Source organism: Janthinobacterium sp. PC23-8 (genome assembly GCF_002250505.1).
Lineage (GTDB): Bacteria > Pseudomonadota > Gammaproteobacteria > Burkholderiales > Burkholderiaceae_D > Janthinobacterium.
This window is the reverse complement of sequence record NZ_NJGY01000001.1, coordinates 1672842-1788184: the sequence shown is the minus strand read 5'-3', so window position 1 is coordinate 1788184 and position 115343 is coordinate 1672842. Positions and strand designations below refer to the sequence as shown.

Genomic DNA, 115343 nt, shown 5'->3' with positions numbered 1-115343 from the left:
TACGACAAGAACTGATTCCTGCTCCTTTGCTGGAGGAGTACCGCCGCCGCTACCCGACACTGTATGACAGGGCTGACTTGTATGTGCCATTCATCGAGCGCTCGCTTCACCTGTTGAAAGATCAAGGGCAATTGAGCTTTATCTGTTCAGATCGATGGATGAAGAACAAATATGGCGGACCATTGCGAGACTTGGTATCGCAGCAATTTCACTTGCGCGCTTACATTGATATGGTCGATGCCGATGCATTTCATTCCGAGGTGAGTGCCTATCCTGCCATTACAGTCATCTCCAGGAATCGCCCCGGTCCGACCCGCGTCGCCGAGCGTCCACAGCTTGATCAAGCGTGTTTGAGCGCCTTGGCGCTTGCTTTTCACTCCCCAGTACTGGTCGATACCTTGATCCGTGAAATTGCAGGGATCGTATCGGGAAGCGCACCGTGGATACTTGATTTGTCGGCTAAAACGCTACTCATCAAACGATTGGAAGCTGAGTATCCCAACCTTGAAGAGGTCGGTTGCAAGATCGGCATTGGTGTTGCAACTGGCGCAGACAAGGCATTCATCGGCAAGTTTGCTGAATTGGATGTTGAGGAGGATAGAAAGCTGCCTTTGGCAATGGCGAAGGACTTGGCAAGTGGTCATGTGGTCTGGCGCGGCTATGGTGTCATTAATCCATTTACCGATGAAGGACCACTGGTCGATCTGGGCAGATACCCCAAACTGCGCCGCTATCTTGAAGGTCATCGGCAACAGATCATGGGCAGGCATGTTGCAAAAAAAAATCCCGAAAACTGGTACAGGACAATTGATCGCATCACGCCATCGCTGTCTTCGCGTCCCAAACTGCTGATTCCGGATATCCGTGGCGAGGCGCAGGTCGCTTTTGAAAGCGGGAATCTCTATCCACATCATAATTTGTACTTTATTGTGTCGGATACCTGGGACTTGAGAGCACTGCAAGCGGTACTGCTCTCCAACATCGCGCGTTTATTCATCTCTACTTACTCAACGAAAATGCGGGGTGGGTATTTGCGATTTCAGGCGCAATATTTGCGCAGGATACGGCTGCCAATATGGAGCGGTGTCTCACCGGTCATGAGGGAGCGCCTGATCAACGCGGCCACTGCATTGGATATTGATGAATGCAACGAGGTGACAGCGGATTTGTATTCTTTAACTCAACAGGAGCGGCAAGCTCTTGCACACTGATCGAAAAAACCATGGCGCTTGATCTTGCAAATTATCAACAAAAGGCAGCTGAATCCATTATGGCTTTTTGGGGAAATCGGGAGAAGGCTCGCCAAAAACAGATTGAGGCAGGAGTTCAAGATCAAGGTGAGCGAGTTGGAGTTACCGCTGGCAAGAATCTTGATGGCTTCGTATCATTGATACTGGATCTGGTCGCCGCAAACGGTTTGTCCGACGCCCAAGTTCATCAGCGATCTTCTCTGGTCACGCTCCCAGGCTATTTTCGGCCGACCAAGAAATGGGATCTGTTGGTGATCCATCATCACCGCCTTGTTGCCGCCATTGAATTAAAGAGCCAGGTCGGTCCTTCATTCGGAAATAATTTCAATAATCGGACTGAAGAGGCCATAGGGCATATCGTTATACACAAGTCGGCAGGCGTCCCACGCGCCGCCCTGAAAGTCGTTAACTTTCAAGGACTTACCTGAGGGGCTTGTAAACTTTGCCGAGATCGCGTTTACTCTTTGACTTTGGGTGACGCATTGACCAAGGTATCGAGCCGCTGGACGGAGCAAGAGTTTGCTGGACTGGACTTGGGCGATGCTCGCCTCGACAAACGAGCGAGAACACTGATGGAACGATTTACGGCAAAGCCGACGGCGAGCATTCCCGAGGCCTGCGACAGTTGGAGCGAAACCTGCGCGGCCTACCGCTTTCTCGCCAATGATGATGTGTCTTGGGAGGCCATCCTGGCCCCGCATTGGGAGCGTACCCGCGAGCGCATGCAGGCCCATCCTGTCGTGCTGTGCATCCAGGACACGACCGAACTCGATTTCAACGGCCAGGAAGCGGAGGGGCTTGGGCCGCTGAACTATGAGGCACGGCGCGGCATGTACCTGCATCCGACCTACGCCGTCACGCCGACACGCGAACCGCTCGGCGTGCTCGATGCCTGGATGTGGGCGCGCGCGAAGCGCGGCAAGGACGGCGTACGTCCCGGACAGAAAGAAAGCGCGCGCTGGATCGAGGGTTACGAACGCGTGGCCGAGATGGCCGCGACGTTGGCCGGCACACGGCTGGTGTACGTGGCCGACCGCGAGGCCGACGTAGTGGCGTTGATGCGTCGCGCGCGTGACTTGGACACGCCGGCCGACTGGCTGGTGCGCGCCACACACAACCGCAGTGTGGACGACGGCGAAAAGCTGTGGGAGTACACTTGCAGCGGTACGGCCCTGGGGGAAATCAGCTTCACCATGCCGGCCCGCGAAGATCAGAAGGCGCGTGCTGTGCGCCAACAACTGTGGGCCCGGCAGGTCGAGATTGCCGACGGCAAAGGCGGGCGCCTGGGCGTGACCTGCGTGGTGGCGCGCGAAGTGGGCGCGCCGGCCGGCAGCGAGCCGGTCGAATGGCGCCTGCTGACCAATCGGCCCATCGAGACGGTCGAGCAAGCCGTCGAATTGATCGAGTGGTACCGGGCGCGCTGGGAGATCGAGATTTATTTCCATGTGATCAAAAATGGTTGCAAGGTCGAAGCGCTGCAGCTATCGGCCATCGACCGCATCGAGCGGGCGCTGGCCTTGTTCATGGTGGTCGCCTGGCGCATCACCTTTCTGATGCGGATGGGCAGGACCTGCCCCGATCTCGATGCCGCGCTGTTCTTCGATCCTGACGAGATTCGTGGCGTCCATTTGCTGACCAAGAAGAAGATGCCAGCCTCGCCGCCCACCTTGAACGAGATCGTCCGCCTGATCGCCCAAGTCGGCGGCTTCCTCGGTCGGAAAAGCGACGGAGAACCCGGCGTCAAAACCATCTGGCGCGGATTGAGTCAAGTTCACGCCGCAGCCGAAACATTACGCGCACTGCGCGATGGGCTTGGCTGACTTATGTATAACGATATGGGGTTGAAGGGCATAGGTTTATACACAAATCACCCAGCTTCGTCGCGTAGCGCTTTGATGGTGAGTGCAGCCACGCGCACATCCTGAATGCCCTGCCAGATTGTCTTGACGCCCGGATCGCCGTCGCCTTTTCGTCCAAGGAAGCCGCCGATGCGCGCGATCAAGCGCACCACATCGTTAAGTGTCGGAGGCTGATCCGGCCGTCGCTCCTTCGTGAGCAGGTAAGCGCCACGGATTTCATCTGGGTCGAAGAACAGGCTGGCGTCGAGATCCGGGCAGATGCGCCCGATGCGCATCAGATAGGAGACGCGCCACGCCACGATCATGAACAGCGCCAGCGCGCGTTCAAGATTGTCGATGTGGGAGAGCTGCATCGCCTCGACCTTGCAGGCGTTCTTCAACACATGGAAGAACATCTCAATTTCCCAACGCGCGCGGTACCAGTCGATCAACTCGATCACCTCATCGACGGTGGTGGCGGTTCGATTGGTGAGCAAGCGCCATTCGATCGGCTCGATGCCGGCGGGCGCATCGATTTCGCGCGCGATGACGCAGGTCGCAGCGATCTTGACGCCGCGCCGCGCCGGCAGTTCCACACGCCTGGCCCAGAGTTGCTGGCGCACCTTGCGGCCCTTCTGTTTGTCGCGCGCGCCGATGACGAAACTGATTTCCCCCACCGGCGCACCATCGAGCGTGTGCGCCCACAATCGCTCGCCCTCTGGCAGTGCCCGGTCGGTCTTCGCGCGCACCAGCCAGTCGGCCGGCGTGCCGCAGTCCTGTGCGTAGGTCATCAGCTCGATCATATCGGCCTCGCGGTCGGCCACGTACACCAGTCGCGTCGCCGGCATCTCGGCGGCCATCTCGGCGATCCGCCCGTAGCCTTCGATCCAGCGGCCACTTTCCTTGATTCCCGGTCGAACGCCGGCAGCGTTGATCTTCTCGCGCGCCCACATCCAGGCGTCGAGCACGCCTAGCGGCAACCGTTCCGGCGTGACGGCGTACGTTGGATGGACATACATGCCGCGCTGGACTTCATAGCTGAGCGGCCCGAGACCTTCGATCTGCTGCCCGTTGAAATTGAGTTCGGTCGTGTCCTGCAAGCACAGAATGACGGGGTGTTCGCCCATGCGCTGCTGCGTCTTGGCCCAGTGCGGTGCCATGATGTCGCGCCACTCGACGGCGTCGTTCTCGAGAAATCGGTATGTGGCGATCGTCTCGGCCCAGCCATTGCACGACTTAGGAATGCTGGACGAGGGCTTGTCGGCAAATCGCGCCACGATCTTCCTGGCGCGACTGTCAAGGCGGGAGTCCCCAAGGTCAAGTTCAGCAAATTCCAGGCCCGTCCAGTGCGTCGATTTAGTCATTATTTCGCGAGCCAAAAGACGAGAGTAAACCTGAAAAATCAATAGTTTACAACTGCTCCCGCAAGTGCTTGAATGTAAACGGATTTTTCCGCCCCACTGTTATCGCCAAGCAAACTTGGCGGGCTGACGCGGAGATGTGTATAAACCTATGGCCATAGGGACGGCACATGATATCTGGACTGCCTATCGGGAGAATGCCTTTGGCAAGTATCGGAAACCTTTTGTCGGTTGGCTGATGGTGGTCGAAGATGTCGCCAGGTCGCGCTCCCCGGTACGTGACAAGTCGCCGCATTTTCCGGTTTTCCCGGAGTTTCAAGGCGCATCGTATCTGAAACGATACGATGTCCTGTGCCAACGTCTGGTGCAAGAACAGCTCTATACCGCAGCTTCAGTTATTGCTACTCCGAAAGAAGCGATGACCACAGGTGCGTATGAAGATCTCTCGCAACTGACCAGTCTGAAGAATTTTATTACATCTTTTGCTGGTCATATTGCCATGGAAGCTGCATCGTCAGCACCATAGAGGGTAGCTCTTCAATGCATACCAATCAGTCACTGAAATGATCAAACGAACTGAGCCTTAAATCCAGCGCCGTCCGATTGGCGTCCACCAGCCGCAAGCCGGGTTCGGCTTCGATCTGGCCCACGCGCGTGACCGGTGTGCCGCAGCCGCTGGCCAGCGCGGCGATGGTGGCGCGCGAGGTGGCGGGCGCCGTGAAACACAGCTCGTAGTCGTCGCCGCCGGCGGCCGCGAAGCGGCGGCGTAAGTCTGTTTCCTGCCGTGCCAGGATGGGGCCGGCGGGCAGGGCGTCCACGTCGAGGGTGGCACCCACCTGCGAGGCCTTCAGGATATGGCCGAGATCCCCCACCAGGCCGTCCGAGATATCGATGGCGGCGTGCGCCAAGTTGCCTTCGGCCAGGGCGCGGCCCAGCGCCACGCGCGGCGTGGGCGTGTGCATGCGCACCGCCGCGCTGGCCAGTTCCTCGGCGGTTAACGATTGCTCCATGCGGTAGCCTGCCAGCGCCAGGCGCGCGTCGCCCACCGTGCCGCTGACCCAGATATCGTCGCCGGCCACGGCGCGGCTGCGCCGCAGCGCCTGGCCGGGCGCCAGTTCGCCGAACACGGTGATGCAGATATTGAGCGGGCCCTTGGTGGTGTCACCACCGATCAGCTCGCAATCGTGGGCGTCGGCCAGCGCAAACAGCCCTTCGGCAAAGCCGGCCAGCCAGGCGCGATTGGCTTGCGGCAGCGCCAGCGCCAGCGTGAACGCCAGCGGGCGCGCGCCCATGGCGGCCAGGTCCGACAGGTTGACGGCCAGGCTTTTGTGGCCGAGCTTGCGCGGGTCGGCGTCGGCAAAGAAATGCCGGTCTTCCACCAGCATGTCCGACGAGATGGCGATCTGCTTGCCGGCCGTGGGCGTGAGCAGGGCGCAGTCGTCGCCGATGCCCAGCGTGGCGCGTCCCGCACGCTGGCGCACGAAGTATTGTTTGATCAGGTCGAATTCGGAGAGGGGGTCGGGGTGTGCCATGGTCGATCGGATTGAGTATGCTGTAACGGGGATTATAGGCTGACCTGTCATGATGACCAGCTTGCCTGGCTTTACGCCTGCGCCATCCCCTGCAACAGCTTGCCCAGCAACAGGCCCAGCTGGGCCTGTTCGCGCGCGGTCAATGCGGCCAGCATGCGCTGCTCGTTGGCCACATGCAGCAGCACCAGCTTGTCGATCAGTGCGCGGCCGGCGCCCGTCAAGGCCACCAGCACGCCGCGCCGGTCGGTCGGATGTTTCTGCCGTTCGATCAGGCCGGCCGTTTCCAGCCGATCGATGCGGTTCGTCATGCCGCCCGACGACAGCATGGCCGCCTCGTACAGCGCCGTCGGCGTCAAGGCATACGGCGCGCCCGAGCGGCGCAAGGTCGCCAGCACATCGAATTCGCCGGGCTGCAAGCCGTATTCGGCAAACAGGGGATTGAGCCAGTCGCGCGCCATCAGCTGCGCCACCGTGCCCAGCTGACCCACCACTTGCATGGCGCGCGTATCGAGCTGCGGCAATTCGCGCTGCCATTGTTCGGCCGCAAATTGCGCGCGCTGATGTTCCTGCGGTGTGTCCGTCATGCCGCTTCCTTTATCTTGACGTCGAGATTGGTTTTAATCTTCATGTTAAGATACTTCTCATTAAGTTAGTTTTCATCGAATATTAAACCATGTGCCTCCCAGCGAGGCAAGGACTATCCATGTCATCTCGAACCGAAGCGCAGCATTCCTTTTCCACGGCGCTGCTCGTCGCCGCCATCATTTTGCTTGGTCTTAATCTGCGGCCCATCCTGGCCGCCATCGGCCCCTTGCTGGGCGTCATCGAGGCCAGCACCGGCATCAGCAGCGCGGACGCCGGCCTGCTCACCACCGTGCCCGTATTTGCCATGGGTGTCTGTGCGCTGGGCGGTGCGCAGTTGCAGCGCCGCCTAGGCGCGGTGCGGGGCGTGGGCCTGGGCATCGCCATCATTGCGCTCGCCTGCGCCCTGCGCTGGCCCTTGCACGGCAGCGCCGGCCTGATTGCCACAGCCGCGCTCGGTGGCCTGGGCATCGCGCTGGTGCAAGCCCTGCTGCCGGCCTTTATCAAGCGCCGTTTTCCCGAGCGCGCCGGCCAGCTGATGGGTTTTTATACGACCGGCATCATGGGTGGTGCGGCCATTGCCGCCGCCTCGGCTTCGCCGCTGGGCCAGAGCCTGGGCTGGCAAGTGCTGCTGGCACTATGGGCGCTGCCGGCCGCCGCTGCGCTGCTGTTGTGGCGGCGGGCGGCGGGCGGCCATCGCGAGGGGTCCGCTGGCGCAGGCGCGAGCTTGCCGACGGGAAGCGGCCGCGCCTGGCTGCTGATGCTGTTCTTTGGCATCGGCACCGGCGCCTACACCCTGGTGCTGGCCTGGCTGCCGCCGTTTTATACCGAACTGGGCTGGAGCGCGGCGCACAGTGGCTTGCTGCTGGGCGCACTGACCCTGGTGGAGGTGCTGGCCGGTTTATGCGTGTCGAGCGTGATCAACCGTTATCCCGACCGCCGCCCGCTGCTGCTGGCGGTGCTGCTGTCCGTCTTGCTGGGACTGGCCTGCCTGATCGTCGCGCCCGGCCTGCTGGCGATCCCGGCCGTGATACTGCTGGGCTGCGGCATCGGCGCGCTGTTTCCCTTGTCGCTGATCGTCAGCATGGACCATGTGACGGACCCGGCTGGCGCTGGCGCGCTGCTGGGCTTTGTGCAGGGCGGCGGCTATATCATTGCGAGCAGCATGCCATTTATTGCCGGCCTGATCCGCCAGCAGTCATCCAGCCTGGCCCAGGCGTGGATGGTCATGGCCGCAGGTGTGGTGCTGTTGCTGCTGATCGCGCTGCGCTTTGCGCCTGGCGCCAGGCTGCGCTGATAGCGTTCGTCCTGCCGGAAGTCGATCGTGCAGGATCGAAGAAAATGTCGGGCCAGAAGGTTTTGATCGTAGAAAATTATCGATATTTCATATTCAATAGTTTTTGATGCTATTCCGGTTTGTGCTGGCAGCGGCCTTTACAATGAAGGGGTTATACGCTTTCGTGATATCAGACTATGCTTGCGGAAAATACCTAGCTAATTGAAAGTATCGGTCTGATAAAATCGCAAACACCCCGATCGACCAAACAGGAAGGCAGCACAGCATGGATTCGTCATCTGATAAAAAAGAAGAATTGCGTCAACAATTGCGCCTGGCCGCACTCGAATATCACGAGTTTCCGCGCCCCGGCAAGATCAGCGTGACGCCTACCAAGACACTGACCAACCAGCGCGACCTGGCGCTGGCTTATTCGCCCGGCGTGGCTGCGCCTTGCGAAGAAATCGTCATCGATCCAGCCAACGCCTACAAATACACGGCGCGCGGCAATCTGGTGGCGGTGATTACCAACGGCACCGCCGTGTTGGGCCTGGGCAATATCGGCCCGCTGGCCGCCAAGCCGGTGATGGAAGGCAAGGGCGTGCTGTTCAAGAAGTTCGCCGGCATCGACGTGTTCGATATCGAAATCAACGAGCTCGATCCCGATAAACTGGTCGACATCATCGCTTCGCTGGAACCGACCTTCGGTGGCGTGAACCTGGAAGACATCAAGGCGCCCGAGTGCTTCTATATCGAACGCCAGTTGCGCGAGCGCATGAAGATTCCCGTCTTCCATGACGACCAGCACGGCACCGCCATCATCGTCGGCGCGGCCATCATGAACGGCATCCAGTATGTCGGCAAGGACATCAAGAACTGCAAACTGGTGGTCTCGGGCGCCGGCGCCGCCGCCCTGGCCTGCCTTGACCTGATCGTCGATCTGGGCTTCCCGCTGGAAAACATTTTCGTCACCGATCTGGCCGGCGTGGTCTACAAGGGCCGCACCGAACTGATGGATCCGGACAAGGAACGTTTCGCACGCGACACCGACGCGCGCACCCTGGCCGAAGTGATGCCCGACGCCGACATCTTCCTCGGCCTGTCCGCTGGCGGCGTGCTCAAGCAGGACATGGTCAAGACCATGGCCAAGAACCCGCTGATCCTGGCGCTGGCGAACCCGAATCCGGAGATCCAGCCGGACGACGTGAAAGCCGTGCGCGGCGACGCCATCATCTGCACCGGCCGTTCGGATTACCCGAACCAGGTCAACAACGTGCTGTGCTTCCCCTACATTTTCCGTGGCGCCCTCGATTGCGGCGCGACCACCATCACGCGCGAGATGGAAATTGCCGTGGTGCATGCGATCGCCGAACTGGCGCACGCCGAACAGTCCGACATCGTCGCCACCACCTACGGTTTCACCAGCCTGTCGTTCGGCCCCGAATACCTGATTCCGATGCCTTTCGATCCGCGCCTCTTGATCAAGATCGCGCCAGCGGTGGCCAAGGCGGCCGAAGAGTCGGGCGTGGCCACGCGTCCGATCGCCGACCTGCAAGCGTACGCCGACAGCCTGCAGCAATTCGTCTATCGCAGCGGCACCTTCATGAAGCCGCTGTTCCAGGTGGCCAAGAAAACCGCGAATGAATTGAAACGCATCGTCTACGCCGAAGGCGAAGAAGAGCGCGTGCTGCGCGCCGTGCAAGTGGTGGTCGACGAGAAACTGGCGCGTCCCATCCTGGTGGGCCGTCCGGCGGTGCTGGAAACGCGCATCCAGAAGTTCGGCCTGCGCCTCAGGCAAGGCATCGACTTCGACATCATCAACCCGGATTTCGATGAGCGCTATCGCGATTACTGGACCACGTACTACGAGATGACCAGCCGCAAGGGTGTCACCGAGGAATACGCGAAGCTGGAAATGCGCCGCCGCCACAGCCTGATCGGCTCGATGATGATCCATAAAGGCCATGCCGACGGCATGATCTGCGGTACCTTCGGCACCACCCAGTTGCACCTGAAATATATCGACCAGGTGCTGGGCAAGCGCGCCGGCAGCAATGTCTACGCCGCCATGAACGTCTTGATCATGCCCGAGCGCCAGCTGGTGATGGTCGACACCCATGTCAATGAAAATCCGGACGCCGGGCAATTGGCCGAGATCACCATCATGGCCGCCGAAGAGATGACGCGCTTCGGTCTGTCGCCGCGCGCGGCCCTGCTGTCGCACTCGAACTTCGGTTCCAGCGACAGCGCCTCGGCGCAAAAAATGCGCGCCGCGCTGGCCATCATCAAGGAACGCGCGCCCGACCTGGAAATCGACGGCGAAATGCATGGCGACACGGCGCTGGACAGCAAGCTGCGCCACAAGCTGATGCCGAACTCGGACCTGAAGCACGACGCCAACCTGCTGGTGATGCCGAACATCGAGTCGGCCAACATTGCCTACAACCTGGTGAAAACCGCCGCCGGCAACGGCATCGCGGTCGGCCCTATCCTGCTTGGCTGCGCCAAGCCCGTGCACATCCTGACGCCATCGGCCACCGTGCGCCGCATCGTCAACATGACGGCCCTGTGCGTGGTTGATGCGGTAGCGCAACGCGTGTAATGTCCTGAGCGGTTTTGCCGATCAAAGGCCGCCCCATCCGCAAGGAGGGGCGGCTTTTTAGTTGGCTAGTGGTAATGCGGGAAGATCCCTCAAAGGGGGGATAAATCAAGCCAGACAGCATACGACAAGCGCTTGCCATTCCATAGCCCGCCGCCACGGATCACGGCGTCGCACGAAGTCAATTGCCCGGCCAGGTCCAGATGGCCGAGGTTGCGGTGCAGGCGCAGCGCATCGCGGTGCGCCAGGTAACCGACCAGCTGGCCATCGATAAAGACGGCGATGGCCTTGTCCTGGAAAGGGTTGCCATCGTCGCACACCAGCAGCGCCAGGCATTTTTCATCGGCATTGCCGGGGCCGTGTTCGCCGGCCAGTTTCGCGATGGCCGGCTGGTACATCGCGTCGTTGTCCACTTCGCAGACATAGCGCCCGCCATCGGTCCAGTGCTGGGCTGGTGCGCCGGGTGGTATTGCCGGCACATACTCGCGTATCGACAACAATGCTTTCGTTAGCGGCTCGACGGCGGTACGGTCGCGGAAAACGTAATACAGCAGCGCGACGACGGTCGCTATGGCGAGCAGGTAAAGCATGGTCACTCTCAGGTTTCAAGGTCAGGCGGTGTGGCGTCGGAACGCGTTGCCGACACTATAGCAAGGCGCACCCGTGGCCGCCATGCCTGATGTACTAGCGCTTGAGCGCCATGCCCACCGACTTTGGTGCCGTGTGGGTGAAACCGAACTGCGCATACAGGTCTTGCGCCTGGCCATCGGCGATCAGGCTGACATAGGCGCTGGCCGGCACCTCGGTGGCAATAAATGCGCTGATTTCGCCCATGATCAGCTTGCCCAAACCACGGCCCTGGTGCGCCGGCAGCACGGCAATATCGACCACCTGGTAAAAGCAGCCGCCGTCACCGATGATGCGGCCCATGCCGACGACAAGCTCGCCCTGCAGCACCTGTACCGCGAACAGCGAGTTCGGCAGTCCCTTTGCCGCCGCTTGCGCCGTCTTGGGGCTCAGGCCCGCAGCACTGCGCAGCTGGCAATAGGTGGCGACATCGGGAATGGCAAGACGGGTGGTGTAAGGCGTGGACAAGGCGAGCTCCTGCAGTCAATAGGTGGCAGTCAATTATAAATGCGGCTATTCGCCAGTCGCCAATTGCGCTATGGTGGCGGCATCGATTTTATGAAAGTACGCCATGTCCGCAGGATTTACCGCCACCGAACTGTCTGTCCTTGAAGAAGATGACGGCTTGAACACCACCCTGGCCGCACCCGCCGCCCATGGCGAACCGGTCTACCTGATGTTCCAGCGCGCCGGCCAGTATGATGAACAGGATGTGGCGCTCGGCATGGACGCGCCCTATGTCGAATACTGCGGCCAGGAATTTTCGTGGTATGGCCATATGCACGCGGTGATTCTGCACGCCAATCGCTTGTCGGTGCAGATGGACGCCGAAGCCGCCATGCAGATGGATGACGACGGCCAGATCGATGTGCGCTTCAACCTCACGCCCGAGCGCTACGCCCAGCTGCGGCAGGCGCTGCGCACGACCTTCGATGGCTGCGAGTATTACCGCGAAGAGCGATAAGGAGCGGTAGCCAAGAATGACGCGATGCTGCCGCAACCGACCCTGACGCGCAGGCCGTGAAATCGCCGGTAGTTTGTTTTTCTTCAAACGGCGCCTCGCTACCGAGCTTTACCGTAAGGCGCTTCTTCATATCGGGGAGCGCAAAATGCACAAGAACGTCTGTATAACGATCCCAGTAACAATGCCGATGCCTTTTTCGTGATCGAATAGGCGCCACGATGCTGAATCATTGCTCACCAGTGCTCAAGGCCATCATGGCCGGTGTCGCCTGCTTCTGCTTTCCCGCATTCGCTGGCGCCACGTTATCATCCGTCTGCCCCACCAGTATTGCCGCCACCTCCATCAAACTCGACCCCTCGCCCGCCGGCTGGACTACGTATATCGCCAGCGCGCTCTACCTGAACTCGGCGGCGCCAATCGACGGACCACCGCAACGCCAGGGAGAACTGGTTCCCACGGCAGAGCGCAAGGAAAAAGGGCAAACGCTGCTCGTCTATCAACTGGAAGGGCGTTTCTCCGAAGGGAAATGGTTACAGTGCAGTTATGGCGAACATGGCCAGGTGACGTTGTCAAAAAGAATGGATGACAGCGTCAGGCGCTGCGAAGTCAGCTACAGGAAAGGCAGCAAGGCGGGCCAAAACGACATCGGCATCGATTGCCGCTATCCCGCAAAACAAAAAACCCGCCGTCATCTGGCGATGGGCGGGCGCCATGCCTTCTCCCGTGATGGTACTTTTTTGACGGCATCAGGAAGTACCGTCAAATCTGTACACTTTCATGCTACGTGTTCCTATATTAATCATGAGCAATCCACGATAGCCTTTGACCACAGTCAAGTTGGTTGAAATTCGACTTCGCAGCGACTGGCCCGACATGCGCGCTGTACGGCAAGACGCCAGAAAGGGAGGCTGCGGCGTCCTTTTTCTTGAACAGTGGAAATTCATAGGCTATATTGGCAAGACCATGACCGTGTCCCTGAACCCCGCCGCCAGCTATACCAGCAGACCGATCGGGTCGGCGCCGGTGGCCGTCCCGCGCAACGCGGAAGCGGCGGCGTTGTCATCGGAGGCGGTCGAACTGTCGGAGGAGTCGGCCGTGGTGGCCATGCTGGGCGGTGGCAGTGGCGCTGGCAGCGGCGCAGTGTACTCCGCCGCCGGACTGCTGGGCACCCTGGAGCAGGCCGGCACGAGTGAGGAAGCCATCGCCGTGCCCGAGGCCGGCAGCAATGCCGACACCTCGCAGACGGCGCCGCAGGCGACGGACCAGGGCATACTGTCGGCCTACTCCGCCGCCGGCAGCGCCTCGGGCGTCTACACCGTGGGCGGCAACAACGGCCTGTCCGACCAGGCCTCGACCAACTGGGCCGAAATCCTCAAATCCAATCCCGCCTACGCCAGCGACGTCATCGGCAGCTCATTCGCCGCCGGCATCATCGGCACCCTCCACATCTCCGCCTGACTCCCTCACTTCGGGGTCAGTGCCGACATTTGGAGATCCGGGGACTTTTTTATTGAAGCGTACGTCAACAAATGGAGGCAAGGGCAGAAGAATCGGAGAGGTTGCGCTTGCAAGCGCATCGCGGCTTTCATCTGACACATTGAAATAAGTCGCACGGGCCGAGTAGGGTGGCGCACATCAGCAGTGGGGCTTTTTGCGGCCCATTTCCATTCGCGGCGGGCAGTGGTGAAAAGATGCGAAATCAGATTGAGATCCCGATTGACCGTCGACCCCAATACTGTTTTGAGGCGCATGTCGCGCCACTGTCCCAAAATGTCTGGCGTAACTTCAGCGATGAGGTTCGCCCAGCATCTTGCCGGCGACCAGGTGCCTTGCGATCGCCGCCAGTCAGATGGTTTCCCAACGCGCGCCTTTTTTGTGGACGGAAACTTCGTCACGGTACCGCTCAAATGCCTGCAGCCAGGTTTTCCCCAAGACTATGCCTGAAGCGTCGTTGCGGCGCAGCTGGGCTTCGCGTTCGGCAGCCCAAGCCATTGCCTCAGCCTTGGTGCTGAATGTCTCGGATTCGCGTGCGCCAAGTACTGCAATTACTGCGCACCAGCCGCCTGAACGTTTTCTGAATGATGCCATGACCTCTCCAATTTGGCGTAATCATGGCGTAGTCGCTAGTGGTTTTTGTCGGGTTTAATCGGTAGAAAGCAGGATGGCATAGACGTAAAAAAAGCCACTAAACCCTTGATAACATTGGATTTTATGGCTTTTTCGGTACTTCTTGAATTTGGTGCGTGGTGCCGGGAGCCGGAATCGAACCGGCACGCTGTTTCCAGCGCGGGATTTTGAGTCCCGTGCGTCTACCTATTCCGCCATCCCGGCAACGCGAGAGGCATTATCACTGATTTATCCGGTTCCGGCAAGTTTTTTGCTTGGCATACCTTTTATACGGTTTGCTGCAAGCTGACGCCACCATGCAAAACATGCATTCACGGCGGCGTGACAGGGGCCGCAGCAGCTCAGGCCGGATTATGCACCGCGCTCAGCTGACGCGCGATGATGTCGTGGTTGAGCCAGATGACGGGTGCTTGCGGGTCCGACATTTCGTGGAACATCAGCGGGCCGGTGCCTTCCAGCACCAGCGAGCTCAGGTGGTCGGTGATCAGTTCCTTGCGGTCCTTGTGCAGCTTGGTGATGTCGTCGGAGGTGCCGATCATGACTTCGGCCAGTTCCGGCGTGTTGTCCATCGGCCAGGCGGCGAAGTTGCGGAAGTGGACGCTGGTGGCGTCGCCGTTGTAGGCGGCGATGCGGTCGAGCAGGTCTTGCAGCGAGGTGCCGTCTTCCAGCAGGGCCTGGCAGGTCTCCCATTGCTGTTCGGCCCAGGCGCCGCCGCCTTCTTTTTTCAGGGCGTCGAGCAGGGGGAACAGCGACAGTTCCACGCCGACGAAAATGTCGGACGAGTTGGTGCGGATTTCAGGGCAGTTGAAGACGGTGGCCTTGATGCCTTGTTCCCACGCAGCCCTGGCCACGTTTTCCAGGCGCATCTTGGCCAGGCCCTGGGTGTAGTTGCTGTAGGTTTGCCATTGGTACTTGCCGTCGATCAGGATCTCGGTGCCGTGGTAGCCGTAGGCGCTGTAGCGCACCTGGCCGCCGGCCTGCTCGATGCGCGCGCGGATGGCAGCGCTGCCATCGATCAGGTGCTGCAGGGTGTTGGCGGTGACTTCGTCGAAGTTCATCAGGATCAGCTTGCCCAGGTCGCTGTCGAGCAGGGCGCGCGAGGACATGAAACGCTCGCCGCGGCCTTTGTAGATACGGTTGGCAATGGCCAGGAAGACCTTGACCTTGGGAATGCCGCCGGCCATGGTGTGGGCGAAATACACATTGCTGCCGTCAGGAATCAGGCTGTCCAGCTCGGCCATGGCTTGCGCCACCGAGGCCGTGAAGCGGGCCGTACCGGCTGCGCGCGAGCGTGCGATCTTTTCCCAGTCCAGCTTGTCTTCCTGCCAGCTTTTCAGGGTCAGGTCGGCCAGCAGGGCGGTTGGCGTCGGTTCGCCGGCGGGGGCGTCGAGGTCGAAACCGGCCATCAGCGGCACGTTGATGATGCGTCCGCCCAGGTTGGCTTCGGCTTCGGCCAGCTCTTCCGCGTTCAAGGGGCGCAGCGCCAGGTTTTCATCGCGGCGGCCGACCGTCATGCCGACGATGTTCATGCCCGCCTTGCGTGCTTCGTCCAGCAGGCCATTGACATAGCCCCGGCCGAACAGCTCGCCAAACAGCACAAAGGTATCGCCTTTGCGGAAGATGTTTTTTTGCGGAATGTCTCTTAAGGACGTGATCTCGGTCATGGTGTATTCAATCTAAAAATAACAGGCAAGGGGCAAGCGAGGCCGCCGTGCTTGCTGGTTCAACATCGGTGCAGTATGCGCCACTGCAGCCGGTACCATCCGGGCCGGGGCGCATCTTCGTGTACTGGTACCGCTCTTATTCTTTCGCCATGGCGTATTTTACGCCTGTGCCGTGGCTTGCGCCTGTGGCCGAGGCCGGGCAGGCGCCGATATTACCTCATGGCTGCGACAAGGCAAGCAAAATCGTTTCAGAACAAATCGTGCTGGCGTGAAATCAGCTTCGAAAAATCGTCGCCGAGGAAGGGCAGTATGGCGTCCGCCACCGGCTGCAATTGTTTCGTCAGATAGTGTTCGTAGTCGATCTGCGAGCGCTGCGTCTCCAGCGGTTCGGGGCCGGCCAGCGTGATCACATAGCTGATCGACCCGCCGTTCTGGTATTGCAGGGGCCGCCCTTGCGCCAGGTTATAGGCGTCGGCCGCGCGCGCGGCGCGCACATGGGGCGGCACGTTGCGCTGGTAGTCGTCCAGGGGGCGGCGCAGGCGCTTTCGGTAGACCAGCAGCGCGTCGTGTTCGCCAGCCAGGGTGCGTTCCACATAGTCGCGCAGATAGTCCTGGTAGGGCGCGCGCTGGAAGACGCGCCAATACAGGGCTTGCTGGAATTGCTGGGCCAGCGGGGTCCAGTCGCTGCGCACCGTTTCCAGGCCCTTGTAGACCATCGCTTCGCTGCCGTCGGGTTTGCCGACCAGGCCGGCATAGCGCTTCTTGCTGCCTTCTTCCGAGCCGCGGATGGTGGGCATCAGAAAACGCCGGTAATGGGTTTCGAATTGCAGTTCCAGTGCACTGTCCAGATTGAATGTTTCGCGCAGATATTGCTTCCACCAGTCGTTGACATGCGCCACCAGCGCGCGGCCGATCTTGCCGGCCGCCTCGTCGTCATGCCGTGTATTGAGCCACACGAAGGTGGAATCGGTATCGCCATAGATCACCTGGTAGCCTTGTCCGGTGATCAGCTCGCGCGTGCGGTGCATGATGTCGTGGCCGCGCAAGGTGATCGACGAGGCCAGGCGCGGATCGAAAAAGCGGCAGCCGCTCGATCCCAGTACGCCATAAAAGGCGTTCATGATGATTTTCAGGGCTTGCGACAGTGGCGCATTGCGTTCGCGCTTGGCCGCCTCGCGGCCTTGCCACACCTGCTTCACGATGGCGGGCAGGCAATGTTTAACTCGTGAAAACTGCGCGCCCCGGTAGCCGGGCACGGTATCGGCCTCGCCCTCACCCTCGCGCGTGCCCACCACCAGCCCCACCGGGTCGATCAAAAAGGTGCGGATAATCGACGGGTACAGGCTTTTGTAGTCGAGCACCAGCACCGAGTCGTACAGGCCCGAGCGCGAATCCATCACGAAGCCGCCCGGGCTGTTGTCGCCCTGCACGTCGCCCAGGTTGGGCGCCACATAACCCTGCCGGTGCATCAGCGGCAAATACAGATGTTCAAAGGCGGCCACCGAGCCGCCGCTGCGGTCGGCCGCCAGGCCCGTCACGCTGGCCCGTTCCAGCAGGAAGGTCAGCAGTTCGGTTTTCGCAAAGATGCGCGTGACCAGTTCGCAATCCTTCAGGTTGTAGCGCGCCAGCGCCGGCTTGTCTTCGCGAAAGCGGCGGTCGATCTCGGCCATGCGCTGATACGGATTGTCGATCGACTTGCCTTCGCCCAGCAGGGTTTGCGCCACGTTGTCCAGGCTGAACGAAGTAAAATTCCAGGTCGCCGATTTCAGCGCCTCGATGCCGTCGATGATCAAGCGGCCGGCGGCGGCCGCAAAATAATGTTCCTGCTTGCCGCCGTGTTCGCGCCATTCCAGCTCCGCGCCGCCGCGTCCCAGCTTCAGGGGCACCCTGTGGCGCTGCGCCTGTTCGCGCAGCACGCGCAGGTCGAACTGCACCACGTTCCAGCCGATAATGGCGTCAGGGTCGTGCTGTTCCATCCAGGCATTGAGGCACTCGATCAGCTGGCTGCGGCTGGCGCAGTATTCGAGGTCAAAGTCGAGGTCCTCGTCGCCGCCGTTTTTCGGCCCCAGCATATACACCTGGCGCTGGCCGCAGCCCTCGATGGCGATCGAATACAGCTCGCCGTGGGCCGTCGTTTCGATATCGAGCGAGGCCAGTTTCAAGGTGGGACGGTAGCCGGGCGCAGGTTTCAGGTGCAACTGCTGCCCGGCTTCGCCTTCGAACGCTACCGGCGCTGTGATAAAGCGCTCCATCAGGTAGCGCTCGGGCGGGCGGATATCGGCTTCGTAGACCTCCACGCCATGGGCGCGCAAGTGTTTTTCAAGCTTCAGCAAGTGCCGGTATTGCTTGCAATACAGGCCCAGCACGGGGCGGTGCCGGAAATCGCACAGGGTCAGGGGCCGCAGCTCGGCATGGCGCTCGCCGTGCAGCAGCAGTTCTGCCTGTTCACGCTGTTCAACCGGAATAAAGGCCACCGAGGTCTGCGGCGGCAGGCTGACCTGGCGCGGACCGTCATCGGTCGCCAGCCAGAAATCGACCTGCGTGCCGTCGCGGGTATCGCGCCAGTGGCGGGTCAGAATAAAGCCCTGTTGTAAAGATTGCACCGTTGACCTTGCTGTGTATGGGGCTGCGCGCCGTCGCGTTGGTCTGCATGGTAATCCAAACAGGCCGTGCTGAAAATGCCGCCAGTGGACAACACGCCCATCCTGTGCGGCGCGGCTGATCGTGCTCCAGTACAATAATGTGACTTCCACCGCCTGACCGGCCCGCGTTGCCGACATACCCGCCATGATGCCCGCCGCCACCGTTCCGCCCCAACTCAATCTTACTTCGTGCGACCAGGAGCCGATTCGCATTCCTGGCAGCATCCAGCCGCACGGTTTTTTGCTGGCCCTGCCGCAAGACGGCGAGCGGCGCGTGGTGCAGGCCTCGGCCAACCTGGCGCAGCATACGGGCGTGGCCTGCGACGAGGCACTGGGGCAAGCACTGCCGGCGATCCTGGGCGAGCGGGCCGCCTTGCAGCTGGAGGCCGAACTGGCGCGTACCGAGCTGGGCGTGCAACCCACGCACCTGGGCACGGTACTGGTGGGTAACGAGCGCTATTTCGATGTGCTGGCCCATCTTTTCGACCGCCTGCTGCTGCTGGAGTTCGAGTCCGTCAGCCGCGCCACGCCGCCCGATTTCCGCCACCTGTATCCGAAGGTGGGCAGTTTTCTGTTAAAAATCAACGATGTGCACGATATCGTCGAGATGAGTACGCTGGCCGCGCAGCAGATCCGCGACGTGACCGGCTTTGGCCGCGTGATGGTGTACCAGTTCGACCGCGATGGCCATGGTCATGTACTGGCCGAAAGCCTTGCCGACGGTTACGGCTCTTATCTGGGACAACGGTTTCCCGCCAGCGATATTCCGCGCCAGGCGCGCGAGCTGTACATGCTCAACCATATACGCCTGATCCAGGACGCCCATTATGTGCCGGCGCGCCTGGTGCCGGCCATTAACCCCCTCACGGGAGCGCCGAATGACCTGTCGTATGCCGCCTTGCGCAGCGTGTCGCCGATCCACCTGCAATATATGCGCAACATGGGCACCCTGGCGTCGATGTCGGTGTCCCTGATCGTCAAGGGGCAGTTGTGGGGCCTGATTTCCTGTCATAACGCCACGGCGATGCCGGTGGCCTTCGAGCAGCGCACGGTGTGCGAACAGCTGGGGCAAATTCTGGCGCTGCGCATCGAAAGCCGCAGCGATGCCGGCGAACTGGAATTGCGCCTGGAAGTGCGGCGCACCATGGTCAGCATGCTGGCGGGCCTGTCGCAGCACAAGGCCGACTTTGCCGACAGCCTGTGCAGCGTGTTTCCCGAGCTGCTGCGCTTTGCCCGCGCCAGCGGCGCGGCCATCGTCGTCGACGACCGCGTGCTGACCTACGGCGACGCGCCCGACGAGCACGAGGTGCGTGAACTGGTGCGGTGGCTGGGCGCGAACGCCCATGCCGAAGTGTTTCATACCGATCAGCTGAGCGTCCTGCATGCACCGGCGCTCGCCTGCAGGCGCAATGCCAGCGGCCTGCTGTCGATGTCGATTTCGCGCATCCACCCGCATTATCTGCTGTGGTTCCGGCCGGAAGTGGTGCGGACCATCGACTGGGCCGGCCAACCGCAGGACAAGCGCGGGCAGGGGCAGTTGACGCCGCGCAGCAGTTTTGCCAGCTGGCGCGAAACCATCCACGGCATCAGCGCGCCCTGGCACGACGGCGAGATCGAGCTGGCGGTCGAGTTTCGCGGCGCCTTGCTCGGCATCGTGCTGGAACGGGCCGAGCAGATGGCCGAGCTGGCCGAGGAACTGGGCCGCGCCAACAAGGAACTCGAAGCGTTTTCGTATTCCGTCTCGCATGACCTGCGCGCACCGCTGCGCCATATCGCCGGCTTTTCCGACTTGCTGATGGAAACGGCGGGCGCGGAAGACCTGGAAAAACGCCGCCGCTTCCTGAAAAACATCAAGGATTCGGCGCGCCTGGCCGGCAAGCTGGTGGACGACCTGCTGAGCTTTTCGCAGATGGGCCGCGCCGCGCTGCACCCGTGCAAGGTGAATATGACCGAGCTGGTGCGCGCCTGCATCCAGAAGCTGGCGCTCGACACCCGCGAACGGCAGGTCGAGTGGGATATCGGCGCCTTGCCCTCGATCAAGGCCGATCCGACCTTCGTGCAACTGGCGCTGTACAACCTGCTGTCGAACGCCGTCAAATTTACCAGCCACCAGGAGGTGGCGCGCATTGTCGTGAGCGCCACCGAAAACGCCCGGGAAGTGGCGTTTCACGTGGCCGACAACGGCGCCGGCTTCAATATGGAATATGTGCACAAACTGTTCGGCGTCTTCCAGCGCCTGCATCGCATGGAAGACTTTCCCGGCACCGGCATCGGCCTGGCCAATGTGCGCCGCATTATCGAGCGCCATGGCGGCCGGGTATGGGCCGTGTCGACGCCGGGCCTTGGCGCCACTTTTTCATTCAGTCTTCCCAAGGATTTTGTTACGCAAGGATAGTCTATGTTAAAACCCATTTTACTGGTCGAAGATAATCCGCATGACCTGGAACTGACCCTGATCGCCCTGGCCAAGAGCCAGTTGGCCAATGAGGTCATCATCGCCCGCGACGGCGCCGAAGCGCTCGACTACCTGTTGTGCCGTGAACAATACACCGCACGCGAGGTCGGCAATCCGGCCGTGGTGCTGCTCGATTTGAAGTTGCCGAAAATCGATGGCCTGGAAGTACTGAAGGAAATTCGCCATACGCTGGGGTTGCGCAGCATCCCGGTGGTGATGCTGACCTCGTCCAAGGAAGAGCAGGACCTGTTGCGCAGCTACGAGCTGGGCGTGAACGCCTATGTCGTCAAGCCGGTCGACTTCGAGGAATTCGTGCGCGCGATTGCCGACCTGGGCATCTTCTGGGCCGTGCTCAATGAACCGCCACCGGGTTCGCACCGCTATGTGCGTCCCCAATAACCTGGTCAGCGTGCCGCCTGGCGCCGCTGCAGCAACTGCCGCAGGCGGCTGCTCAGCACATCGGGCGTATAGGGTTTTTGCAGCAGGTTGACGCCGGGATCGAGCCGCCCTTCATGGGTCAGCACACCTTCCGCGTAGCCTGAGGTAAACAAAATCTGCGTGTCGGGCAGATGCTCGCGCACCGCCTCGCTCAGCTGCAGGCTGCTGATGTCACCGGGCATGATGACATCCGTAAATACCAGGTCGATCGGGATGCCCGAGCGCACCAGGTTCAGGGCCGCACCCGCATGGGCCGCCTGCAGCACCTTGTAACCGAGCGCCGACAGCAGTTCGACGGTTGAGCGGCGTACCTCTTCCTCGTCTTCCACCACCAAAATCGTTTCCAGGCCGCGCGTCAAGGGCGCCACCGGCGCTTCCTCGACCACCGGCGCCTGTTGTTCGCTGCGCAGCAAGAAGATCTTCACGCTGGTGCCCACGCCGGGCGCGCTCTTGAGGATGATCTCGCCGCCGGACTGCTTGACGAAGCCGTAGGCCATGCTCAGGCCCAGGCCTGTGCCCTGGCCGGTTGGCTTGGTGGTGAAGAAGGGCTCGAAGGCGCGCTGCAAAACGGTCTCGTCCATGCCGACACCGGTGTCGGCAATTTCCAGCATCACATAGTCGGCATTGGCCACTTCCGACAGCGGCATCGCGCTGGCGGCGATATTGCGTGCGCGCATGGTCAGGGTGCCGCCGGCGGCCATCGCGTCGCGCGCATTGATGGCCAGGTTCAGCAGCACGTTGTTGAGCTGGTTGGCGTCGACCATGGTGCTCCACAGGCCGTCTTCGATATCGGTGTCGATGACGGCGCGCGGGTCGAGCAGGCGGCGTATCATGTCGCCCATGTCGCGCAGCACCTGGCCCGGATTGATCAGTTGCGCCTGCAGCGGCTGGCGCCGGGCAAACGCCAGCAGATGGGCCGACAGCTTGGCGCCCCGTTCCACGCCGGCCAGCGCCACCTCGATGCGGCTGCCGGCTTTTTCGCTGACGCCGCCCAGCAGCTTGATCAGTTGCAAATTGCCGCCAATAATCTGCAGCACATTGTTGAAATCGTGGGCCACGCCGCCCGTCAGCTGGCCGATGGCTTCCATTTTTTGCGCCTGGTGCAGGGCCGACTGGCTCACGGCCAGTTCCTCCTGGCTCAGCCGCAACGAAATGAACGCGGCGTCGCGCTGCTGGCGGGCGATATAGGCGGCGCTGTGATAGCGCACCCTGGCCAGCAGTTCGCGCGGGTCCGGCCATTTCACCAGGTAATCGTTGGCGCCGGTGGCAAAGGCCTTGACCTTGATCGACGGGTCGTCCTCGGACGACAGCAGCACTACCGGGATATGTTCGGTGGCGGGGTTGCCGCGCAGCATGCGGATCACGTCAAAACCGTCGGCGCCCGGCATGCGCAGATCGACCAGCACGATGGTGGCCGACGTTTCGCGCGCCAGGGCAACCGCCATTTCCGAGCGCGCATCATAGCGCAGGGTGACGTCGGCTTCGCGTTCCAGGCCATGGGCGATCAGGTCTAGCGCGATGGCTTCGTCATCGAGGAGCAGAACGGAAATGCGCGGAGATTCTTGAGTCATAAGCGAGCCAGGTGGAAGTTACTATCCAGCTTCCCGAGCCGGCGTGCAAATATTTTACCTGAGCTTGGATTAGTTGCATCGTCAACGCTTGCTGCCGTGCGCTGATTATTATTGTATTGATAACTGTGCTGCATGCCAGCGGGCGATGGGGCTATAATTTTTCTGATTTGTCAGCATCAGAGCGCGTCGCGCCACCCTACCTGGAGACGGTATGCAAGACATGAGTTATGTGCACGGCGCCCACGAGACGCCGTTGATCGGCGAGACCATCGGCGCCTGGCTCGATGCCATCGCGGCACGCCATGGCCAGCGCGACGCCCTGATCGTGGCGCACCAGCAGGTGCGCTGGACCTACGGCGAATTTCAACAACGCGTGCACCGGCTGGCGGCCGGCCTGCTGAAACTGGGCCTGCAGCCGGGCGAGCGCATCGGCATCTGGTCACAAAACTGCGCCGAATGGGTGCTGACCCAGTTCGCCACCGCCAAGGCGGGCCTGATCATGGTCAATATCAACCCCGCGTATCGCCGCGCGGAACTCGAATACGTGCTCGACAAGGTCAGTTGCAGCGCCCTGATCCTGTCGCCCAGCTTCAAGTCCAGCGACTACCTGGCCATCGTGCAAGACGTGGTGCCGGACATCGCCGCCAGCCGCGCCGGCCAGTTGCGTTCAAGCCGCTTGCCGCAGTTGCGCCATGTGATTCGCCTGGGCCAGGACGCCACGCCGGGCATGCATAATTTCGATCGCTTGATGGAGGGCATCAGCGAAGCCGACCTGGCGCAGCTGGAAGCGGTCAGCGGCACGCTGCAATTCGATGACGCCGTGAATATCCAATTTACTTCCGGCACCACCGGTGCACCCAAGGGCGCGACCCTGACGCATCACAATATTCTCAACAACGGCTTTTTTATCGGTGAAGCAATGCGACTGTCCGAACAGGACCGCCTGTGCATTCCGGTGCCGCTGTACCACTGTTTCGGCATGGTGCTGGGCAACCTGGCCTGCGTCACGCATGGCGCGGCGATGGTGTTTCCCGGCGAAGGGTTCGATCCGAAAGCCGTGCTCGACACCGTGCAGGCCGAGCGCTGCACCGGACTGCATGGCGTGCCGACCATGTTCATCGCGATCCTCGACCACCCCGATTTCAAACAATACGACCTGTCGAGCTTGCGCACCGGCATCATGGCCGGCTCGCCCTGTCCGACCGAAGTCATGACGCGGGTGATCGAGCTGATGCACATGGAGGAGATCACGATCGCCTATGGCATGACGGAAACCTCGCCCGTCAGTTTCCAGACCGCCATCGACGACCCGCGCGCCATGCGCGTGTCCTCGATCGGCCGCGTGCACCCGCACCTGGAAGTGAAAATCATCGATGGCGAAGGGTGTATCGTGCCGCGCGGCGACAAGGGCGAATTGCTCACGCGCGGCTATTCGGTGATGCAGGGCTACTGGGGCGAGCCTGACAAAACCGCCGAGGCGATCGACGCGGCGCGCTGGATGCATACGGGCGACCTGGCCGTGATCGACGCCGACGGCTATTGCAGCATCGTTGGCCGCTCGAAGGACATGGTGATACGCGGCGGCGAAAACATCTACCCGCGCGAAGTGGAAGAGTTTTTATACCGCCACCCCGGCGTGCTCGACGTGCAATGCGTGGGCGTGCCGGACGCCAAATACGGCGAAGAACTGTGCGCCTGCATCATCTTGCGTCCCGGCATGCAAGCAACCACGGCCGAAGACATCCGTGCCTTTTGCGACGGCCAGATCGCCTATTACAAGATTCCCCGCTATGTGCGCTTTGTCGAGGAATTCCCGATGACGGTGACGGGCAAGATCCAGAAGTATCTGTTGCGCAAGCAAGTGGCGACGGATCTGGGGCTGGGGACGGAATAATGCCGGTGGTGCTTACGCGACCCGCAGCTGCTCTTCGAGCAGCTCGAACACGGCATCCTTGGACAGCACATAGCGCTCCAGCAGCACCACCTTGATCGCTTCGATGGCGCTGCGGTAGTCGCCGATCGCGGTCAAGGTGTAGCTGTACAGTTCGTCCGCCTTCGCTTCCACCAGGGCCAGCGTGCGTTCGTCGCCGTGTGTGTGTTTCAGCTGGCGGTAATCGAGCTTGGAGCGCGAGTACATCGACAGTTTGTTGACCATGGTGTCGAGCAGGGTGGTGGCTTTTTCGATATCGTTCTGGCTGCCCACCGAGATGCCGCGCGGGCCGTAAAACAGTTCTTCGGCGGCCACGCCGCCGTACAGGCCGATCACGTCGCGTTCCAGTTCTTCCAGGGTGCGCAGCGACAGGTCGTCGCCTGACGACAGCACATAGCCGAGCGCACCGATCTTCGAGACAGCTTCGGTGCTGATTTTCAGCAAGTGTGATTTCTGTTTCACCTCGGCAAGCGGCATGCCTGCGCGCAAATACGGGTCGATCTGCATGAAGAAGTGGCCCAGCTCGTGCAGGGCGATGCGTTCGCGCTGCACCTGTTTTTCCGCCGTGGCGGCGCGGTCGGCCAGACCGATGGTGGCCCGCTCGAAGGCGCGGAACAGCAAATCGGTATCGATCAGCAGTTTTTCCTGGATCGCCAGCATGCTGGCCCGCTCGACCACGGTTTCCAGCAGGGCAGGGCTGAGATTGGCCGTCACTTCGGCCACTTGCGCCAGGTCCAGCTGCGCCCAGTCCACGCAGCCCTCGGCCTTTTGCGACAGGAAATGCTTTAACAGGGCGCCGCGTTCGGCCTTGTTGGGCAGGCGGAAATTGATTTTCACGGGGAAGCGGCGCAGCATGGCTTCATCCATCTGGCTCGACGCATCGTCGAAGTTCGAGGCGACGATCCAGATCACGCCCGCGCCTTCGCTGCTTTTCACGCCGTCGAGCAGGCCCAGCAAGGTATTGGCCGTATCGTCTTCCCATTTGCGCTCGCCGCGCCCGCGCGGCATGAACAGCGATTGCGCTTCGTCGAGGAAAATGATGCAGCTGTCGCGCGCGCAGGCCTTGCGGTACAGGGCGTTCAGGGCCTTGGCGCCGCCGCCCACATAGCCCGATTCCAGCGCCGAACCCGAGGCCTGGATCAAGGGAATGTCGAGCCGCTTGGCCAGGTAGCCGGCCAGCTTGGTCTTGCCGGTACCGGCTGGCCCCGTCAGCATGACATTGAAGGGCTTGTCGATATTGTGCGATTTGTACACGCTGCGGTGGCGTATCATGTCTTCCAGGTGCAGCACTTCCTGCTTGATGTCATCCATGCCGATCAGGTCGTCGAGGCTGCCCTTGAGCTTGCCTGGTGCGATCACATTGGCGCTCACGCCCATGCCGGGAATGCCGAATTTCAGCACGCACAGCAGCAACAGCACCAGCCCGATATCGACCGCATGGCGCTGCAAAAAGGCGCCGGCTTCATCCAGCGGGCCATTGTCGCCGTCCTGCAGCGCTGCCTTGTGCGAAGCGAGGTAGGCATCGGTGGCGATCGCGTAGGGCAAGCCATGTTTCAGCAGCACTTCGCGCTCCAGGCTCAGATGCGAAGTAGCCGGCACTTTCACCACGTGGATGGACGGCGCATCCTTGAACTTGAAGATGTAGCGCGGCGTTTCCGACAAGGGCTTGGCCAGCAGCAAATACTCGAGGCGCGCGCGCTGGGCCGGCAGGGCGGTGATTTCGCCGATATTTTGCGAGCGCAGCAGGGCTCTGGTGTCTTGCGCAACCGAAGTGGAAAAGTACAGCGCGGCAGCCGCGCCGGCCACCAGGCAAGCGGCCAGGGCCAGGCGGACATAGGTATTGCGCAGCGCAAGCCGGAGTTGGTACAGAAAGGGCATGAAGGACTCGGATGGTAAGCCGGACTTGCGGGGCAGGGCAGCGGCGGACGATTGTTTGGAGCGTAGCGCAGGTCGCGGCGGCATGTCGATTTGACATGCCGCAAGGCAACATACTGCTGTCAACTATAGCGCCGTCGGCGGGCGTTGTAACATCGCTGCCATAAAAAAAGGCAGACCAAACAACAGCTTGGCGATGTGCCAATATCGCACCGGCAAGCGGGCCGGGCATAAAAAAACCGGGTCATGACACCCGGTTTTTGATGTTACTGCTTATTTCACGCGCTGGTACAGGCGGAAGCGTTCGGCGTCGTCGGTGACGCGGCGGCCCTCCCACAGCTTGATCCAGTCGGCGCCATGGTGTTCCGGCAACTGATCCGCGCCCTCGCGTTTCCTGCTGCTGTCTTGCAGCAGCAGCAAGTCGCAGCGCGGGTTGTCGACGCCGGCGAACGGCAGGCGACCGTAGTAGGCGAACGAGGCGCGCTGTGCCGCCCCGACGTTGGTCGTGATGCAGGCCTTGCCTTGTGGCAGATGGATGGCAATCTGGTGCGCCACGCCGGCGTAGCTCTTGCTGTAGTTCAGTTCCGGCAGGAACAGGGTCATGATCAGCACCCAGATCAGGATCAGGCCGCCCGACGACAGCACCACGGCGCGCCACAGCACGGCCGGCTGGCGCGAGATGCGCCAGTGCACCAGCGCGATCCAGCCGGCGGTGGCGGCGGCGGCGACAAAAAACGCTACCAGGCCCAGTTCAGGCTTAAATCCTGGCAACAGTTTCAGGGCATTGTGGGCCAGCTTCGGCGGCCAGCCGCTCAGGGCGGCAAACCAGAACAGCCACAGCACGAAAGCGCAAATGGTCAGCACCATCACCGAGAACCAGTCGATGGCGTTGATGGCGCCGCGCTTCATGGTCAACAGGCCAAAGGCGGCCATCACGGCCAGCGGCGGCAGCAGCGGCAGCAGTTGCGCCTGGTCGGGGTCGGGGTGGAACATGGCCAGCAAGGCCAGCATGGCGACAAAGGTCAGCGGCACCACGATATGCAATACATGGTGCTGGCGGCGCCAGGCGTACACGGCCCAGGCGGCGAAGGGCCAGGCCGGCCAGAAGAACCAGATGCCGACGCGCAGGAAATACAGCATGCTGCGGCGGTCTGGCAGGCTGAACTGGCGGCAATTCCATTCCATCCAGGCCTGCAGCGGTGACTGGCCGTACGGTTGCAGCCATTCGCCCGGCAGCAGCCAGGTCAGAGTCAGCAGCGCGCCAACCAGCACCGCCAGCGCCAGGTGGCCCACGGTGCGCAGCAGGGGCAGGCGCAGGAATAGCGAGCACAGCAGCAATGACAGGGTCAGCGCCGCCGGCGTGATCCAGCCGCGCGTCAGGGTCAGGCCGCCGAGCGCCAGGCCCAGCAGGATGGCGTTGCGCGGCGAGGCGCGTTCGACGTAGCGCACCGCGCGGTACAACAGATAGGCCATCAGCGAGACATACAGCGCCTCGGCCGTGATGTCGTGGCTGTGCGTCAGCAGGCCCATGCAGCCCAGGTAGATCAGGACGGCAGCGTCGGCCAGGGTGCGGCCGAAGTCGTCCGGTTCGGGCTGGCCGCCAAAAGCCAGGCGCAGCGGCTGGGCGTCGCCGCGGCGACCCAGGTTGAAGGCCGTGTACCAGACCGACAGCGCGCTGATGACGAAGATGCCGATGGTCGACATGCGCGCGCTGAACACTTCATTGCCGATCCAGCCGAACAGCTGGATGAAGATGGCGCCCAGCCAGAACGCCAGCGGGCCTTCGTCGGGCATCGACATGCCGGCGATATTGGGCCACAGCCAGTCGGCCAGGCCGCCGTGCGCCATGGTCCACATGATGCCGAAACTGGCGGCGTCATCGTTCTTCCACGGTTCGCGGCCGATCAGGCCGGGCAGGATGTACAGCAGGCCAAGCGCGAACAAGGCCCATCGTGGCAGCGCGAGTGTGGCAGCGGCGGGAAGGCGGACTGGCTTCATCGATGGTGGTATCAGTAAAAAGGAATCTGGGACGCGTGCGGACGCGCCGGGCTATGCGGCAGTATAAAGTAAAGCGCCGAAAGACAAAAAAGGCAGCCGTGGCTGCCTTTTTGTTGACAGCCAAAGCTGCCTGTTTTTGCCGCAAGCGGCAAAAATCAGCCTGCTGCGACTGCGGTTTTCGAACCGACGGAACCGAATTTCTGGCGGAACTTCTCGACGCGGCCAGCCGTGTCGACGATTTTGTGCTTGCCCGTGAAGAATGGGTGCGATTCAGCCGACACCTCGATTTTCACCAGCGGGTATTCTTTACCGTCGTGGGTGATTTTTTCGCGGGTCTGGATGGTCGAACGGGTAACGAATTTGAAATCGCACGACAGGTCGTGGAAAACAACTTCGCGGTAATCTGGATGGGTATCGACTTTCATGGTCTTCTCTCTGATTTGGTAGCCAAACAGCACTTCGTCGGTCGTCTTGCTTCTTGACCCGATTGCCGATCACTTGCCAGGGTTTAAATAAATGCAACCGTCGATTATATAGCGCTTTGCGGCTGGCGGCAATAAAAAAGCCGCTCATCGAGCGGCTTTGCATGGCTGACGGCTGGGATTACCCGCCTCGCCTCATCATGTCGAAGAACTCTGCATTGTTCTTCGTGGCTTTCATCTTGTCGAGGATAAACTCCATCGCTTCGATCTCGTCCATCGAGTACAGCAACTTGCGCAGGATCCAGATTTTTTGCAGTTCGTTCGGCTTGATCAGCAGTTCTTCGCGGCGGGTGCCCGATTTGTTCAGGTTGATGGCCGGGTAGACGCGTTTTTCGGCCAGGCGGCGTTCCAGGTGGACTTCCATGTTGCCGGTACCCTTGAATTCCTCAAAGATCACGTCATCCATGCGCGAGCCCGTTTCGATCAGCGCGGTGGCGATGATGGTCAGCGAGCCGCCTTCTTCGATATTGCGGGCGGCGCCGAAGAAGCGTTTCGGGCGTTGCAGCGCGTTCGCATCGACACCGCCGGTGAGCACCTTGCCCGAGGCGGGGATCACGGTGTTGTAGGCGCGCGCCAGGCGGGTGATCGAGTCGAGCAGAATCACCACGTCTTTTTTCATTTCGACCAGGCGCTTGGCTTTTTCCAGCACCATTTCGGCAACCTGCACGTGGCGCGTGGCCGGCTCGTCAAAGGTCGAGGCGACCACTTCGCCGCGCACGGAGCGCTGCATTTCGGTCACTTCTTCCGGACGTTCGTCGATCAGCAGCACGATCAGGGTGATGTCGGGGTGGTTGGCCGTGATCGCATGCGCGATGTGCTGCAGGATCACGGATTTGCCGGACTTCGGCGACGCCACCAGCAGGCCGCGCTGGCCCTTGCCGATCGGTGCGATCAGGTCGATGATGCGGCCGGTGATGTTTTCCTGGCCATTCATTTCCCGTTCCAGGCGCAGCGGCTCGTTCGGGTGCAGCGGCGTCAGGTTTTCAAACAGGATGCGGTGTTTCGACATCTCCGGCGATTCGCCGTTGACCTTGTCGACCTTGACCAATGCGAAATAGCGTTCGCCATCTTTCGGGGTCCTTACCTCGCCCTCGATCGAATCGCCGGTGTGCAGGTTGAAGCGGCGGATTTGCGAAGGGGAGATGTAAATGTCGTCGGTCGACGCCATGTAGCTGGCGTCAGGCGAGCGCAGGAAGCCGAAGCCGTCAGGCAGCACTTCCAGGGCGCCGTCGCCAAAAATCTGTTCGCCCGATTTCGCGCGTTTTTTCAGGATCGCAAACATCAGCTCCTGTTTGCGCAAGCGGGCCGCGTTGTCAATGTCAAGACCGATCGCCATCTCAAGCAGGGCGGATACGTGTAGGGCCTTTAGTTCGGATAAATGCATATATGTTGAGTGTCCCGAGACGGGAGGTAAAGGTAGGGGAGGGAACTGCGTGGCGTTGATTAATTATCAGGAAAGGGACAGCGGATGGTGCTTCAAGCCGCTTCCCGGTCTATCCAGTCAGGCGGCGCTGCGGGCGCAGCGCCGCCTGTCATACATTAAATATTGCTGTCGACGAAAGCGGTCAGCTGGCCCTTGGCCATGGCGCCGACTTTTTGCGCCGCCGCTTCACCGTTCTTGAACAGGATCAGGGTCGGGATGCCGCGGATGCCGAACTTGGCGGGTACTGCCTGGTTCGAATCGACGTCCATCTTGGCGATCTGGATGCGGCCGGCATATTCCTTGGCCACTTCTTCCAGGATAGGCGCGATGGCCTTGCATGGACCGCACCACTCGGCCCAGAAGTCAACCAGGACCGGCAATTCGGATTTCAGGACGTCCGCTTCGAAAGAAGCATCGCTAATGTGTTTGATATTTTCGCTCATATTTTCCTCAAATGAGGGTGGGATCAATAATGCCTGGAATTAACCATACGCTGGTTCGCCATCCACGCTTCCTGAAGTACAACTGGCAGGTGGGGGCGATGGGCACATATTCAATGTTCTTGGAAGGTGCGACCAGGGGTATGCAGGCGGGGATGGCTGAAATAATAACCCATTTTTTCAAAGCGTGGCGATTATTGCAGAAAAACTTGGCGCGCCTGGACTTTTAGATGGACGCGCTGCGCCCGCCCGCTTGCTGCAGCGCGATCATCCGCCGCAGGTCGTCGTGGCGCAAGGGCTTGGGAAACGTGCCCAGAATGCGCAGGCCATTGGCCACGGCCAGGCGTTCGGCCGCCTCGCGGATGGCCGTGTGCAGGCCCGACAGCAGCACCACGCCGCCCTGGAAATCGTTGTCGGCCGCCATGCGCAGGAACTCGATGCCATCCATGTCGGGCATGGACAGGTCGCAGATCAACAGGGCCGGCTGGTGCTGGTGCAGCGCGCCCAACGCGGCCATGCTGGTCGTTTCGCAGCGGATATCGAACCGGCCCTGCTGGCCCAGCATGTCGGTCAGTACGTCGAGCATGAAGACATCGTCGTCGAGCAGCAGCACGCGCATCGGCGCCGGGTCCGGATTCGGCGGCATGTGCGCGGGGCAATTGGCATCAGTCATCGCAGTGTCCTTCGGTGTGGTCGCCCTGCTTGCCGCGATTAATCATCATTGGCAAAGCTGGTGTTGTTCATGATTTGCTCGGTAATCTGTTCCAGCAAGGGCCACAGCAGCCTGACGATGCGGTGCGCCTGTTCGATTTCGTCGGCGTTCGTGCCCGGCGGCAGGTTTTCCAGCTGGTGGCACAGCTCGGACATGCCCAGCGCGCCCACCGTGCGCGCCGACGATTTGATGCGGTGGCCCAGTTCGCGCACCTGCGCCACGTCGCCGCGCGCCAGCGCCGCATCGATGTCGGCAAAGCCGTCCTGCGTCGTCTGCAGGAACTTGAAGGCGAACTTGCGCACTTTTTGCGGGTTGTAGCCGAGCAGCTTGGCCAGGATCGACAGGTCGATCACCTGCGGGTCGCCGGCCAGCGTGGTCTTGAAGGCTGGCGCGTTGCGGCTGCGCACGGGCGGCGGCGGCGCCTCGCGCGCCGGCAGCCAGCCGGCGATGGTCTGGTACATCATGGCCGGCTGGATCGGCTTGGAAATGAAGTCGTCCATGCCGGCCTCCAGGCAGCGCACCCGGTCTTCGCTGGTGGCGGTGGCCGTCATGGCCAGCACGCGCAGCTGCGCCAGCCTGGGATCGGCGCGGATCAGGCGCGTGGCCTGCAGGCCATCCATCAGCGGCATCTGCACGTCCATCAGCACGCAGTCGAACTGCGCCTGGCGCAGCAAGTCCAGCGCTTCGACGCCATTGTTGGCCAGGCAGACCGAGGCGCCCGCTTCTTCGAGCAGCTCCAGCGCCACCTGCTGGTTGAAGGTATTGTCTTCCACCAGCAGGATGCGGGCATGCTTGAGCGCACCCATCACCAGCGCCGCATCGGCGCTGGCGCGCATGGCCTGCGCCGTTTCCAGCATGGTGTCGAGCAGGGCCGGCGCGGCCTGGCTTGAAATGCCCAGGCGCGCCGTGAACCAGAAGGTGCTGCCCAGGCCGGGGCAGCTGTCGACGCCGACCTCGCCGCCCATCAGCTGGGCCAGCTGCTTGCTGATCGCCAGGCCCAGGCCGGTGCCGCCATACTCGCGCGTGGTCGAGGTATCGGCTTGCTGGAAGGACTGGAACAATTTGCTCATTTCATCGTGCGACAGGCCGATGCCGTGGTCGCACACTTCAAAGCGCACCAGGCAATGCTTGTCGTCGCCCACCACTTTTTTGACGATCACGGTGATGCTGCCCTGATCGCTGAACTTGATGGCGTTATTGGCGTAGTTGATCAGCACCTGGCCCAGGCGCAGGGGATCGCCCACCAGGATGGGCGGCAATTGCGGGTCGATCTCGAACAGCAGTTCCAGGTTCTTGCCTGCGGCGCGCGGCGCCACCACGGTGTTGAGGGTCTGGATCACATGGTCGAAACTGAAGTTGACGTGCTCGATCTTCAGCTTGCCGGCCTCGATCTTGGAAATGTCGAGGATGTCGTCGATGATGCCCAGCAAATGTTCGCCGGCAAAGCGGATCTTCTCCAGGTAATCGCGCTGGCGCGGCTCCAGGTCCGTTTTCAGGGCCAGATAGGCCATGCCGATCACGCCATTCATCGGCGTGCGGATTTCATGGCTCATGTTGGCCAGGAACTGGCCCTTGGCCAGGCTGGCTTCCTCGGCCACCTGCTTGGCCTGGTCGAGCTGCTCGGTACGCTGGGCCACGCGCTCTTCCAGGTGTTCGTTCAGTTCGCGCAGGGTGCTTTCGCTGCGCTTGTGATACGTGATATCGGTCAGGCTGGCCACCACCATGCCCACCTTGCCGTATTCGTCGCGGATCGCTTCGGTATTGACCGACAGCCAGCACAGGTTGCCGTCGAGCTGCTGCACCCCCATCACCACGTCGCGCATCGCTTCGCCGGTCGACAGGGTGATGTGCACGGGATGGCTGTGCTGCTCGAACGGCGAGCCGTCTTCGCGGATCGCTTGCCACAGGCTGCCGCCGGCGCGGCTGGCGGCCAGCATGCGTTCGGCCGCCGCATTGCTTTCCAGAATGTGACCATCGCTGTTCTGCACCACCAGGCCGTTGGTGACGGCGCCGAACACCGAAGCCATGCGCTGGCTGGAATTGGACAGGGCGATCGAGGCCTGGCGCCGCTCGGTGATGTCGGTGATCATCGCCAGGGTGCCACCGGGCTCGCCGTTGTCCGACTGGATGCTGCTGCTTGACAGCAAGCCCCACATGCTGGACTGGTCCTTGCGGAAAAAACGGAAATCGACCTGGTCCGGCTGGCTGTGCAGGTTGCCATGGCTGTCGAGGCGGCGCTGCATCAGCAACTGGCTGTCGCGGTCCATGAACTCGAGCAGGGGGCGGCCCAGCATTTCCTGCACCGTGTAGCCGAGCAGGTGCGCCATCTTCGGATTGACGAAGGTGGTCAGGCCGGCGCTATTGGTCATCCAGATGCCTTCGGCTGCCGTCTGCACGATCAGGCGATAGCGTTCCGAGCTGGCGTGCAGGGCTTCCTCGGCGCGCTGGCGCTGCGTCATGTCGCGCAGCGAGACGATGGAATACACCTGGCCGGCCATGCGCAGCTGCGACAGGCTGACCTTGGCCGGGAAGTGAGAACCGTCGCGCCGGCGCGCCATCATCACCCGGCCTGGCAGGCTGTGGCGCGACTGCGCCTCGCCCGCCGTCTGGCCTTGCGTGCTGTCGGGCACCAGTTGTTCGAGCGAGATGCCGATGATGTCGGCCAGCGGATAGCCGAAACAGCGCGCGCCGATCTGGTTGGCGAAGTGCACGCGGCCTTCGATATCGGCGATCAGCATCGCTTCGGGCGCCGCTTCAAGCATGCTGCGCATGCGCGCCTGCTCGTCGGCCTTGCGTTCGGCGATATCGCACAGGACGCCGCTGGCCTTTACCGGCGCGCCATCGGAAGCGCGCACCAGCACCGCGCCGCGCAGCAGCAGCCAGCGCCATTGGCCGTCGCCATGGCGCAGGCGGAATTCACAACTGACGGGGGCCGGCGCCTGGCCGTCGAAATGCTGGCGCAAAGCGTTGCTCAGGCGTGCGCGGTCATCGCGGTGTACTTCGGCCAGCCAGTCGGCCAGGGTGAGCTGCAGGCTGGCTTTCTTGTCGCCCAGCAGGCTGCGATACAGGCTGGACATGCTCAAACGGTCGCCGCCACGCTGCCAGCACCAGCCGGCCAGCACGGCGCCTTGCAGCGCCTGCGCCGCCGGCGTGCCGATGCCCTTGTCGCTGATCTCGCCCGATTGCACGCCCTGCAGTTGCCGGCGCCAGCGCCAGGCTTGCCAGGTGGCGATGCCGGCCAGCGCGGTGGCGCTGGCGGCCAGCCATGGCCATGGTCCCGCAGCGCCTTCACCGAGCGCCGGCGCCGCGCGTGCCAACGCCGTCCAGCCGCAGGCGAGCAGCAGGACGAGCGGATGCGGCGCAAGCCGCCGCAGGCGTCTTGCGCTGGATCTGGTGAGGCTGCGATGCGACAAATGCATCCCTTTCTGCTGCGTGATGACGCCTGGCTCTGCGCGATGTGCGGGCCGGCATGCGGCCGGCATTCTGTTCTGGCGGCAACTATAGCACCGAATATTTATGCCGACTATCTAACTTCCATTGCCGTACAAAAGGCAGATTTTTCTGCAAAAAAATAGTTGTTTTTTTTGCATTCAAGTGAGAATCGGAGAGAAAAGAAGGTGTAATTTATGCTAGTAAAATAGCATTTTGACAGTCAATTGCCGGTTAGCTGAACGAGCCGGCGAACTGATAGCGGTGGCCCGGATGCCACATGGTGGCAATCGAGGCAATCTTGCCGGCGGACCTGGTCTGGCGGCGCAGCACCAGGCAAGGCTGTTTCATGTCGATTGCCAGCATTTCGGCGATGTTGCGTGGCGCCGACAGCGCTTCAATGCTGTAGGTGGCGCCCTGCAGCGGCGCGGCCGCCATCAGGTACTCATTGGGCGTGATGGTGGCAAAATCCTGCACCATGTAGTCGGGCGCGCAGCCGGGATTGACCCAGCGGTCTTCCACCTGGATCGGCACGCCGTTTTCGAAGTGCACGATCAGCGAATGGAACAGCGTCTTCGAGGACGCCAGGCCGAACTGCCTGGCCATCAGCTCGGAAGCCTTGACCTGTTCGAGCACTTGCAGATTGCTGCGGTGCAAATGGCCGCGCGCACGCACTTCATCAGCGATACTCTTGATTTCCAGCAGCGTTGCCTGGTACTTCTGTTGCGCGACATAGGTGCCGGCGCCCTGGCGGCGCGTGAGCACCTGTTCGCTGGTCAGCTCGCGCACGGCGCGGTTGACCGTCATGCGCGAGACGCCAAACTGCTTGACCAGCGCCTGCTCGGACGGGATCACGTCGCCTTCCTTCCAGCGACCGGCGGCGATGCCGGCCAATAAATAATCCTTGATGCGCTGGAAAATGGGCGTATTTTCCTGTGTAAGCTGGTGGTCCAATGCAATTTCTCCGAAGCGCAAGGCAAGCCCCATGGCGGCGCGATGGCCGATTTTAGCACCGCCGCCGGCCGGCGAATTCAAAAGCAAGAGCCGGAGTGCGGCGCCTGTCGCCGCGTGGCACGATGGTGGCCAGCAAAGAGCAAAACAGGGGGAACATCATGGACCATTCTTACACGAACGACGAAGCGCGCTGGGCGGCGGTGCAACAGCGCGACGCTGCCGCCGACGGCCGCTTTTATTACTCGGTGCGTACGACCGGCGTATATTGCCGCCCGTCATGCGCGGCGCGCCTGGCCCTGCGCGCCAACGTGGCCTTTCACGCCAGCTGCGCCGAGGCTGAAGCGGCCGGCTTTCGCGCCTGCCTGCGCTGCAAACCGGGCCAGCCGCCGCTGGCCGAGCGCCAGGCGGCCATCGTCGCGCAAAGTTGCCGTCTGATCGAGGCCAGCGACGACCTGCCTGATCTTGATACGCTGGCGCAGGCGGCCGGCATGAGCCGCTTTCATTTCCACCGCGTCTTCAAGGCGCACACCGGCATTACGCCGAAAGGCTATGCGGTGGCGCGCCGTGGCGAACGGCTCAAGGCCGGCCTGGCCCAGCCGGGCGCCGGCACCGTCACCGACGCCCTGTATGCGGCCGGCTTTCATTCCAGTGCACGTTTCTATGCCGCCACGCCTGCGCTGTTGGGCATGACGCCGGGCGCCTTTCGCGCCGGCGGCAGCGGCGCCGTGATCCGCTTTGCGATCGCCGCCTGTACCCTTGGCGCACTCCTGGTCGCCAGCACCGACAAGGGCGTCTGCGCGATCCTGCTGGGCGACGATCCGGACGCATTGCTGCGCGACTTGCAGGACCGCTTTCCGCAGGCCGACTTGCGCGGCGCCGAGCCCGACTATGAGCAGACGGTGGCCAGGGTGATCGGTCTGGTCGAAGCGCCCGCGCTGGGCCTGGACCTGCCGCTCGACGTGCGCGGCACGGCCTTCCAGCAACGCGTCTGGCAAGCGTTGCGCGCCATTCCCGCCGGCAGCACCGTCAGCTACGCGGAACTGGCGCGGCGCATCGGCCTGCCCACCGGCGCGCGCGCCGTGGCCGGCGCCTGCGCGGCCAATACGCTGGCCGTGGCAATACCGTGCCACCGCGTGGTGCGCAACGACGGCGCGCTGTCTGGCTATCGCTGGGGCGTGGAGCGCAAGCGGCAGTTGCTCGAGCGGGAGGCCGGCGATGCAGCGGCTTGACTGGCAGCGCATCGAGGACGAGCTCAACGGCCATGGCTGCGCCGTGGTGCCCGGCTTGCTGGAGGTGGACGCCTGCCTGGCGCTGGCGGCGCAATACGATCAGCCGGAGCGTTTCCGCAGCCGGGTGGTGATGGAGCGCCAGGGTTTTGGCCGTGGCGAATATCAATATTTCGCCTATCCGCTGCCCGAGCCGGTGTCCGCCTTGCGCATGGCGCTGTATGCGCCGCTGGCGGCGATCGCCAACCGCTGGCAGGCGGCCATGGGACTGGAGACGCGCTTTCCGCCGGCGCATGAAGCATTCCTGGCGCGCTGCCATGCGGCGGGGCAGACGCGGCCCACGCCGCTGATGTTGCGCTACGGCGAAGGCGACTACAACTGCCTGCACCAGGACCTGTATGGCGAGCATGTTTTTCCGCTGCAGCTGGCCGTGCTGCTGTCGCGCCCGCAGTTTGACTTTACGGGCGGCCAATTCGTGCTGACGGAGCAGCGCCCGCGCATGCAGTCGCGCGTGGAAGTGGTGCCTCTGCAGCAGGGCGACGCCGTCATCTTTCCCGTCGCGCAGCGCCCCGTCAATGGCGTGCGCGGCAGCTACCGGGTCACCATGCGCCACGGCGTGTCGCGCCTGCGCTCGGGCGTGCGGCATACGCTGGGCGTGATTTTTCATGATGCCAGTTGAAGGCAAGGCTTATTGCTGCGCCGCAGGGTTCTCGCAACTGGTGTCCGTTCTGCTGCGTTCGCCGCGCGGCAGTTGCACCGCGCGAGCGCATGCACATGGCAGGCCTATTGTGATGGTGAGGCGCTTGGACAGACTTCACTTCGCCACGCCAGCATATCTCTGGTAATCGGAACGACTTGCTGGCCGCCAGTGGCAGTGGCAGCGATACAGAATTTTCCTTCGTAGCCATAAGTGGGGTCAGACGGGTCCTTTGGGCTACCATTCAAAAAAACGCTATAAAAATGCCCGGAAATGAGTATTCCGGGGCTGATGCCAGTCGCCATCCCTGGTAATTCTCCATAGCGAATGCATGAAGCTGCATGGATGGGAAGCTGTGTCGATGGTGGCAGGGAAAAAGACCATACTTTTTTGACTGGCCGAAGTGACAGATCTGACACGATCAGCGCACCCAGAATTGGCACGCCATTGCGCGCTTCTTCTTTTGTTGTGATGGAAAAGCAAGGTGCTCCGTCTGATGACGTAACGATGGCTTCAGCCATGCGTGAATATGCTGCGACATCAGGGGATATCGACCATTGGCTCATGATCGATATTGTAACCAGGCAGGTTTTTTGGTTCTTTACGATTCTTGAAAAAATCACTGAGTGCCTCTTCAAAAATATGTTTGGAGTCTTTATATTGTTGCTGACGCATTGCGTCGGTAGAATCTAAAAACCTCAGTACGAAATAATCGGCGATCAAATCACCTTGTGCCTCCATGTTGTAGTCAGCTAGCTTTTGAGTAGATGACAGAACATATTTATAGTCCAGGCCAAGGCGGATGGCACCTCGTAGTTTGACGGGATATGTGAGTTGATATTGCCAAACATGCACCATCTCGTGTATGAACCAGTGTTTTCGTTGATCGTCTGATTGAGAAAAATCCTCCTTGAACTCCGACTCATGAAAATAAATCTCCCCATTCGGCGTCATGGCCACATCCTTCGGCTGCAAGCCAAACCATAAATACGGCTCGGCATGCACCTTGACCTTGCTGTAGTCAATCGCGTCCTCGAACAGCAGCCACGCCATATTGATCTCGCCCTGCGTCAGCGGGCGCACCTTGTCGTTCAACTTGACTGTCCTGACCGACGAACCGACATTCTGGTCGGTGGTCCTGACATCCTGCAGTTCGACGGTCTTGCCGGCCGGTTTGGCGCGTGCGGGGGATGCGGCGCAGCAGGGGGATTGATACGCTGGCGGGAAAAATTCGGCTTTGACGATGCGCTCTGCCTGCTTGCTGGCGATACGCTCCGTGCGGCCTTTGGCGTCCGTCGTGCCTGTCCATGTCTCGCCATTGCTGACGGTCAGGCGGTAATCGGCATGCGCCAGCGGCACGTCGGTCTGCGATACGAATTCGAGCTGCTCGTCAAAGCCGCAGCACCAGCATTCGTCGGCCTGGCCCGCGCGGCGGTGCATTTCGCAGCCGCTTCCGGCGTCGCGCAGGGCCGCACCGAGCACCGGCTGGCCGCCTTCCGTATAGGTGACGACCATGGTGTCGAAATGCGCGCCCAGGCTGTCCCTGCAGTGCGTGACGAGCGCATAAAACACGTCGCAGCCGGTGGTGCTGATTACATGGTGGCGTGTCATGGTGGCCTCCGCGATAAAACGCCAGCGTAGGCCAGCCAGTTCCAAGGCCTGTTGACCCAACGCAAGCTGCTGGCCGCCTGGCGGCCCTGTGCAAGCCGTCGCGGGCTTGAGCATGCCAGGCATTTGTGACAGTGGCGGGGGCGAGAAAAGTCACATCAGCGTCAGACAAAAGCGGTTGACTTGCTTGTATAGACAACCTATGCTTGTCACATCAAAGCGGGCCACGCATGCCCGCTTTCCCCTTGAGAGGAGACGGCATGAACCAGGATATGGACGGCGATCCGCGCTTTGACGCCAGCCGCAGCATCCGCGCCCCGCGCGGCACGCAGTTGCACTGCAAGAACTGGCAGATCGAGGCGGCCTACCGCATGCTGCAGAACAATCTCGATGCCGAGGTGGCAGAGCATCCGCAGCATCTGGTGGTCTACGGCGGCATCGGCCGCGCGGCGCGCAACTGGGCCTGTTTCGACCAGATCCTCGCCTCGCTGCGCGCACTGGAAGAAGACCAGACCCTCCTGATCCAGTCCGGCAAACCGGTGGGCGTCTTTCGCACCCACCCGGACGCGCCACGGGTGCTGATCGCCAACTCCAACCTGGTGCCGAAATGGGCCAACTGGGAACACTTCAACGAACTCGATCGCCAGGGCCTGTTCATGTACGGCCAGATGACCGCCGGCAGCTGGATCTATATCGGCACGCAGGGCATCGTGCAGGGCACATATGAAACCTTTGCCGAAGCGGGCCGCCAGCATTTCGGCGGCGACTGGGCCGGGCGCTGGATACTGACGGCCGGCCTGGGCGGCATGGGCGGCGCGCAGCCGCTGGCCGCCACCATGGCCGGCGCCGTGTCGCTCACCATCGAATGCCAGCAAAGCAGCATTGATTTCCGCCTGCGCACCCGCTACCTCGACAAGCAGGCGGCCAATCTGGACGATGCGCTGGCGCTGATAGCACACCACACCGAACGCAGAGAAGCGATCTCCATCGGCCTGCTCGGCAATGCCGCCGAAGTGCTGACTGAACTGGTGAAACGGGCCAAAGCGGGCGGCCCGCTGCCCGACCTGGTGACGGATCAAACCTCGGCGCATGATCTGGTCAACGGCTACCTGCCGCGCGGCTGGAGCGTATCGGACTGGAAGGCGGCGCAGCAGGACCCGAAACGCCATGCGCGCCTGGCGCTGGCCGCCGCCGACTCCTGCGCCGCCCACGTGCAGGCCATGCTGGACTTTCACGCGATGGGCGTGCACACGGTCGACTATGGCAACAACATCCGCCAGGTGGCGTTTGACCAGGGCGTGCGCAACGCGTTTGACTTCCCCGGCTTCGTGCCGGCGTATATCCGCCCGCAGTTCTGCGAAGGGTGCGGACCGTTCCGCTGGGTGGCGCTGTCGGGCGACCCGGAAGACATCTACAAGACCGATGCGAAGATCAAGCAGCTGTTCCCGCAGCACGCGCAGGTGCACCACTGGCTGGACATGGCGCGCGAGCGCATCGCCTTCCAGGGACTGCCGGCGCGCATCTGCTGGCTGGGCCTGGGCGAGCGCCATCTCGCCGGCCTGGCCTTCAACGAGATGGTGCGCACGGGCGAGCTGAAGGCACCCATCGTGATCGGCCGCGACCACCTCGATACGGGCTCGGTGGCCAGCCCGAACCGCGAAACGGAAAGCATGAAGGACGGCACCGATGCCGTGTCCGACTGGCCGCTGCTCAACGCCCTGCTCAATACGGCCGGCGGTGCCACCTGGGTCTCGCTGCACCACGGCGGCGGCGTTGGCATGGGATATTCCCAGCATGCGGGCATGGTGATCGTGGCCGATGGCACGGACGCTGCAGCGAAACGCCTGGCGCGCGTGCTGGTCAACGACAGCGGCTCGGGCGTGATGCGCCATGCCGATGCCGGCTATGAAACGGCGGCCGCCTGCGCCAGGCGCAATGGCCTGAACCTGCCCATGATGGAATGAAAACATGACACCATCTTTGACTGGCTGGACCCTGACACCGGGCGCGATGACCCTGGCCGATCTGCGCGCAGTGTGGGCCGGGCCGGCCACCTTGAAGCTGGCGCTTGATGCCTACGGCGCGATCGAAGCGTCGGCCGCCGCCGTGCGGGACATCGTCGCCAAGGGCGAGGCGGCCTATGGCATCAACACCGGCTTTGGCCTCCTGGCCAGGACGCGCATTCCCGATGAAAAGCTCGAGCAACTGCAGCGCAACCTGATCCTGTCGCATTCGGTCGGCACCGGCGAGCTGCTGTCGGACGCGGTGGTGCGCTTGATCATGCTGATGAAGATCGGCAGCCTGGCGCGCGGCTATTCGGGCGTGCGCCCGCTGATCGTCGATACCCTGATCGCGCTGTACAACGCCGGCATCATGCCGGCCATTCCCGCCAAGGGTTCGGTGGGCGCCTCGGGCGACCTGGCGCCGCTGTCGCACATGACCCTGGCCATGCTGGGCGTGGGCGACGTGCGCGTCAATGGCGTGTTGATGCCGGCGCCCGACGCGCTGGCGCAGGCCGGCATCGCGCCGGTGGTGCTGGCGGCGAAAGAGGGGCTGGCGCTGATCAACGGCACGCAAGTGTCGGCCGCGCTGGCGCTGCACGGCCTGTTCATGGCCGAGCGCCTGCTGGAAGCGGCGATGGTCACGGGCGCGCTGTCGCTGGACGCGGCCAAGGGCAGCGATGCGCCGTTCGACGCGCGCGTGCATGCGGTGCGCGGCCAGCCGGGCCAGATCCTGGCGGCGCAGATGTACCGCCAGCTGGTGGCGCACAGCGCCATCCGCGCTTCGCACCTGGAAGGCGACGAGCGCGTGCAGGACCCGTACAGCCTGCGCTGCCAGCCGCAGGTGATGGGCGCCTGCCTGGACCTGATCGTCAATGCGCGCCGCACCCTGCTGATCGAAGCCAATGCGGTGACCGATAATCCCTTGATCTTCCCGGATGGAGCTGGCGCCCTGGCCGACATCGTCTCGGGCGGGAACTTCCACGCCGAGCCGGTGGCCTTTGCGGCCGACACCCTGGCGCTGGCGATCGCCGAAATCGGCGCGCTGGCCGAGCGCCGCATCGCGCTCTTGATCGACGCGACGCTGTCCGGCCTGCCGCCGTTCCTGGTGCGCGAGCCGGGCATCAATTCCGGCTTCATGATCGCGCACGTGACGGCGGCCGCGCTGGCGTCGGAAAACAAGTCGCTGGCGCACCCGGCCAGCGTCGACAGCCTGCCCACTTCGGCCAACCAGGAAGACCATGTCAGCATGGCGACCTTCGCCGGCCGGCGCCTGGGCGACATGGCGCACAACACGGCGGTGATCGTCGGTATCGAGCTGCTGGCCGCCGCGCAGGGCATCGATTTCCACCGGCCCTTGAAAACCTCGCCGCAACTGGAACACGTGCACCAGCAGTTGCGCCAGAAGGTGCCGTTTTTTGACGCCGACCGCTATTTCGCACCCGATATCGAAGCGGCCCGGCAGATGGTGCTTGCCGGCGACTTGAGCCTGACCTGCAAACAGCTGTTCGCGCCGCTGTACGATTGAGCGGCCCAGGAGACCATCATGGATTATCAATTTCACGCCGGCAGCATTCCTCTGTTGGTATCGATGCCGCATGTGGGCGTGGACATCCCCGACGAGATTGCCGCATGCATGACGCCGCAGGCGCTGGTGAAGATGGATACCGACTGGCATCTGCGCGAACTGCACGGCTTCTTGCGGGACATGGATGCGTCGGTGCTGTCGGCGCGCTGGTCGCGCTATGTGATCGATCTGAACCGGCCGCAGGAGGATACGAACCTGTATCCGGGCCAGGACACGACCGGTCTGCTGCCGACAGACACCTTTCAGCGCGAGCCGCTGTATCTGGCGGGTCAGGAGCCTGACATGCAGGAGCGGCAGCGGCGCGTCGCGCGTTACTGGGCGCCGTATCACCGCCAGCTGCAGCAGGAGCTTGAGCGCCTGCTGCGCGTGCATGGCGCGGTGGTGCTGTGGGACGCGCATTCGATCGCCTCGCGCGTGCCGCGTTTTTTCGACGGCAAGCTGCCCGACCTGAACTTCGGCACGGCCGACGGCGCCAGCTGCGATGCCGGCTTGAGCACTGCCGTGGTGGACCTGGCGCGTGCGCAGGCACCATTCACGGTAGCCCTGAACGGCCGCTTCAAGGGCGGCCATATCACGCGCCACTACGGCCAGCCGGCGCGCCGCGTGCAGGCGATCCAGCTCGAGATGTGCCAGTGCCTGTACATGAACGAAACGGACGAAGCGGCGCCGTTTGCCTATCGGCCCGAGCTGGCGGCACAGGTGCAGCCGCTGCTGCGGCAGATGATGGCAGCGGCCGTGGCATGGGTGCGGCGTTGAAGCTGTTTGCGCGCCACGCGCTGCTGCCCGGCGGCTGGCGCCGCGACGTGCTGCTGGCGTGGGATGCGGATGGTGATTTGACGAGCGTGATCGATAACGCGGCGCCGCCAGATGGCGTGGAACTGGCCGAGTATGTGGTGCCCGGCATGGTCAACCTGCATTCGCACGCTTTTCAACGGGCGCTGGGCGGCATGACGGAAAAGGCCGGTGCAGGTCCGGACAGCTTCTGGACCTGGCGCGAACTGATGTACCGTTTTGCCGGGCGCATTGCGCCGGAACAGATCGAAGCCATCGCCGCCCAGCTGTTTGCCGAATGCCTGCGCCATGGTTATACGGCCGTGTGCGAATTTCATTACCTGCAGCGCGATGCGGCTGGTGCCCTGTATGCGCGGCCGGCCGAGACGGCCGAAACGGTGATCGCGGCGGCGCGCGCCAGCGGCATCGGCATCACCATGCTGCCGGTGCTGTACAGCCATGCCGGGTTCGGTGCCCAGCCCTTGACCCCGGAACAGGCGCGCTTTCGCACCGATGCCGGCGATGTGCTGCGCATCGTCGAGGCATTGGAAGTGCAGCGCGACGGGCAAGTGGAAGTCGGGTTTGCGCCGCACTCGCTGCGCGCCGCGCCCATGGATCAGGTCGCGCAGGTGCTGGCGGCCGTGCCGGTCGGGCGCCCGATCCACATCCATATCGCCGAGCAGCAGGCCGAGGTCGATCAGTGCCTGGTCGCCACAAGCATGCGGCCGGTGCAGTATCTGTACGATCAGTTTGACGTCGATGCACGCTGGTGCCTGGTGCACGCCACCCATCTGTCACACGATGAAATCGTGCAGCTGGCCGCCAGTGGCGCCGTGGCCGGCCTGTGCCCGACCACGGAAGCGAACCTGGGCGATGGCCTGTTTCCACTGCCTGAGTTCATCGCTGCCGGCGGGCGCTTCGGCATCGGCAGCGACAGCCATGTGTCGCAGTCGCCGGTGGAGGAGCTGCGCTGGCTCGAATATGGCCAGCGCCTGCAGCGCCGGCAGCGCAATATCGCGGCCACGCCCGCGCAGCCCCAGGTGGGCGACTATCTGTGGCAATCGGCCTTGCAGGGCGGGGCGCAGGCTGCCGGGCGCAAGCTGGGCGCGCTGGCGGTGGGCTGCCGCGCCGACCTGCTGGTGTTGGATGATGCCCATCCCAATCTGTGCGCCGTGGCCGTTGACGAAGTGCTGGGCAGCTTGCTGTTTTGCGGTAACGACAATCTGGTACGCGACGTGTTATGCGGCGGGCGCTGGCAGGTGCGCGGTGGCCGCCACGTGGCGCAAGACGCCATCGCCAGTGCATACAAGTGCGCCGTGGCGCGATTGCGATCACTCTGATGGCGACCTTGATTGCCCGCGAACGCCTGCGCGCCGCGCCGTGGAAGAATGGCGGCGGCAGCACGGCGCAAATCGCCATCTTCCCGCCTGACGCGTCCCTGGATAATTTCGACTGGCGCATCAGCCTGGCGACCATCACGGCCGACGGGCCGTTTTCCAGCTTTCCCGGCATCGACCGCAGCCTGCTGCTGGTCGAGGGAGACAAGCTGCAGCTGACGCTGGACGGCGCGCGCACTGTCACCTTGAGCCGGGCGCAGCCCATGCTGTGGTTTCCCGGTGAAGCGTTGGCCCACGCGCAGGTGCAGGGCGCAACCGTGGACTTCAATGTGATGACGCGGCGCAGCCGCTGCCGCCATCAACTGGAAACCCTCATGGCGCCGTGCCAGCTGGCGCGCCGCAGCGCTGCCACGCTGTTGTTTGTCGCCGGTGACGGCCCCGTGCTGGCGCGTGGCGGCCAGCAGGCATTGATGCTGAAACGCCATGACGCCCTGCTGCTGGACGCTGGCGACGCACGGCAATGGTGGCTCGAGGCGCCACACGCCACGGCCGTGTTCCATGTTGATCTGTTCACCTGAAAGGAGACCGCATGCGCGACTGGGACCTGGTCATCGACAATGTTCATCTGGCCACCATGGAGCAGGGCTACGGCGAACTGCCGGGCGCCGCGATTGCCGTCAAGGACGGCCGCATCGCCTGGTTCGGTCCCGCCGACGAACTGCCGGCCAGCGGCGCGCTGCGGATCGATGGTGAGCAATGCTGGCTCACGCCCGGCCTGATCGACTGCCACACGCATATCGTCCACGCCGGCCAGCGCAGCGACGAATTCGAAGCGCGCCTGAATGGCGCCAGCTACGAAGACATCAGCCGCGCCGGCGGCGGCATCGCCGCCACCGTGCGCGCCACGCGCGCCGCCAGCGAGGCCGAACTGCTGCGGCAAAGCCTGCCGCGCGTGCTGGCCCTGCTGGCCGAAGGCGTGACCACGCTGGAGATCAAGTCCGGCTATGGGCTGGAGCTGGAGAGCGAAGCGAAAATGCTGCGCGTGGCGCGCGCCATCGGCGAACGGTGCCCGGTGACGGTGCGCGCCACATTTCTTGGCGCGCATGCGCTGCCGCCCGAGTACGCGGGCCGCCCTGACGACTACATTGATCTCGTTTGCGGCCAGATGCTGCCGGCCATTGCCAGCGCCGGCCTGGCCGATGCGGTCGATGCCTTTTGCGAGCACATCGGTTTTACACCGGCGCAAACGCGGCGCGTGTTCGAGGCGGCCAAAGCGCTGGGCCTGCCCGTGAAACTGCATGCGGAGCAGCTGTCGGACCAGGGCGGCGCGGTGCTGGTGGCGAAGTTTGACGGCCTGTCGGCCGATCACCTGGAGTTCCTGAGCGACGACGGCGTCGCCGCCATGGCGCGCCACGGCACGGTGGCCGTGCTGCTGCCGGGTGCCTGCTACTTTTTGCGCGAGACGCAGCCGCCACCGATTGCCGCCTTGCGCGCGGCAGGCGTGCCGATGGCCGTGTCTACCGACTGCAACCCCGGCACCTCGCCGATGACGTCCCTGCTGCTGGCGATGAACATGGCCTGCACCTTGTGGCGATTGACGCCGCAGGAAGCGCTGGCCGGCGCTACCGTCATTGCCGCGCGCGCGCTGGGCCTGCAGCATGACCGGGGCAGCCTGGCGGTGGGCAAGCGCGCCGACTTTGCGCTGTGGCGCATCGCCCGCCCGGCCGACCTGGCGTATGCGATCGGTTTCAATCCCTGCGCCGGCGTGGTGCACGGCGGCGTATGGCGCGCACCGGTGGTAAGCTTGCCCGATTGATCATTCGTCGGGGAGCGCTGCGTGCGCGTCATTTACTTGCTGGTTTTACTGGTTTTTTGCGGCATGGCACCGGTCCAGGCGATGGACGGCGGCACCCTCAAGGTGGGCTCGAAACGCTTTACGGAATCGTATATTCTGGGCGAGATCGTGCGGCAAAGCGCCGCGCCCCACGTGAAGGTCGAACACCGCCAGGGCCTGGGCAATACCGCCATCGTGCTGGCCGCGCTGCAGGCGGGCAGCATCGACCTGTATGCGGAATACACGGGCACCATCGCCAGCGAAGTGCTGAAACACGACCAGCCCGTTACCCTGGCGCAGATGCGGCGCGAACTGGCGACTTTGGACCTGGGCGTGGCCGTGCCGCTGGGCTTCAACAACACCTATGCGCTGGCCATGCGCGGCGACGATACCGGCATCGCCAGCCTGGCCGACCTGGCCGCCCATCCCGCCCTGAAATTGGGCCTGTCGCATGAATTCATCGGCCGGGTCGATGGCTGGCCCGGGCTGGCCGCGCGCTATGGCTTGCCGCAGCGCCCGCGCGGGCTCGATCATGGCATCGCCTATGAAGCGCTGGCGCACAAGCAGGTCGACGTGATCGATATCTATTCGACCGACGCCAAGATTCGCCAGTACGGCCTGCGCGTGCTGGCCGACACGCAGCAGTATTTTCCCCGCTACGACGCGATGCTGCTGTACCGCCTCGATATGCCCGGGCGCTTTCCGGCCGCCTGGCAGGCGCTGCAAGGGCTGCAAGGGCGCATCAGCGAGCGCGCCATGATCGCCATGAATGCGGCGGTGGAAATCGATGGCAAGAGCTTTGCCGTCGTCGCCAAAGAATGGCTGTCCTTCGGCGGCGGCAAGCCGGCCGACGCTGGCGCGCGCGCAGGACTGGTCGACAAAATCATCGGCGACGACTTGTGGACCTTGACGCGCCAGCACCTGACCCTGGTGCTGCTGTCGGTGGCGCTGGCCTGCCTGATCGGCGTGCCGCTGGGCGTGCTGGCGGCGTTCTCTGCGCCGCTGCGGCAAACCGTGCTGGCGCTGGTGGGGGTGTTGCAAACGGTGCCGTCGCTGGCGCTGCTGGCGATATTGATACCGGTGCTGGGCATGATCGGCATGGTGCCGGCGCTGGTGGCGCTGTTCGTCTATGCGCTGCTGCCCATCGTGCGCAATACCTGCACCGGCATCCTGCAGATCCCGCCGGGCTTGCGCATGGCGGCGCTGGCGCTGGGCTTGAGCCGCCGCGACCGCCTGCTGCATGTGGACTTGCCGCTGGCCTTGCCGGTGATACTGGCCGGCGTGAAGACGGCCGCCGTGATGAGCGTGGGCACGGCCACCATCGCGGCCTTCATAGGCGCCGGCGGCTATGGCGAGCGCATCACCATCGGCCTGGCGCTGAACGACAACGACATGCTGCTGGCCGGCGCGATTCCCGCCGCCGTGCTGGCGCTGCTGACGCAGGCCATCTTTGAACTGGTGGAGCGCTGGGCGTTACACCGCGAGGGCAAGCTGCGCGCTTGATATGGCGCAAGGCCTGGGCGCTTGAAGGTGCCACACTGGATCTCCCGCACCGTCCTCACCCTCTCCAGGAGATTCGCATGACCCGCCACTTTGTTGCCTGCTGTATCGCCTTCTTTTGCAAACACAGGCAGCGCCAGGGCGGCGCTGCCCAGCAGCATATCGGCTTGCATGGCACATTGATTGAGCCACGGAAATAGTAACGAACTACCGAGGAAATGTAAGGGCAGGTAAGCAAATGTAAGGGTGGAACTGAACCTATGGTGCACCGTTTATATTCATAACCGTTGATTGCATTCTCCCCTCCCACTTGACAATGGGTTCTACCTCACGGTGCCGCTAGCCCGTGAGGTATTTTTTTATGTGGTGGACGCTGACCCGAGACGTTATCGCGGAATTCCTTGTGGTTTTCCTGCTGATAATTGGGTCAAGGCATCCCCCGTCACGCGGCAGATGCGCCAGTCGGGCATCACGTCGGCGCCCATGCCCTTGTAGAAATTGATGGCGTTTTCGTTCCAGTCCAGTACCGACCATTCGAAGCGGCCGCAGTGGCGTTCCACCGCCAGTTGGGCCAGGGCGACCAGCATTTGCTTGCCGTAGCCTTTGCCGCGCGCGGCCTGTTTCACGTACAGGTCTTCCAGATACAGGCCCTTGCGGCACAGGAAGGTCGAGAAGTTGTGGAAGAACACGGCGAAGGTGACCACTTCGTCGTCTTGCGTGCCGACCAGTGCTTCGCAGACGGGATGCGGGCCGAACAGGCTGTCGTGCAGCATCGTTTCGTTGGCCAGTATCATGTGTTCGAGGTGTTCAAACACGGCCAGTTCGTGGATCATGCCGAAGATGGCGGCCACATCGCTTGGCTGGGCGGGACGGATGGCGAGGGTGGACGAGTTGCTCATGGGGCCTTTGCGGTGGGTGTGGTGGAAATCGAGGACGCGATGCGGGTCTTGCGCGCGCCCGAGCTCAAGGCCCAGGCCACGCTGGACAGGCACAGCGCCATGCCGAGCCATTCGATGGCGGCGGGGCGGTAGTGCTCGAACTGTATCGACAGCAGTACGGAAATGACGGGCGTGACCACGCCGATATACACGGTCTTTTGCGTGCCGATGCGGGCGATCAGGGTGAAATAGGCGCTGAACGCAATGACCGAGCCGAACACGGCCAGGTAGACCAGGCCCATCCAGTAGCTGGCGCGCGCCGGCACCGTCCAGGCCTGGCCCGTGGCCAGCGCCCACAACGCCACCATCAGGGTGCCCCACAACATGGTCCACGCCATGGTCAGCATCACATTGCTGGAATGCGCGCGCACCTTCATCACCAGTGCATTGCCGACCGTGCTGGCGACCGTGGCCACCAGCGCCAGCACAAAGCCCAGCAGAAAGTGGCCGTTGCCGCCGCCGAGCATCTCTTTTAACGCCGCGTCGATCGACTGGTAGAACAGCAGCACGATGCCGCAGATGGCGACCGCGCCGGCAAAACAGGTGGACAGGGTGATCGGCGTGCCGAAGGCGACACGGTTCAGCAGCGGGGTCCAGAACACCATCAGCGCAAACAGCACGCTGACCAGCGCCGACACCAGGTATTGCTCCGAGCTGTAGGTACACACATAGCTGAGCGCGAACGAAGCGAGGCCCTGCAGCAGCATCCATTGTTGCGCGCGCCAGGGCAGGCGCAGGGTATCGCCGCGGATGGCGCACCAGGCGAACAAGGTGAGCGATGCCAGGCCGAAGCGGTAGACCACGGAAACGGCGGGCGCGACGTCGCCCAGTTGCAAGGTGATGGCCCAGAACGTGGAGCCCCAGATCAGGCAGGCGGTGATAAACAGGAGGGGAGAGGACATCGCGGCAGTATACGGTGTCGCCCGGGGCTTGACCAGCGCGGCATGGAAGTCACAGCGCTGCTTGAGGCAAAACAGGGGCGGTGGAAAATATTGAATTTATGAAAATATTTATGTTATTATTAAGTAAATATTTTATGCTTTTAACTCGTCAGGGAGCCCATCATGCCAGCCTCGCTGCACTTCAAAGTATGGTCCGTGATCGTCTACGTGGTGGTGATGAGCATGCTCGCCATCTGCTTGCACGAAGGCATGGCGCCGGCTACCCATTTAATGGCCGCCGGCAGCTTTGGCTGAGGCGATCAGTGCGTGACGCGCGTGGTGCGGCCGTCCGACAGCAAACGCACGCGTTCGCCGGGGCGGAATTGCTCGTCCGCATCTTGCACGATGGCGCGCAGGTCGCCATTGTCCAGGCGCACGGTGATCTCGAAGCCGGGCTTGTTAGCCGAGTTCGCTTCGATGCTCTGGCCGGCAATCCCGCCCGCCACCGCACCGAGGATGCTGGCCGCAATCGCCCCCTTGCCGCCACCCACGGCCGAACCGGCCACACCACCGAGCGCCGCGCCGGCCAGCACGCCGGTGCCGCTTTGACCTTTGTCGATGGTGACCTGGCGCACGGATTCCACGGTGCCCATGCGCACGGATTGTTCATTTTGCGCCTGGCGCGCCTTGTAGACGTTGGCTGAATTCGGTTGTACGGCGCAACCGGCCAGGGTCGCCAACAAGGCCACGGCAATCATCGATGTTTTCATGTTCAACTCCAGGTAGAAAAAGGTGGTGCGCCGATCACGGCTGATGGCATCGGCTGCACATTGATGATAAGACAAGTTGCTTTCAATAAACAGCTTGGAATCGTAAGAATCTGTTACCTCAACACTAATACGCCAGCCGCAGACGCCGGTAGGCAAAGCCCAGCACGAACAGCGGGCCGATCAGCAAAAACCGCAGATCGTCCAGGAACGACGGCTTCTTGCCCTCGATCTGGTGGCCGATGAACTGGCCTATCCAGGCCAGCACGAACAGCACCAGCGATAGCGGCAAAACGACAATGGCGGGCAAGACGGCCAGCAGCGCCAGCATCAGCGCCAGCATGACCAGCATGCCCAGCGCCAGCGGGCGCGACAGCTTTATATAGTAGGCCAGGGCGGCCACGCTGCCCGCCAGCGCCACGACCGCATGCACGCTCCACAGCAAGCCCAGCACGCTGAACACGATCAGCGGCACGCAGACGATGTGCACCCATTCATTGACGCGATTGCGGTGGCTGTCGCCGTACTGGTACAGCAGGGTATCGATATTGCGCATGGGCAGCCTGGTTGGTCGGGTTTGGGAAATTCTACACCGTCGCCGCCGTGCTGGCGTAGCGGGCGCTTAGAATGGCGGCTTGCCCCTACCCGCAGGAACGCCATTGTCCACGCTCGTTATCACGCCAGACACGCGCAAGCGCTGCTTCGACCCCGTCGTCAACGCCAACACGCGGCTGCTGATCCTCGGCAGCCTGCCCGGCGAAAAGTCGCTGGCGCACAGCCAGTATTACGCCCATCCGCAAAACCGTTTCTGGATGCTGCTGGGCGCAGTGCTGGGCGTCGAGCTGAAAAGCCTGCCCTACGAGCAGCGCCTGGCCACCTTGCTGGCGCATGGCGTGGGGCTGTGGGACGTGGTGGCGCAGGCGCACCGTTCCGGCAGCCTGGACAGCAATATCCGCGCGCGCGACGATAACGACCTGGTGGCCTTGATCGCCGGCCTGCCGCGCCTGGAAACCATCGCCTTCAACGGCGGCACTGCCGCCAGGCTGGGCTTGAAGGTGCTGGGCGCACACGCCAGCGGCTACCGCATCGTCAGCCTGCCGTCGAGCAGCCCGGCCTATACGCTGGCGTATACGGAAAAATTGCAGGCGTGGCAAGTGCTGCAGTTCATACCCTAAGTTTCTCCAACTTTGCACAACGTCGCTTTAATCGCTCCATCCTCCCGAATTTATCCCCGCTGGCGTGCCGCAAGTTCAACACTTCGGGCGTTTGCGGCAGTCTGGCCTCGCTGTTGTTTCCCCACCCAATTCTTTTGCACAACTTCACTTTTGCGCTTGCTTACACTGATATATTACATTTAATATCCTGATATATCAGAGTGCGCCAACTTGGTGCCACGACAAAACATGCAAAGCAAGGAGATGGTTACGATGACCGAGTTCATGAATCAGGATTTTCTACTCACCACCGCGACGGCCCGCAAGCTGTATCACGAGGTGGCGGCCGACCTGCCCATCATCGATTACCACTCGCATCTGCAACAAGGCGAAATCGCCGCGCGCAAGACCTTCCGCAATATCGCCGAACTGTGGCTGGCGGGCGACCATTACAAATGGCGCTTGATGCGCACGGCGGGCGTGGCCGAGGAATTCATCACCGGCGAGCGCTCTGACCAGGAAAAGTTCCGCGCCTTCTGCAAGGTGCTGCCGTTGGCCATCGGCAACCCGATCCACCACTGGAGCCATCTGGAACTGCGCCGCATCTTCAATATCGATCTGCTCATCAATGAAGCCAATGCCGACGCGATCTGGGAGCAGGCCAACGCCAAACTGGCCACCATGGACACCTGGTCGCTGCTGGAACAGGCCGGCGTGGAAATCGCCTGCACTACCGACGACCCGGCCGACGACTTGCTGCAACATGCGGAAATCGCCGGCTCGGCACTGAAAACGCGCGTACTGCCGGCCTACCGTCCCGACAAGGCCATGCGCATCAACCAGCCGCGCTTTATCGACTACCTGAAACGCCTGGGCGAAGTGTCGTCCATTTCCGTCACCTCGTTCGCCTCGCTGATCGCCGCGCTGGCCGTGCGAGTGGAATTTTTCCATTCGCGTGGCGCGCGCATCTCGGATCACGCCGTCGATGTCACCTTGCCGGTGGCGGGTGCGACGCCTGAGGAACTCGAAGCGCTGTTCGCCAAGCGCCTGCAAGGCACCCTCTTGAGCGACGAGGAAAACGGCCTGTACCTGCGCGGTTTGCTGGAGGCCATCGGCCGCGTCTATGCCAACTACGGCTGGACCATGTGTTTGCATATCGGCGCCCAGCGCAACAACAACGACCGCATGCGCGCCAAACTCGGTCCCGACACGGGCTACGACTCGATCTCGGACATGAGCGCCAGCGCCGGCCTGGCCTCGCTGCTGAACGCGCTGGACCAGGACGACCGCCTGCCGAAAACCATGCTGTTCTGCCTGAACCCGAACATGAACGAAGTGTTGTCGACCATGGTCGGCAACTTCCAGGACGGCAACGTCGCCGGCAAGCTGCAGTTCGGCCCGGCCTGGTGGTTCAACGACCACAAGGAAGGCAACTTGCAGCAGCTGATCGGTTTCGGCAACCACAGCGTACTGGGCGTATTCGTCGGCATGGTGACCGATTCGCGCAGCTTCGCGTCCTACCCGCGCCACGATTATTTCCGCCGCCTCGTCTGCCGCCAGATCGGCGAATGGGTGCACGGTGGCGAATACCCGAACGATTTCGAGGCGCTGGCCACCATCGTGCGCGGTATCTGCTACGACAACGCCCGCAAATACTTCCAGCTTTAATCGATCAGCCGCCGCCAGGAACAGTCATGCAAAAAGTATTGTGTATTCATCCCGACGACGACATGCTGGTCGCCCTGTCCGACCTGGCCGCCGGCGAAGTTGTCAACTGGGAGGGTGAATCCATCCTGATCAGCAGCGCCGTCAAGACCAAGCACAAGCTGGCCCGCCGCGCGTTTGCGGCCGGCGAGATCCTGCGCCTGTATGGCGTACCGGTCGGCAAGGCCACCGTCGCTATCGGCCGCGGCGAAGCCGTCACCACCGACAACCTGCATCACTACGCGGCCGAAGTGGAACTGGAACCGCAAGCGCCGTACAGCTGGACGCCGCCCGACATGAAGCGCTTTGACGGCGCCACCTTCCCCGGCGTGGTGCGCGCCGACGGGCGCGTGGGCACGGCCAATTACTGGCTGGTGTTCCCGCTGGTGTTCTGCGAAAACCGCAATGTCGAGCACCTGCGCAATGCGCTCGAAGCGCCGCTTGGCTACACGCGCAATGACCTGGCTTCCTTTACCCTGTCGCTGCTGGGCGAAGACATGGAAGCGCCCAAAGCCGTGGTGCGTCCGTTCCAGAATCTCGATGGCGTGCGCATCATCACGCACAACGGCGGCTGCGGCGGCACGCGCGCCGATGCGCGCTCGCTGTGCAGGATATTGTCGGCCTATGCCGATCACCCGAACGTGGCCGGCATCACCGTCTTCAGCCTCGGTTGCCAGAACGCGCAGATTGCCATGTTCAAGGAAACGCTGGCAAAACAGAACCCCGACTTCGACAAGCCCTGCCTGATCTACGAACAGCAGCAGTGGGACAGCGAAGACACGATGATGAAAGCCGTGCTGACCGACACCCTGGCGCAGCTGAAGGAAGCGAACAAGGTCACGCGCCAGCCGGTGCCGCTGTCGCACCTGAAAATCGGCGTCAAATGCGGCGGCTCGGACGGGTTTTCCGGTATCTCCGCCAACCCGGCCATGGGCCTGGTGTCGGACATGGTGGTGGCCGTTGGCGGTTCGTCCATCCTGGCCGAATTTCCCGAGCTGTGCGGCGTCGAAGCGAACCTGATCGAACGCTGCGAAAACGACGACGACAAGCGCCGCTTCCTGGGCCTGATGCGTGACTTCGAAGCGCGCGCCGAAGCGGTCGGCACGCATTTCGCCGACAACCCGAGCCCCGGCAATATCCGTGACGGCCTCATTACCGACGCCATGAAGTCGGCCGGCGCGGCCAAGAAGGGCGGCACCTCGCCCATCGTCTCGGTGCTCGACTATGGCGAGCAAAGCCCGAAAGCCGGTTTGTCGCTGCTGTGCACGCCGGGCGGCGACGTCGAATCGGTGACCGGCATCGTGGCGTCCGGCGCCAATGTGGTGCTGTTTTCCACCGGGCTGGGCACGCCGACGGGCAACCCCATCGTGCCGGTGCTGAAAATTTCCAGCAACACGCGGGTGGCCAAAAAACTGTCCGACCTGATCGACTACGACTGCGGCCCTGTGATCGACGGCACGCCCTTGCCGGACGTGGCCAACGGCTTGTTCGACATGGTGGTGGCCACGGCCGGCGGCCAGTACACGGCCAAGGCCGACCGCCTGCAGCAGTACGACTTCATCTTCTGGAAACGCGACATTTCACTGTGAGCCACACGACCATGCAAACCCTACGCCGCAGCGTGCCCTACGCGCTGCCGATCAAATTTCTCCAGTTCGGCCAGGGCAATTTTCTACGCGGCTTTTTCGACTGGCAGATCGACCTGCTCAATGAACGCACCGGCCTGAACGCCGGCGTGGTGGTGGTGCGTCCGCGCGGCGGCAGCGGCTCGCCCCTGCTCGACGTGCAGGACGGCCTGTTTACCACCGTCGTGCGCGGCCTCGACGAGCACGGCGCGCCCGTCAGCGAGTACCGCACCATCGCCTGCGTGCAGCGCGAGATCAATCCGGCCACCATGTATGGCGACTACCTGGCGCTGGCGCAATTGCCCGAACTGCGCTTTATCGTTTCGAACACCACCGAAGCGGGCATCGCCACCAACGACACCGACGCGTTTGACGACGCGCCGCCCTCGACCTTCCCGGCCAAGCTGGCGCGCCTGCTGTTCGACCGCTACACCTGTTTCAATGGCAGTCTGGAGAAAGGCCTGGTGCTGCTGCCGTGCGAACTGATCGAAAACAATGGCCCGGCCCTGAAGGCGGCCGTGCTGCATTTCGCGCACCTGTGGCAGCTCGACGCCGGCTTTGCCGCCTGGCTCGACTCCGCCTGCGTGTTCTGCTCGACCCTGGTCGACCGCATCGTCACCGGCTTTCCCGACGGCGAAGCCGATGCCATCGCGGCGGACCTCGGTTACACCGACCAGTTCCTGGTGGCGGCCGAGTACTACTACCTGTTCGTCATCGAAGGGCCGGCCTGGCTGGCCGACGAACTGAAGCTGGCCGGCGCCGACCTCAATATCCGGCTGGTCGACGACATCGCGCCGTATAAAAAACGCAAGGTCGGCATTCTGAACGGCGGCCATACGGCGCTGGTGCCGGTGGCGCTGCTGGCCGGCCTGGAAACGGTAGGCGAGGCCGTCAACGACGAGCAGGTCGGCGGCTTTTTGTTCGACACGCTGGCGCAGGAAATCATTCCGGCGCTGCCGCTGCCGCAGGACGAACTGCGGCAGTTTGCGCGCGACGTGCTGCTGCGTTTCCGCAACCCTTACATCCAGCACCGCCTGGCCTCGATTGCCTTGAATAGCTGGAGCAAATTTGCCGCCCGCATCGCGCCGCAACTGCTGCGCTACGTGGAACTGCAAGGCCAGTTGCCGCAGCGCCTGGTGCTGGCCCTGGCGGCCACCATGCGCCTGTATCGCGGCGACGTGATGGCGCTGGCCGACGATGGCGCGACCCTGGCCTGGTTCAAGGCCGCCTGGCAGGACGTCGATGCGGGCGACTTGAGCCTGGCGCAGCTGGCGCAGGGCTGGCTGGCCAACGACAAGGTGTGGGGCCGCGACATGAATGCGGTGCCTGGCCTGGCGCAGGCGGTGGCCGGCGCGCTGGCGCGTATCGACGCGATGGGCATGCGCGGCGCCTTGCAGGCGCTGCAGTAAAAGTTTCGGCGGTACCGGCAGTAACAGTAGCAGCACTAAAAAAACCGAGGCCGAAGGCACTTCCGCAAGGAAGGCTGAACGGCCCGCAAAGTGGCGGCGCAGCTGCGCCGCCGTGGATGACAGAGGGAGACAAAATGACTAAAGTACGCGGCATGCGCTGGTGGATGGTCGGGCTGGTGACGGCAGGCCTGATCGTGAATTACCTGGCGCGCAATACCTTGTCGGTGGCGGCGCCAACGATGATGACCGAGCTCAATATCACCACCCAGCAGTATTCCTATATCGTGGTGGCGTGGCAGGTTTGCTATGCGCTGATGCAGCCGATCGCCGGCTATGTGATCGACGCGGTCGGCACCAAGCTCGGCTTTGCGATGTTTGCGCTGGCCTGGTCGCTGGCCTGCGCCTGCGCCGCCATGGCGACCGGCTGGCAAAGCATGGCGCTGTTTCGCGGCATGCTGGGCCTGACCGAAGCGGCCGGCATCCCCGCCGGCGTGAAAGCGACCACCGAGTGGTTCCCCGCCAGGGAGCGTTCGATCGCCATCGGCTGGTTCAATATCGGTTCCTCGATCGGCGCCCTGTGCGCGCCGCCGCTGGTGGTGTGGACCATCCTGCACGGCAGCTGGCAGATGTCGTTCGTTATCGTCGGCGCCATCGGCATCGTCTGGACCGGCCTGTGGCTGGCCTTCTACAAACACCCGCGCGACCAGAAGATGCTTTCTGATAAGGAGCGCGATTTTATCCTCGAAGGCCAGGAGCAGAGCGACTCTTTCGGTGTCGAGGGTGACAAAAATTCGGCACCCAAGGCGCGCTGGCACCAGATCGTGCGCAGCCGTAATTTCTGGGCCATCGCGATTCCCCGTTTCCTGTCCGAACCGGCCTGGCAGACCTTCAATGCCTGGATTCCCCTGTACATGGCCACCGAGCGCCACATGAACATCAAGGAAATCGCCATGTTCGCCTGGCTGCCGTTCCTGGCCGCCGATATCGGCTGCGTGCTCGGTGGTTACCTGAGCCCCTGGTTCCACAAATACTGGAAAGTGTCGCTGTTCACCTCGCGCAAACTGGTGGTCGTGGTCGGCGCCGTCTGCATGATCGGCCCGGCCTGCATTGGCCTGGTCGCCAGCCCGTATGCGGCGATCGCCCTGTTGTGCGTGGGCGGCTTTGCCCACCAGACCCTGTCCGGTGCGCTGTATTCGATCACCTCGGACGTGTTCGGCAAGAACGAAGTGGCCACCGCCACGGGACTGGCCGGCATGTCCGGCTACCTGGGCGCCACCATTTTCACCTTGCTGTTCGGCGTGCTGGTGACCCTGGTCGGCTACAGCCCGCTGTTCATGCTGCTGGCCGTGTTCGACCTGGTGGCCGCCGCCGTGGTGTGCATGCTGATCCGCGAAAAAATCGCGCCGGCCGTCCCGCTGGGCAAGGCCGCTTTCAACGCCTGATCCCGACCCGATCCTGACGATTCCCCCTGCCTGGCTCACCCCTGCGCCGGGCGGGAATGACTGTTTTTGATGATGTTAATAAAGCGCCGCCTCAAGGCGCGACCAGAGGAGAAAGACATGCAACAACTGAACAATAAATTGACCCGCCGCGTGCTGGCAAGCGCACTGCTGGCGGCCCTGTCGGGCGGCGTCATGGCGCAGGGCTTCATGGAAGAGCGCAAGGTCGAAACGCGCATCTATGGCTTTTTGAACGGCGAGATCGAATCGGTGAAAGCCGAAGGCGGCGCCACCCCCTACGGCAGCCGTGGCCGCGTCTCGGATGGCAATTCGCGCATCGGCTTTGCCGGCTCGATCGGCATCAAGGGCGACGTGCGCGGCCTGTGGCAGATCGAAGGCAGCCTGAACAACTTTGACGAAGGCGGTATCAACGGCCAGGGCAAGTCGTCGACCATCGAGTCGCGCAATACCTTCGTCGGTATCGAAAGCAAGCGCTTCGGTCGCTTCATCATCGGCAACAACGACTCCGTCTACCGCAGCCTGGTCGGCTCGGGCGGCGCTTTGGGCGGCAACCTGGGCCTGACGGTGCAGGGCCTGGACGTGTGGAACAATACCTCGGCCCAGCTGAGCGGCAATGCCGACAGCCTGTTCGGCCGTGGCGAAGCGCGCTACAAGAATTCGGCCCACTATCTGACGCCGCAATGGAACGGCTTCCAGGCTGGCGCCTCCTACGGTTTCGATGAAGTGCGCGACACCGGCGACGACCGCGCGCGCTACGCGCTGGCCGCCAAGTACTCGCTCGGCGCGTTCTCGATCGGCGCCGGCTACGACCGCCGGCAAAACACCGGTGTGGACGTGGAAAACCTGTCCAAGGGCTTCGGCTTTCGCAACACCTCCGTCAGCGGCGTGAACACTTCGTTCTACAAGGTGCTGGCGACCTATAAATTCCCGACCAAAACCTCGGTCGGCCTGGGTTTTGAAGCGGGCAGCTATGGCTACGCGCTGCAGTCGCTGCCAACCCCCGGCAATATCTACACGGCGCTGAAAACGGGCAGCATGAAGCAACGCTCGGTGATGGCGTCGCTGACGCAGGAAGTGGGCGAGGACATCAGCGTGATGCTGGCCGCCGGCAAGCTGGGCAAACTCGACAACACGACCTTCGGCCGCGCCGACGACTTCGGCGCCACGCAAGTGTCGCTGGGCGCGACCTACAAGATCGACGAACAGTTCATGCCGTATGTGTACTTCACGCGCATCAACAACAAGTCGCAGCAGAACGTCAACCTGGGCCAGTCGCCGCTGCACAGCAACAAGGCCGGCACCGACGACGCCTTCCTGGCGCCAGGCAATTCGCCGCGCGCCTTCGGCATCGGCATGATCGCGCGTTTCTAATTTCGTTTTCAAAAACAGGCCGGCGCAAGCCGGCACACAGCGCGCCCGAGAGCGCGCTTTCATCAGGAGATGCATCATGAAGTCAGGTATCAAACAAGGTAATCCAGGCTGGACGCAGGCATGCGTCGCCCTGCCGCTGGCCGTCATGCTGGCCGCTTGCGGCGGCGGCGGCGACACCAAGGGCGAAACGGCCACCAGCTACACCCCGGGCAGCGTGTTCCAGGTCGGTACCACCGCCTTCGACCCCGACCTGCCGGCCGAACCGAGCCTGCCGAAAGACACGCAGGTCTGCGCCACCCTGGAAGCGAGCACCAACCTGGTGCGCCGTCCGGACGGCTCGCTGCCGCCGGAAGCCGACCCGTCGAAAGCCGGTGTCGGTGTGGCTGTCACCACCGCCACCGCCAATCCTGACCAGGCCCGCATCCAGGCCGCGCTCGACGCCTGCGGCACCTTTGTCGACGCCGAAGTGGGCGCAAAAATCGCCGCTGCCGACGCCGCCGCCACCGCCGCGCAAAAAACCGCCAACGTCAAGAATGTCAATATCGCCGGCGTGTCCGGCGAAGAGCTGGCCAAGCCCGAATACCGCGCCAGCAAATATGCGGTGCGCCTGGTGGTCAACAAGTCCGGCGTGGGCGACGGCTTTATCAGCGGCCCGTTGACCCTGCCGTCCGGCGTGACGCTGTGGATCGACAAGGGCGTGACCCTGTACGCTTCGCGCGACGTGACCACCTATTCGCCGAATCCGGCCGGCCCTTACTGCGGCAATACGGCCGTCAGCTCGACCAAGGCCGGCAGCTCGGGCAATTGCAGCGCGCTGATCAACGGCACCAATATGGTCAACTCGGCCGTCATGGGCGACGGCTCCATCGACAGCCGCGCCTATGCGGAAATCGTCACCACCAACAAGCTGTACCCGTTGATGAAGGTCGACATGACCTGCTCGAACACCTACGCGGCCTATGCCACCGGCAAGCAGGCCGCTGACGGCGTGTCGTGCGATAACGGCGGCACCACGGTCGACTCGAAATCGTCGGCGCGCAACATGAGCTGGTGGGACCTGGCTTTCCTGGGCAATATGGTGCAGAACGGCGTGACGGGCACGGGCTCGCAGTCGAACTTCCGCATGATGGTGTTCAACTACGCGAAAAACCTGACCCTGTACCGCATCTCGCTCAACAACAGCGCCAACTTCCACGTCGTGCCGAGCGGCGTCGACGGCCTGACGGTATGGGGCGTGAAAGTGCAGACGCCGACCCTGGCGGCCTTCGCCAATCCGGCCGGCAACGGCAACCCGCTGTACAACGGTGAAACCTACAACGCCGACAACGTCAAGAACACCGACGCCTTCGATCCGGGCGCGGCCGGCAAGGCGATTTCGGGCAAGCTGGCCACCGGCAGCAATACCACATCGAGCGGCGCGATGTCGTTCGACGGCTACCTGAAGAACTTCGTGTTTGCGTATAACTTCGTGAGCACCGGCGACGATGACGTGGCCCTGAAAGGCAGCGCCAATCCCTCGCCGGCAGGTTCCGGCCTGTTCGCCATCGACGGCAAGCGCGACGTGCGTGCGGACCGCAAGAACGGCATCGTGATCGCGCACAACCATATCTACTGGGGCCATGGCATTTCGGTCGGCAGCGAAACGAATGCGGGCGTGACCAACGTCGAAGTGTATGACAACTCGTTTACGCACTCCGAAGAAGGCCTGCGCATCAAGTCCGACTACGCGCGTGGCGGCGAGGTGAGCAATATCCACTACCGCAACATCTGCATCCGCGACGCCCAGAACGCGCTGTTGTTTACCCCCTACTACAGCACCAAGGCGCTGCCGGCGGGCGGCCCGCTGTACCCGAACTTCCATGACATCACGCTGGACAATGTGCGCATCCTGGGTAACACTGCGATCAAGCTGCAAGGCTTCAAGGCAAATACGGGCGGCTTTACCAACCCGCAATTTCCTCTGGTGATGAACCTGAACAACGTGGTCACGGACTCGCCGAACGGCACCACCATGACCTCGTCGGACGCGAACCTGACGATCAAGGGCACGAACCTGCCGATCTTCGCCAACGCCGCCGAGCGCGTGACGGTCGCCGGCACGGCCACGCAAGCGGTCGATGTCGACAAAGTGGTCGATTGCAGCCGCGCCTTCGTCGACTTCCCGGCGATTGGCCAGTCCAACCTGTTCGGTTCGACCTGGGACAAGAAGTAATCAGTAGCTTTGGGTAGTATGCCGCGCCGGCCTTCTTCACGGATGCCGGCGCGGTGTCATTGGCATTCTTGATCGATAGGAGTGAGATGGAGACGAACAATACCGCCGAGACTGTTTTTGTGATCGGCGAATGCATGATCGAACTGCAGCGCGGGCAAGTGGCTCAGGCGATGGATTACCGCTTCGGCGGCGATACCCTGAACGCCGCCGTGTACCTGGCGCGCCTGACTGACGCCCGCCGCCACCGCATCGCCTATGTGACGGCGCTCGGCACCGACGGCCTGTCCGATGACATGGCCGCCAGCTGGCAGGCCGAGGGCATCGAAACGAGCCGCGTGCAGCGCCTGGCCGACAAGCTGCCCGGCATGTACCTGATCGAAACCGATGCCGACGGCGAGCGGCGCTTTCATTACTGGCGCGGCGATTCGGCGGCGCGCCACTGGCTGCGCGGCCCGCAGGCGCCGGCGATTCTGGCGCAATTGGCTGGCGCGCGCCACGTGTACTTGTCGGGCATCAGCCTGGCGATTTTGTCGCCCGCCGACCGCGACGTGCTGCTGGCAACGCTGGCGCGGTGCCGTGACAATGGCGGCCAGATCGTCTTCGACAATAACTACCGGCCCCGCCTTTGGGAAGGTGCGCAAGTGGCCGCCGAGGTTTATCATCGCGTATTGCGGCTGTCCTCGCTGGCCCTGTTGACGCTCGACGATGAAGAGGCGCTGCATGGCCCGGCAACGATCGAACAGGTGCTGGCGCGTACCAGCGCGCTGGGCGTGGCCGAAATCGTGCTCAAGCGCGGCGGTGAGCCCTGCGTGCTCTGGCGCGATGGCCAGACGCAGGAAGTGGCGGCGCCGCCGGTGGCCACGGTGGTCGATACCACGGCCGCCGGCGACTCGTTCGGCGCGGCCTATGTCGCGGCGCGCCTGGCGGGCAAGAGTGCGGCCGACGCGGCCCTGGCGGGACATCGCCTGGCCGGCTGCGTGATCGGCCAGCGCGGTGCGATTATCGCGCGCGCGCTGATGCCGTCCTGAGAGTGGGCAGGGTATGATCGCCTGCCCTGTCGTTGAACCGTTTAACCTGGCCCAGCTTATGAATTTGTCGTCTTCCCTTCCTCCCGCCGATGGCGAAACGGGCATCAGCGCCGCGCGCCGCGTGTATGGCTTGCTGCGCCAGCGCATCGTCGAGATGAGCATGCTGCCCGGCACCCGCATCGTCGAAAAGGAACTGGCCGAAGAACTGGGCACCAGCCGCACGCCCGTGCATGAAGCGGTGCAGCGCCTGGCCGAAGAAGGCCTGGTCGAGGTGCTGCCCCGGGTTGGCACCTTTGTCGCGCGCATTCCGCTCGATTCGCTCGAAGAAGCCATGCTGGTGCGCTGTGCGCTGGAAACGGCCATCATCGAAAAAGCCACCGAACGGGTCACGCCGGAAGGCATCGCCCGCCTGCGCGCCATCCTCGCTGCGCAAGCCGAGTGCATCGTCAATAACGATATACGCGGCTTTCACCGTACCGACGAGGGTTTTCATGCGGCGCTGGCCGAATTGTCCGGCTATCCGGGCGTGTGGCCGATGATCCTGCAGGCGAAAACCCAGATGGACCGTTATCGCCAGCTGACCCTGCCGCTGGCCGGGCGCATGAGCGACGTGATGCATGAGCACGGCGAGGTGGTCGAGGCAGTAGCGTCGGGCAACCCAGGCCTGGCCGTCGCCGCCATGCGCAGCCATCTCGACCATGTGCTGCCGGTGCTGGAAATTACCCGCAAGTTGCGGCCTGAATATTTCATGCCGCACCTCGCCACCAAACCTGCGCGCTAGCGCGTCTGCTATCGGCCGTTTTGAAGGAACATCATGAAAGTGTCACACCGCCTGATCCTGCTGGTCGGCGCCGCCTTGCTGGCCATGGCCATGCTGGGCGCCTACAGCCTGCGCACCCTGCATGCAGCCATGCTGCATGACCGCGAAGCGCAGATCGTCAATATGCTCAAGATGGGCGAACACCTGGTCGCCTCGTATCATGCCCAGGAACTCGATGGGCGCCTGACGCGTGAGCAGGCGCAAGCCGCCGCCAAGGCCGCGCTGACCCACCTCAATAACGAAGGCAAGAGTTATTACTGGGTGCGCCTGCCCGACGGCCTGAACCTGGTGCACCCGAATCCAAAAAATATCGGCGTGATCGCCCAGGGCGAAACCATGGACGGCCGGCCCGATGCGCAAGCCTATATCGAGGCGCTGGCCAACAGCGAAGTGGGGCTGGTGTCGGTCAAAAGCCGGCGCGACGGCCAACTGGTGGCCAAGCTCAACGGCATTATCGCCTTCAAGCCCTGGGGCTGGTGGATAGGCACGGGCTTTTTCGGCGACGATATCGATCGCGCCTTCTGGCAGGCGGCGCTGCAGTTCCTGTGGTTTTTCCTGGCCGCCCTGGCCGTGATGCTGGCCCTGGGCTGGCAGGTCATCCGCCGCGTGCTGGGCGTGCTCGGTGGCGAGCCGGCCTACGCGGGTGAGGTCACGCGCCGCATCGCCGGGCGCGACCTGTCGGTACCCGTCATCTTGCGGCGTGGCGACGATGGCAGCCTGCTGCACAGCATTGCCCGCATGCAGCAGGACCTGGCCGCCACCGTGCGCCAGGTCCAGGGCAATGCGGCGGCGATCGCCGGCGCCTCGCAGGAAATCGCCCAGGGCAACCTGGACCTGTCGGCGCGCACCGAAGCGCAGGCCAGCGCGCTTGAACAGACGGCCGCCTCGATGGAAGAGCTGACCGGCACCGTCAGCCAGAACGCGGGCAATGCGCGCCAGGCCAGCAGCCTGGCCCTGGAGGCCACGCGGCTGGCCGAGCAGGGCGGCGCGGTGGTGGCGCGCATGGTCGACACCATGGACGCCATCGGCCAGTCCTCGAGCCGGATCGCCGACATCACCGGCCTGATCGACGCGATCGCCTTCCAGACCAATATCCTGGCCCTGAACGCCGCCGTCGAGGCGGCGCGCGCCGGCGAACAGGGACGCGGCTTTGCCGTGGTGGCCGGTGAAGTGCGCAACCTGGCGCAACGGTCAAGCGCGGCTGCCAAGGAAATCAAGGACCTGATCGGCGTCTCGGGCAGCCAGGTGGCGCAGGGCAGCGTACTGGCCAGCCAGGCCGGCGAGGCGATGCAGCATGTGGTGGCAGGCATCGCCAAGGTCAGCGCCTATATGCACGACATCAGCAGCGCCACCCACGAGCAGAGCACGGGCATCGCGCAGGTCAACCAGGCGATTATCGGCATGGACGACGTGACCCAGCAGAACGCGGCCCTGGTCGAACAGGCGGCCGCCGCCGCGCAGGCCATGCAGGAGCAGGCGCGGCAGTTGGCGGAACTGGTGAGGCTGTTCAGGCTGGAGGGGCGGGGTGGACAGGATTGAGAACCTCTCTTGCGTCTACTGATAGTAAACAATATCGTAGACGGGGCTATCTCTGCCTGCAGCTTGCCCACCGCAATTGTATGGGGGCTGTGGACGTTTCGATATAATCCAACTAAGCTGTTTCGGGGGGATATTTTGGGTTGGATAATCATCTCGCTCTTGCTGCCGATCTTCACGCCCTTTTTATTTTATTGGGCACTCAAGGGCTTTGCCTTTCCGAGCGCACCCAAAGTTATCCAAATGATCAAGGATGGCCAACTCGGCTGGGTCGGTGCCGGCTATGCCATCGGCGCGGCGATCGCCTTCCTGTGCGCTTCCAGCGCGATCGCTGCGGTGGGAACAATGCTGCCAGTGACCTATCCGAAGCCAGCCGGCATTGTCTGGATGAAACATTTTGAAATCATGATCAAGTCGGTTGGCTTGACCGCCGCAAGTGCGCTGTTGTATGGATTGGTCCATTATGGTACGGTTGGAGTGCAGACGTTACAAGCATAACTTCCGCGCCCTATACAGTTCATATAGAGTTCATATAGACCACGCGATGGAGCGCACCATGACAACCCTGAAAGCCTGGATGGGCGAACACCTTGACACGCCTGAAAAAGCGCGTACGACGCTGTCGAATATGGCTGTCGGTGCGGGCGTGATCGGTTTTGTCCTGACGCTGCTGGCGGTGCTGACAGCCCGCGTCTGAAAAAGAACGCCCCAAGCGAAAAAGGCGAGCCATGCTCGCCTTTTTGTTTTTCTGATCTCAAGCCGGCGAGTAAGCGTGCACTTCCATCGCCTGTCCCTGGCCATCGAATTTCAGCGCCACCGACAAGTTCGTCACGCCGATCATGGCCAGCGCATCGCACACATCGTTGACTTCGTCCTGCAGGTCGGCCGCCAGGTCCAGCGGCTTGTCGGCGCTGTGCAATACTGCACCGCTGGCGGTGTATACGTTCACGCGCAGCAGCATGTCGCCATGCGCGTCGGCCGGACCGACCACCGCCGACACGTCGTCGGCGTCGAGATTGTTTTCCGCCAGCGCGTGATTGATGCCCGACATCATTTGCAGCATCGCGTATTCGGCCAGGCCTTGTTCCTTGCCGCCATGGAACAGATCCTGGTACAGGAAACTCACTTCCAGTGACTTGCCGGCCGGCGCCAGGCAGCGCTTGACCAGGTCGCCCACTTTGGCCGTCCATTGCTGGTAGCGCTCCATGCGGGCGTCGAACCAGGCGTCGAGCGCCGCTTCGTCTTTCGGTTCCACATAGAAGGGGTCGTCGACGCGCTTGAGGGCAAAGCCCAGTAAAAAACGCAGTTCGACGGCGGTGTCGTCGGCGCCGAATTCGGTGGCGCTCCAGCCGGCGATGCTGCGCTCGAGGCCGGCGGCGATGACGATTTTCTTGTCCGTCATCGAGGTGTAGGCGTCGCGCACCATTTCATGCAAATGGCTGTAGGTGATGCGGTCGATTTCGTCGAGGTCGTAGGCGTGGCTCATCAGCACGACCTTGGCCCTGGCGCTTTCCAGCTCCGATTCCTGGAAACTTTTCACCAGCGCCTCGAATGCGTCCTGGTCCTGGAAACCATCCGCTTCCTGCAGGCCGCCCGTGCTTTGCACCAGCAGCGGCACCACGAAGGCGTTGATTTCCATGGCCGGCGCATTGTCGCGGCGGATCACCACCACCGACGAGGCTTCCTCGATCTGTCCACGCAGGTATTGATACGCGCCCACGTCCTCGTATTTCGCCCGTTCGATGGCGTCGTACAGCACTTCGTCTTTTTTCTGGTTCAGGCTTTTGCGGATCAGGCGGCCGAATTCGATGGCCTGTTCGGCCAGCACCGTACCCTGCGATTCGCTGTCTTCCTGTTCCGCCAGGTTCAGCGCCATCGTGCTCAGCATCCGCGCGACGGCTTCATCCTTGTCTTCGGGCGAGTTGGACGATTTGCGAGGGGCAGGGCGCTTGTTCTTGGGCATGGTGAGTGAGTATGTGAATTGAAGTGAAATTGAAAAGGGCGCCAAGGTCAGCAACCTGGCGCCCGTCGCGATGATACACGGTGACGGCTTTACTCGTCGGTGCCGAACATTTCATGCAGTTCGTCGAGCAGGTCGGCCGTTTCCTCGGCCGACAGGCCCAGGTGCTGGCAGGCCAGTTCGCCGCCCTTGTCCCATTCGAGAGAGCTGCTGTTGCCATGGTAGCGCTGTATGCCTTTTTCGGCCAGCAGCGACAGCGCGATCAGCGAGCGGATGGCGTCGTCGGTGGACGGGTCGCCCAGCACGCTGTAGTCGTGGTGGTGCAGGATGGCCCAGGCGACATCCGACGACAGGCCCCAGTTGCGCGCCAGCAGGCAGCCGATGGCCGCATGGTTGGTCTGGTGGCGCGCGTCTTCCACCGCCGTAAAACTGTTGTGCGCATCGTTGGCGGCTGCCGCATAAGTGTTCACGTAGTCGGGAAAGCGCTTCATCAGCAGCGGCACGCCGATATCGCAGAACAGGCCGAAGGTGTGGGCGATATCGGGCGGGGCGATGCGCAGCTTGCGCGAGGTAAATACCACGGCGCGGGCGCGCTTGGCCGACACGTCCCAGAAATTGTTCAGTTCCACGCCTTCGGCTTCCAGCGCCTGGCGTGCCAGCAAGCCCGTCATCAGGGCGCTGCACTGGTTAATGCCCAGGAAATTGGTGGCTTGCTCGACCGACTTGGCCTTGCGCGCCGCGCCATAGAACGGCGAATTGGCCAGTTTTAACAATGCGCCCGACATGCCGACATCGTCGCCGATAATGCGCGCGATCCTGCGTGGCGAGGGATCGGGTTCGGCCAGTTCGCGCTGCAGATCGACCAGCAGGCTGGGGCGCGGCGGAATCCGGATCGATCGCATCAATGCCTCGACCGGATCGCCTTCCACGGCCTTTGCCGGCTGTGCCGTTTTCAATGCTGCTTTCATCATTTCATCACTATCGCTGGTTGCTCCGTCGCCAACGATTATCGCTGTTTATCATGAGTAATAGTTCAGAACGGCCCTAAAATTATGGCAAAAAACGCCCATTCTTTCAATTAGCCCTCCGCTATTGCGCATTTTCAGGCGGCCGGGCGCCGCATTTTGATAGTGTTGCCGCAAGTTTTACGGCTATTCAAGAAACCTGCGCACGGTGTCGCAGGCTACAATTGGCGCATGAAAAGTGTTCTTGCAGACATCGATTTCGCGCGTGATTCCTGTCTGGTGGCGCGCCAGCTGATCGGCGTGACGGTGCTGCTCGACGGCATCGGCGGGCGCATCGTGGAAACCGAAGCGTATGACCGGCTGGACCCCGCCTCGCACACCTTCGGCGGCCAGACGCCGCGCAACGCCGCCATGTTCGGCCCACCCGCACACGCCTATGTCTACCGTTCCTACGGCCTTCACTGGTGCCTCAATTTTGTCTGCCGCGAAGCCGGCCATGGCGCCGGCGTGCTGATACGCGCCATCGAGCCTTTGTACGGGCTCGACGCGATGCGCGCGCGGCGCGGCGTCGAGGACGAGCGCTTGCTGTGTTCCGGGCCGGGCAAGCTCTGCCAGGCGCTCGCCATCACGCATGCGCACAACGGCGTGGCGCTGGACGCGCCGCCGTTCGTGCTGCTGGCCCGGGAAGACGCTGTGGCGGTGTTGGCCGGTCCCCGCATCGGCATCTCCAGGGCCATGGCGCTGCCGTGGCGCTTTGTCGAAGCCGGCTCACGATTCCTGAGCAAGCCGATGCGGGTGGTGTAGCTAAGTCAGGCGCTGCGCCGGCGCGTCGGAGCACTCTTGCCGCGCAGCGGACTATGTGCGGCGCGCCGCTCGGCATGGCTGGCGGGGGCCTGGAAGGCTTGCGTTGCCGCCACGGCGGTTGACGCCGCCTGCGGCTGGTCCAGGGTAAATACGGCCACCGCCGCCGACAAGGTCACCGCCTGCTCCTGCAAGCTGGCCGCTGCTGCCGCCGCCTGTTCCACCAGCGCCGCATTTTGCTGGGTTACATTATCCATCTGCGCCACCGCCAGATTCACCTCTGTAATGCCGCTCGCCTGTTCGGCGCTGGCCTGCTCCACGCGCTCGATGATGTCGTTGACTTGCTGCACCGAAGCGACGATGGCGCCCATGCTGTCGCCCGCCTGCTGCACCGCCACGCTGCCGCCGTCGATGGTGGCTACCGACGTGGCGATCAGGGTCTTGATCTCTTTCGCCGCTTGCGCCGAGCGGTGCGCCAGGGTGCGCACTTCGGACGCCACCACGGCAAAGCCGCGCCCCTGTTCGCCGGCGCGGGCCGCCTCGACCGCCGCGTTCAGCGCCAGGATATTGGTCTGGAACGACAGGGCGTCGATGACGCCGATAATGTCGACGATCTGGCGCGAATGGCCGCGAATGCTGGCCATGGTGGCGACCGCCTGCTGCATCGCCGCGCCACCCTGCACGGCCAGGTGCGACGCCTGCGCCGCCAGTTCGCAGGCGCGGCGCGCGTTGCCGGCATTGTCGTTGACGGCTTCGGTCAAGGTGGCCATGGCGCTCGACGTCTGTTCCAGTGAGCTCGCTTGCATTTCCGTGCGCGCCGACAAGTCCATATTGCCGGTGGCGATCTCGTGCGAGGCCATGTCGATCGATTGCACGGACGACGAAATGGTGCACAAGGTCTGGTTCAGCTTGGCGATGCACTGGTCCAGCACGCGCGAGGTGGCGGCGATCTCGTCGCTGCCCTGCTTCGGTTTGCCGGGCCGCAAGCTACCCGCCGCCAGTTGCCGCACCGCCTCGGCGATGCCGTGGATTTCCAGCAGCATGGCGCGGCGCACCAGCATCGTCACCACCACCGAGGCGCACATCGACAGCAGCACCGTGGTGAGCAAGGTCCAGCCCAGGTTGTGGAATTGCCGGGCGGCCGCCGCATGCGCTGCGGCGCCAAGCGTGGTTTCCAGCGCTGCCAGCTTCATCAACTGGGCGTTGAGCTGACCGAACTGGGTTTCCGCCTTGACCATGGAATTGGCGGCGATCGACAAATCCATCTGCGCCATTTCCATGGTTTCCAGCACTGCCTTGCGGTAGGCGCCCAGAGCGCCGCTGGCGCCATCGACCATCGCCAGCTCCGCGCCGTTCGAGGTGGCGCGCAGCCTGCTCAGTTGCTGGGCGATATCGCCATGGCGCTGCTTGATCTGCCCTTCCAGCGCATCGAGGCGGGCCTTGGCGAAGCTGCCATTGGTCCACGACAGCAGCTGGTACATATTGCTGTGCGCATAGCGCACGTCACCGGCCACGTCCAGCGCCGCCTTCAGGTGCGCCATGCGCACCTGCACCATGTTTTCCATCGAGGCATTTTGCCGCACCATGCCGTACCAGGCGCTGGCCGAACTGAGCACCAGCAACAGCAGCACCAGGGCGGGCGCCAGCAACAGCTTGGGGCCGATGCGTAATTTGTTGAGCATATGTCCTCCTGCCTGTGGATGGAAGCGAGGCCAGCAGGGCCGGCCCGCCGTTGTCTATTTCTTGTAGATCCCCGCTTCGAGCACCACGTCGTTGACGCGCAAAATATAGGTGGTCTTCGGTTCGATCTTGCCGCTGACGGGATTTTTATACTGGTAGTCGACCCAGCCCTTGCCCTGCTTCTGCGCCAGTTCGATGATTTCACGGCGGTATTTTTTGCCGTTCGCATCGGGCACGTCCGTCAGGTCCTTGCCGACGATGGACGGGTTGATCGGGTGCGCCAGCACGATGCCGGTCTTGATGTCGCGCATGTCCACATACAGCTCGCCCTGCACGAACTCGGGGTCCTTGGCGCTGAGCTTTTTCATCATCTCTTTTTCGCCATGCTGCCTGATGAAGGCTGCGCCCCGTTCCGCCATGGCAATGGCGTCCCTGGCGGTCGGTTCGACGGCGGCGCTGGCATGGCCGGCGCAAGCAAACAGCAGGCACAGCGCGGTGCCGCTCAATACACGTTTCATGATGTGTCCTTAGGTGGGGGAGGGAGAGTTGCCAGGTCGTAATTTACTGTGCGGGGTGTCCGATGAAATTGCGGTAGCACAAGTTTTTTCTTGCCTAGATGCAGGTTTATTGATCGCAACAGGATGGTGGAAACGTTGTTGATGTAGTGCAATTTAGTGCATTTAAGCAAGAACTATGATGGGTTTTTCAATGCCACCAACCCATTGCCACGGAGAAGCCATGTCCACGACGACGACCGAATTGCTGCCAGCCAAATTCAAACCCTATACGCGGCAGTCCATCCGCCAGGCACGGCAATGGGAATGGCTGCCGCCCGAGCAGCGCGAAGCGGTGCAGGTGGTCTCGGCCGTGCTGCCGTTTCGCACCAATGAATATGTGCTCGACCAGCTGATCGACTGGAACAATATTCCCGACGACCCCATCTACCGGCTGGTGTTTCCGCACCGCGACATGCTGCCGCCCGAGCAGTACGCCCGTTTGCGCGAGCTGGTCATCGAGCGCCAGGACCAGGCCGCCATCGACGCCTGTGTACGCACTATCCGCCTGGGCATGAATCCGCATCCGGCCGGCCAGCTCACGCACAATGTGCCGGCCATGGACGGCGTGCCGGTGCGCGGCCTGCAGCACAAGTACGGCCAGACGGTGCTGTTCTTTCCCAGCGCCGGTCAGACCTGCCACGCCTATTGCACCTTCTGTTTTCGCTGGCCACAGTTCGTCGGCATGGACGACATGAAGTTCGATGCGCGTCAATCCCATGAACTGGTGGCCTATCTGAAACGGCACCCGGAAGTGACCGACGTGCTGTTCACGGGCGGCGACCCGATGATCATGAACACGCGGCAACTGGCGGCCTACCTGGAGCCGCTGCTGGACCCGGCGCTGGAACATATCCAGAACATTCGCATCGGCACCAAGTCGGTTGCGTATTGGCCGCAGCGCTTTGTCTCCGACCGCGATGCGGACGACTTGCTGCGCCTGTTCGAGCGCATCGTTCAGTCCGGCAAGAATCTGGCCATCATGGGCCATTACAACCATGCGGTGGAGCTGCGCCCGGAGATCGCGCGGCAGGCCGTCAAGCGCATCGTCGGCACCGGGGCCACCTTGCGCATGCAAGGGCCGTTGATACGCCATATCAATGAAGACCCGAACAGCTGGGCCGAACTGTGGCAGACGGGCACGCGGCTGGGCGCGATTCCGTACTATATGTTTGTCGAGCGCGACACGGGGCCGCGCGGCTATTTCGAGCTGCCCCTGGCGCGCGCGCACGAGATTTTCCAGGCCGCCTACCAGCAGGTCTCGGGCCTGTCGCGCACGGTGCGCGGGCCGTCGATGAGCGCCTTTGCCGGCAAGATCGTGGTCGATGGCATAGTCAGCATCCATGGCGAAAAACTGTTTGCCCTGCAGTTCTTGCAAGCGCGCAACCCCGACTGGGTGCGCCGGCCCTTCTATGCCAAATACGATGAACACGCGACCTGGATCGACCATCTGCAACCGGCGTTTGACCAGGAAAAATTCTTTTTCGAGCTCGATGAACCGGTGCCGCAGATGCCGCACAAGGTGATTGCGCTGGCGCAAGCGGCTTGACGATGGCGGTCGACGCCAGCGCTGGGCGCCATCCCTGGGCCATCTTTTGCATGGTGTTTTTGCCGTTCGCGCTCGGCCATTATCTGTCGTGCCTGCTGCGCGCAATCAATGCCGTGCTGACCACGCAACTGCTCGCTTTAGTACCCTTGAGCGCCACGCAGCTGGGCCTCTTGACCAGCGCTTTTTTCCTCGCGTTCGCGCTGGTACAGTTGCCTGTCGGTATGGCGCTGGACCGCCATGGCCCGCGCAAGGTGCAGCTGGTATTGATGAGCGTGGCGGCGCTGGGCGTGTGGCTGTTCAGCCACAGCCAGGGGTTTGTCGAGATGCTGTGCGCGCGCGCCGTGATGGGCGCCGGCCTCGGCGGCTGCTTCATGGCCGCCGTCAAGGCCATTTCGGGCGCGGTGGCGCCGGCGCGATTGCCGTCCGTGCACGGCTACCTGATCGCCGTGGGCGGGCTGGGTGCGGCCAGCGCCACCTTGCCCGTCAGGCTGGCCCTCGATTACACGGACTGGCGCGGCCTGTTCCAGGGCCTGGCGCTGGCCGTGCTGGCGGTGGGCCTGTTGATCCGCTTGCTGTCGCCGGCACCGCCGGTGGCGCCGGCGATCAAACCCCAGGCCGGCATGTTTGATGTCTACCGCGATCCCGCCTTTCGCCGCACCATCGCCCTGCTGCTGTTGCCGCACAGCGTATTCTTTGGCGTGCAGGGCTTGTGGATAGGGCGTTGGCTGGCCGACGTGGGCGGCTTGCCGGAGGAGGCCGTCGCCTACCTGCTCTACCTGGGCATGGCGGCCGTCATCTTTGGCGCCATCGCCACGGGCATGCTGACGCAATGGGCGGGCCGGCGCGGCGTGCCCCCCATGCAGGTGGCGGCCTGGGGCGTCGCTTTGTTCGTGCTGGTGCAGTTCGCCATGGCAAGCAATTTCCGGCCCGGCTTGCCGCTGCTGTCGGTGCTGTTTGCCTTGCTGGGCACGGTGGCGGGGCTGGAATACGCCATCGTTGCGCAAAGCGTGCCGCCTGGCATGACGGGGCGCGCCACCACCTGTCTGAACCTGTTGATCTTTAGCGGCGCCTTCCTGGTGCAGGCCGGCTTCGGCCTGGTGCTGGGCTGCTGGCCGACCAATGCCGCGTACCAGTATCCGCCCCAGGCTTACCAGCTTGCATTCGGCCTGCTGGCGGCCTTGCAGCTGCCGGGACTTGCCTGGTTTTTCATCGACCGCCACAGGCGTGCCGGGCCATCCGGTAAAATGATGGCCGGCACAGCGGTAATGATCAACTCCAAGGAAGAATATGAAACTCGTTCGTTATGGTCGTCCCGGCAAGGAAAAACCGGGCCTGATCGATGAAGAAGGCAAACTGCGCGACCTCTCCGGCATCATTGCCGATATCGATGGCGCGCAACTGTCCGACAAGGCGCTGCGCAAGCTGGCCAGGCTCGACGAAAAAACGCTGCCGCTGGTACGCGGCAATCCACGCTTCGGCGTGCCGGTGGCCAAGGTTGGCAAGTTCATCGGCATCGGCCTGAACTACGCCGACCACGCGGCCGAATCGAACATGCCGATTCCGGCTGAACCGATCGTTTTCATGAAGGCGATCACCTGCCTGAACGGCCCGGACGACACTGTGGTGTTGCCCAAGGGTTCCAAAAAGACCGACTGGGAAGTGGAACTGGGCGTCATTATCGGCACGCGCGCGCAATACGTGAGCGAAGAAGACGCGCTCAGCCACGTGGCAGGTTACTGCGTCGTCAACGATGTATCCGAGCGCTCCTACCAGCTGGAACGGGGCGGTACCTGGGACAAGGGCAAGGGCTGCGACACGTTTGGCCCCGTCGGCCCATGGCTGGTCACGCGCGACGAAGTGATCGATGCGCAGGACCTGGACCTGTACCTGGAAGTGAACGGCAAGCGCATGCAGACCGGCAACACGCAAACCATGATTTTTACCGTCGCGCAAATCGTCAGCTACCTGTCGCAATTCATGACCCTGGAACCGGGCGACGTGATCGCCACCGGTACCCCACCGGGCGTGGGCCAGGGCCGCAAGCCGCAGCGCTTCCTGAAAAAGGGTGACACCATGCGCCTGGGCATCGCCGGCCTGGGCGAACAGCAGCAGGACGTCATCGCCTGGACCGCCTGATGCCGGGTTTCGACCTTGACCGTTTGCCGCTGCTGCCTGTCGACCAGCTCGACGCGCAGCAGCGCGCGGCCGCGCAAGCGATCATAGACGGTCCGCGCGGGGCGCTGTACGGCCCCTTCGTGCCGCTGATCCGTAGCCCGGAACTGATGGAAACGGCGCAGCGCATGGGAGAATATTTGCGCTACCGCAGCGCCATCGGCACGCGGCTGTCCGAACTGGCCATCCTGGTGACGGCGCGCCAGTGGGACCAGCAGGTCGAGTGGGCGATCCATGCGCCGCTGGCGGCGCAAAGCGGCATTGCGCCAGCGGCCATCGAGGCCATCGCGCAGCGCCGCCCGCCTGAGACCTTGCCGGACGACGAGCGGGCCGTGCATGATTTCTGCATCGAGTTGCAGCAGCACAAGCGCGTCAGCGACGCCACCTATGCGCGCGCGCTGGCGCTGTTCGGCGAGCATGGCGTGGTGGATTTAATGGGCATCAACGGCTACTACACTTTTCTCGCCATGGTGATGAACGCTGCGCAGACGGCCGTGCCGCCATTGAAAGTACCGCCGCTGCCGTAGCAGGCCTCAGGTCGCCAGGCCTGGATGATGGACAAACTGTAATTTTTGCGCATATTGCCCAATATATACTTTATTTCCCACCATCCATAGTCTGACTGACCATGAAAACTCGACTTTTCCAGTCCCTCATTGGCCGCGCCTTGCTGGCGTTGGCCTTTTCTTTTTCTCCATTGATGGCGGTGCGCTCGATGGCCGCCGAGACCGCCTCCACGGCCAACGCCACGGCGCTGGAAAATGCCGTCGTCAAGGTGTTCGCCACCCTGCGCCGGCCCGATCCGTACAAGCCATGGAGCAAGGCGGCGCCGCAATCGGTAACGGGTTCGGGCGTGGTGATCGATGGCCACCGCATTCTCACCAATGCCCATATGGTCGGTTATGCCAGCCAGGTGCAGATCCAGGCCAATGGTTCCGGCGATAAACTTTCCGCCACCGTGCTGGCCATTTCCGAAGGCATGGACCTGGCCTTGCTGAAGGTCGATGACGACAGTTTTTTCGATACCCATAAACCCATGCCGCGCGCCAATGTCTTGCCCGACGTGCGCGACGCCGTGCTGGCCTATGGCTATCCGCTGGGCGGCACCTCGCTGTCGATTACCAAGGGCATCGTCTCGCGCATCGAGTTCGTGCGCTACCATTATCCCGTCTCGGGCCTGCGCATCCAGATCGACGCGGCGATCAATCCCGGCAACAGCGGCGGCGCCGTGATTGCCGGCGACAAGATGATCGGCCTGGCGTTTGCCACCGTGACCAATGCGCAAAACATGGGTTACATCATTCCCAACGAAGAGATCGAGTTGTTCCTGCGCGATCAGCAAAGTGGCGCGCCCAAGGGCAAGCCGGCCCTGTTCGACGTGACGCAAACGCTGGAAAATCCGGCCCTGCGCAGCATGCTCAAGCTCGACAAGGGCGTCGAGGGCGCCATCGTGATGACGCCGGCCAGCAAGGACCCCGCTTATCCGCTCAAGGAATTCGATGTCATCACCAAAATTGGCGACTACCCTGTCGACAACCAGGGCATGGTCAAGCTGACCGCCAACAGCCGCGTGCGCTTCCAGTACCGGGTGCAGCAGCTGGCGAAAAACGGCATGCTGCCCCTGACCGTGGTGCGCCATGGCGCGGCCATGAACGTCAGCGTGCCCGTGTCGGCCTCGCACCCGATGCTGGTGCCCGGCCTGGAAGGCGCCTACCCATCGTATTTCATCTTCGGCCCGATGGTATTTTCAAGAGTAACGGCCGAATTCATGGCCGGCCCCAACGCCAATGCGCCCATGCTGGTAGGCATGAGTTTTGCCGGCAATCCGCTCGTCACGCGGCGCGGCGATGCGCCCGACGCCAACCGCGAGGAACTGGTGGCGGTCTCGGCGCCGTTCTTCCCGCACAAGCTGATGAATGGCTACAGCAACCGCTTCTTCTCGGTCGTGTATTCCGTCAATGGCATCCCGGTGCGCAGCCTGGCGCACATGGTGACCCTGCTGCGCGACCTGCCCGATGAGATGGTCACCTTCCGCTTCGAGCAGCGCGATGCGGAAATCGTCGTGGTGCCGCGCAAGGAGATGCTGGCGGCCACCGAGGCGGTGCTGAGCGACAACGGCATCCGTTCCGAAGCATCGCCCGACATGCTGAAGGTCTGGAACGACAAAACGACGGCCAACCGGTAAGTCGCCGTCGTCAGGAAGTGAAGCAACAGGCGCGGCGCAATCCGCGCCTGTCTTGTTTTAGCCCAGCACTTTTTTCAGCCAGGCGCCGATCGCGTCGATTTCTTCCTGGCACAGCGAATGCTGCATGCGGTAGGTATGCCATTCCAGCTGGTAGCCCATGCCGGTCAGCAAATCGCGCGACTGTTCGGCGCGGGCGATCAGCACCACCGGGTCGGCCGTGCCGTGCGCCATAAAGATCGGCGTTTGCAGGCTGCCCGGGGTGCGCTCGGCCGCCGTCTTGTCGGCCAGCGGCAGGTAACCGGACAGGCACATCAGGCCGGCCAATGGTTCGGGATGGCGCAAGCCCGTTTGCAAGGCCATGGCGCAGCCTTGCGAAAAGCCGGCCAGGATAATGCGGCTGGCGGGGATGCCGCGCGCTTTTTCGCGCGCGATCAGCGCTTCGATCTGTGCCTGCGAGGCGCGCAGGCCGGTTTCGTCCTCGCGGCGCACCAGATCGCTCGACACAATGTCGTACCAGGCGCGCATCACATAGCCGTTGTTGATGGTGACGGGCATGGTGCCGGCGCTCGGGAAGATAAAGCGGATGGCGGGACAGCCGTGCAGGTCGAGTTCCTTGACCAGCGGCACGAAGTCATTGCCGTCGGCGCCCAGGCCGTGCATCCAGATAATCGAGACGGTAGTGTCGGGTGCGCTGTCGAGTTCGATAGTTTCCAGCAAAGTGCTCATGGTTTTTCCTCTTCAATAGTGTGCGCCGGACGCAGCGCCGATTTGGGACGGAAGGCCTTGCATACGGCCGGGTCGGTTTCCATGTACGGGCCACCAATCAGGTCGATGCAATAGGGTACGGCGGCAAAGATGCCGCTCACCAGTTGCTTGCCGTCGGCATCCTTCAGGCCTTCCAGGGTTTCCTTGATGGCTTTCGGCTGGCCCGGCAGATTCATGATCAGGCAGGCGCGCTCGGGCGTTTCGCGGATCACCGCCACCTGGCGCGACAAAATGGCCGTCGGCACGAATTGCAGGCTGATCTGGCGCATCTGTTCGCCAAAGCCCGGCATCTCTTTCGTGCCCACCGACAAGGTTGCATCTGGCGTCACATCGCGCCGCGCCGGTCCCGTGCCGCCGGTGGTCAGGATCAAATGGCAATGGTTGAGGTCGACCATGTCGATCAGCGTGTTTTCAATCTGCGAGCGTTCGTCGGGGATCAAGCGCGTTTCCAGTCGGTAAGGCGTGCGCAGGGCGGCCGCCAGCCAGCTTTCCAGCGCGGGGATGCCCTGGTCTTCATACACGCCGCCGCTGGCGCGGTCCGAGATCGACACGAGGCCGATAATCAATTCGTCTTCGAGAGTGGTTGCCATCGGTCACCTGTAAAAGAGTGGGGGAGCGTAAAAACAAGAAAACCGGGATTATCCCGGTTTTTGCGCTGCACCGGGGACCTGCCCCAAGCGCTTATTCGTCTTCGTCGGCGTCAACGCCCTCTTCATCCGCATCATCCTTGCCGCCATTGTTCTTCTTGGCAATTTGCTTGAGGATCTGGAAGATTTCGCGGTAGGCTTTCGGCGGCTTGTTCTCGGCCTGCTCCTTGCGGGCATTGCGGATCAGGGTGCGCAGGTGCTGCACGTCGAGCTCCGGGTTTTCCGACAGCAAAACCGTCAGCGCCTTGTCGTCCGTCAGCAGCTTGTCGCGGCGGCGTTCCATTGCGTGCATGGCGGCCGTGTCGGCTTTCGACAAGCCTTTCCAGCTGTCGATGGTGCGCTGGATGGCGGCCACTTCGTCTTCGTCGAGGGTGCGCATTTTCTTGCCGACATATTGCAGCTGGCGGCGGCGGCCTTCGTGATCCTTGATCAGCTGGCATTCGAGGATGGCGTCGCGCACGTCTTCCGGCATCGGCACGCGCTTGACGCGGTCGCGCGCTTCATTGACTAATTCTTCGCCCAGCTTTTGCAGGACGGTCATCTGGCGCTTGAGTTCCGACTTCGAAGGACGTTCATATTCCTGTTCGAATTCGGACGATTGGAAGCCGCAAGCTCCCCGGTTTGGATTTGGCATGATAAGGCGGGATTGGCCTCGTTGGCCGCACCTGTAAACTGTAAACGACTGCTATGATAACCTTTTTAGGGCCTCTCCGAAGAAAACAGCACATGAACGAGTCCGTATTTACCCATAGTCAAGAGCAATTGCAGCAACTTGCCCGTGATGTGTTGTCTTTTGCGCGCGCAGCGGGCGGCAGCGATGCGGCGGTCGAAGTGAGCGAAGGCGGCGGCCTGTCCGTTTCTGTACGAAAAGGCAAGATCGAGACCATCGAGCAGAACCGCGACAAGGGCATGGGCGTGACCGTATTTGTCGGCAAAAAACGCGGTAATGCCAGCACCTCCGATTTTTCACCTGCGGCCCTGCGCGCCACCGTCGACGCGGCCTGCAATATCGCCCGCTTCACGGCCGAGGACGATTGCGCGGGCCTGGCCGACGCCGACATGCTGGAAATGGCGCCGCGCGACCTGCAGCTGTTCTACCCGTGGCGCATTTCCACCGAAGAAGCCGTGGTGCTGGCGCAGCGCGGCGAGGCGGCCGCCTTTGCCGTCGATCCGCGCATCACCAACAGCGAAGGCGCCAGCGTGCATGTGCAGCAGTCGCACTTTGTGTCGGCCAACTCGCGCGGCTTTATCGGCGGCTATCCGTTTTCGCGCCATACCCTGTCGGTGGCGCCGATTGCCGGCAAGGGCGCCAACATGCAGCGCGACGACTGGTATTGTTCGGTGCGCGATGCCGCCAGGATGTCGAGCCCTGAAGCCATCGGCCGCTACGCCGCCGAACGCGCGCTGTCGCGCCTGAACGCGCGCAAGCTCGGCACGCGCACCTGCCCGGTACTGTTCGAGGCGCCATTGGCCGCAGGCCTGCTGGGCACCTATGTGCAGGCAACGTCCGGCGGCGCGCTGTACCGCCAGTCCACTTTCCTCAACGATGCACTCGGCACGCAAGTGTTGCCCGATCATGTGCAGATCTTCGAAGACCCGCATGTGATCGGCGGCGTCGGTTCGGCGCCATTCGACGAGGAGGGCGTGAAAACCGTCAGCCGCGAGGTGGTCAGGGATGGCGTGGTGCAAGGCTATTTCCTGTCGACCTATACGGCGCGCAAGCTGGGCATGCAGACCACGGGCAACGCGGGCGGCTCGCACAACCTGTATATGACGTCGAGCCTGACGCGGCCCACCGATGACTTTGTCGCCATGCTGAAAAAGCTCGGCACGGGCCTGCTGGTGACGGAACTGATGGGGCAGGGCACGAACTACGTGACGGGCGACTATTCGCGCGGCGCGTCGGGCTTCTGGGTGGAAAACGGCGTGATTCAATATCCGGTGGAAGAGATCACGATTGCCGGCAACATGAAGGATATGCTGCGCCATATCGTCGCCATCGGCGCCGATGTGCTACGCCGCGGCACCAAGGAAACCGGCTCCATTTTGATCGAGAGCATGGTGGTGGCGGGCGGTTGACGCTTGCCGTCACCATCCCCATCCCCGCAAGGCGCCGCTGGCGCCTTTTTTTGGTGCCGGCAGGTCATACGGCGGACATATTCGCTTCGTATGATGTGGCTGCTTCAAAAGCGCCGCCCTGTCTCGTTCACCCTGTTTGAAAAATCTCCCATGACACCTGTCCGTACCCGCATCGCCCATGCCGTGGCCCTGATGTGCGCCCTGAACGCCGTACTGGCCAGCCCGGCGCAAGCCCATGGCGATGCATCCGCCGCCGCCAATGATGCCGTCGACACCGCGCAAGCGGTGATCGTCACCGGCACGCGTGGCAGCAACCGCACCCAGTTCGACACGATGGCGCCGGTCGATGTGTTCAACCGCGCAGATATCGCCGCCGTGGAATCGTCGGACCTGAACGATGTGCTGGCGCAGCTGGTGCCGTCCTATGTGGTGCAGCGTTTGCCGATGGCTGACGGCCAGGTGTTCGTACGCCCCGCCACCTTGCGCGGCCTGTCGCCGGACCAGACGCTGGTGCTGGTCAACGGCAAGCGTTTTCACCGCAGCGCATTGCTGGGAGCACGCGGCGCGCAGGCGCCCGACCTGGCGCAGATCCCCGTGTCGGCCATCAAGCGCATCGAGGTGCTGCGCGACGGCGCCTCGGCCCAGTACGGCTCGGACGCGATTGCCGGCGTGATCAATATCATTCTCGACGACACGGTCGGCACGGAAGTCTCCGTGCACCATTCGCAATACTCGGAAGGCGACGGCAAGGCCAACGAACTCAATCTGAAAACGGGCTTTGCCTTTGGCGAGACGGGCAAGGCCAGCATTTTCGGCGCGCTGGCCAAGTCCGACCCCACCTCGCGCACGCGCCAGCGCGCCGACGCCATCGCTTTCCAGCAGGCTCATCCTGAACTGAAGGTGCCGAACCCGGTACAGCGCTGGGGCCAGCCTGAACTGGACAGCAAGCGCCTCGGCTTCAACGCCAGCATGGCGCTGTCCGACACCGCCGAGCTGTACGGCTTTGGCCTGGTCAGCCGCAGCGACGGCACGTCCGACTTCAACTGGCGCAATCCCGACACCAGCACCGGCGCCTATAAAACCAGCACGCTGTTTCCGGGCTGGGACCTGCGCAGCGTGTATCCGCTCGGTTTCAGCCCCAGCTATTCGAATGACCAGGACGATGTGCAACTGGTGGCCGGCGTGCGCGGCCATGTCACCGATCGCCTGGGCTGGGATGCCAGCGCTTCGTATGGCCGCAACCGCATCGACTACCACCTGGCCAATTCCATCAATGCGTCGATGGGGCCAGGCAGCCCGACGGCCTTTTACCTGGGCCAGCTGTCGCAGACGGAAAAAATCCTCAATGTCAACTTCAACTATGAATTGCCAATCGCCGCGCTGCCGCAACCGGTCAATATCGCCTTTGGCATGGAAGCGCGCAATGAAACCTATGGCGTGACGGCCGGCGACACGGCGTCGTGGACGGTAGGGCCGGGCGCGGCGGTTGGCCTGGACGCCAACGCCAACGGCGCGCCCGGCTTCAGCAGCCGCCAGGCGGGCAGCTGGGGCCAGGACAGTTCTGCGGCCTACCTCGATGTGGAAGTGCCGGTGACCCGGGCGCTGAGCCTGGGCGGCGCGGCCCGCTACGAGCATTTCTCGGAGTTCGGCGGCACCGTCAACGGCAAGCTGTCGGCGCGCTATGCGCTCAGCGACAATCTTGCCCTGCGCGGCTCGTACTCGACGGGTTTTCGCGCGCCGACGCCGGGCCAGTCCAACACCAACAGCACCAGCCAGGGCCTCGACACCAAGACCCTGCTGCTGTTTACCAGCGGCCGCCTGGCCAATAACGACCCGCTGGCGGTGCTGCTGGGCGCGCAGGCCCTGAAGCCGGAAAAATCGAAAAACCTGTCGCTGGGGTTGACCTGGAAGACGCCGGCAGGCTTTTCCGGCTCCGTCGATGTGTATGACATCAAGGTCAGCGACCGCTTCAGCACCTCTGCCGCGTTTGCCGTGCCGGCCGGCGTGGCCAATCCGCTGCGCTACACCTCGGTCAGCTATTTCACGAACGACTTCGACACCACCACGCGCGGCATCGACATCGTCGGCAGCCACCTGAGCCGCTTCGGCGACGGCAAGCTGAACCTGACCCTGGCCTACAACTACAACACCACCAAAGTCGACGGCGGTAACTCCAGCCTGGTGACCAATGCGGCGCAGCGCCAGGTGTTCGAGGAACGGTTGCCGCGCCAGAAAGCCACCATCAGCGGCAACTACGAGCTGGGCAACTGGAATACCCTGGCCCGCGTGCGCTACTATGGCGCGTGGACCGACAATTCCGGCAATGCCACCGGCGACATCTTCCAGCGCTTTGGCGCCCGGCAGTTTTTCGACCTGGCGGCCAGCTACAGGATCACTGCGGGGCAATCGTTACGGGTGGGCATCGACAATCTGTTCGATACCTATCCGGAAGAAGCGAGTTTCCAGGCCAGCCGCGGCCTGATCTATTCACGCAACGCGCCCTACGATACGGATGGCCGCAACCTGTATGTTGAGTACAACGTCAAATTTTAAGGGGGCGCAGCTTGAAAATGAATCCACAACGCCGTTTGCTGTGCGCCAGTTCGCTGGCCGCCGCGCTGCCGCTGCTGTCGGGCGGCACCGCCATGGCCGCGCCCGCCATGCCAGGCTTGCCGGCCATTCCCGCCGGCACCTCGCCCGAGGCGCTGGCCGGCAACCAGGCCTACTGGCAGGCGGTGGCCGCGCAGTACGACGTTACCGATGAGGTGGTGCAGCTCGATAACGGTTACTGGGGTTCGATGAACCGGTCCGTGCTGGCGCATTACCAGCAGCAAGTGGCAATGGTCAACCGCGACAACGCCTGGTATGCGCGCATGCGCTTTCCGGCCGACTTCGAAGCGGCGCGGGCGGCGGCCGCCACGGCGCTGGGCGTGGGAACAGACGAGATCGTGTTGACGCGCGGCGCCACCGAAGCGCTGCAAACCCTGATCGCCGGCTACAACCGTCTGCGCCCGGGCGATACGGTGCTGTACGCCGATATCGATTACGACAATATGATCACGGTCACGCGCTGGCTGGAACAGCGGCGCGGCGCCCAGGTAGTGTCGATTAATATGCCCGAGCCGTTCACGCACGACGGCGTGATCGCGGCCTATGCGCAGGCGATGGCGCGCCACCCGAAGCTGAAAATGATGCTGCTCACGCATGTGAACCATCGCAATGGCATGGTGCTGCCGGTGGCCGAGATCAGCCGCATGGCGCGCGAACGCGGCATCGATGTGATCGTCGATACGGCGCACGGCTTCGGTCAGCTCGACATGACGATCCCCGACCTGCAGGCCGACTTTGCCGGCATCAACCTGCACAAATGGATAGGCGCGCCGGTGGGCGTGGGCGCGCTGTATATCAAGCGTGGCAGGGTGGCCGATATCGACCCCTATATGGGGGAGGTGATGGGCGATGATATCCGCACCCGCGTGCATACGGGCACGGTGAACTTTGCCGCCTACCTGAGCTTGCCGCTGGCGCTGGACACGCATGCGCAGATCGGCGTGGCCAACAAAGAGGCGCGGCTGCGGCTGCTGCGCAACCGCTGGGTGGAAGCGGCGCGCGGCATCAAGGGGATTGAAGTATTGGCGTCGAGCGATCCGCGCCTGACCAGCGCCATCGCCTCGTTCCGCCTCAAAGGGAAAACCAGCGTGGCCGACAATTTTGCCTTGTCGAAAAAGCTGGTGCAACAGCACGGCGTGTTTGCCGTGCCGCGCGATGGCCTGGCGTCGGGCGCATGCCTGCGCGTGACGCCAGCCATCTTTACGCCCGAGTCGCACCTGGACCGGCTGGTGGCAGCCTTGCGCCAGGTGGCGAAAGAAGCTTAAGCGCGCAGGCTCGACAGGATCGGCTGCAACACTGCCCCACCCAGGGCGGCGCTGCGTGCGCCGCTCCAGCCGGTTTGCTGATCGGGGTCGTTGGCATTGTCCTTGAACGGCAATTCCAGCGTCAGCGACAGGCAAGCGAAGGCGTGCGTGACATGGGGCGAGCCCATGGTCAGCACTTCCGGCGTGAACGGGCCGTCTTCGTAGCCGTGCTCATCCTGGAAGTCGGGGCTGGCCACCTTGAAATCGGCGATAAAGCGGTCTTGCGCGGCCTTTTGTGCTGGCGTGAAATTTTCCAGCGCATCGCTGCCGGCCACGAACACATACGGCAAGCCTTCGTCGCCATGCACGTCGAGGAACAGGTCGCAGCCGATTTCATGCATCTTCTGTTTCACCAGGAATACTTCCGGGCTGCGTTCCATGCTTGGCGTCATCCATTCGCGGTTCAGGTTGGCACCGGCCGCATTGGTGCGCAGGTTGCCGTGTACGGAGCCGTCCGGATTCATGTTCGGCACCACGTAGAACACGGCGTCCTGCAGGCACTGGCGGGCAAACGGGTTGGCCTGGTCCAGCAGCGCTTCGAGCATGCCTTCGACAAACCATTCGGCCATCGTTTCGCCCGGATGCTGGCGCGCGATCACCCACACTTTTTTCTCCGCATCGGCGTCGCCGACCACCAGCAAATTCATGTCGCGCCCTTCCACCGTGCTGCCCAGGTCGACCAGGCGCACCAGCGGCGACGCTTGCGCGCTGTCGATCAGCGCCAGGTGGCGGTCCCAGGGATACGGCTCGAAATAGGCGTAATACACGCTTTCTTCTTCGGGCGTATGTTCGATCGTCATGACGGTGCCGTCATAGCTGGTCGGCACGCGGAACCAGGTTTCGCGGTCGTAGCTGGCCACGGCCTGGTAGTCCTTCCAGCCGTCCGGGTAGGCACACTTGCCTGCGTTCATGAAGCGGATCGTGCAGGCCTCGCCTTGCGCACCCTGCAGGCGGAAGTAAAACCACTGCGTGATGTCGGCGTGGGTATCCTTGCGGATGTTGAGCTCAATGGATTGCGCATCGTCGGCGCGCAGCACCTCGATCGCGCCGGCGTCGAACTGCTGGCTGATTTTAATCGTCATGATTGTTCCTGGTAAAAACAAGTTAAGGTTTGCATCGTGTGCAATGGCGCGATGATACCTGTTTTGGACCGGCAGATGGACTAAGCAAGTACGCATAAATTCTTGTGGATTCTGACTTCCATAACCGGCGCTCTGCAAGGTGGCCGACGAGGCTTGCCCGCTGCTAGCAGTGCTCGCACTGCGTCGCATCGGGCGCCTTTGCGGGAGTATCGCCTTGCAAGGCGATACCGTTGCGCAGGCGCGGGACAGGTCCCGCGAATTCCCTGCTCCGCCATCCGGTTCTGTTCGTCATAATCTCACAATAATTTCTTGGCACTTACTTAGCGCAGGCCGCCGAAGCGTTCAAAAAACCACGGCTCCACGTCCGCCGCCTGCGCGTCCTCGCGCCGCAAGGTGGCCAGGATATGTTCTTCGGCGGCCGCATAGGTGCGCCGGTACAGCGCGCGCGCCAGCGCATAGGCTTGTGTGCCGGGCCACGGTTCGGGCAGCAGTTCGACCGGCAATTGCGGGTCGTGCAGCTGCACCCGGCGGTAGGCGTGCGTGAGCAGCGAGCGGATCACGAAGGCCTGTTCGGGCGCGATGGCCGGTGCGTCCTGCAGCAGGGCCAGCAGCGGCTGGAAGCTGGCGATGAATGTTTCGTAGCCGGCCATCACTTCCGACAGATCCCAGCATTCACCCACCATCTCGCGCAGGGGCCGCGTGCTTACGCCCGGCAGCTCCGTGCTGTGGCAGACATATAGTTTGCCCTGCATCGCGTTGCGCACCAGGATGTCTTCCAGCACATCGCCATTGCTGGCCGGATGGCCGAAGATGCCCGGTGCGACCAGGCCATAGCCGGCCCACAGCAATTCCTTGCGCAGCGCACCCCGTTCGCTGGCGTTGATATTGCCGGCCGCGCCGAGCACCAGGGTCCAGCTGCCGTCCCAATGCTTGACCAGCGGCGCGTAGATGCGGCGGTAGGCGCGCTCGAAGCGGGCCAGCGCGTCCGGGCGGATCGCGTAGGCGCTGCGGCGGCCATCCCTTTGCGCGCTGAGCCAGCCTTCCTGCGCCAGGCGGAACACGCTGGTGCGCAGCAAGCGGTCGTTGACGCCGAACGGCGCCAGCAGGTCGATCAGGCTGCCCAGCCAGATGGCGCCGCCGCGCGGCACGATGGCGTCGCCAAAAATGGTCATCACCAGCGACTTCGAGCGCGGTGGGTCATGGGCAAGAAAGTCGGCTATCCATGCGGTGCAAGCGGTGTTCTTCATGTGGTCCTGGTATGGCCGTAAGGGGATATTTTTTATAAAGGCAGCAGTCTACTTGACGCAGCGTTTGCCCTGCGCTGTGGCACGCACTATTTTCCATATGATACCTCCGTAAAAGAAACATAAGATACGGAATTTTAAAACGATTCAAATCAAGTGTATGCAAATAGATTTATGTATCGTATTATGTGTTGATCGCTTTGCGCTCCAGCGCAAACACAGACATGGGAGACAGATCATGTACGCACAAATGGTTGAAACCGGCTTGAAAAACGTTCGCTCCATCGACGACATGGGCACCGAAGAGCAGGCCTTCCAGGCACGTATCGACGCAGGCATCAAGATCGAGGCAAAGGACTGGATGCCGGACGCCTACCGCAAGACACTGATCCGCCAGATCTCGCAGCACGCCCACTCGGAAATCGTCGGTCAATTGCCAGAAGGAAATTGGGTGACGCGCGCGCCGACCCTGAAACGCAAGTCCATCCTGCTGGCCAAGATCCAGGACGAAGCGGGCCACGGCCTGTACCTGTACAGCGCGGCGGAAACGCTTGGCGTATCGCGCGACGAGCTGCTGGCCGCCTTGCATTCGGGCAAAGCCAAGTATTCGAGCATCTTCAATTATCCGACCCTGTCGTGGGCCGACATGGGCGCCATCGGCTGGCTGGTCGACGGCTCGGCCATCATCAACCAGATCCCGCTGTGCCGCTGCTCGTATGGTCCGTATGCGCGCGCCATGATTCGCGTCTGCAAGGAAGAATCGTTCCATGCGCGCCAGGGCTACGACATCATGATGTCGCTGTGCAAGGGTTCCCCCGCACAGAAAGCCATGGCGCAAGATGCGCTGAACCGCTGGTGGTGGCCGTCCCTGATGATGTTCGGCCCGTCCGACGCGGCCTCCGTCAACAGCGCCCAGTCGGCGCAATGGCGCATCAAGCTGTTCTCGAACGATGAACTGCGCCAGCGCATGGTCGACCAGACCGTGCCGCAGATCGAATACCTGGGCTTGACCGTGCCCGACCCGGACCTGAGATTGAATGCCGAAACCGGCCACTATGCATTCGGCGAGATCGACTGGTCCGAGTTCAACAATGTCTTGAAGGGCAATGGCCCGTGCAACCGCGAACGCCTGCAAACGCGCGTCAAAGCCCATGAAGACGGCGCGTGGTTCCGCGACGCCCTGGTCGCGTATGCGGATAAACAAATCGCCAGCAAAGCGGCAGCCTGAGAACATCAATAAAAGGGGAGAGCAACATGAGCAAAGAATGGCCTTTGTGGGAAGTTTTCATCCGCAGCCAGCACGGCCTGGCACACAAGCATGTGGGCAGCCTGCACGCCTCCGACGCCACCATGGCCGTCAATCATGCGCGCGACGTCTACACGCGCCGCAATGAAGGCGTGAGCATCTGGGTGGTGCGCGCCGCCGATATCGTTGCCAGCAGCCCCGGCGACAAGGGCGCCCTGTTCGAGCCGTCAAACAGCAAGGTCTACCGCCACCCCACCTTCTTCCCGATGCCGGAAGAAGTCAAGAACCTGTGACGGGAGCGATTGCAATGGACGACAAGCTCACTCAACAAAAGTTTGACTACCTGCTGCGCCTGGGCGACAACGCCCTGATCCTCAGTCAGCAGTTGTCGCAGCTGTGCGGCAAGGGGCCGGCGCTGGAAGAAGACATGGCGCTGACCAATGTCGCGCTGGACCTGCTGGGCCAGACCCGCCTGTGGTTCAGCTACGCGGCCGAACTGGAAAACGCGGACCGTGACGAGGACGATATCGCCTTTCTGCGCGACGCCCACGATTTTCAAAATTGCCTGCTGGTCGAGCAGCCGAACGGCAATTACGCCGACACCATGATGCGCCAGTTCTTCTTCGATACCTGGCACTATTTCCAGCTGCTGGAGCTGACGAAGTCAAACGATGCGCGTATCGTCGAAGTGGCGCAAAAGTCGCTCAAGGAAGTGACGTACCACCTGCGCCGCAGCGGCGACCTGGTCGTGCGCCTCGGTGACGGCACGCTTGACAGCCACCAGAAAACGCAAGCGGCCGCCGACGCGCTGTGGATGTACACGGGCGAGATGTTCCACTACGACGCGCTCGACCAGGCCATGCTTGCTGCCGGCGTCGCGCCGCCGTCCGAACCGCTGCGCGCCAGTTTTATCGAACACGTGGCCGAGATCTTTGCCGAAGCCACTCTTGCCATGCCGGCGCCCGACGCCTGGATGCAAAAGGGCGGCAAGCAGGGCACGCACACGGAACACCTGGGCTTTATCCTGGCCGAGATGCAGTTCCTGCAGCGCGCCTATCCGGGCTCAGAGTGGTAATGAACCCGCAGGCAGGCAGCCTCGACGCGGCGCAAGTCTGGGCCTGGCTGGCCGACGTGCCGGACCCGGAAATCCCCGTCATTTCGGTGGTGGACCTGGGCATCGTGCGCACCGTCGAAGTGACGGGCGCACGCGCCTGCGTGGTGACGATCACCCCGACCTATTCGGGCTGCCCGGCGATGCAGGTGATTGCGGACGCGGTCACCGAGGCCTTGCGCGCGCATGGCGTGGAGCACGTCACGCTGGTCAACCAGTTGTCGCCGGCCTGGACCACCGACTCGATGAGCGACGAGGGCAAGGCCAAGCTGAAAGGCTATGGCATCGCCCCGCCGCAGCAGCAGGTGATCGATATCAGCGGCCTTGGTAGAGGAGCAGCGGTGGGCGTCAAGCGCGTGGCCATGCCGAAGCTCGACGTGATCTGCCCGAACTGCGGATCGAACCATACGCAGCTGACCAGCCAGTTCGGCTCGACGCCCTGCAAGGCGTTGTACAAGTGCATCGATTGCCGCGAACCGTTTGATTACTTCAAGTGCCACTAAAAAAAGCAGGAAGTCCGAAGAAACTGGAGATGAAGCATGAGTAAATTTTATCCGCTGTCGGTGTCCAAGGTGCGCAATGAAACGCGCGACACCATCGCCGTCACCTTCGATGTGCCGGCGCAATTGCAGCAGCAGTTCCGCTTCCAGCAGGGCCAGCACCTGACCTTGCGCGCCCATATCAATGCGCAAGACGTGCGCCGCTCGTATTCGATCTGTTCGGCGGTGCAGGACGGCACCCTGCGCGTGGCCATCAAGCGCACGCCCGGCGGCGCGTTCTCCACCTGGGCCAACGACACCTTGAAAGCTGGCGCCACCATCGAGGTGATGCCGCCGATGGGCCACTTCAACGTGCCGCTCGACTGCGCCAACCGCAAGCACTACCTGGCCTTCGCCTCGGGCAGCGGCATCACTCCGATACTCTCCATCATCAAGACCACCCTGCTGACGGAACCATTGAGCCGTTTCACGCTGTTCTACGGTAACCGCGCCTCCTCGTCCGTGATCTTCAAGGAAGAACTGACGGACCTGAAGGATGTGTACCTGGAGCGCCTGAACCTGGTCTACGTGATGAGCCGCGAGCAACAGGACATCGAACTGTTCAACGGCCGCATCACGCAGGAAAAATGCGAGCAGTTTTTGCGGCACTGGATCCGTGTGGAGGACTACGACCACGCCTTTATCTGCGGCCCGGAAGACATGATGCTGGGCGTGTCCGCCGCGCTGCAGGAAGCCGGCATGCCCAGGCAGAACATCAAGATCGAACTGTTCGCCGCCAGCATCCCGAAAAATGCCCACCAGCCGCGCGCCCGGCTCGACGCGGGCGCCGTCAAGGAAACGGAAGTGACCGTTATTTTGGACGGCAACCACACCACCTTCACGATGGACAAGGACAAGGAATCGATCCTCGACGCCGGCCTGCGGCAAGGCATCGACATGCGCTATTCCTGCAAGGGCGGCGTGTGCTCCACCTGCCGCTGCAAGGTCCTTGACGGCAAGGTCGAGATGGACGTCAACTACGCGCTGGAAGACTACGAAGTGGCGCGCGGCTTTGTGCTCAGTTGCCAGAGTTTTCCTGTCACCGACAAGGTGGTTGTCGATTTCGACCAGGCTGAATAAAGCCGGTTCCCGATTGACGCCCTGCGACACCCATTAAAAAAGCGAGACGCCATGAGCTACCAGAATATTCTCTTTACCATCGAGCAGGGCATCGCCACGCTCACCCTGAACCGCCCCGACAAACTGAACAGCTTCACCCAGGCCATGCACGAGGAAGTGCGCGACGCAATTGGCCGTGTCAACGTTGATACGTCCGTGCGCGTGTTCGTGCTGACTGGCGCCGGCCGGGGTTTCTGCGCCGGCCAGGATCTGTCCGACCGCGCCGTGGAACCCGGTTCGACAGGCGTGGACCTGGGCGAGTCGGTGGAAAAAAACTATGCGCCGCTGGTGCTGGCCTTGAAGGCTTTGCCGATGCCGGTGATCTGCGCCGTCAACGGCGTGGCCGCCGGCGCGGGCGCCAACCTGGCGCTGGCCTGCGATATCGTGATCGCCGGAAAGTCTGCGAGCTTTGTGGAGGTGTTCTGCAAGCTGGGCCTGATTCCCGACACGGGCGGCACCTTCTTTTTGCCGCGTCTGGTCGGCTCGGCGCGCGCCATGGGCATGGCCATGCTGGGCGAAAAACTGACGGCCGAAAAAGCCGAAGACTGGGGCCTGATCTGGAAGTGCGTGGACGACGCCGAGCTGGCGCAAGAAACGCGCAAGCTGGCCGTGCATTTTTCCACCGCGCCGACCAAGGGCCTGGCGTTCACCAAACAGGCGCTGGCTCTCAGTGGCGCCAACACCCTGGCGCAGCAGCTGGCGCTGGAAGCGCGCATGATGAGCGAACTCGGTAACAGCGACGACTACCGCGAGGGTGTAGCCGCCTTTCTGGAAAAACGCGCACCACAATTCAAGGGACACTAAGATGGCAGCTCTGGACAACAACAGCATAGTCGCCGTGATCGGCAGCGGCGCCATGGGTGCCGGCATCGCGCAGGTTGCCGCCGCTGCCGGCTATCGTGTGAAGCTCTACGACACGCGCCCCGAGGCCGTCAGCAAGGCGCTGGCGGACATCGGCAAGATGTATGTGAAACTGGCCGAAAAAGGCCGCATGACGGCGCAGCAAGCCCAGGATGCCAGCGCGCGCCTGCAGGGCGCCGCCAGCCTGCAAGACGCGTCCGATGCGGCGCTGGTGGTCGAAGCCATCGTCGAAAACCTCGACGTCAAGCGCAGCCTGTTTGCAGACCTGGAAGCGCTGGTGGACGACGACTGCATCCTGGCCACCAATACCTCGTCGATTTCCGTCACGGCGATTGCGGCCAAACTGCGCCATCCCGAACGCCTGGTCGGCATGCACTTCTTTAACCCGGTGCCGCTGATGGCGCTGGTCGAAGTGGTCAGTGGGCTGGCCACCAGCGACGAGGTCGCAACTACCGTCCACGACACCGCGCTGGCCTGGGGCAAGCAGCCCGTGCACGCAAAGTCGACGCCGGGCTTTATCGTCAACCGCGTGGCCCGTCCATTCTATGCGGAAGGCTGGCGCCTGTTGAACGAGCAGGCCGGCGACGCCGCCACCATCGACGCGGTGTTGCGCGAAGCGGGCGGCTTCCGCATGGGGCCGTTCGAGCTGATGGACCTGATCGGTCACGACGTCAATTTCTCGGTCACGCAATCGGTGTTCGGCGCCTACTTCAATGATCCGCGCTTTACGCCGTCGGTGCTGCAGCAGGAAATGGTCAACGCGGGCTTTTTGGGCCGCAAGTCGGGCCGGGGGTTTTACCGGTATGGCGAAGGCGCCAGCATCCCCGACGCACAGCAGGAAAGCACCCAGCCACGCCCTGAAGTGGTGGCCTTGTCCAGCGCCGTCGGCGGCGACGGCCGTGGCCACAGCGGCATCGTTCACGCGCTGGTGCGGCGCCTGGAAGCGGCCGGCATCAATCTCACCAGCCGCGTCACGCTCGAAGGCCAGGTCAGCGACACGGCGCCGGCGCTGCATTGCAACGGCGCCGCGATCTACCTCACCGATGGCCGCAGCGCCACCCAGCGCGCGCACGACAACAACCACGCCGACACGGTGCTGTTCGACCTGGCGCTCGACTACGCCAGCGCAAAACGCGTGGCGCTGGCGCGCGCCGACCAGTGCGGCGACGAAGCGTACAACGCCGCCGTCGGCCTGTTCCAGGCGGCCGGTTTTACGGTCACCCGCCTGGACGACGTGCCGGGCCTGGCCGTGATGCGCACGGTGGCCATGCTGGCCAATGAAGCGGCCGACGCCGTCCACCAGGGCGTGTGCACGGCGGCGGCCGTCGATATCGCCATGCAAAAGGGCGTCAACTATCCGCGCGGCCCGCTGGCCTGGGCCGATGCGGTCGGCGTCCAACATATCGTCGCCGTGCTGCACCACCTGGCGCAAGGCTATGGCGAAGACCGCTACCGTGTCTCGCCGCTGCTGCGCCGCAAACTCGCCAATGGAGCACTGTTTCATGCATAAGCAAGCCTCTGACCACGCAGCACAAGAGCTGGCCGAAGCGGCCGCCGCCTCCATGTTGTCGCGCGACAGCGCCACCGCCGTCCTGGGCATCGCCCTGCTTGAGGTCGGCCCCGGCCATGCGCGCATGACCATGACCGTGCGAGCGGACATGCTCAACGGCCATCGAAGCTGCCACGGCGGCTTTATCTTCGCCCTGGCCGACAGCGCCTTTGCGTTTGCCTGCAACAGCTACAACCTCAACACGGTTGGCGCCGGCTGCACCATCGACTACCTGGCGCCGGGCCGCGAGGGCGACGTGCTGGTGGCCGAGGCCATCGAGCAGGCGCTGGCCGGCAAGAGCGGCGTCTACGACGTCAGGGTCTGCAACCAGGAAGGCCGCGCCATCGCGCTGTTTCGCGGCAAGTCGATCCGCGTGGCCGGTGAAGTGATCCAAGAGCAGGCTTGAACTGCCCCAACACCGAACAGTTAAAGAATCAACAGGAGACAATCATGGTCCAACGAAGCCCAGCCCCGAATGACCTCGAACCGATCGAGCGCGCCAGCAAGGACGAACTGCAGGCGCTGCAGCTCGAACGCATGCAATGGACGCTCAGGCACGCCTATGACAATGTGCCGCATTACCGCGCCGCCTTTGACGAAGCCGGCGTGCATCCGGACGACCTCAAATCCTTGTCCGACATTGCCAGGTTTCCGTTCACCGATAAAAAGGTCTTGCGCGACAATTATCCGTTCGGCCTGTTTGCCGTGCCGCGCGAGCAGGTGGTGCGCATCCACGCCTCGAGCGGCACCACCGGCAAGGCCACGGTGGTCGGCTACACGCAGAACGATATCGATACCTGGGCTACTGTGGTGGCGCGTTCGATCCGCGCCGGCGGTGGCCGCGCGGGCGACATGGTGCATATCTCGTATGGCTACGGCCTGTTTACGGGAGGCCTGGGCGCCCACTACGGCGCCGAGCGTCTGGGCTGCACGGTGATCCCGATGTCGGGCGGGCAGACGGAAAAACAGGTGCAGCTGATCCAGGACTTCAAGCCGTCCATCATCATGGTCACGCCGTCGTACATGCTCAACATCATCGAGGAATTCACGCGCCAGGGCCTGGACCCGGCTGACTCCTCGCTGAAAGTCGGCATCTTCGGCGCCGAGCCGTGGACCGACGCCATGCGCGCAGAGATCGAAGCGCGCGCCGGCATCGACGCGGTCGATATCTACGGCCTGTCCGAAGTGATGGGCCCTGGCGTGGCCTCCGAATGCATCGAGAGCAAGGACGGCCCCGTCATCTGGGAAGACCATTTCTACCCCGAGATCATCGACCCGGAAACGGGCGAAGTGCTGCCGGACGGCGAAGAGGGCGAACTGGTATTCACGTCGCTGTCGAAAGAGGCGCTGCCGATTATCCGCTACCGCACGCGCGACCTGACCCGCTTGCTGCCGCCGACCTCGCGTTCGATGCGCCGCATCGGCAAGATCACGGGCCGCTCGGACGACATGCTGATCATCCGCGGCGTGAACGTGTTCCCCACGCAGATCGAAGAGCTGATTCTGAAGATGCCGAAGCTGGCGCCGCAGTATCAACTGGTGGTCACGCGCGACGGCCATCTGGACAAGCTCGAAGTGGTCGTCGAACTGCGCATCGACCTGGGCACGACGCCGTCGGCCGGCGACACCGAGGCTCTCGCGCGCGAGCTCGAACAGCGTATCAAGACCCATGTGGGCGTGAGCACCCGCGTGCGCCTGGTGGCCGCCGCCGGCATCGAACGCACCTTGACGGGCAAGGCCAGGCGCGTGCTCGACCAGCGTCCGAAGATCCTGGCGTAACACGGCTTCAGGGCGCATGCCATGGGCATCGCCATCGCGATTGAGCGCATATTAAAAGAGTAAAAAAAGAGTAAAAAACAAAAAAGGCGCAGGCTAGTCAGAAAAGCGCCAACCAACATTGACCGTAGTGCCAACCTGGTGGAGACCACAATGATTGCCAACATTTTCAAGAAAACCCTGATCGCCGGCGTGCTGGCCATGTCCGCCTCCGGCGCTTATGCGGCCGACAATATCAGGATCGGTTCCGTGCTGTCCGTCACGGGTCCGGCCGCCTTCCTGGGCGACCCGGAACTGAAAACCCTGCAGCTGTACATCGAGAAAATCAACGCTGCCGGTGGTGTCCTGGGCCGCAAGCTCGAACTGGTGCACTACGACGACGGCAGCGATGCGGCCAAGGCCAACGGCTTTGCCAAGCGTTTGATCGAGTCCGACAAGGTCGACGTGCTGATCGGCGGCACCACCACCGGCGCGACGATGGCGATGGCGCCGCTGGTCGAACGCGCCAGCCTGCCCTTCATTTCGCTGGCCGGCGCCGTGGTGGTCATCGATCCGGTGAAAAAATGGGTTTTCAAGACGCCGCATACCGACCGCATGGCGGCCGAGAAGGTGTTCGAAGACATGAAAAAGCGCGGCATCAGCAAGGTGGGCCTGCTGTCGGAAACCAGCGGCTTTGGCGCGTCGGGCCGCAAGGAGTCGCAGAGCGTCGCCGCCAAATATGGCATCACCCTGGTGTCCGATGAAACCTACGGCCCGAAAGACACCGACATCACGGCCCAGCTCACGCGCATCAAGAACACCGCCGGCGTGCAGGCCGTGTTCGTGTTTGGCCTGGGCCAGGGGCCTGCCGTGGTCACCAAGAACTACGGCCAGCTGGGCATGACGGCGCTGCCGCTGTACCAGTCGCATGGCGTGGCCTCGGATGAATACCTCAAATTGTCTGGCAAGGCCGCCGAAGGCGCGCGCCTGCCGACGCCGGCCCTCCTGATCGGCGCCATGCTGCCCGACGCCGATCCACAGAAAGCCATCGTCATCGGCTACGACAAGACCTATAAAGACCGCTACAAGGTCGATCCGTCGACCTTTGGTGGCTATGCGCTCGATGCCTTGAACCTGTCGGTGGACGCCATCAAGCGCGCCGGCGGCACCGACCGCGAAAAAGTGCGCGCGGCGCTGGAGTCGACCAGGGGTTTTGTGGGGACGACTGGCGTATTCAATATGTCGGCCAAGGACCATATGGGCCTGGACCTGTCGGCTTTCCGCATGGTCGAAGTGAAGAACGGCGAATGGCAATTGTCGAAGTGATGTTCGAGCAGGCAAGCCAGCAGCAGTAGCAGCGGCGCGGGCCGCTCTCAAGGATGGTCCGCGCGCAGCCGAACATAATGGAGACACCATGGAAGTCGCACAATTTCTACAATTTCTGTATTCCGGGATGACGGTCGGTTCCGCCTACGCGCTGGCGGCGCTGGGCTTTACCATCATTTACAACACCAGCGGCGTGATCAATTTCGCGCAAGGCGAGTTCATCATGTTGGGCGGGATGCTGGCCGCCGTGATGTCGGCCGCCGGCGTGCCGCTGCCGCTGGCCATTATCCTCGCCGTCGTCGCCACCGGCCTGGTGGGCCTGTTGATGGAAAAGACCGTGATCGAACCGGCGCAGAACGCGCAGGTCATCACGCTGTTGATCATCACCATTGGCGCGTCGCTGGTGCTGCGCGGCCTGGTGCAGATCTGGCTGGGCAAGGACACGCACTCGCTGCCGGCGTTTTCGGGCGACGCGGCTATCGAATTTTTAGGTGCCAGCCTCTTGCCGCAAAGTCTGTGGGTGCTGGGCGTGACGGTGGTGATCGTGCTGGTGCTGGGCTGGTTCTTTGGCCGCACCCTGATGGGCAAGGCCATGCTGGCCACCTCGCACAACAAGCTGGCCGCGCAACTGGTCGGCATCAATACGCGCCGTGTGCTGCTGTTCTCGTTCGGCCTGTCGGCGCTCTTGGGCGCGGCCGGCGGCATCCTGGTCGCGCCCATCACCTATACGTCCTATGACGCCGGCATCATGCTGGGCCTGAAAGGCTTTGTGGCGGCCGTCTTGGGTGGCCTGGGCGGCGGCGCGGGCGCGATTGCCGGTGGCCTGATCCTCGGCATCGCCGAAGCCATGACGGCCGGCTATATCTCGTCGGCGTACAAAGACGCGGTGCCCTTCGTGCTGATCCTGCTGATCCTGTTCTTCCTGCCGCAAGGCCTGTTCGGCGCCAAAAATTCGGAGCGTGTATGAGCAACTTCTTTACACGTTTCTTTACACGTTCGCGCCATGGCGGCCTGCTGGTGCTGGCGCTGGTGCTGGCCATCCTGCCGCTGTTCCTGACCAACGCGTTTTACTATGATGTGGCGATCCGCATTGCCCTGAACGCCATCGTCGTCATCGGCCTGAACCTGTTGATGGGCTATACGGGCCAGATCAGCCTGGGCCACGCGGGCTTCTATGGCCTGGGCGCCTATGCCTCGGCCGTGCTGACCACCCACCATGGCTGGCCGCCGCTGGCCGCCCTGGCCGCCGGCGCCGTCGCCACGGGACTGCTGGCGCTGCTGCTGGCCCGTCCGGTGCTCAAACTCAAGGGCCACACGCTGGCCATGGCCACCCTGGGCCTGGGCATCATCATCTCCATCGTCATCAACAACGAGACGCAATGGACCGGTGGCCCGGACGGCATCGGCGTGGCCGCCTTCAGCGTGGCCGGGCCGGAAATCGCCGGCGAAAAATCGTGGTACCTGGTGTGCGCCGTCTTGCTGCTGCTGGTGACCTGGCTGGCGCTGAACCTGATCGATTCGCCCGTCGGCCGCGCCCTGCAGGCGATCCACGGCTCGGAAGTGGCGGCGCGCGTGGTCGGCGTCGACACCACGCGCTTCAAGGTGCGCGTGTTCGTGCTGTCGGCCGTGATCGCCAGCATCGCCGGCAGCATCAGCGCCCACTATATCGGTTTCATTACGCCCAACCTGGCCGGCTTTTTCCACTCGATCGAGCTGGTGACGATGGTGGTGGTGGGCGGCATGGCGTCGGTCTTCGGCTCGATTATCGGTGCAGCGCTGCTGACGATCCTGCCGCAACTGCTGTCGAGCTTTGAAGGCTGGGAAACGGTGGTGTTCGGCGTGATTTTGATGGCGACCATGATCTTTATGCCCAAGGGGCTGGTGCCGAGCCTGGCCAGCCGTTCGCGCAAGCGGGTGGGCACGCCTACCGCGCCAAAGGCGCCAGCCAAACCTGCGCAGGAGGCTTGAGATGCTGACGATTAAAAACCTGAGCAAGAGCTTTGGCGGCGTGCATGCGGTGCAGGATGTCAGCTTCAGCGTGCAGGAAGGCCATATCCATTCCGTGATCGGCCCCAATGGCGCCGGCAAGACCACCCTGTTCAACCTGATCACCGGCGTCTATACGCCGACCAGGGGCGAAATTTTGCTCAATGGCGAAAACGTGGCCGCCATGTCGCCCGATGCCCTGGCGCGGCGCGGCATGAGCCGCACCTTCCAGAATCTGCAGGTGTGCATGAACATGACGGCGATCGACAATGTGATGGTGGGCGCGCATCTGCGCCTGAACCAGAATCTGTTCGCCTCCATGCTGCGCCTGCCGTCCGTGCGCCGCATGGACGCTGCCTGCCGCGACGAGGCGGCGCAGTTGATGGACTTTGTCGGCGTCGGCCGCCATATCGATGACGAGGCGGGGCAGATGTCGTATGGCGCCTTGAAACGCCTGGAGATCGCGCGCGCGCTGGCGGCCAGGCCGAAGGTGCTGCTGCTCGATGAACCGGCCGCGGGCCTGAACCATACCGAAACGGGCGAGATCGAAGCCTTGATCCGCAAGGTGGCGCAATCGGGCGTGACGGTGGTGCTGGTCGAGCACGACATGAAACTGGTGATGAATCTGTCGGACCAACTCCTGGTGCTCGACTATGGCAAGAAGCTGGCCGAAGGGACCGCCGCCGAAGTGCGCGCCAACCCCGACGTGGTGGCGGCGTACCTGGGAGTGGCGGCATGATGAAGATGGAAACCCCCCAGGCACCGCTGGTGCTCGATATCAAAGGGCTGACCAGCCACTATGGCCGCATCCAGGCCCTGCACGGCATCGATGTGCAGGTACGCCAGGGCCAGCTGGTGGCGCTGGTGGGCGCCAATGGCGCCGGCAAGACCACCTTGCTGCGGGCCATTTCCGGCGTGCAGCCCATCAGCGCCGGCACGATCACGTTTGCCGGCCACGACATCAGCCGCAGCAGCGCCGACAAGCGCGTGCGCGCCGGCATCTGCCAGGTGCCCGAAGGGCGCCAGGTATTCGGCCCGATGACGGTGGAAGACAATCTGCGCCTGGGCGCCTTTACGCGCCCGCAGCAGGAAGTGGCCGGCGAGATCGAGCGCATGTATGGCCTGTTTCCGATCCTGAAGGAAAAGCGGCGGTTGCTGGCCGGGACCCTGTCCGGCGGCCAGCAGCAGATGCTGGCCATGGCGCGCGCGCTGATGGGGCGCCCGCAGTTGCTGCTGCTGGACGAACCGAGCATGGGCCTGGCGCCGCTGTTGATCGCCGAGATCTTCCGCATCGTGGCCGAACTGCGCGAGCGCGGCATCACGATTTTCCTGGTCGAACAGAACGCCCACGCGGCGCTGTCGATTGCCGATGTCGGTTACGTGATCGAGACGGGGGCCATCACCCTGTCCGGTCCCGGTCCCGAATTGCTGCATAACGAGCAGGTACAAAGCGCCTATCTGGGCATGTAAGGAGTTGCTATGGTCAAAGTCTACGAAATCAACGGCGTCACCCCCGTCGTCCACCCCACCGCCTATGTGCACCCGAGTGCGGTATTGATCGGCGACGTGATCGTCGGTCCGCGCTGCTATATCGGGCCGCTGGCGTCGATCCGTGGCGACTTCGGGCGATTGATCCTGGAAGAGGGCGCCAACCTGCAGGACACCTGCGTGATGCACGGCTTTCCCGGCTGCGACACGGTGGTCGAAGTCGATGGCCATGTGGGCCACGGCGCCGTGCTGCACGGCTGCCGCATCGGCCGCAATGCGCTGGTCGGCATGAACGCGGTGGTGATGGACAACGCCGTCATCGGCGAGGAATCGATCGTTGCCGCCATGAGTTTCGTCAAGGCCGGCATGATCGTCGCGCCGCGCAGCATGGTGGTCGGCACGCCGGCGAAAATCATCCGCTCCTTGAGCGACGATGAAATCAAATGGAAAACCTCGGGCACCGGCCAGTACCACGAACTGGCCGTGCGCTCCATGCACACCATGCGCGAAGTCGAGGCGCTGACGCAGGTTGAACCTGGCCGCCAGCGATTGAATTTTGAATCGGCGCTGCCGCTGCATCTGCACAAGAACGCCGCCGCGCAATAACCATTACAGGAGTATCACCCATGGCTCACATTTCAACTTTGCAAAGCCTGATCGCCGGCCGCTGGCTGGGCGAGTCGGCCGCCGTGCCGCTGCACAGCGCCCTGAACAACAACGTCATCTATCACACGCACGCCGAGAAGATCGATTTCGAGGAAGCCGTCACCTATGCCCGCAAGACGGGCGTGCCGGGCCTGATGGCGCTGGACTTCCAGCAGCGCGCCGCACGCCTGAAAGCCCTGGCGCTGTACCTGGTCGGCCGCAAGGAAGAGCTGTATGTGATCTCGCACCTGTCGGGTGCCACGCGCGCCGACAGCTGGGTCGATATCGAAGGTGGCACCGGCACCCTGTTCGCTTACGCCAGCATGGGCAGCAACGAGCTGCCCTCGTCGAACGTGCTGCACGAAGGCCCGGCCATCGCTTTGGGTAAAAAAGGCGGCTTTGCCGGCACCCATATCCTGGTGCCGCGCGGCGGCCTGGCTGTGCATATCAATGCCTTCAATTTTCCGATCTGGGGCCTGCTGGAAAAGTTCGCGCCGAGTTTTCTGGCCGCCATGCCCTGCATCGCCAAGCCGGCCACGGCGACGAGCTACCTGACCCAGGCCGTGGTGCGCATGATGCATGAATCGGGCTTGCTGCCCGAGGGCAGTTTGCAGCTGGTGATCGGCTCGACCGGCGACCTGCTGGACCGCCTGAACGGCCAGGATGTCGTCACGTTTACGGGGTCGGCGGCCACCGCCGCCAAGCTGCGCACCAACCCCAACCTGATTGCCAATTCCGTGCCGTTCAATGGCGAAGCCGATTCGCTCAATTGCGCCATCCTGGCGCCGGACGTCACGCCCGACGATGTGGAGTTCGACCTGTTCGTCAAGGAAGTGGTGCGCGAAATGACAGGCAAGTCGGGCCAGAAGTGCACGGCGATCCGCCGCGTGATCGTGCCCGACCATCTGATGGACGCCGTCGGCACGCGCCTGCGCGAACGCCTGGCCAGGGTGGTGGTGGGCGACCCGTCGATCGAAGGCGTGCGCATGGGGGCGCTGGCCTCGAAAGAGCAGCAGCACGACGTGGCTGAACGGGTCGCTACGCTATCAATGGGCAACGAGGTGGTGTTCGGCGCGGCCGACGGCTTCAAGCCGCTGGGCGAAGGCGCCCTTGACGGCAGCTTCTTCGCGCCGACGCTCCTGATGTGCCGCAATGCGTTTGCCAACGACGCCGTGCATGACGTGGAAGCATTCGGCCCCGTCAGCACCATGATGGGCTACCACGATATCGACGAAGCGCTGGCCCTGGCCGCGCGCGGCAAGGGCAGCCTGGTGAGCACGCTGGTCACGCGCGATGCGAAACTGGCGGCGCGCGTGGTGCCGCTGGTGGCCGCCACCCACGGCCGCGTGCATATCCTGGAACGCGAAGCGTCGGTCGATTCGACCGGCCACGGCTCGCCCCTGCCGCAGCTCAAGCACGGCGGCCCTGGCCGCGCCGGCGGCGGCGAAGAGTTGGGCGGCGTGCGCGCCGTGCGCCACTACCTGCAGCGCGCGGCGGTACAGGGTTCGCCCACCATGCTGGCCGCCGTCACCGGCGAATACGTGCGCGGCGCGCAGGTCAATGAAAGCCCGATCCACCCGTTCCGCAAGCATTTCGAAGACCTGAAAACGGGTGACTCGCTCTTGACGCACCGCCGTACCGTCAGCGAAGCGGACATCGTCGCCTTTGGCGGCATCTCGGGTGACTTTTTCTACATGCACTTCGACGAGATTGCGGCAAAAGAGTCGCAGTTCGGCAAGCGCATCGCCCACGGCTACTTCGTGTTGTCGGCCGCCGCCGGCCTGTTCGTCTCGCCCGGCGTCGGCCCGGTGCTGGCCAATTACGGCCTGGACAACCTGCGCTTCGTCGCGCCCGTGGCCATTGGCGACACCATCCGCGCCCGCCTGACCTGCAAGCGCAAGGTCGACCGCAACCGCAAGGATGTGTTCGGTGTCGGCCAGGGCGTGGTGGCGTGGGATGTGCAGGTGACCAACCAGAACGATGAACTGGTGGCCAGCTATGACATCCTGACGCTGGTGTCGAAGCGCGAGTAAGTTTTACAAGCCCAGGCCGAAGGGGTTATCGACGCTGTGTGCCGGCTCGGTAAACCACTTCGGTCCTTGCTCCGTCATGTAGAAATGATCCTCATGGCGGATACCAAATTCACCTGGTATGCAGATCATCGGCTCGTTCGAAAAGCACATGCCCACGTCCAGCGGCGTGGTGTCGTTGCCGACCAGGTAAGGCCATTCGTGGATATCGAGGCCGATGCCGTGGCCGGTGCGGTGCGGTAATCCTGGCAGCTTGTAGCCGGGGCCAAAGCCATCTTCTTCCAGCGATATGCGCGCGGCGCGGTCGACGTCGCCGCAGGGCACGCCCAGCCGGGCCGCCGCAAACGCCGCCGCCTGGGCTTTCTTTTCGCTGTTCCACACGCTGCGCTGGCGTTCGCTGATGGCGCCGAACACATAGGTGCGCGTGATGTCGGAGATATAGTTCATCACCTGGCAGCCCGTGTCGATCAGCACCGTGTCGCCTGCCTTCAAGGTCTGCACATAGTTCACGCCATGCGGATAGGCGGTCGCTTCGCCGAACAGCACGATGCAGAAATACGAACGCGGCGCGCCCACCTTGCGGTGCGCCCGTTGAATGAATTCTTCCACTTCCACCGTCGTGATGCCCTCGTGGAGCATGCTGGCGGTAGCCACGTGCACGGCCAGGGTCATGTCCATCACGCGCTGCATCAGGGCGATTTCGGCCGGCGACTTGCGGCTGCGGCACCAGGCCGTGACGGCGCGCGCGTTGTCCAGCGCATAGCCGGCGGCCAGCGGCCTGATGCCGTCATGGATAAAGAAGGCGGCACTTTCGCAGATGCCCACGCGCGGTGGCTTGGCCGCATCCTGGACTATCCCCATGCGCGCCAGCACATCGACAAACAGCTGGTACGGGCTTTCATGCTCTTCCCAGCAGTTGACCTTGCCCTCGATCTGCATAAAGCCCTGCAAGGTGCTTTCTTCGAATGCCGGGGCGATATATTCCAGGCTGCCGCTGGCGGGCAGGATGGCGCCGACCATGCGTTCGCTGGCATACCATCTGGTGCCCGTGAAATAGGTGAGGTTGGCGCCCGCGTTCAGGTAGATGGCGGCGATGCCGTGCTCGCGCATGAAGGACTGCGCCGTGGCGATGCGCTGCGCGTGTTCGTCCTTGCCGATGGCGGCCATGCCGGCCGTCATGTCCGACAGTGTGGACAGTACTGCTTCGATTGATTTTCCGCCGATGCCGATGCCGCCGGCGTTCATGACGCTACCCATGCCTGCTCCCCAAAGATGATTCAGAAGGCAGGCATGATAGCAGCCGCCCCAGTGGAAGGGGCGGCGCAGGGCGAGCTTATTTTTCCAGCTGCGCGCGCACGCGCGCGATCGCTACACGTACCTGGCGTGGCGCGGTGCCGCCCACATGGTCGCGCGCGGCCACCGAGCCTTCCAGCGTCAGCACGTCGAACACGTCTTCGCCCGTCAGTGGCGAAAACGCCTGCAACTGCTCGAGCGACAGGTCGGCCAGGTCGCAGCCGGCGTCGACGCAGGCGCGCACGGCCAGCGCCACCGCTTCATGGGCGTCGCGGAACGGCAGGCCCTTCTTGACCAGGTAGTCGGCCAGGTCGGTCGCGGTGGCATACCCTTGCAGGGCCGCCGCGCGCATCGCTTCCGGTTTCACCGTGATGCCGCCAGCCATGTCGGCGAAGATGCGCAGAGTGTCGATGACGGTGTCGACCGTGTCGAACAGCGGCTCCTTGTCTTCCTGGTTGTCCTTGTTGTAGGCCAGCGGCTGGCCTTTCATCAGGGTCAACAGGCCGATCAGGTGGCCGTAGACGCGGCCGGTCTTGCCGCGCGCCAGTTCCGGCACGTCCGGGTTTTTCTTTTGCGGCATGATCGACGAGCCGGTGCAGAAACGGTCGGCGATGTCGATAAAGCCGATGCGCGGGCTCATCCAGATCACCAGTTCTTCGGCCATGCGCGACACGTGCATCATCAGGACGGCCGAGGCGGCGCAGAACTCGATGGCGAAATCGCGGTCCGAGACGGCGTCGAGCGAGTTGTGGCACACATCGTCAAAACCGAGGGTTTTCGCCACGCGCAGGCGGTCGATCGGGAAGGTGGTGCCGGCCAGCGCGGCCGCGCCCAGCGGCAAACGGTTGACGCGCTTGCGCGTGTCGGCCATGCGCTCGGCGTCGCGGCCGAACATCTCGACGTAGGCCAGCATATGGTGGCCGAAGGTGATCGGCTGGGCCACCTGCATGTGGGTAAAGCCCGGCATGATGGTGCCGGCGTGCTGTTCGGCCAGGTCCGTCAGGGCGCCGCGCAGGGTCGCCAGCAGGGCGGTGATGTCGTCGATGGCCGAGCGCACGTAAAGGCGGATATCGGTCGCCACCTGGTCGTTGCGCGAACGGCCCGTGTGCAATCGCTTGCCGGCGTCGCCTACCAGTTCGGTCAGGCGTTTTTCAATATTGAGGTGGACGTCTTCCAGGTCCAGCAGCCATTCGAACTGGCCGGCGGCGATTTCCTGCGAGATCTGCGCCATGCCGCGGACGATCTCGGCGTAATCGGCCGGGCTGATGATGGCTTGCGCATGCAGCATTTCCGCATGGGCCAGCGAACCTTCGATATCGAACAGCGCCAGGCGCTTGTCGAAAAATACGGAGGCGGTATAGCGCTTGACGAGGTCAGAGACCGGTTCGGAAAACCGGGCCGACCAGGCTTCGCCCTTTTTGGAGAATTGATCAGTCATGAAAGAAGTCCTTTAGTGTACGGCGATTATAAACAAGGTTGGCCCGCATCAGGGCTTTTAGGATGGCAGACGGCGCTGACAGGGCCGGAAATGGGGCTGGCGCGCATCAAAATGCGGCGCGCAGGCGGTTTGTCCGCCTTTTCTGCGTTTTGTCGGCGCGGTTTGTATTCTGCCCCGCGATTTGCGCGCCTGGTCGCAAGCCGCTGGTACAGGGAGGGGGAGGCGTCTACAGTTCCATCATCGCAGCACACAACCACCGATCCCAGGGACTTGACCATGATTATCGCCAAACACATCGAAGCCGTCGCCATCGCCATCATCGCCATTGCCGCCGCTGCCAGCATGGCCACCGCTTCGGTGCCGCAAGCGCCAGTTGTCACCAGCGCCGACGCCGTCACCACCCACGTGGTCTATGTCAGCGCCAAGCGCCTGAGCGCCGCAGAAAAAGCCGCGCTGTAGATATATCCTCACCGCGCTGGCGCATTTCCGCCAGCGCCCAGCCACAGCCCTGCCAACCCTCTGAGCCGATACCGCGTTTCATCGCAGATTTTTGTATTCTGTCCCGTGTTTTGCGCAGTTGGTCGCAATCCGGTGGTGCTGGCACGGCGATGCGCCTAAAGTTCAATCATCGCAGCACACCAACCACTACCCAAAGGACATCATCATGAACATCGCCAAAAACATGGAAGCCATCTTCGTTGCCATCATCGCCATCGCCGCCGCTACCAGCATCGCCACCGCCTCGGTACCGACGTTGCGCGCCGCGCCGGCAAGCGTGGTTGCCAGCAGCGATGCCACCGTCATGCACACCGTGTATGTGAGCGCCAGGCGTTTGAGCGCCGAAGAAAAAGCCGCACTGTAAGCGCAGCCGCACCATGCAAAATGTCGTACCCGCAACAGCATCGGCAGTACAAGGACATACCCCATCACAGGCAGTCAGGACGGGCGGCGCCCCCGGTTCTTTCCAGCCCTGGTGACAGCAGCGCCAAAATGGCCGATGATCGTGTTTTCAACGACCGCCGGACCAGCGTTATGTCATCCTTCATGATCACCACCGACAAGACGGAACTCGACGTTCCGGCCATCCACCATTTTCTCGGCACGCAATCGACCTGGGCCACCGGCATTGCGCTGGCCACCGTCCAGCGCGCGATCGACCATTCCCTGTGCTTTGGCGGTTTTGCCGACGGCCGCCAGGTGGCGTTTGCCCGCGTCGTCAGCGATTACGCCACCTTCGCCTACCTGGTCGACGTGTATGTGCTGGAACAATACCGGGGCAGGGGCTACAGCAAGCAGCTGATGGACGCCGTCATGGCGCATCCCGACCTGCAGGGACTGCGCCGCTTCATGCTGGCCACCAGCACGGCGCATGGCCTGTATGCGCGCCACGGCTTCACGGCGCCGCTACGGCCGGAGTCGCTGATGGAGAAATATGTGCCCGATCTTTATACGCGCTGAAGTACGTAGTGCCGCAGGGAACGGCAAAAAAAACCTTGCCTGAAATGGATGCCAAGTTATAAAGTTCAGAGGCTGACGTGCCGCCATGTGGCTGCCTGCGGCTTCCTCCAGAAAGTTCATCATGCGATCATTTTGTCTGTTCATGCTGCTGGCATGCTGCGCCACCAGTTCCTTCGCCCAGGACAAACCGGCCGCCGCCAGGCCGCTTGTTGACGCCGGCCTGTGCAAGGCCGATTGCGTCGCCACGCGCCAGGATTGCCGCGCGCGCGGCGCTACCGAAGAAGATACCAGGCCGTTGCTGGAGATGAAGCAGAGTACCAATCCTTATGCCACCGCCGCCACGGAAGTGCGGCCGCAGTCGCAACTGCTGCGGCCGACCGAAGCCGACGCGTTCCGTGCCCGCCGCGCGGAGCGCTTGCAGGCGTGCGAGGTGCCGTATCGCAGCTGCACGCGTGGCTGCAACTGAACGACTGGCCCATTCCCGCCATTTTTTTATGGCTCAAGTTATTGATTTTAAAAATCTTTCGGTATAAAGTAAGAGATAATGGAAATATACCGAGGAGCCTGCGATGTTAGAACTGCCAGCCGATGCCACCCGGCAGTACATTGACGCGGTTGCCACTTTTGAAGCCTATGAAGAGGCGTTGGCGGAGGCCGCCAAAGTACGTGGCGGTATGTATTGGCACAAGGGACCAATCGCCGATCCTGATGATGTCTATCTGGTGCGTACCAGTGCTGCCGGCAGTGAAAAGAGTCTGGGACGCCGGTCGCCTGAAACAGAAGCGATCTATGACAGTTTTCGTCAGAGAAAAGAGTCAGGCGAGCTGCGTCGAGATGGGCTCAAGGCGTCGTTAGCCAAGCATAAGAGAATGAATCGTGCGCTGCGTGTTGGACGGGTGGCACCTATCATCGTGGATATTCTGAATCGACTGGCAGTCACCAATTTGGGTGTGCATTTCCGCGTGGTCGGTACCCACGCACTCTACGCTTACGAATCGGCGGCGGGCATTATTTTTGAAAACGATGCGGTGGCGACGCGCGACATAGACTTGCTTTGGGATGTCAGAAAAAGGGTCGCATTTGCCACTGCCTTGAGCAAGGTCGACATGTCCATGCTAGGTGTGCTTCAGAAAGTAGATCCGACGTTTCGCATCCGAAATTCTCAAAAATATACGGCTGTGAACAAGGAAGGTTTCGAGGTCGATATTATTCGCCGTGAGCAGGCGATTGGCGACCCGCATCCTATCCGTTTGAGCAATGACGACGAGGATTTTTGGGTAGCTCAAGCACCACGTGCCCAGGAATTGCTGGACTCGCCTCCATTCTCGGCCGTTATCGTCGCCACCAATGGCGATATGGCTAGAATGAATACGCTCGATCCTGCGGCTTTTGCCCGCTTCAAGCAATGGATGAGTGCCTTGCCTGAGCGCGATCCACTCAAGCGCCGGCGCGATGCCTTGCAAGCAAAGGCCGTCGAAGAAGTGGTTCAAGAATATTTGCCGCAGTGGGCGCACTAGTTCCATCCGTCCAGCGTGTATTCTGTCCCGCGTTTTGCGCAGTTGGTCGCAATCCGGTGGCGCGTGTGGTGCGACCAGACTAAAGTTCCATCATCGCAGCACACAACCCGCTACCCAAAGGACACCATCATGAACATCGCCAAAAACATGGAAGCCATCTTCGTTGCCATCGTCGCCATCGCCGCCGCCACCGGCATCGCCACCGCCTCGGTACCGAAGTTCCGCGCCGCGCCGGCAAGCGTGGTTGCCAGCAGCGATGCCACCGTCATGCACACCGTGTATGTGAGCGCCAGGCGTTTGAGCGCCGAAGAAAAAGCCGCCCTGTAAGCGCAGCCGCACCATGCGCAAGGCGGCACACCGCAGTACCCCATTACAGGCAGTCAGGACGGGCGGCGCCCCCGGTTCTTTCCAGCCTTGCTGACAACAGTTCCAGGCAGTTCCCCCGCGCGCATCACCGGCGCAAAAAGCAGTTATCGAACCTTTGGCCTTGCTGCAATGCAGTACCGGTCTGTGCGTATAATCCTGCGCTTGCATGTCTGCACCCAGCATGCTCTCCAACAGGAAGTCTCACTCACCACCAAAGGAATCTTCGTGCATCGTTCGCTTATCAGCGCCGCCTGCTGCGCCCTGTTCGCTCTTGCCACCCCCTCGCTGCAAGCCCAGCAAGCCCCCCATGCCGCCGCTCCCGTCTCGGGCATCGACATGAACACCCTCGACAAGGCGGTGCGCCCGCAGGATGACTTCTACGGCTACGTCAACGGCATCTGGACCCGCAACACCGACATCCCGGCCGACAAATCGGTCTGGGGCACGTATATCGAATTGCGCGAAATCGCCCAGGGCCAGTTGCGCGGCCTGATCGACGCCACGCTGAAGCATCCCGGCAAGGCCGGCAGCGAGACGCGCAAGATCGCCGACCTGTACACCAGCTTCATGAACGACAAGGCGCGCGACGCTGCCGGCTTCAAGCCGCTGCGCCTCGAACTGGCGCGCGTGGCGGCCGTGAAGGACAAGCAGGACTTGCCGGCGCTGTTCGCCTTTTTGCAGCGCAACGGCATCGCCACGCCGTTTTCGGCCGGCGTCGCACCCGATGCGCAGGACCCGGAGCACTACACCGTCAACATCAGCCAGTCCGGCCTGGGCCTGCCCGACCGCGACTACTACCTGAAGGACGACGACGCCAGGCTGGCCGCCGTGCGCGCCAAATACCTGCAGCATGTCGCCACCATGCTGGCCATGGGCGGCGACAAGGACGCCGCCGCCCATGCCGCCCAGGTGCTCGAGATCGAAACGCGCCTGGCCGCGGCGCAGTGGACGCGCGTGCAGATGCGCGATCCGGTCAAGTCATATAACCGTGTCGACTTCGACAAATTCGGCGAACTGGCGCCGGCCTTCGACTGGAATAGCTACTTTGCCGCCGCCGGCCTGGCGCCGAAAGCATCGATGGCGGTGGTGCGCCAGCCCGGCTTCCTCGGCGGCTTTTCCGCCGCCGTGGCCGAGATGCCGCTGCAATCGTGGAAGAGCTATCTGAACTGGCGCATCATCGAAAGCTATGCGTCCTACCTCGACAGCGCCAGCGTCAAGGAGCGCTTCGCCTTCGAAGGCACGGTGCTGCGCGGCGTGCCACAAAGCGAACCGCAGTGGCAACTGGCGCTGCGCTTTACCGACAACGCCATCAGCGACGCCGTCGGCAAGCGCTATGTGGCAATGTACTTGCCGCCCGAGACCCGGCCGCGCGTGATGGCCATGTTCGACAACTTCGTCGCCTCGTTCAGGGAAGGCATCGAGCATCTGGACTGGATGAGCCCCGAGACCAAAAAGGAAGCGCAGCTCAAGCTGGCGGGCCTCAAGCCAAAGATCGCCTACCCTGACCAATGGCGCGACTACAGCAGCATGAAAACGCAGCCGGATGACCTGATCGCCAACGTGCGCGCCGCACGTGCCTGGGGCCGCCAGAACAATCTCGATAAACTGGGCAAGCCGGTCGACCGTGACGAGTGGTCGATGACGCCGCAAACCGTCAACGCCAGCTACAGCCCGGCATTGAACGCCATCACCATTCCGGCCGCCATCCTGCAGCCGCCATTCTTTAACGTGAAGGCCGAAGACGCCGTCAACTACGGCCTGCTGGGCATCACCTTCGGCCATGAAATCAGCCACGCTTTCGACGACTCGGGCAGCCAGTACGACGCCCACGGCCGCCTGCGCAACTGGTGGACGGCAGATGATCGCGCCGCCTTCAAGGCGCGCGCCGCAGGCCTGGTCAAGCAGTATGGCGCCTACAGCCCGGTGCCCGGCTACTACATCAATGGCGAACTGACCCTGGGGGAGAATATCGGCGACAATTCCGGCCTGTCGCTGACCTATAACGCCTATCGCCGCTCGCTCGGCGGCAAGCTCTCGCCGGTGATCGACGGCCTGACCGGCGAGCAGCGTTTATATATCGGCTTTGCGCAGAAATGGCGCGCCAAGCTGCGCCCCGAAGCGGCGATCGCGCAGATCAAGAGCGATCCGCATTCGCCCGGCGAATTCCGCGCCAAGGGCACCGTGATGAACCAGCCTGGTTTCTACGAGGCCTTCGGCATCAAGCCGGGCGACGCCATGTATCTGCCGCCCGAGCAGCGCGTGATCATGTGGTAAGCAGTTGGCGGAAATGCCGCCAGGTCAGGCTGGCCACGACATTTCGCGTTTAACCCGTGCATCACTGGCTTTTGGGGCGGGCAAAAATGCTGAAGGCTGGTGTTCAGTCATCGGCAAGCTGAATGTGAACGTGCTGCCGTGCGCGGGGTTGGAATCGACGCGGATTTCGCCGCCGTGCAGCTCGACGATGGAGCGGCAAATGGCCAGCCCCATGCCCATGCCGTGCGGCTTGCTGGTGACCAGCGGGTCAAACAGATTCTGCAACAGGGCGGGGGCAATGCCGCAACCGCTGTCACTGACCGTCACGAGCACCGTGCCGCGCTCGTCGCACACTGCGCGGATGCCGAGGATGCGTGGCCGGTCTTCGACCGCACGCATCGCATCGATCGCATTTGCCACCAGGTTCTGCAGCACCTGCTGCAGTTGCACCGGATCGCCGTAGCATTGCGGCGCCGTCAAATCGGTATCGACCCTGATGCGCAAGCTGCGCAGTTGCGCGCGGTGGCTGTGCAAGGTCGTGCGAATCATGGCATCCAGGCAGCATGCCAGTCGATCCGGACGCGCTCCTGACGCCAGCCTGTGCATGCTGTGCAACATGGCGCTGGCCTCGGCCACCGCCGCCAGTACCGAGTCAAGCGCGGCTGTAATATGGTCGTGCGGCAGCGACCGTTGAAAGCCGCGCAGCGCCGATTCGGCGTTGAGGGTGACTGCCGCCAGCGGCTGGCTCAGTTCATGGATCATCGATGCCGCAAACAGGCGGACATCGTTCGATGGAGCGGGGTGGCGGGTAGTATGCATGGGGACATTGTCGCCAGTTGCCCGATCGCGGTCTAGCTATACAAAAATATACCCTTGCGAGTGCCTCCCCCTATACAAACAGATACTGCCAGGGCACTGCGGCGGGAAGGTATCATGATGTCCGGACGATATTTTTGCCGGGACGTGACGGCGGCGACGTTTTACATGACATCAGGAACCAATGTGTTGAGATCCACACCTACTGCCCCGCTTGCACTGATTTGCGTTGTCGATGACGACGCGGCCGTTCGCCAGGCGCTGGACAACTTGCTGACCTCGGCAGATTATGTGCCGCTGTGTTTTGACTCTGGTGAGGCATGCCTGTCGTACGCCAAACTCGGTGACGTCGATTTCGCCGTGGTCGATGTCAAGCTGGGCGGCATGAGCGGCTTCGAACTGCAGCAGCGGCTCAACGTCATGGCGCTGGACCTGCCGCTGGTGTTCATCAGCGGCCATGCCGACCAGGCAATGGAGCAACTGGCCGTCAAGGCGGGTGCAGTCGCCTTGCTGCACAAACCGGTCGACGTGGACCGCTTGCTGATGCTGATCGAAGGTGCGCTGGCCGGTCGCGCGCAACCATGAACCCTGCCATGCCGAACCGGGACGAGATGGTATTGGCCGATGGCGGCCTGGCCGCCTATGCATGCGAGCAGCTTTCGCAGGACGGCGTGCTCGCCACCATGCGTGCCAGGCACTGCGCCACCGGGCACGCCATTCTGATCACCACGGCGGCGTCGCAGCCCCAGGCTGCCGATGCGGTCCACTACCTCAACAACGAATATGCCTTGCGCGCGCAACTCGATGTCGCCTGGGCGCGGCGGCCGCATGGCATCGCCTGGCATAACGGCGCGATGGCACTGCTGTATCCGGATCTCGGCGATACGCCGCTGTCGAACTGCATCCCCGCAGTCGGCCATATCGAGGCATTCCTGGCAGTCGCACTGTCGCTGTGCGCCGCCGTTCGTGCGATGCACGGCGCCGGCATCCTGCACCAGAATATCAAACCGGCCAACGTCCTGGTCGATGATGCCGGCCATTGCCGCTTGCGCGGTTTTGGCATTGCCAGCGTGCTGAGCAGCGGCGTGCGCAGCGGCGTGCGCACCACTGCTGCCGGTGCAGCTGGTACCGTACACGGTACGCCGGCCTACATGTCACCGGAGCAGACCGGCCGCAGCCCTTGGCCCAGCGATCGTCGCAGCGACCTGTATTCGCTGGGCGTGACGCTGTACGAACTGCTGGCCGGCCAGTTGCCGTTCGCAGCGGCCCACCGGGCCAACAGCGGCGAATGGATCCATGCGCATCTGGCATCGGAGCCGTTGCCGCCGCATCGCCACAGCCCCACCGTACCGCCGATGCTGTCGGCCCTGGTACTGAAGCTGCTGGCCAAGGATCCGGGCCAGCGCTATCAAAGCGCTGCTGCGCTGGAAGCCGATTTGGAGCATTGCCTGCAGGCGTGGCGGCGGTACGGGCGCATCGACGAATTTGCACCGGGACTGGAAGATGCTCCTGCCTTGCGTTTTTCCAGCAAGCTCTTCGGGCGCGATGACGCCATGGAAGCGTTGCTCGGTGCTTACCGGACGGTGGCTGGCGACGGCAAGTCCGCCATGCTGCTGGTGCATGGCCCGTCCGGCGTGGGCAAGACGGCGCTGGTGGCGCAATTCCTGCGCCACCCTGCCGTCTGCGCCGCTTCAGTGGCAAGCGCAAAGGTCGACCAGTTCGGCGGCGCAGCGCCTTACGTGGCATTGTCCGAAGCGTTGCGTGGCCTGGTAATGTGCATCCTGGGGCAGAGCGCCAGCGAGGTGGAATTCTGGCGCGCACGGGTGCGCCACGCCTTCGATGGCGATGCTGCCATGCTGCGCGATCTTGCGCTCGGGCTGATGCCGGAACTGGCGCTGCTCGCGGGCGAACCGGCTCCGCGTGAACTGCCCGACATTTCGGGACCGGAATCGGCCAACCGGCAGATGATGACGGTGTTGCGGTTGTTGCAAATATTTGCGGTGCGCGAGCGTCCGCTGTTGCTGGTGATCGACGATGTGCAGTGGCTCGATGCGGCCACGGCGGCACTGCTGGCCGAGCTGGTATCGCAGCTCGACGCCTTGCCCATCATGTTGCTGGTCACCAGCCGTTCGGGGCAGGATGGCGCGGCATTGCCGGCCGCAGCAGGGCCACTGCGGCTGCATCCACGCGCTGGCGAGATCGTGCTGTCGGCACTGGCGCCAGCGGCCCTGGAGGCCATGCTGGCCGAGACGCTCTCCACCGTCCCTGCCCACGTGGCGGAACTGGCGCAGCTGGTATATCGCAAGACCGCCGGCAATCCCTATTTCGTGCAGCAGTTCCTGCAAACTGTCGTCGATGAGCGGCTGGTGCTGCGTGCAGCGGCCAGCGGCACCTGGTACTTCCAGCTGGAGAAAATCGCCGCCTTGCACTTTACCGATAACGTTGCCGAACTGACCCTGACGCGTCTGGCACGCCTGCCTGAATCGACGCGGCGCGTGCTGCAGGGGCTCGCTTGCCTAGGACGCCTGGGCAGTGCCGGCTTGCTGCAAGCGCTGCATGAGGTCGATGAGGCCGACATGCAGCGGCACCTGGCTGTTGCCACGACCGCCGGTGTGTTGATCGAGTCGCCTGGCGGCCCTGTGTTCAGCCACGACCGCCTGCAGGAAGCCGCCTACGCCGAACTCGACAGCGCTACCCGCGATGCCCTGCATGTGCGCCTGGGCCTGCTGATGGTGGCCAACGGGCTTGCCGGGGAGCGTGACGATTTGCTGTTCAGCGCCATGGAGCACCTGCAGAAAGCGCCGCAGCTTTTGCCTGCTGCGCAGCAGCAGCGTATCGCCGAGGCAGCGTTGCTGGCCGGGCGCAGGGCGCGGCGCGCCTGTGCCTACGATTCCGCACTGTCGTATCTCGACTTCGCGCATGGCCTGGCATGCGCCGCCGAGGCGCCGTGGGCGGCGTGCCTGCGTTTTGAGGCTCAACTGGAACGCGCCCATTGCCACTGTCTGGGCGGTAATCTCGATACCGCACAGGCCATGCTGCCGGCATTGCGCCGCGGGCCACAGGAGCGGCGCATACAGGGCGAGGTCCTGCGCCTGGCGTCCGAGGTCGCACTGCGGCGCGGTGATTATGCGCAGGCGCTGCAGCATACGCTGGAAGGCTTGCGCGCTTTCGGTATCGACATGCCCGAGCATCCCGATGATGCCGAATGCGAGCGCGCGTACGCGGCCTTGCGTGTACGCTTGCAGGGCGACTGGCGCACCACCTTGCACGCGCTGCCGCCGCTGGACGATCCCGACATGACGGTGGCGATGTCGC

The 115343-nt window shown here is 62.9% G+C and carries 103 protein-coding genes and 1 tRNA gene (2 of these 104 cut by a window edge); 68 read left to right on the top strand and 36 right to left on the bottom strand.

Translation table 11 applies throughout. From position 1 onward, the window contains the following. The 3 genes in view from CD932_RS07675 to CD932_RS07665 are tightly spaced (at most 54 nt apart) and all read left to right on the top strand, a layout consistent with a single transcriptional unit that may run on beyond the window. Positions 1-1211, top strand: the 3' portion of a protein-coding gene (locus CD932_RS07675) for an Eco57I restriction-modification methylase domain-containing protein (RefSeq protein WP_254926502.1). The gene continues 307 nt to the left of window position 1, outside the view; the window shows 1211 of its 1518 coding nt (coding positions 308-1518); the start codon falls outside the window, past its left edge; its stop codon occupies positions 1209-1211. An 11-nt stretch (positions 1212-1222) separates the two neighbouring features. Continuing rightward, positions 1223-1678: a PaeR7I family type II restriction endonuclease gene (locus tag CD932_RS07670; protein WP_094442112.1), complete on the top strand. Its 456-nt coding sequence runs from the start codon at positions 1223-1225 to the stop codon at positions 1676-1678. A 54-nt stretch (positions 1679-1732) separates the two neighbouring features. Continuing rightward, positions 1733-3070, top strand: coding sequence for an IS4 family transposase (locus CD932_RS07665; protein ID WP_094442111.1), 1338 nt, complete (start codon positions 1733-1735; stop codon positions 3068-3070). 47 nt (positions 3071-3117) lie between these two features. On the opposite strand, the gene CD932_RS07660 is transcribed toward CD932_RS07665, so the two are convergent. Next, positions 3118-4452 carry an IS4 family transposase gene (locus CD932_RS07660; RefSeq protein ID WP_094440899.1) on the bottom strand — a complete coding sequence of 445 codons (1335 nt, stop codon included), beginning with the start codon at positions 4450-4452 and terminating at the stop codon, positions 3118-3120. Between the two features lie 148 nt (positions 4453-4600). On the opposite strand from CD932_RS07660, the gene CD932_RS07655 reads away from it, so the two are divergent. Further along, the gene (locus CD932_RS07655; RefSeq protein ID WP_094442110.1) at positions 4601-4975 is read left to right on the top strand and encodes a PaeR7I family type II restriction endonuclease; all 375 of its coding nucleotides are present in this window, start codon (positions 4601-4603) and stop codon (positions 4973-4975) included. A 25-nt stretch (positions 4976-5000) separates the two neighbouring features. Here CD932_RS07655 and thiL read toward each other — a convergent pair whose 3' ends face one another. Then, entirely contained in the window at positions 5001-5981 is a 981-nt protein-coding gene (gene thiL / locus CD932_RS07650) for a thiamine-phosphate kinase (RefSeq protein WP_094442109.1), read from the bottom strand. Positions 5982-6052: 71 nt separating this feature from the next. Then, the gene (locus CD932_RS07645; protein WP_094442108.1) at positions 6053-6565 is read right to left on the bottom strand and encodes a MarR family winged helix-turn-helix transcriptional regulator; all 513 of its coding nucleotides are present in this window, start codon (positions 6563-6565) and stop codon (positions 6053-6055) included. Between the two features lie 119 nt (positions 6566-6684). On the opposite strand from CD932_RS07645, the gene CD932_RS07640 reads away from it, so the two are divergent. Continuing rightward, on the top strand, positions 6685-7860 hold the full coding sequence (locus tag CD932_RS07640) for an MFS transporter (protein ID WP_094442107.1): 1176 nt from the start codon (positions 6685-6687) through the stop codon (positions 7858-7860). 265 nt (positions 7861-8125) lie between these two features. Next, a complete protein-coding gene (locus CD932_RS07635; protein ID WP_094442106.1) occupies positions 8126-10441 on the top strand; it encodes an NADP-dependent malic enzyme in 2316 nt (771 codons plus the stop codon). A gap of 89 nt (positions 10442-10530) precedes the next feature. Here CD932_RS07635 and CD932_RS07630 read toward each other — a convergent pair whose 3' ends face one another. Beyond that, positions 10531-11028 (bottom strand): hypothetical protein, encoded by a 498-nt coding sequence (locus CD932_RS07630; protein ID WP_094442105.1) that lies wholly within the window; start codon positions 11026-11028, stop codon positions 10531-10533. Between the two features lie 94 nt (positions 11029-11122). Continuing rightward, positions 11123-11533, bottom strand: a complete 411-nt coding sequence (locus CD932_RS07625) for a GNAT family N-acetyltransferase (RefSeq protein WP_217907242.1) — start codon at positions 11531-11533, stop codon at positions 11123-11125. A 103-nt stretch (positions 11534-11636) separates the two neighbouring features. On the opposite strand from CD932_RS07625, the gene CD932_RS07620 reads away from it, so the two are divergent. The 3 genes from CD932_RS07620 to CD932_RS28105 all read left to right on the top strand — a co-directional run bounded on the left by CD932_RS07620 (position 11637) and on the right by CD932_RS28105 (position 13487). Further along, a complete protein-coding gene (locus tag CD932_RS07620; protein WP_094442104.1) occupies positions 11637-12029 on the top strand; it encodes an Imm10 family immunity protein in 393 nt (130 codons plus the stop codon). A 218-nt stretch (positions 12030-12247) separates the two neighbouring features. After that, positions 12248-12874 carry an STY0301 family protein gene (locus CD932_RS28115; RefSeq protein ID WP_141213206.1) on the top strand — a complete coding sequence of 209 codons (627 nt, stop codon included), beginning with the start codon at positions 12248-12250 and terminating at the stop codon, positions 12872-12874. 124 nt (positions 12875-12998) lie between these two features. Continuing rightward, the gene (locus CD932_RS28105) at positions 12999-13487 is read left to right on the top strand and encodes a hypothetical protein (RefSeq protein WP_176460910.1); all 489 of its coding nucleotides are present in this window, start codon (positions 12999-13001) and stop codon (positions 13485-13487) included. 387 nt (positions 13488-13874) lie between these two features. On the opposite strand, the gene CD932_RS28100 is transcribed toward CD932_RS28105, so the two are convergent. From CD932_RS28100 to CD932_RS07600, 4 genes are all read right to left on the bottom strand, one after another. Beyond that, a complete protein-coding gene (locus CD932_RS28100) occupies positions 13875-14117 on the bottom strand; it encodes a hypothetical protein (protein ID WP_141213203.1) in 243 nt (80 codons plus the stop codon). Between the two features lie 156 nt (positions 14118-14273). Further along, a tRNA-Leu gene (locus CD932_RS07610) sits at positions 14274-14360 on the bottom strand. Positions 14361-14497: 137 nt separating this feature from the next. After that, a complete protein-coding gene (locus CD932_RS07605; protein WP_094442102.1) occupies positions 14498-15820 on the bottom strand; it encodes a hypothetical protein in 1323 nt (440 codons plus the stop codon). A 248-nt stretch (positions 15821-16068) separates the two neighbouring features. Then, entirely contained in the window at positions 16069-18423 is a 2355-nt protein-coding gene (locus CD932_RS07600; RefSeq protein ID WP_094442101.1) for a DNA polymerase II, read from the bottom strand. Positions 18424-18607: 184 nt separating this feature from the next. On the opposite strand from CD932_RS07600, the gene CD932_RS07595 reads away from it, so the two are divergent. Next, complete coding sequence (locus CD932_RS07595) at positions 18608-20857, top strand: ATP-binding protein (RefSeq protein ID WP_254926501.1); 2250 nt, start codon at positions 18608-18610, stop codon at positions 20855-20857. 3 nt (positions 20858-20860) lie between these two features. Beyond that, positions 20861-21316 carry a response regulator gene (locus CD932_RS07590; protein ID WP_094442100.1) on the top strand — a complete coding sequence of 152 codons (456 nt, stop codon included), beginning with the start codon at positions 20861-20863 and terminating at the stop codon, positions 21314-21316. Positions 21317-21321: 5 nt separating this feature from the next. Here CD932_RS07590 and CD932_RS07585 read toward each other — a convergent pair whose 3' ends face one another. Further along, on the bottom strand, positions 21322-22926 hold the full coding sequence (locus tag CD932_RS07585) for a response regulator (RefSeq protein ID WP_094442099.1): 1605 nt from the start codon (positions 22924-22926) through the stop codon (positions 21322-21324). Between the two features lie 211 nt (positions 22927-23137). Between CD932_RS07585 and CD932_RS07580 the strand changes: the two genes are divergently transcribed. Then, positions 23138-24820, top strand: a complete 1683-nt coding sequence (locus tag CD932_RS07580; protein ID WP_094442098.1) for an AMP-binding protein — start codon at positions 23138-23140, stop codon at positions 24818-24820. 12 nt (positions 24821-24832) lie between these two features. Here the strand turns inward: CD932_RS07580 and CD932_RS07575 are convergent, their stop codons facing one another. The 8 genes from CD932_RS07575 to hutC all read right to left on the bottom strand — a co-directional run bounded on the left by CD932_RS07575 (position 24833) and on the right by hutC (position 36202). Beyond that, complete coding sequence (locus tag CD932_RS07575; RefSeq protein WP_094442097.1) at positions 24833-26734, bottom strand: AAA family ATPase; 1902 nt, start codon at positions 26732-26734, stop codon at positions 24833-24835. 270 nt (positions 26735-27004) lie between these two features. Beyond that, entirely contained in the window at positions 27005-28729 is a 1725-nt protein-coding gene (locus CD932_RS07570; protein WP_094442096.1) for a glycosyltransferase family 39 protein, read from the bottom strand. Positions 28730-28884: 155 nt separating this feature from the next. Next, positions 28885-29154 carry a type B 50S ribosomal protein L31 gene (locus tag CD932_RS07565; protein ID WP_065309606.1) on the bottom strand — a complete coding sequence of 90 codons (270 nt, stop codon included), beginning with the start codon at positions 29152-29154 and terminating at the stop codon, positions 28885-28887. A 178-nt stretch (positions 29155-29332) separates the two neighbouring features. Continuing rightward, positions 29333-30595 carry a transcription termination factor Rho gene (gene rho / locus CD932_RS07560; protein ID WP_034746249.1) on the bottom strand — a complete coding sequence of 421 codons (1263 nt, stop codon included), beginning with the start codon at positions 30593-30595 and terminating at the stop codon, positions 29333-29335. Between the two features lie 155 nt (positions 30596-30750). Further along, entirely contained in the window at positions 30751-31077 is a 327-nt protein-coding gene (trxA, locus tag CD932_RS07555; RefSeq protein ID WP_065309607.1) for a thioredoxin TrxA, read from the bottom strand. 223 nt (positions 31078-31300) lie between these two features. Further along, positions 31301-31747: a response regulator gene (locus CD932_RS07545; protein WP_254926500.1), complete on the bottom strand. Its 447-nt coding sequence runs from the start codon at positions 31745-31747 to the stop codon at positions 31301-31303. 38 nt (positions 31748-31785) lie between these two features. Further along, the gene (locus tag CD932_RS07540; RefSeq protein ID WP_094442094.1) at positions 31786-35205 is read right to left on the bottom strand and encodes a PAS domain S-box protein; all 3420 of its coding nucleotides are present in this window, start codon (positions 35203-35205) and stop codon (positions 31786-31788) included. Positions 35206-35449: 244 nt separating this feature from the next. Continuing rightward, entirely contained in the window at positions 35450-36202 is a 753-nt protein-coding gene (hutC, locus tag CD932_RS07535; RefSeq protein ID WP_094443518.1) for a histidine utilization repressor, read from the bottom strand. A gap of 125 nt (positions 36203-36327) precedes the next feature. Here hutC and ada point away from each other — a divergent pair, with 125 nt between their 5' ends. Together ada and CD932_RS07525 are read left to right on the top strand one after the other, a co-directional pair. Continuing rightward, positions 36328-37398, top strand: a complete 1071-nt coding sequence (gene ada / locus CD932_RS07530; RefSeq protein ID WP_094443517.1) for a bifunctional DNA-binding transcriptional regulator/O6-methylguanine-DNA methyltransferase Ada — start codon at positions 36328-36330, stop codon at positions 37396-37398. After that, positions 37385-38074, top strand: a complete 690-nt coding sequence (locus CD932_RS07525) for a 2OG-Fe(II) oxygenase (RefSeq protein ID WP_094442093.1) — start codon at positions 37385-37387, stop codon at positions 38072-38074. The genes ada and CD932_RS07525 overlap by 14 nt, the downstream gene beginning before the upstream one ends. 104 nt (positions 38075-38178) lie before the next feature. On the opposite strand, the gene CD932_RS28095 is transcribed toward CD932_RS07525, so the two are convergent. Together CD932_RS28095 and CD932_RS29275 are read right to left on the bottom strand one after the other, a co-directional pair. Further along, positions 38179-38613, bottom strand: a complete 435-nt coding sequence (locus tag CD932_RS28095; protein ID WP_141213202.1) for a hypothetical protein — start codon at positions 38611-38613, stop codon at positions 38179-38181. 19 nt (positions 38614-38632) lie between these two features. Continuing rightward, on the bottom strand, positions 38633-39817 hold the full coding sequence (locus CD932_RS29275) for a hypothetical protein (RefSeq protein ID WP_254926499.1): 1185 nt from the start codon (positions 39815-39817) through the stop codon (positions 38633-38635). Positions 39818-39960: 143 nt separating this feature from the next. On the opposite strand from CD932_RS29275, the gene hutU reads away from it, so the two are divergent. The 7 genes from hutU to CD932_RS07485 all read left to right on the top strand — a co-directional run bounded on the left by hutU (position 39961) and on the right by CD932_RS07485 (position 48733). Continuing rightward, the gene (gene hutU, locus CD932_RS07515) at positions 39961-41664 is read left to right on the top strand and encodes a urocanate hydratase (protein WP_094442092.1); all 1704 of its coding nucleotides are present in this window, start codon (positions 39961-39963) and stop codon (positions 41662-41664) included. A 4-nt stretch (positions 41665-41668) separates the two neighbouring features. Further along, positions 41669-43228 (top strand): histidine ammonia-lyase, encoded by a 1560-nt coding sequence (gene hutH / locus CD932_RS07510; RefSeq protein ID WP_094442091.1) that lies wholly within the window; start codon positions 41669-41671, stop codon positions 43226-43228. Between the two features lie 18 nt (positions 43229-43246). Next, entirely contained in the window at positions 43247-44044 is a 798-nt protein-coding gene (gene hutG / locus CD932_RS07505; RefSeq protein ID WP_094442090.1) for an N-formylglutamate deformylase, read from the top strand. Then, on the top strand, positions 44029-45399 hold the full coding sequence (locus tag CD932_RS07500) for a formimidoylglutamate deiminase (RefSeq protein ID WP_094442089.1): 1371 nt from the start codon (positions 44029-44031) through the stop codon (positions 45397-45399). Before hutG ends, CD932_RS07500 begins: the two co-directional genes overlap by 16 nt. Continuing rightward, positions 45399-45974, top strand: coding sequence for a HutD family protein (locus CD932_RS07495; RefSeq protein WP_094442088.1), 576 nt, complete (start codon positions 45399-45401; stop codon positions 45972-45974). The genes CD932_RS07500 and CD932_RS07495 overlap by 1 nt, the downstream gene beginning before the upstream one ends. Positions 45975-45985: 11 nt before the next feature. Further along, positions 45986-47212: an imidazolonepropionase gene (hutI, locus tag CD932_RS07490; RefSeq protein ID WP_094442087.1), complete on the top strand. Its 1227-nt coding sequence runs from the start codon at positions 45986-45988 to the stop codon at positions 47210-47212. Positions 47213-47275: 63 nt separating this feature from the next. Continuing rightward, the gene (locus CD932_RS07485; protein WP_094443515.1) at positions 47276-48733 is read left to right on the top strand and encodes a glycine betaine ABC transporter substrate-binding protein; all 1458 of its coding nucleotides are present in this window, start codon (positions 47276-47278) and stop codon (positions 48731-48733) included. Positions 48734-49116: 383 nt separating this feature from the next. Here the strand turns inward: CD932_RS07485 and CD932_RS07480 are convergent, their stop codons facing one another. Both CD932_RS07480 and CD932_RS07475 read right to left on the bottom strand, forming a co-directional pair. After that, positions 49117-49629 carry a GNAT family N-acetyltransferase gene (locus tag CD932_RS07480; protein WP_094442086.1) on the bottom strand — a complete coding sequence of 171 codons (513 nt, stop codon included), beginning with the start codon at positions 49627-49629 and terminating at the stop codon, positions 49117-49119. Further along, complete coding sequence (locus CD932_RS07475) at positions 49626-50570, bottom strand: DMT family transporter (RefSeq protein ID WP_094442085.1); 945 nt, start codon at positions 50568-50570, stop codon at positions 49626-49628. Before CD932_RS07475 ends, CD932_RS07480 begins: the two co-directional genes overlap by 4 nt. Positions 50571-50732: 162 nt before the next feature. Here CD932_RS07475 and CD932_RS29270 point away from each other — a divergent pair, with 162 nt between their 5' ends. After that, positions 50733-50864: a hypothetical protein gene (locus tag CD932_RS29270; protein WP_254926498.1), complete on the top strand. Its 132-nt coding sequence runs from the start codon at positions 50733-50735 to the stop codon at positions 50862-50864. Between the two features lie 5 nt (positions 50865-50869). Here CD932_RS29270 and CD932_RS07470 read toward each other — a convergent pair whose 3' ends face one another. After that, on the bottom strand, positions 50870-51319 hold the full coding sequence (locus tag CD932_RS07470) for a glycine zipper 2TM domain-containing protein (RefSeq protein ID WP_094443514.1): 450 nt from the start codon (positions 51317-51319) through the stop codon (positions 50870-50872). A gap of 124 nt (positions 51320-51443) precedes the next feature. After that, entirely contained in the window at positions 51444-51872 is a 429-nt protein-coding gene (locus CD932_RS07465) for a DUF962 domain-containing protein (protein WP_094442084.1), read from the bottom strand. A 103-nt stretch (positions 51873-51975) separates the two neighbouring features. On the opposite strand from CD932_RS07465, the gene CD932_RS07460 reads away from it, so the two are divergent. The 12 genes from CD932_RS07460 to CD932_RS28735 all read left to right on the top strand — a co-directional run bounded on the left by CD932_RS07460 (position 51976) and on the right by CD932_RS28735 (position 66332). Then, positions 51976-52491, top strand: a complete 516-nt coding sequence (locus CD932_RS07460; protein WP_254926497.1) for a DNA-deoxyinosine glycosylase — start codon at positions 51976-51978, stop codon at positions 52489-52491. A gap of 252 nt (positions 52492-52743) precedes the next feature. Then, positions 52744-54138, top strand: coding sequence for a glucuronate isomerase (uxaC, locus tag CD932_RS07455; RefSeq protein WP_094442083.1), 1395 nt, complete (start codon positions 52744-52746; stop codon positions 54136-54138). A gap of 26 nt (positions 54139-54164) precedes the next feature. Further along, positions 54165-55763: a UxaA family hydrolase gene (locus CD932_RS07450; RefSeq protein ID WP_094442082.1), complete on the top strand. Its 1599-nt coding sequence runs from the start codon at positions 54165-54167 to the stop codon at positions 55761-55763. 11 nt (positions 55764-55774) lie between these two features. Beyond that, positions 55775-57208, top strand: coding sequence for a tagaturonate reductase (locus tag CD932_RS07445; RefSeq protein WP_094442081.1), 1434 nt, complete (start codon positions 55775-55777; stop codon positions 57206-57208). Between the two features lie 134 nt (positions 57209-57342). Further along, on the top strand, positions 57343-58650 hold the full coding sequence (locus CD932_RS07440; RefSeq protein ID WP_094442080.1) for an MFS transporter: 1308 nt from the start codon (positions 57343-57345) through the stop codon (positions 58648-58650). A gap of 117 nt (positions 58651-58767) precedes the next feature. After that, on the top strand, positions 58768-60039 hold the full coding sequence (locus CD932_RS07435) for a porin (protein ID WP_176460909.1): 1272 nt from the start codon (positions 58768-58770) through the stop codon (positions 60037-60039). 145 nt (positions 60040-60184) lie between these two features. Next, positions 60185-62251 (top strand): glycoside hydrolase family 28 protein, encoded by a 2067-nt coding sequence (locus tag CD932_RS07430; RefSeq protein WP_254926604.1) that lies wholly within the window; start codon positions 60185-60187, stop codon positions 62249-62251. Between the two features lie 86 nt (positions 62252-62337). After that, positions 62338-63279, top strand: a complete 942-nt coding sequence (locus CD932_RS07425; protein ID WP_094442077.1) for a sugar kinase — start codon at positions 62338-62340, stop codon at positions 63277-63279. Between the two features lie 58 nt (positions 63280-63337). Further along, the gene (locus tag CD932_RS07420) at positions 63338-64060 is read left to right on the top strand and encodes a GntR family transcriptional regulator (RefSeq protein ID WP_254926496.1); all 723 of its coding nucleotides are present in this window, start codon (positions 63338-63340) and stop codon (positions 64058-64060) included. A 33-nt stretch (positions 64061-64093) separates the two neighbouring features. Further along, the gene (locus CD932_RS07415; protein WP_094442076.1) at positions 64094-65638 is read left to right on the top strand and encodes a methyl-accepting chemotaxis protein; all 1545 of its coding nucleotides are present in this window, start codon (positions 64094-64096) and stop codon (positions 65636-65638) included. A gap of 9 nt (positions 65639-65647) precedes the next feature. Further along, complete coding sequence (locus CD932_RS07410) at positions 65648-66133, top strand: hypothetical protein (RefSeq protein ID WP_141213201.1); 486 nt, start codon at positions 65648-65650, stop codon at positions 66131-66133. A gap of 58 nt (positions 66134-66191) precedes the next feature. Further along, a complete protein-coding gene (locus CD932_RS28735) occupies positions 66192-66332 on the top strand; it encodes a hypothetical protein (protein WP_176460908.1) in 141 nt (46 codons plus the stop codon). A gap of 57 nt (positions 66333-66389) precedes the next feature. On the opposite strand, the gene CD932_RS07405 is transcribed toward CD932_RS28735, so the two are convergent. Both CD932_RS07405 and CD932_RS07400 read right to left on the bottom strand, forming a co-directional pair. Next, positions 66390-67598, bottom strand: coding sequence for a hypothetical protein (locus CD932_RS07405; protein WP_094442074.1), 1209 nt, complete (start codon positions 67596-67598; stop codon positions 66390-66392). An 89-nt stretch (positions 67599-67687) separates the two neighbouring features. Then, positions 67688-68566 (bottom strand): HDOD domain-containing protein, encoded by an 879-nt coding sequence (locus CD932_RS07400; protein ID WP_094442073.1) that lies wholly within the window; start codon positions 68564-68566, stop codon positions 67688-67690. A gap of 225 nt (positions 68567-68791) precedes the next feature. On the opposite strand from CD932_RS07400, the gene CD932_RS07395 reads away from it, so the two are divergent. Next, positions 68792-69364: a DNA-3-methyladenine glycosylase gene (locus tag CD932_RS07395; protein WP_094442072.1), complete on the top strand. Its 573-nt coding sequence runs from the start codon at positions 68792-68794 to the stop codon at positions 69362-69364. Positions 69365-69369: 5 nt separating this feature from the next. On the opposite strand, the gene CD932_RS07390 is transcribed toward CD932_RS07395, so the two are convergent. After that, on the bottom strand, positions 69370-71043 hold the full coding sequence (locus CD932_RS07390; RefSeq protein WP_094442071.1) for a methyl-accepting chemotaxis protein: 1674 nt from the start codon (positions 71041-71043) through the stop codon (positions 69370-69372). 54 nt (positions 71044-71097) lie between these two features. Next, positions 71098-71559: a cache domain-containing protein gene (locus CD932_RS07385; protein ID WP_094442070.1), complete on the bottom strand. Its 462-nt coding sequence runs from the start codon at positions 71557-71559 to the stop codon at positions 71098-71100. Positions 71560-71779: 220 nt separating this feature from the next. Between CD932_RS07385 and CD932_RS07380 the strand changes: the two genes are divergently transcribed. The 5 genes from CD932_RS07380 to CD932_RS07360 all read left to right on the top strand — a co-directional run bounded on the left by CD932_RS07380 (position 71780) and on the right by CD932_RS07360 (position 77501). Further along, positions 71780-73144 carry a KamA family radical SAM protein gene (locus tag CD932_RS07380; RefSeq protein WP_094442069.1) on the top strand — a complete coding sequence of 455 codons (1365 nt, stop codon included), beginning with the start codon at positions 71780-71782 and terminating at the stop codon, positions 73142-73144. Positions 73145-73146: 2 nt separating this feature from the next. Continuing rightward, positions 73147-74487 carry a nitrate/nitrite transporter gene (locus CD932_RS07375; protein WP_094442068.1) on the top strand — a complete coding sequence of 447 codons (1341 nt, stop codon included), beginning with the start codon at positions 73147-73149 and terminating at the stop codon, positions 74485-74487. After that, on the top strand, positions 74432-75280 hold the full coding sequence (locus CD932_RS07370) for a fumarylacetoacetate hydrolase family protein (protein WP_094442067.1): 849 nt from the start codon (positions 74432-74434) through the stop codon (positions 75278-75280). Before CD932_RS07375 ends, CD932_RS07370 begins: the two co-directional genes overlap by 56 nt. Further along, positions 75280-75843, top strand: a complete 564-nt coding sequence (locus CD932_RS07365) for a carboxymuconolactone decarboxylase family protein (RefSeq protein ID WP_094442066.1) — start codon at positions 75280-75282, stop codon at positions 75841-75843. The genes CD932_RS07370 and CD932_RS07365 overlap by 1 nt, the downstream gene beginning before the upstream one ends. A 101-nt stretch (positions 75844-75944) precedes the next feature. Continuing rightward, positions 75945-77501: a S1C family serine protease gene (locus tag CD932_RS07360; protein WP_094442065.1), complete on the top strand. Its 1557-nt coding sequence runs from the start codon at positions 75945-75947 to the stop codon at positions 77499-77501. 57 nt (positions 77502-77558) lie between these two features. Here the strand turns inward: CD932_RS07360 and CD932_RS07355 are convergent, their stop codons facing one another. From CD932_RS07355 to yjgA, 3 genes are all read right to left on the bottom strand, one after another. Next, positions 77559-78227 carry an alpha/beta hydrolase gene (locus CD932_RS07355; RefSeq protein ID WP_094442064.1) on the bottom strand — a complete coding sequence of 223 codons (669 nt, stop codon included), beginning with the start codon at positions 78225-78227 and terminating at the stop codon, positions 77559-77561. Then, the gene (gene mog, locus CD932_RS07350; RefSeq protein ID WP_094442063.1) at positions 78224-78856 is read right to left on the bottom strand and encodes a molybdopterin adenylyltransferase; all 633 of its coding nucleotides are present in this window, start codon (positions 78854-78856) and stop codon (positions 78224-78226) included. The genes CD932_RS07355 and mog overlap by 4 nt, the downstream gene beginning before the upstream one ends. A gap of 91 nt (positions 78857-78947) precedes the next feature. Then, a complete protein-coding gene (gene yjgA, locus CD932_RS07345; protein ID WP_094442062.1) occupies positions 78948-79547 on the bottom strand; it encodes a ribosome biogenesis factor YjgA in 600 nt (199 codons plus the stop codon). A 92-nt stretch (positions 79548-79639) separates the two neighbouring features. Between yjgA and pmbA the strand changes: the two genes are divergently transcribed. The 3 genes from pmbA (at position 79640) to CD932_RS07330 (ending at position 84867) form a co-directional block, all read left to right on the top strand. Further along, on the top strand, positions 79640-80992 hold the full coding sequence (gene pmbA, locus CD932_RS07340; RefSeq protein ID WP_094442061.1) for a metalloprotease PmbA: 1353 nt from the start codon (positions 79640-79642) through the stop codon (positions 80990-80992). Between the two features lie 150 nt (positions 80993-81142). Continuing rightward, on the top strand, positions 81143-83545 hold the full coding sequence (locus tag CD932_RS07335; RefSeq protein WP_217907241.1) for a TonB-dependent siderophore receptor: 2403 nt from the start codon (positions 81143-81145) through the stop codon (positions 83543-83545). 17 nt (positions 83546-83562) lie between these two features. Further along, positions 83563-84867, top strand: a complete 1305-nt coding sequence (locus CD932_RS07330) for an aminotransferase class V-fold PLP-dependent enzyme (protein WP_094442060.1) — start codon at positions 83563-83565, stop codon at positions 84865-84867. Here CD932_RS07330 and CD932_RS07325 read toward each other — a convergent pair. Both CD932_RS07325 and paaX read right to left on the bottom strand, forming a co-directional pair. Next, entirely contained in the window at positions 84864-85988 is a 1125-nt protein-coding gene (locus tag CD932_RS07325) for a M14-type cytosolic carboxypeptidase (RefSeq protein ID WP_094442059.1), read from the bottom strand. The two genes, CD932_RS07330 and CD932_RS07325, sit on opposite strands and share 4 nt — an antisense overlap. Positions 85989-86308: 320 nt before the next feature. Beyond that, complete coding sequence (gene paaX, locus CD932_RS07320) at positions 86309-87235, bottom strand: phenylacetic acid degradation operon negative regulatory protein PaaX (RefSeq protein ID WP_094442058.1); 927 nt, start codon at positions 87233-87235, stop codon at positions 86309-86311. Positions 87236-87470: 235 nt separating this feature from the next. Here paaX and paaA point away from each other — a divergent pair, with 235 nt between their 5' ends. The 16 genes from paaA (at position 87471) to paaZ (ending at position 102890) form a co-directional block, all read left to right on the top strand. Further along, positions 87471-88460: a 1,2-phenylacetyl-CoA epoxidase subunit PaaA gene (gene paaA, locus CD932_RS07315; protein ID WP_094442057.1), complete on the top strand. Its 990-nt coding sequence runs from the start codon at positions 87471-87473 to the stop codon at positions 88458-88460. 26 nt (positions 88461-88486) lie between these two features. Further along, positions 88487-88771, top strand: a complete 285-nt coding sequence (gene paaB / locus CD932_RS07310; protein ID WP_034746356.1) for a 1,2-phenylacetyl-CoA epoxidase subunit PaaB — start codon at positions 88487-88489, stop codon at positions 88769-88771. A gap of 14 nt (positions 88772-88785) precedes the next feature. Next, positions 88786-89553, top strand: coding sequence for a 1,2-phenylacetyl-CoA epoxidase subunit PaaC (gene paaC / locus CD932_RS07305; protein ID WP_094442056.1), 768 nt, complete (start codon positions 88786-88788; stop codon positions 89551-89553). Further along, positions 89553-90092, top strand: a complete 540-nt coding sequence (gene paaD, locus CD932_RS07300) for a 1,2-phenylacetyl-CoA epoxidase subunit PaaD (protein WP_094442055.1) — start codon at positions 89553-89555, stop codon at positions 90090-90092. Before paaC ends, paaD begins: the two co-directional genes overlap by 1 nt. Before the next feature lie 36 nt (positions 90093-90128). After that, positions 90129-91208 carry a 1,2-phenylacetyl-CoA epoxidase subunit PaaE gene (gene paaE / locus CD932_RS07295; protein WP_094442054.1) on the top strand — a complete coding sequence of 360 codons (1080 nt, stop codon included), beginning with the start codon at positions 90129-90131 and terminating at the stop codon, positions 91206-91208. 51 nt (positions 91209-91259) lie between these two features. Next, positions 91260-92051: a 2-(1,2-epoxy-1,2-dihydrophenyl)acetyl-CoA isomerase PaaG gene (paaG, locus tag CD932_RS07290; RefSeq protein ID WP_094442053.1), complete on the top strand. Its 792-nt coding sequence runs from the start codon at positions 91260-91262 to the stop codon at positions 92049-92051. 1 nt (position 92052) lies between these two features. Then, positions 92053-93618 carry a 3-hydroxyacyl-CoA dehydrogenase PaaH gene (gene paaH / locus CD932_RS07285; RefSeq protein ID WP_094442052.1) on the top strand — a complete coding sequence of 522 codons (1566 nt, stop codon included), beginning with the start codon at positions 92053-92055 and terminating at the stop codon, positions 93616-93618. Beyond that, on the top strand, positions 93611-94063 hold the full coding sequence (paaI, locus tag CD932_RS07280) for a hydroxyphenylacetyl-CoA thioesterase PaaI (protein WP_094442051.1): 453 nt from the start codon (positions 93611-93613) through the stop codon (positions 94061-94063). The genes paaH and paaI overlap by 8 nt, the downstream gene beginning before the upstream one ends. Before the next feature lie 44 nt (positions 94064-94107). Continuing rightward, positions 94108-95436, top strand: a complete 1329-nt coding sequence (gene paaK / locus CD932_RS07275) for a phenylacetate--CoA ligase PaaK (RefSeq protein WP_094442050.1) — start codon at positions 94108-94110, stop codon at positions 95434-95436. Between the two features lie 150 nt (positions 95437-95586). Continuing rightward, on the top strand, positions 95587-96738 hold the full coding sequence (locus CD932_RS07270) for an ABC transporter substrate-binding protein (RefSeq protein WP_094442049.1): 1152 nt from the start codon (positions 95587-95589) through the stop codon (positions 96736-96738). 88 nt (positions 96739-96826) lie between these two features. Next, positions 96827-97705: a branched-chain amino acid ABC transporter permease gene (locus tag CD932_RS07265; RefSeq protein WP_094442048.1), complete on the top strand. Its 879-nt coding sequence runs from the start codon at positions 96827-96829 to the stop codon at positions 97703-97705. Next, positions 97702-98706, top strand: coding sequence for a branched-chain amino acid ABC transporter permease (locus CD932_RS07260; protein ID WP_094442047.1), 1005 nt, complete (start codon positions 97702-97704; stop codon positions 98704-98706). The genes CD932_RS07265 and CD932_RS07260 overlap by 4 nt, the downstream gene beginning before the upstream one ends. 1 nt (position 98707) lies before the next feature. Further along, positions 98708-99463, top strand: coding sequence for an ABC transporter ATP-binding protein (locus CD932_RS07255; RefSeq protein ID WP_094442046.1), 756 nt, complete (start codon positions 98708-98710; stop codon positions 99461-99463). Then, positions 99463-100194 (top strand): ABC transporter ATP-binding protein, encoded by a 732-nt coding sequence (locus CD932_RS07250; RefSeq protein ID WP_094442045.1) that lies wholly within the window; start codon positions 99463-99465, stop codon positions 100192-100194. Before CD932_RS07255 ends, CD932_RS07250 begins: the two co-directional genes overlap by 1 nt. Positions 100195-100203: 9 nt before the next feature. After that, on the top strand, positions 100204-100818 hold the full coding sequence (paaY, locus tag CD932_RS07245; protein ID WP_094442044.1) for a phenylacetic acid degradation protein PaaY: 615 nt from the start codon (positions 100204-100206) through the stop codon (positions 100816-100818). 20 nt (positions 100819-100838) lie between these two features. Then, positions 100839-102890: a phenylacetic acid degradation bifunctional protein PaaZ gene (paaZ, locus tag CD932_RS07240; RefSeq protein ID WP_094442043.1), complete on the top strand. Its 2052-nt coding sequence runs from the start codon at positions 100839-100841 to the stop codon at positions 102888-102890. A 3-nt stretch (positions 102891-102893) separates the two neighbouring features. On the opposite strand, the gene CD932_RS07235 is transcribed toward paaZ, so the two are convergent. Both CD932_RS07235 and argH read right to left on the bottom strand, forming a co-directional pair. Beyond that, positions 102894-104144: a Xaa-Pro peptidase family protein gene (locus tag CD932_RS07235; protein WP_303396091.1), complete on the bottom strand. Its 1251-nt coding sequence runs from the start codon at positions 104142-104144 to the stop codon at positions 102894-102896. Between the two features lie 76 nt (positions 104145-104220). Then, on the bottom strand, positions 104221-105618 hold the full coding sequence (gene argH, locus CD932_RS07230) for an argininosuccinate lyase (RefSeq protein ID WP_094442041.1): 1398 nt from the start codon (positions 105616-105618) through the stop codon (positions 104221-104223). A gap of 276 nt (positions 105619-105894) precedes the next feature. Between argH and CD932_RS07225 the strand changes: the two genes are divergently transcribed. The 7 genes from CD932_RS07225 to CD932_RS07195 all read left to right on the top strand — a co-directional run bounded on the left by CD932_RS07225 (position 105895) and on the right by CD932_RS07195 (position 111233). Next, positions 105895-106077: a hypothetical protein gene (locus CD932_RS07225; protein ID WP_094442040.1), complete on the top strand. Its 183-nt coding sequence runs from the start codon at positions 105895-105897 to the stop codon at positions 106075-106077. Positions 106078-106282: 205 nt separating this feature from the next. Continuing rightward, positions 106283-106480, top strand: a complete 198-nt coding sequence (locus CD932_RS07220; protein ID WP_094442039.1) for a hypothetical protein — start codon at positions 106283-106285, stop codon at positions 106478-106480. Positions 106481-106650: 170 nt separating this feature from the next. Beyond that, positions 106651-107076, top strand: a complete 426-nt coding sequence (locus CD932_RS07215) for a GNAT family N-acetyltransferase (protein WP_094443510.1) — start codon at positions 106651-106653, stop codon at positions 107074-107076. Positions 107077-107197: 121 nt separating this feature from the next. Continuing rightward, positions 107198-107542 carry a hypothetical protein gene (locus CD932_RS07210; RefSeq protein WP_141213200.1) on the top strand — a complete coding sequence of 115 codons (345 nt, stop codon included), beginning with the start codon at positions 107198-107200 and terminating at the stop codon, positions 107540-107542. Between the two features lie 103 nt (positions 107543-107645). Beyond that, positions 107646-108593: a GSU2403 family nucleotidyltransferase fold protein gene (locus CD932_RS07205; RefSeq protein ID WP_141213199.1), complete on the top strand. Its 948-nt coding sequence runs from the start codon at positions 107646-107648 to the stop codon at positions 108591-108593. A gap of 129 nt (positions 108594-108722) precedes the next feature. Continuing rightward, positions 108723-108920, top strand: coding sequence for a hypothetical protein (locus CD932_RS07200; protein ID WP_094442037.1), 198 nt, complete (start codon positions 108723-108725; stop codon positions 108918-108920). A 264-nt stretch (positions 108921-109184) separates the two neighbouring features. Next, positions 109185-111233, top strand: coding sequence for a M13 family metallopeptidase (locus tag CD932_RS07195; RefSeq protein WP_094442036.1), 2049 nt, complete (start codon positions 109185-109187; stop codon positions 111231-111233). A gap of 24 nt (positions 111234-111257) precedes the next feature. On the opposite strand, the gene CD932_RS07190 is transcribed toward CD932_RS07195, so the two are convergent. Then, complete coding sequence (locus CD932_RS07190; RefSeq protein WP_094442035.1) at positions 111258-112031, bottom strand: sensor histidine kinase; 774 nt, start codon at positions 112029-112031, stop codon at positions 111258-111260. Between the two features lie 183 nt (positions 112032-112214). Here CD932_RS07190 and CD932_RS07185 point away from each other — a divergent pair, with 183 nt between their 5' ends. After that, on the top strand, positions 112215-112613 hold the full coding sequence (locus tag CD932_RS07185; protein ID WP_176460907.1) for a response regulator transcription factor: 399 nt from the start codon (positions 112215-112217) through the stop codon (positions 112611-112613). After that, positions 112610-115343, top strand: partial view of an ATP-binding sensor histidine kinase gene (locus CD932_RS07180; RefSeq protein ID WP_094442033.1) — the start only. Its footprint extends 2819 nt past the window's final position; 2734 of the gene's 5553 nt are visible here — the first part of the coding sequence; its start codon is at positions 112610-112612; the stop codon falls past the right edge of the window. Before CD932_RS07185 ends, CD932_RS07180 begins: the two co-directional genes overlap by 4 nt.

Coding starts and splice junctions, on each gene's coding strand:
- CD932_RS07260 (WP_094442047.1), top strand. CDS start 97,702: ATGAGCAACTTCTTTACACGTTTCTTTACACGTTCGCGCCATGGCGGC.
- yjgA (WP_094442062.1), bottom strand. CDS start 79,547: ATGCCAAATCCAAACCGGGGAGCTTGCGGCTTCCAATCGTCCGAATTC.
- CD932_RS07620 (WP_094442104.1), top strand. CDS start 11,637: ATGTCCGCAGGATTTACCGCCACCGAACTGTCTGTCCTTGAAGAAGAT.
- CD932_RS07655 (WP_094442110.1), top strand. CDS start 4,601: ATGGCCATAGGGACGGCACATGATATCTGGACTGCCTATCGGGAGAAT.
- CD932_RS07400 (WP_094442073.1), bottom strand. CDS start 68,566: ATGATGAAAGCAGCATTGAAAACGGCACAGCCGGCAAAGGCCGTGGAA.
- CD932_RS07445 (WP_094442081.1), top strand. CDS start 55,775: ATGCAAACCCTACGCCGCAGCGTGCCCTACGCGCTGCCGATCAAATTT.
- paaA (WP_094442057.1), top strand. CDS start 87,471: ATGTACGCACAAATGGTTGAAACCGGCTTGAAAAACGTTCGCTCCATC.
- CD932_RS29270 (WP_254926498.1), top strand. CDS start 50,733: ATGCCAGCCTCGCTGCACTTCAAAGTATGGTCCGTGATCGTCTACGTG.
- CD932_RS07670 (WP_094442112.1), top strand. CDS start 1,223: ATGGCGCTTGATCTTGCAAATTATCAACAAAAGGCAGCTGAATCCATT.
- CD932_RS07440 (WP_094442080.1), top strand. CDS start 57,343: ATGACTAAAGTACGCGGCATGCGCTGGTGGATGGTCGGGCTGGTGACG.
- CD932_RS07395 (WP_094442072.1), top strand. CDS start 68,792: ATGAAAAGTGTTCTTGCAGACATCGATTTCGCGCGTGATTCCTGTCTG.
- CD932_RS07390 (WP_094442071.1), bottom strand. CDS start 71,043: ATGCTCAACAAATTACGCATCGGCCCCAAGCTGTTGCTGGCGCCCGCC.
- CD932_RS07630 (WP_094442105.1), bottom strand. CDS start 11,028: ATGCTTTACCTGCTCGCCATAGCGACCGTCGTCGCGCTGCTGTATTAC.
- argH (WP_094442041.1), bottom strand. CDS start 105,618: ATGACTGATCAATTCTCCAAAAAGGGCGAAGCCTGGTCGGCCCGGTTT.
- paaK (WP_094442050.1), top strand. CDS start 94,108: ATGGTCCAACGAAGCCCAGCCCCGAATGACCTCGAACCGATCGAGCGC.
- CD932_RS07355 (WP_094442064.1), bottom strand. CDS start 78,227: ATGAGCACTTTGCTGGAAACTATCGAACTCGACAGCGCACCCGACACT.
- CD932_RS07605 (WP_094442102.1), bottom strand. CDS start 15,820: ATGACCGAGATCACGTCCTTAAGAGACATTCCGCAAAAAAACATCTTC.
- CD932_RS07570 (WP_094442096.1), bottom strand. CDS start 28,729: ATGAAGCCAGTCCGCCTTCCCGCCGCTGCCACACTCGCGCTGCCACGA.
- hutC (WP_094443518.1), bottom strand. CDS start 36,202: ATGGGGCTTGCCTTGCGCTTCGGAGAAATTGCATTGGACCACCAGCTT.
- CD932_RS07360 (WP_094442065.1), top strand. CDS start 75,945: ATGAAAACTCGACTTTTCCAGTCCCTCATTGGCCGCGCCTTGCTGGCG.
- uxaC (WP_094442083.1), top strand. CDS start 52,744: ATGACCGAGTTCATGAATCAGGATTTTCTACTCACCACCGCGACGGCC.
- CD932_RS07590 (WP_094442100.1), top strand. CDS start 20,861: ATGTTAAAACCCATTTTACTGGTCGAAGATAATCCGCATGACCTGGAA.
- CD932_RS07580 (WP_094442098.1), top strand. CDS start 23,138: ATGCAAGACATGAGTTATGTGCACGGCGCCCACGAGACGCCGTTGATC.
- pmbA (WP_094442061.1), top strand. CDS start 79,640: ATGAACGAGTCCGTATTTACCCATAGTCAAGAGCAATTGCAGCAACTT.
- CD932_RS07525 (WP_094442093.1), top strand. CDS start 37,385: ATGCAGCGGCTTGACTGGCAGCGCATCGAGGACGAGCTCAACGGCCAT.
- CD932_RS07190 (WP_094442035.1), bottom strand. CDS start 112,031: ATGCATACTACCCGCCACCCCGCTCCATCGAACGATGTCCGCCTGTTT.
- CD932_RS07365 (WP_094442066.1), top strand. CDS start 75,280: ATGCCGGGTTTCGACCTTGACCGTTTGCCGCTGCTGCCTGTCGACCAG.
- CD932_RS07255 (WP_094442046.1), top strand. CDS start 98,708: ATGCTGACGATTAAAAACCTGAGCAAGAGCTTTGGCGGCGTGCATGCG.
- CD932_RS07210 (WP_141213200.1), top strand. CDS start 107,198: ATGCGATCATTTTGTCTGTTCATGCTGCTGGCATGCTGCGCCACCAGT.
- CD932_RS07635 (WP_094442106.1), top strand. CDS start 8,126: ATGGATTCGTCATCTGATAAAAAAGAAGAATTGCGTCAACAATTGCGC.
- paaG (WP_094442053.1), top strand. CDS start 91,260: ATGAGCTACCAGAATATTCTCTTTACCATCGAGCAGGGCATCGCCACG.
- paaX (WP_094442058.1), bottom strand. CDS start 87,235: ATGAAGAACACCGCTTGCACCGCATGGATAGCCGACTTTCTTGCCCAT.
- CD932_RS07660 (WP_094440899.1), bottom strand. CDS start 4,452: ATGACTAAATCGACGCACTGGACGGGCCTGGAATTTGCTGAACTTGAC.
- CD932_RS07215 (WP_094443510.1), top strand. CDS start 106,651: ATGTCATCCTTCATGATCACCACCGACAAGACGGAACTCGACGTTCCG.
- CD932_RS07385 (WP_094442070.1), bottom strand. CDS start 71,559: ATGAAACGTGTATTGAGCGGCACCGCGCTGTGCCTGCTGTTTGCTTGC.
- CD932_RS07465 (WP_094442084.1), bottom strand. CDS start 51,872: ATGCGCAATATCGATACCCTGCTGTACCAGTACGGCGACAGCCACCGC.
- CD932_RS07540 (WP_094442094.1), bottom strand. CDS start 35,205: ATGCATTTGTCGCATCGCAGCCTCACCAGATCCAGCGCAAGACGCCTG.
- paaH (WP_094442052.1), top strand. CDS start 92,053: ATGGCAGCTCTGGACAACAACAGCATAGTCGCCGTGATCGGCAGCGGC.
- CD932_RS07565 (WP_065309606.1), bottom strand. CDS start 29,154: ATGAAAGTCGATACCCATCCAGATTACCGCGAAGTTGTTTTCCACGAC.
- paaD (WP_094442055.1), top strand. CDS start 89,553: ATGAACCCGCAGGCAGGCAGCCTCGACGCGGCGCAAGTCTGGGCCTGG.
- paaZ (WP_094442043.1), top strand. CDS start 100,839: ATGGCTCACATTTCAACTTTGCAAAGCCTGATCGCCGGCCGCTGGCTG.
- CD932_RS07585 (WP_094442099.1), bottom strand. CDS start 22,926: ATGACTCAAGAATCTCCGCGCATTTCCGTTCTGCTCCTCGATGACGAA.
- CD932_RS07645 (WP_094442108.1), bottom strand. CDS start 6,565: ATGACGGACACACCGCAGGAACATCAGCGCGCGCAATTTGCGGCCGAA.
- paaB (WP_034746356.1), top strand. CDS start 88,487: ATGAGCAAAGAATGGCCTTTGTGGGAAGTTTTCATCCGCAGCCAGCAC.
- CD932_RS07475 (WP_094442085.1), bottom strand. CDS start 50,570: ATGTCCTCTCCCCTCCTGTTTATCACCGCCTGCCTGATCTGGGGCTCC.
- CD932_RS07430 (WP_254926604.1), top strand. CDS start 60,185: ATGCTGGCCGCTTGCGGCGGCGGCGGCGACACCAAGGGCGAAACGGCC.
- CD932_RS07425 (WP_094442077.1), top strand. CDS start 62,338: ATGGAGACGAACAATACCGCCGAGACTGTTTTTGTGATCGGCGAATGC.
- CD932_RS07270 (WP_094442049.1), top strand. CDS start 95,587: ATGATTGCCAACATTTTCAAGAAAACCCTGATCGCCGGCGTGCTGGCC.
- CD932_RS07370 (WP_094442067.1), top strand. CDS start 74,432: ATGAAACTCGTTCGTTATGGTCGTCCCGGCAAGGAAAAACCGGGCCTG.
- rho (WP_034746249.1), bottom strand. CDS start 30,595: ATGCATTTATCCGAACTAAAGGCCCTACACGTATCCGCCCTGCTTGAG.
- paaE (WP_094442054.1), top strand. CDS start 90,129: ATGAGTAAATTTTATCCGCTGTCGGTGTCCAAGGTGCGCAATGAAACG.
- CD932_RS28735 (WP_176460908.1), top strand. CDS start 66,192: ATGACAACCCTGAAAGCCTGGATGGGCGAACACCTTGACACGCCTGAA.
- CD932_RS28115 (WP_141213206.1), top strand. CDS start 12,248: ATGCTGAATCATTGCTCACCAGTGCTCAAGGCCATCATGGCCGGTGTC.
- CD932_RS07470 (WP_094443514.1), bottom strand. CDS start 51,319: ATGAAAACATCGATGATTGCCGTGGCCTTGTTGGCGACCCTGGCCGGT.
- thiL (WP_094442109.1), bottom strand. CDS start 5,981: ATGGCACACCCCGACCCCCTCTCCGAATTCGACCTGATCAAACAATAC.
- CD932_RS07575 (WP_094442097.1), bottom strand. CDS start 26,734: ATGCCCTTTCTGTACCAACTCCGGCTTGCGCTGCGCAATACCTATGTC.
- CD932_RS07225 (WP_094442040.1), top strand. CDS start 105,895: ATGATTATCGCCAAACACATCGAAGCCGTCGCCATCGCCATCATCGCC.
- CD932_RS07450 (WP_094442082.1), top strand. CDS start 54,165: ATGCAAAAAGTATTGTGTATTCATCCCGACGACGACATGCTGGTCGCC.
- CD932_RS28095 (WP_141213202.1), bottom strand. CDS start 38,613: ATGGCTGAAGCCATCGTTACGTCATCAGACGGAGCACCTTGCTTTTCC.
- mog (WP_094442063.1), bottom strand. CDS start 78,856: ATGGCAACCACTCTCGAAGACGAATTGATTATCGGCCTCGTGTCGATC.
- CD932_RS07250 (WP_094442045.1), top strand. CDS start 99,463: ATGAAGATGGAAACCCCCCAGGCACCGCTGGTGCTCGATATCAAAGGG.
- CD932_RS07405 (WP_094442074.1), bottom strand. CDS start 67,598: ATGCCCAAGAACAAGCGCCCTGCCCCTCGCAAATCGTCCAACTCGCCC.
- CD932_RS29275 (WP_254926499.1), bottom strand. CDS start 39,817: ATGCTCAAGCCCGCGACGGCTTGCACAGGGCCGCCAGGCGGCCAGCAG.
- hutG (WP_094442090.1), top strand. CDS start 43,247: ATGGATTATCAATTTCACGCCGGCAGCATTCCTCTGTTGGTATCGATG.
- paaI (WP_094442051.1), top strand. CDS start 93,611: ATGCATAAGCAAGCCTCTGACCACGCAGCACAAGAGCTGGCCGAAGCG.
- CD932_RS07495 (WP_094442088.1), top strand. CDS start 45,399: ATGGCGACCTTGATTGCCCGCGAACGCCTGCGCGCCGCGCCGTGGAAG.
- CD932_RS28100 (WP_141213203.1), bottom strand. CDS start 14,117: ATGGCATCATTCAGAAAACGTTCAGGCGGCTGGTGCGCAGTAATTGCA.
- CD932_RS07205 (WP_141213199.1), top strand. CDS start 107,646: ATGTTAGAACTGCCAGCCGATGCCACCCGGCAGTACATTGACGCGGTT.
- CD932_RS07485 (WP_094443515.1), top strand. CDS start 47,276: ATGGCACCGGTCCAGGCGATGGACGGCGGCACCCTCAAGGTGGGCTCG.
- CD932_RS07235 (WP_303396091.1), bottom strand. CDS start 104,144: ATGGGTAGCGTCATGAACGCCGGCGGCATCGGCATCGGCGGAAAATCA.
- CD932_RS07595 (WP_254926501.1), top strand. CDS start 18,608: ATGATGCCCGCCGCCACCGTTCCGCCCCAACTCAATCTTACTTCGTGC.
- CD932_RS07375 (WP_094442068.1), top strand. CDS start 73,147: ATGGCGGTCGACGCCAGCGCTGGGCGCCATCCCTGGGCCATCTTTTGC.
- ada (WP_094443517.1), top strand. CDS start 36,328: ATGGACCATTCTTACACGAACGACGAAGCGCGCTGGGCGGCGGTGCAA.
- CD932_RS07480 (WP_094442086.1), bottom strand. CDS start 49,629: ATGAGCAACTCGTCCACCCTCGCCATCCGTCCCGCCCAGCCAAGCGAT.
- CD932_RS07500 (WP_094442089.1), top strand. CDS start 44,029: ATGGGTGCGGCGTTGAAGCTGTTTGCGCGCCACGCGCTGCTGCCCGGC.
- CD932_RS07640 (WP_094442107.1), top strand. CDS start 6,685: ATGTCATCTCGAACCGAAGCGCAGCATTCCTTTTCCACGGCGCTGCTC.
- CD932_RS07415 (WP_094442076.1), top strand. CDS start 64,094: ATGAAAGTGTCACACCGCCTGATCCTGCTGGTCGGCGCCGCCTTGCTG.
- CD932_RS07335 (WP_217907241.1), top strand. CDS start 81,143: ATGACACCTGTCCGTACCCGCATCGCCCATGCCGTGGCCCTGATGTGC.
- CD932_RS07545 (WP_254926500.1), bottom strand. CDS start 31,747: ATGACTGATGCCAATTGCCCCGCGCACATGCCGCCGAATCCGGACCCG.
- CD932_RS07380 (WP_094442069.1), top strand. CDS start 71,780: ATGTCCACGACGACGACCGAATTGCTGCCAGCCAAATTCAAACCCTAT.
- CD932_RS07420 (WP_254926496.1), top strand. CDS start 63,338: ATGAATTTGTCGTCTTCCCTTCCTCCCGCCGATGGCGAAACGGGCATC.
- CD932_RS07435 (WP_176460909.1), top strand. CDS start 58,768: ATGCAACAACTGAACAATAAATTGACCCGCCGCGTGCTGGCAAGCGCA.
- CD932_RS07330 (WP_094442060.1), top strand. CDS start 83,563: ATGAATCCACAACGCCGTTTGCTGTGCGCCAGTTCGCTGGCCGCCGCG.
- hutI (WP_094442087.1), top strand. CDS start 45,986: ATGCGCGACTGGGACCTGGTCATCGACAATGTTCATCTGGCCACCATG.
- paaC (WP_094442056.1), top strand. CDS start 88,786: ATGGACGACAAGCTCACTCAACAAAAGTTTGACTACCTGCTGCGCCTG.
- CD932_RS07220 (WP_094442039.1), top strand. CDS start 106,283: ATGAACATCGCCAAAAACATGGAAGCCATCTTCGTTGCCATCATCGCC.
- CD932_RS07325 (WP_094442059.1), bottom strand. CDS start 85,988: ATGACGATTAAAATCAGCCAGCAGTTCGACGCCGGCGCGATCGAGGTG.
- hutU (WP_094442092.1), top strand. CDS start 39,961: ATGAACCAGGATATGGACGGCGATCCGCGCTTTGACGCCAGCCGCAGC.
- CD932_RS07200 (WP_094442037.1), top strand. CDS start 108,723: ATGAACATCGCCAAAAACATGGAAGCCATCTTCGTTGCCATCGTCGCC.
- trxA (WP_065309607.1), bottom strand. CDS start 31,077: ATGAGCGAAAATATCAAACACATTAGCGATGCTTCTTTCGAAGCGGAC.
- paaY (WP_094442044.1), top strand. CDS start 100,204: ATGGTCAAAGTCTACGAAATCAACGGCGTCACCCCCGTCGTCCACCCC.
- hutH (WP_094442091.1), top strand. CDS start 41,669: ATGACACCATCTTTGACTGGCTGGACCCTGACACCGGGCGCGATGACC.
- CD932_RS07265 (WP_094442048.1), top strand. CDS start 96,827: ATGGAAGTCGCACAATTTCTACAATTTCTGTATTCCGGGATGACGGTC.